The 115,343-nt window shown below is 41.6% G+C and carries 116 protein-coding genes, 1 pseudogene, 1 riboswitch and 1 other annotated feature (2 of these 119 cut by a window edge); of the genes and pseudogenes, 31 read left to right on the top strand and 86 right to left on the bottom strand.

Annotated features, from left to right (window positions below; translation table 11 throughout):
• From JOC54_RS11390 to JOC54_RS11370, 5 genes are all read right to left on the bottom strand, one after another.
• Positions 1–232, bottom strand: partial view of a tripartite tricarboxylate transporter TctB family protein gene (locus JOC54_RS11390; protein WP_054794630.1) — the 5' portion only. 209 nt of this gene lie to the left of the window's left edge; the window shows 232 of its 441 coding nt (coding positions 1–232); the start codon lies at positions 230–232; its stop codon lies off the left edge, out of view.
• Between the two features lie 15 nt (positions 233–247).
• Positions 248–1,255: a Bug family tripartite tricarboxylate transporter substrate binding protein gene (locus JOC54_RS11385; RefSeq protein ID WP_204466406.1), complete on the bottom strand. Its 1,008-nt coding sequence runs from the start codon at positions 1,253–1,255 to the stop codon at positions 248–250.
• A gap of 283 nt (positions 1,256–1,538) precedes the next feature.
• On the bottom strand, positions 1,539–2,282 hold the full coding sequence (locus tag JOC54_RS23385; protein WP_204466405.1) for an IclR family transcriptional regulator: 744 nt from the start codon (positions 2,280–2,282) through the stop codon (positions 1,539–1,541).
• Between the two features lie 124 nt (positions 2,283–2,406).
• The gene (locus JOC54_RS11375) at positions 2,407–3,348 is read right to left on the bottom strand and encodes a hydroxymethylglutaryl-CoA lyase (RefSeq protein WP_204466404.1); all 942 of its coding nucleotides are present in this window, start codon (positions 3,346–3,348) and stop codon (positions 2,407–2,409) included.
• A gap of 1 nt (position 3,349) precedes the next feature.
• On the bottom strand, positions 3,350–4,552 hold the full coding sequence (locus JOC54_RS11370) for a CaiB/BaiF CoA transferase family protein (RefSeq protein ID WP_204466403.1): 1,203 nt from the start codon (positions 4,550–4,552) through the stop codon (positions 3,350–3,352).
• 1,003 nt (positions 4,553–5,555) lie between these two features.
• Here JOC54_RS11370 and JOC54_RS11365 point away from each other — a divergent pair.
• From JOC54_RS11365 to JOC54_RS11350, 4 genes are all read left to right on the top strand, one after another.
• The gene (locus JOC54_RS11365) at positions 5,556–5,885 is read left to right on the top strand and encodes a hypothetical protein (RefSeq protein ID WP_204466402.1); all 330 of its coding nucleotides are present in this window, start codon (positions 5,556–5,558) and stop codon (positions 5,883–5,885) included.
• 927 nt (positions 5,886–6,812) lie between these two features.
• On the top strand, positions 6,813–7,238 hold the full coding sequence (locus tag JOC54_RS11360; protein WP_204466401.1) for a hypothetical protein: 426 nt from the start codon (positions 6,813–6,815) through the stop codon (positions 7,236–7,238).
• Between the two features lie 88 nt (positions 7,239–7,326).
• Positions 7,327–7,650, top strand: a complete 324-nt coding sequence (locus JOC54_RS11355) for a hypothetical protein (RefSeq protein WP_204466400.1) — start codon at positions 7,327–7,329, stop codon at positions 7,648–7,650.
• A gap of 1,086 nt (positions 7,651–8,736) precedes the next feature.
• On the top strand, positions 8,737–8,913 hold the full coding sequence (locus JOC54_RS11350) for a hypothetical protein (protein WP_157684208.1): 177 nt from the start codon (positions 8,737–8,739) through the stop codon (positions 8,911–8,913).
• A 35-nt stretch (positions 8,914–8,948) separates the two neighbouring features.
• Here the strand turns inward: JOC54_RS11350 and JOC54_RS11345 are convergent, their stop codons facing one another.
• Positions 8,949–9,539, bottom strand: coding sequence for a hypothetical protein (locus JOC54_RS11345; protein ID WP_204466399.1), 591 nt, complete (start codon positions 9,537–9,539; stop codon positions 8,949–8,951).
• Positions 9,540–9,650: 111 nt separating this feature from the next.
• Positions 9,651–10,817 carry an AimR family lysis-lysogeny pheromone receptor gene (locus JOC54_RS11340; RefSeq protein WP_204466398.1) on the bottom strand — a complete coding sequence of 389 codons (1,167 nt, stop codon included), beginning with the start codon at positions 10,815–10,817 and terminating at the stop codon, positions 9,651–9,653.
• 336 nt (positions 10,818–11,153) lie between these two features.
• Here JOC54_RS11340 and sda (JOC54_RS23380) point away from each other — a divergent pair, with 336 nt between their 5' ends.
• Positions 11,154–11,315, top strand: a complete 162-nt coding sequence (gene sda / locus JOC54_RS23380) for a sporulation histidine kinase inhibitor Sda (protein ID WP_081761226.1) — start codon at positions 11,154–11,156, stop codon at positions 11,313–11,315.
• Here sda (JOC54_RS23380) and JOC54_RS23200 read toward each other — a convergent pair.
• From JOC54_RS23200 to JOC54_RS11315, 5 genes are all read right to left on the bottom strand, one after another.
• Positions 11,274–11,405 (bottom strand): hypothetical protein, encoded by a 132-nt coding sequence (locus tag JOC54_RS23200; protein ID WP_275582703.1) that lies wholly within the window; start codon positions 11,403–11,405, stop codon positions 11,274–11,276. The two genes, sda (JOC54_RS23380) and JOC54_RS23200, sit on opposite strands and share 42 nt — an antisense overlap.
• Before the next feature lie 240 nt (positions 11,406–11,645).
• Positions 11,646–12,542: a methyl-accepting chemotaxis protein gene (locus JOC54_RS11330; RefSeq protein WP_204466397.1), complete on the bottom strand. Its 897-nt coding sequence runs from the start codon at positions 12,540–12,542 to the stop codon at positions 11,646–11,648.
• A gap of 377 nt (positions 12,543–12,919) precedes the next feature.
• A complete protein-coding gene (locus tag JOC54_RS11325; RefSeq protein WP_204466452.1) occupies positions 12,920–13,204 on the bottom strand; it encodes a DNA-binding protein in 285 nt (94 codons plus the stop codon).
• A 376-nt stretch (positions 13,205–13,580) separates the two neighbouring features.
• On the bottom strand, positions 13,581–14,270 hold the full coding sequence (chbG, locus tag JOC54_RS11320; RefSeq protein WP_204466396.1) for a chitin disaccharide deacetylase: 690 nt from the start codon (positions 14,268–14,270) through the stop codon (positions 13,581–13,583).
• Between the two features lie 13 nt (positions 14,271–14,283).
• A complete protein-coding gene (locus tag JOC54_RS11315; protein WP_239586687.1) occupies positions 14,284–14,994 on the bottom strand; it encodes a GntR family transcriptional regulator in 711 nt (236 codons plus the stop codon).
• 218 nt (positions 14,995–15,212) lie between these two features.
• Between JOC54_RS11315 and JOC54_RS11310 the strand changes: the two genes are divergently transcribed.
• From JOC54_RS11310 to JOC54_RS11295, 4 genes are read left to right on the top strand one after another with little or no spacing between them, the layout of a single operon-like run.
• Positions 15,213–16,529 (top strand): 6-phospho-beta-glucosidase, encoded by a 1,317-nt coding sequence (locus tag JOC54_RS11310; RefSeq protein ID WP_204466394.1) that lies wholly within the window; start codon positions 15,213–15,215, stop codon positions 16,527–16,529.
• A 17-nt stretch (positions 16,530–16,546) separates the two neighbouring features.
• On the top strand, positions 16,547–17,833 hold the full coding sequence (locus JOC54_RS11305; protein WP_239586686.1) for a PTS sugar transporter subunit IIC: 1,287 nt from the start codon (positions 16,547–16,549) through the stop codon (positions 17,831–17,833).
• Positions 17,834–17,847: 14 nt separating this feature from the next.
• Positions 17,848–18,171, top strand: a complete 324-nt coding sequence (locus tag JOC54_RS11300) for a PTS lactose/cellobiose transporter subunit IIA (protein WP_035420740.1) — start codon at positions 17,848–17,850, stop codon at positions 18,169–18,171.
• Complete coding sequence (locus JOC54_RS11295) at positions 18,172–18,477, top strand: PTS sugar transporter subunit IIB (RefSeq protein ID WP_035420739.1); 306 nt, start codon at positions 18,172–18,174, stop codon at positions 18,475–18,477. It abuts the gene before it with no gap.
• 56 nt (positions 18,478–18,533) lie between these two features.
• Here JOC54_RS11295 and JOC54_RS11290 read toward each other — a convergent pair whose 3' ends face one another.
• Positions 18,534–19,223, bottom strand: coding sequence for an N-acetylmuramoyl-L-alanine amidase (locus JOC54_RS11290; protein WP_204466393.1), 690 nt, complete (start codon positions 19,221–19,223; stop codon positions 18,534–18,536).
• Positions 19,224–19,786: 563 nt separating this feature from the next.
• Between JOC54_RS11290 and JOC54_RS11285 the strand changes: the two genes are divergently transcribed.
• From JOC54_RS11285 to JOC54_RS11265, 5 genes are all read left to right on the top strand, one after another.
• On the top strand, positions 19,787–20,125 hold the full coding sequence (locus tag JOC54_RS11285; RefSeq protein ID WP_054793717.1) for a helix-turn-helix domain-containing protein: 339 nt from the start codon (positions 19,787–19,789) through the stop codon (positions 20,123–20,125).
• Positions 20,126–20,225: 100 nt separating this feature from the next.
• Entirely contained in the window at positions 20,226–20,840 is a 615-nt protein-coding gene (locus JOC54_RS11280) for an ImmA/IrrE family metallo-endopeptidase (protein ID WP_204466392.1), read from the top strand.
• Positions 20,818–21,165: a hypothetical protein gene (locus tag JOC54_RS11275; protein ID WP_204466391.1), complete on the top strand. Its 348-nt coding sequence runs from the start codon at positions 20,818–20,820 to the stop codon at positions 21,163–21,165. Before JOC54_RS11280 ends, JOC54_RS11275 begins: the two co-directional genes overlap by 23 nt.
• 106 nt (positions 21,166–21,271) lie before the next feature.
• Complete coding sequence (locus tag JOC54_RS11270) at positions 21,272–21,679, top strand: YhjD family protein (RefSeq protein WP_204466390.1); 408 nt, start codon at positions 21,272–21,274, stop codon at positions 21,677–21,679.
• 217 nt (positions 21,680–21,896) lie between these two features.
• Positions 21,897–23,171, top strand: a complete 1,275-nt coding sequence (locus tag JOC54_RS11265) for a flagellin N-terminal helical domain-containing protein (RefSeq protein WP_367617794.1) — start codon at positions 21,897–21,899, stop codon at positions 23,169–23,171.
• 46 nt (positions 23,172–23,217) lie between these two features.
• Here JOC54_RS11265 and JOC54_RS11260 read toward each other — a convergent pair whose 3' ends face one another.
• Positions 23,218–23,784 carry an MEDS domain-containing protein gene (locus JOC54_RS11260; RefSeq protein WP_204466389.1) on the bottom strand — a complete coding sequence of 189 codons (567 nt, stop codon included), beginning with the start codon at positions 23,782–23,784 and terminating at the stop codon, positions 23,218–23,220.
• 156 nt (positions 23,785–23,940) lie between these two features.
• Here JOC54_RS11260 and JOC54_RS11255 point away from each other — a divergent pair, with 156 nt between their 5' ends.
• Positions 23,941–24,210: a hypothetical protein gene (locus JOC54_RS11255; protein ID WP_054793724.1), complete on the top strand. Its 270-nt coding sequence runs from the start codon at positions 23,941–23,943 to the stop codon at positions 24,208–24,210.
• Between the two features lie 51 nt (positions 24,211–24,261).
• Here JOC54_RS11255 and JOC54_RS11250 read toward each other — a convergent pair whose 3' ends face one another.
• A complete protein-coding gene (locus JOC54_RS11250) occupies positions 24,262–24,429 on the bottom strand; it encodes a hypothetical protein (RefSeq protein ID WP_204466388.1) in 168 nt (55 codons plus the stop codon).
• A gap of 344 nt (positions 24,430–24,773) precedes the next feature.
• On the opposite strand from JOC54_RS11250, the gene JOC54_RS11245 reads away from it, so the two are divergent.
• Both JOC54_RS11245 and JOC54_RS22925 read left to right on the top strand, forming a co-directional pair.
• Positions 24,774–25,469, top strand: a complete 696-nt coding sequence (locus JOC54_RS11245) for a hypothetical protein (RefSeq protein ID WP_054793725.1) — start codon at positions 24,774–24,776, stop codon at positions 25,467–25,469.
• A 72-nt stretch (positions 25,470–25,541) separates the two neighbouring features.
• A pseudogene (locus JOC54_RS22925) lies at positions 25,542–25,655 on the top strand (IS3-like element IS655 family transposase); the annotation flags it as partial.
• Positions 25,656–25,828: 173 nt separating this feature from the next.
• Here JOC54_RS22925 and JOC54_RS11240 read toward each other — a convergent pair.
• On the bottom strand, positions 25,829–26,212 hold the full coding sequence (locus JOC54_RS11240; protein WP_204466387.1) for a hypothetical protein: 384 nt from the start codon (positions 26,210–26,212) through the stop codon (positions 25,829–25,831).
• 464 nt (positions 26,213–26,676) lie between these two features.
• Between JOC54_RS11240 and sda (JOC54_RS23515) the strand changes: the two genes are divergently transcribed.
• Positions 26,677–26,862 carry a sporulation histidine kinase inhibitor Sda gene (sda, locus tag JOC54_RS23515; RefSeq protein ID WP_437183537.1) on the top strand — a complete coding sequence of 62 codons (186 nt, stop codon included), beginning with the start codon at positions 26,677–26,679 and terminating at the stop codon, positions 26,860–26,862.
• Here the strand turns inward: sda (JOC54_RS23515) and JOC54_RS23195 are convergent.
• The 10 genes from JOC54_RS23195 to JOC54_RS11195 all read right to left on the bottom strand — a co-directional run bounded on the left by JOC54_RS23195 (position 26,836) and on the right by JOC54_RS11195 (position 36,393).
• Complete coding sequence (locus JOC54_RS23195) at positions 26,836–26,967, bottom strand: hypothetical protein (RefSeq protein WP_275582702.1); 132 nt, start codon at positions 26,965–26,967, stop codon at positions 26,836–26,838. The two genes, sda (JOC54_RS23515) and JOC54_RS23195, sit on opposite strands and share 27 nt — an antisense overlap.
• 541 nt (positions 26,968–27,508) lie before the next feature.
• Positions 27,509–28,156 (bottom strand): class II aldolase/adducin family protein, encoded by a 648-nt coding sequence (locus JOC54_RS11235; protein ID WP_204466386.1) that lies wholly within the window; start codon positions 28,154–28,156, stop codon positions 27,509–27,511.
• A 13-nt stretch (positions 28,157–28,169) separates the two neighbouring features.
• Positions 28,170–29,444: a TRAP transporter large permease gene (locus tag JOC54_RS11230; protein WP_204466385.1), complete on the bottom strand. Its 1,275-nt coding sequence runs from the start codon at positions 29,442–29,444 to the stop codon at positions 28,170–28,172.
• On the bottom strand, positions 29,441–29,950 hold the full coding sequence (locus JOC54_RS11225) for a TRAP transporter small permease (protein ID WP_204466384.1): 510 nt from the start codon (positions 29,948–29,950) through the stop codon (positions 29,441–29,443). Before JOC54_RS11225 ends, JOC54_RS11230 begins: the two co-directional genes overlap by 4 nt.
• A 5-nt stretch (positions 29,951–29,955) precedes the next feature.
• Entirely contained in the window at positions 29,956–30,945 is a 990-nt protein-coding gene (locus tag JOC54_RS11220; RefSeq protein ID WP_204466383.1) for a TRAP transporter substrate-binding protein, read from the bottom strand.
• A gap of 3 nt (positions 30,946–30,948) precedes the next feature.
• Entirely contained in the window at positions 30,949–31,983 is a 1,035-nt protein-coding gene (locus JOC54_RS11215; protein WP_204466382.1) for a zinc-dependent alcohol dehydrogenase, read from the bottom strand.
• A gap of 29 nt (positions 31,984–32,012) precedes the next feature.
• Entirely contained in the window at positions 32,013–32,633 is a 621-nt protein-coding gene (locus JOC54_RS11210; protein WP_035420726.1) for a GntR family transcriptional regulator, read from the bottom strand.
• A gap of 21 nt (positions 32,634–32,654) precedes the next feature.
• Positions 32,655–33,992, bottom strand: a complete 1,338-nt coding sequence (locus JOC54_RS11205; RefSeq protein ID WP_204466381.1) for a four-carbon acid sugar kinase family protein — start codon at positions 33,990–33,992, stop codon at positions 32,655–32,657.
• Positions 33,993–34,491: 499 nt separating this feature from the next.
• Positions 34,492–35,865 carry a 23S rRNA (uracil(1939)-C(5))-methyltransferase RlmD gene (rlmD, locus tag JOC54_RS11200; protein WP_204466380.1) on the bottom strand — a complete coding sequence of 458 codons (1,374 nt, stop codon included), beginning with the start codon at positions 35,863–35,865 and terminating at the stop codon, positions 34,492–34,494.
• A 69-nt stretch (positions 35,866–35,934) separates the two neighbouring features.
• Positions 35,935–36,393, bottom strand: coding sequence for a flavodoxin (locus tag JOC54_RS11195; RefSeq protein WP_035422206.1), 459 nt, complete (start codon positions 36,391–36,393; stop codon positions 35,935–35,937).
• 179 nt (positions 36,394–36,572) lie between these two features.
• On the opposite strand from JOC54_RS11195, the gene alr reads away from it, so the two are divergent.
• Positions 36,573–37,673, top strand: a complete 1,101-nt coding sequence (alr, locus tag JOC54_RS11190) for an alanine racemase (protein ID WP_204466379.1) — start codon at positions 36,573–36,575, stop codon at positions 37,671–37,673.
• A 235-nt stretch (positions 37,674–37,908) separates the two neighbouring features.
• Here the strand turns inward: alr and JOC54_RS11185 are convergent, their stop codons facing one another.
• The 11 genes from JOC54_RS11185 to JOC54_RS11135 all read right to left on the bottom strand — a co-directional run bounded on the left by JOC54_RS11185 (position 37,909) and on the right by JOC54_RS11135 (position 48,940).
• On the bottom strand, positions 37,909–38,475 hold the full coding sequence (locus JOC54_RS11185) for a hypothetical protein (protein WP_204466378.1): 567 nt from the start codon (positions 38,473–38,475) through the stop codon (positions 37,909–37,911).
• A gap of 92 nt (positions 38,476–38,567) precedes the next feature.
• A complete protein-coding gene (locus JOC54_RS11180; protein ID WP_204466377.1) occupies positions 38,568–39,119 on the bottom strand; it encodes a hypothetical protein in 552 nt (183 codons plus the stop codon).
• Between the two features lie 113 nt (positions 39,120–39,232).
• Positions 39,233–40,141 (bottom strand): diacylglycerol kinase, encoded by a 909-nt coding sequence (locus JOC54_RS11175; protein WP_035422199.1) that lies wholly within the window; start codon positions 40,139–40,141, stop codon positions 39,233–39,235.
• A gap of 197 nt (positions 40,142–40,338) precedes the next feature.
• A complete protein-coding gene (gene gatB / locus JOC54_RS11170) occupies positions 40,339–41,769 on the bottom strand; it encodes an Asp-tRNA(Asn)/Glu-tRNA(Gln) amidotransferase subunit GatB (protein ID WP_035442067.1) in 1,431 nt (476 codons plus the stop codon).
• 13 nt (positions 41,770–41,782) lie between these two features.
• A complete protein-coding gene (gatA, locus tag JOC54_RS11165; protein WP_035422197.1) occupies positions 41,783–43,234 on the bottom strand; it encodes an Asp-tRNA(Asn)/Glu-tRNA(Gln) amidotransferase subunit GatA in 1,452 nt (483 codons plus the stop codon).
• A gap of 26 nt (positions 43,235–43,260) precedes the next feature.
• Positions 43,261–43,548, bottom strand: coding sequence for an Asp-tRNA(Asn)/Glu-tRNA(Gln) amidotransferase subunit GatC (gene gatC / locus JOC54_RS11160; protein ID WP_204466376.1), 288 nt, complete (start codon positions 43,546–43,548; stop codon positions 43,261–43,263).
• A gap of 249 nt (positions 43,549–43,797) precedes the next feature.
• Positions 43,798–44,232 carry a DinB family protein gene (locus JOC54_RS11155; RefSeq protein ID WP_437183536.1) on the bottom strand — a complete coding sequence of 145 codons (435 nt, stop codon included), beginning with the start codon at positions 44,230–44,232 and terminating at the stop codon, positions 43,798–43,800.
• Positions 44,233–44,266: 34 nt separating this feature from the next.
• Positions 44,267–44,731 carry a RidA family protein gene (locus JOC54_RS11150; RefSeq protein ID WP_204466374.1) on the bottom strand — a complete coding sequence of 155 codons (465 nt, stop codon included), beginning with the start codon at positions 44,729–44,731 and terminating at the stop codon, positions 44,267–44,269.
• A 13-nt stretch (positions 44,732–44,744) separates the two neighbouring features.
• The gene (locus tag JOC54_RS11145) at positions 44,745–46,346 is read right to left on the bottom strand and encodes an N-acyl-D-amino-acid deacylase family protein (RefSeq protein WP_204466373.1); all 1,602 of its coding nucleotides are present in this window, start codon (positions 46,344–46,346) and stop codon (positions 44,745–44,747) included.
• A 10-nt stretch (positions 46,347–46,356) separates the two neighbouring features.
• Entirely contained in the window at positions 46,357–47,448 is a 1,092-nt protein-coding gene (locus JOC54_RS11140; protein ID WP_204466372.1) for an alanine racemase, read from the bottom strand.
• A gap of 13 nt (positions 47,449–47,461) precedes the next feature.
• Positions 47,462–48,940 carry a sodium:solute symporter family protein gene (locus JOC54_RS11135; protein ID WP_204466371.1) on the bottom strand — a complete coding sequence of 493 codons (1,479 nt, stop codon included), beginning with the start codon at positions 48,938–48,940 and terminating at the stop codon, positions 47,462–47,464.
• Between the two features lie 142 nt (positions 48,941–49,082).
• Between JOC54_RS11135 and JOC54_RS11130 the strand changes: the two genes are divergently transcribed.
• Positions 49,083–49,736: a helix-turn-helix transcriptional regulator gene (locus JOC54_RS11130; protein ID WP_204466370.1), complete on the top strand. Its 654-nt coding sequence runs from the start codon at positions 49,083–49,085 to the stop codon at positions 49,734–49,736.
• A gap of 167 nt (positions 49,737–49,903) precedes the next feature.
• Here the strand turns inward: JOC54_RS11130 and JOC54_RS11125 are convergent, their stop codons facing one another.
• The 10 genes from JOC54_RS11125 to JOC54_RS23190 all read right to left on the bottom strand — a co-directional run bounded on the left by JOC54_RS11125 (position 49,904) and on the right by JOC54_RS23190 (position 60,983).
• A complete protein-coding gene (locus JOC54_RS11125; RefSeq protein ID WP_204466369.1) occupies positions 49,904–50,494 on the bottom strand; it encodes a GNAT family N-acetyltransferase in 591 nt (196 codons plus the stop codon).
• Between the two features lie 55 nt (positions 50,495–50,549).
• Positions 50,550–50,801 (bottom strand) — a binding site (T-box leader).
• A gap of 126 nt (positions 50,802–50,927) precedes the next feature.
• A complete protein-coding gene (locus JOC54_RS11120) occupies positions 50,928–52,085 on the bottom strand; it encodes a CamS family sex pheromone protein (protein ID WP_204466368.1) in 1,158 nt (385 codons plus the stop codon).
• A gap of 15 nt (positions 52,086–52,100) precedes the next feature.
• Positions 52,101–54,116, bottom strand: coding sequence for an NAD-dependent DNA ligase LigA (gene ligA, locus JOC54_RS11115; RefSeq protein WP_204466367.1), 2,016 nt, complete (start codon positions 54,114–54,116; stop codon positions 52,101–52,103).
• 18 nt (positions 54,117–54,134) lie between these two features.
• Positions 54,135–56,378 carry a DNA helicase PcrA gene (pcrA, locus tag JOC54_RS11110; protein WP_204466366.1) on the bottom strand — a complete coding sequence of 748 codons (2,244 nt, stop codon included), beginning with the start codon at positions 56,376–56,378 and terminating at the stop codon, positions 54,135–54,137.
• 2 nt (positions 56,379–56,380) lie between these two features.
• Positions 56,381–57,082 (bottom strand): heptaprenylglyceryl phosphate synthase, encoded by a 702-nt coding sequence (gene pcrB, locus JOC54_RS11105; protein ID WP_204466365.1) that lies wholly within the window; start codon positions 57,080–57,082, stop codon positions 56,381–56,383.
• A 202-nt stretch (positions 57,083–57,284) separates the two neighbouring features.
• On the bottom strand, positions 57,285–57,437 hold the full coding sequence (locus JOC54_RS11100; RefSeq protein WP_157684213.1) for a hypothetical protein: 153 nt from the start codon (positions 57,435–57,437) through the stop codon (positions 57,285–57,287).
• 325 nt (positions 57,438–57,762) lie between these two features.
• Positions 57,763–58,593 carry an ABC transporter ATP-binding protein gene (locus JOC54_RS11095; RefSeq protein ID WP_035419954.1) on the bottom strand — a complete coding sequence of 277 codons (831 nt, stop codon included), beginning with the start codon at positions 58,591–58,593 and terminating at the stop codon, positions 57,763–57,765.
• Between the two features lie 13 nt (positions 58,594–58,606).
• Entirely contained in the window at positions 58,607–59,620 is a 1,014-nt protein-coding gene (locus JOC54_RS11090) for a FecCD family ABC transporter permease (RefSeq protein ID WP_367617793.1), read from the bottom strand.
• A complete protein-coding gene (locus JOC54_RS11085; RefSeq protein WP_235194583.1) occupies positions 59,617–60,588 on the bottom strand; it encodes a FecCD family ABC transporter permease in 972 nt (323 codons plus the stop codon). Before JOC54_RS11085 ends, JOC54_RS11090 begins: the two co-directional genes overlap by 4 nt.
• Before the next feature lie 266 nt (positions 60,589–60,854).
• Positions 60,855–60,983 (bottom strand): hypothetical protein, encoded by a 129-nt coding sequence (locus JOC54_RS23190; RefSeq protein WP_275582701.1) that lies wholly within the window; start codon positions 60,981–60,983, stop codon positions 60,855–60,857.
• A 126-nt stretch (positions 60,984–61,109) separates the two neighbouring features.
• Here JOC54_RS23190 and JOC54_RS11080 point away from each other — a divergent pair, with 126 nt between their 5' ends.
• From JOC54_RS11080 to JOC54_RS11070, 3 genes are all read left to right on the top strand, one after another.
• Positions 61,110–62,447 carry an MATE family efflux transporter gene (locus JOC54_RS11080; RefSeq protein ID WP_204466364.1) on the top strand — a complete coding sequence of 446 codons (1,338 nt, stop codon included), beginning with the start codon at positions 61,110–61,112 and terminating at the stop codon, positions 62,445–62,447.
• A gap of 25 nt (positions 62,448–62,472) precedes the next feature.
• Positions 62,473–62,763, top strand: a complete 291-nt coding sequence (locus tag JOC54_RS11075; protein WP_204466363.1) for a hypothetical protein — start codon at positions 62,473–62,475, stop codon at positions 62,761–62,763.
• 109 nt (positions 62,764–62,872) lie between these two features.
• Complete coding sequence (locus JOC54_RS11070) at positions 62,873–63,775, top strand: hydroxymethylglutaryl-CoA lyase (protein ID WP_204466362.1); 903 nt, start codon at positions 62,873–62,875, stop codon at positions 63,773–63,775.
• Positions 63,776–63,812: 37 nt separating this feature from the next.
• On the opposite strand, the gene JOC54_RS23375 is transcribed toward JOC54_RS11070, so the two are convergent.
• Together JOC54_RS23375 and JOC54_RS11060 are read right to left on the bottom strand one after the other, a co-directional pair.
• Positions 63,813–63,977, bottom strand: coding sequence for a DUF2197 domain-containing protein (locus tag JOC54_RS23375; RefSeq protein ID WP_148297971.1), 165 nt, complete (start codon positions 63,975–63,977; stop codon positions 63,813–63,815).
• Positions 63,978–64,103: 126 nt separating this feature from the next.
• Positions 64,104–64,979, bottom strand: a complete 876-nt coding sequence (locus JOC54_RS11060) for an aldose 1-epimerase family protein (RefSeq protein WP_204466361.1) — start codon at positions 64,977–64,979, stop codon at positions 64,104–64,106.
• Between the two features lie 160 nt (positions 64,980–65,139).
• On the opposite strand from JOC54_RS11060, the gene JOC54_RS11055 reads away from it, so the two are divergent.
• On the top strand, positions 65,140–67,542 hold the full coding sequence (locus JOC54_RS11055) for a penicillin acylase family protein (RefSeq protein WP_204466360.1): 2,403 nt from the start codon (positions 65,140–65,142) through the stop codon (positions 67,540–67,542).
• Positions 67,543–67,573: 31 nt separating this feature from the next.
• Here JOC54_RS11055 and ade read toward each other — a convergent pair whose 3' ends face one another.
• From ade to JOC54_RS11040, 3 genes are all read right to left on the bottom strand, one after another.
• The gene (ade, locus tag JOC54_RS11050) at positions 67,574–69,304 is read right to left on the bottom strand and encodes an adenine deaminase (protein ID WP_204466359.1); all 1,731 of its coding nucleotides are present in this window, start codon (positions 69,302–69,304) and stop codon (positions 67,574–67,576) included.
• 145 nt (positions 69,305–69,449) lie between these two features.
• Positions 69,450–69,761 (bottom strand): YerC/YecD family TrpR-related protein, encoded by a 312-nt coding sequence (locus JOC54_RS11045; protein WP_204466358.1) that lies wholly within the window; start codon positions 69,759–69,761, stop codon positions 69,450–69,452.
• An 83-nt stretch (positions 69,762–69,844) separates the two neighbouring features.
• The gene (locus JOC54_RS11040) at positions 69,845–71,593 is read right to left on the bottom strand and encodes an adenine deaminase C-terminal domain-containing protein (protein WP_204466357.1); all 1,749 of its coding nucleotides are present in this window, start codon (positions 71,591–71,593) and stop codon (positions 69,845–69,847) included.
• A gap of 102 nt (positions 71,594–71,695) precedes the next feature.
• Here JOC54_RS11040 and JOC54_RS11035 point away from each other — a divergent pair, with 102 nt between their 5' ends.
• Positions 71,696–71,932 carry a YgaP family membrane protein gene (locus tag JOC54_RS11035; protein ID WP_035419943.1) on the top strand — a complete coding sequence of 79 codons (237 nt, stop codon included), beginning with the start codon at positions 71,696–71,698 and terminating at the stop codon, positions 71,930–71,932.
• A 91-nt stretch (positions 71,933–72,023) separates the two neighbouring features.
• On the opposite strand, the gene JOC54_RS11030 is transcribed toward JOC54_RS11035, so the two are convergent.
• The 4 genes from JOC54_RS11030 to JOC54_RS11015 all read right to left on the bottom strand — a co-directional run bounded on the left by JOC54_RS11030 (position 72,024) and on the right by JOC54_RS11015 (position 75,692).
• Positions 72,024–72,305 (bottom strand): transposase, encoded by a 282-nt coding sequence (locus JOC54_RS11030; RefSeq protein ID WP_204466356.1) that lies wholly within the window; start codon positions 72,303–72,305, stop codon positions 72,024–72,026.
• A gap of 364 nt (positions 72,306–72,669) precedes the next feature.
• Complete coding sequence (locus JOC54_RS11025) at positions 72,670–73,599, bottom strand: glycine betaine ABC transporter substrate-binding protein (RefSeq protein WP_204466355.1); 930 nt, start codon at positions 73,597–73,599, stop codon at positions 72,670–72,672.
• Positions 73,600–73,663: 64 nt separating this feature from the next.
• Positions 73,664–74,506, bottom strand: a complete 843-nt coding sequence (locus JOC54_RS11020) for an ABC transporter permease (protein ID WP_204466354.1) — start codon at positions 74,504–74,506, stop codon at positions 73,664–73,666.
• Positions 74,475–75,692 (bottom strand): quaternary amine ABC transporter ATP-binding protein, encoded by a 1,218-nt coding sequence (locus JOC54_RS11015; RefSeq protein ID WP_239586684.1) that lies wholly within the window; start codon positions 75,690–75,692, stop codon positions 74,475–74,477. Before JOC54_RS11015 ends, JOC54_RS11020 begins: the two co-directional genes overlap by 32 nt.
• Before the next feature lie 249 nt (positions 75,693–75,941).
• On the opposite strand from JOC54_RS11015, the gene JOC54_RS11010 reads away from it, so the two are divergent.
• Positions 75,942–76,484 carry a GbsR/MarR family transcriptional regulator gene (locus tag JOC54_RS11010; protein ID WP_204466353.1) on the top strand — a complete coding sequence of 181 codons (543 nt, stop codon included), beginning with the start codon at positions 75,942–75,944 and terminating at the stop codon, positions 76,482–76,484.
• A 67-nt stretch (positions 76,485–76,551) separates the two neighbouring features.
• Positions 76,552–77,421 (top strand): hypothetical protein, encoded by an 870-nt coding sequence (locus tag JOC54_RS11005; protein ID WP_204466352.1) that lies wholly within the window; start codon positions 76,552–76,554, stop codon positions 77,419–77,421.
• A gap of 315 nt (positions 77,422–77,736) precedes the next feature.
• Here JOC54_RS11005 and JOC54_RS11000 read toward each other — a convergent pair whose 3' ends face one another.
• The 7 genes from JOC54_RS11000 to JOC54_RS10970 all read right to left on the bottom strand — a co-directional run bounded on the left by JOC54_RS11000 (position 77,737) and on the right by JOC54_RS10970 (position 84,377).
• Positions 77,737–78,795 (bottom strand): ABC transporter permease, encoded by a 1,059-nt coding sequence (locus tag JOC54_RS11000; protein ID WP_204466351.1) that lies wholly within the window; start codon positions 78,793–78,795, stop codon positions 77,737–77,739.
• Positions 78,792–79,976: an ABC transporter permease gene (locus JOC54_RS10995; protein ID WP_204466350.1), complete on the bottom strand. Its 1,185-nt coding sequence runs from the start codon at positions 79,974–79,976 to the stop codon at positions 78,792–78,794. The genes JOC54_RS11000 and JOC54_RS10995 overlap by 4 nt, the downstream gene beginning before the upstream one ends.
• Positions 79,977–79,985: 9 nt before the next feature.
• On the bottom strand, positions 79,986–80,915 hold the full coding sequence (locus tag JOC54_RS10990) for an ABC transporter ATP-binding protein (RefSeq protein ID WP_204466349.1): 930 nt from the start codon (positions 80,913–80,915) through the stop codon (positions 79,986–79,988).
• Between the two features lie 102 nt (positions 80,916–81,017).
• The gene (locus JOC54_RS10985) at positions 81,018–81,662 is read right to left on the bottom strand and encodes a response regulator (RefSeq protein ID WP_235194580.1); all 645 of its coding nucleotides are present in this window, start codon (positions 81,660–81,662) and stop codon (positions 81,018–81,020) included.
• Entirely contained in the window at positions 81,625–82,737 is a 1,113-nt protein-coding gene (locus JOC54_RS10980) for a sensor histidine kinase (protein WP_204466348.1), read from the bottom strand. Before JOC54_RS10980 ends, JOC54_RS10985 begins: the two co-directional genes overlap by 38 nt.
• Before the next feature lies 1 nt (position 82,738).
• The gene (locus JOC54_RS10975; RefSeq protein ID WP_204466347.1) at positions 82,739–83,242 is read right to left on the bottom strand and encodes a GNAT family N-acetyltransferase; all 504 of its coding nucleotides are present in this window, start codon (positions 83,240–83,242) and stop codon (positions 82,739–82,741) included.
• A gap of 13 nt (positions 83,243–83,255) precedes the next feature.
• Complete coding sequence (locus tag JOC54_RS10970; protein ID WP_204466346.1) at positions 83,256–84,377, bottom strand: M20 family metallopeptidase; 1,122 nt, start codon at positions 84,375–84,377, stop codon at positions 83,256–83,258.
• 235 nt (positions 84,378–84,612) lie between these two features.
• On the opposite strand from JOC54_RS10970, the gene aceA reads away from it, so the two are divergent.
• Positions 84,613–85,896 carry an isocitrate lyase gene (aceA, locus tag JOC54_RS10965; RefSeq protein WP_204466345.1) on the top strand — a complete coding sequence of 428 codons (1,284 nt, stop codon included), beginning with the start codon at positions 84,613–84,615 and terminating at the stop codon, positions 85,894–85,896.
• A gap of 248 nt (positions 85,897–86,144) precedes the next feature.
• Here the strand turns inward: aceA and JOC54_RS10960 are convergent, their stop codons facing one another.
• From JOC54_RS10960 to purE, 14 genes are all read right to left on the bottom strand, one after another.
• Positions 86,145–88,310 carry a malate synthase G gene (locus JOC54_RS10960; protein ID WP_204466344.1) on the bottom strand — a complete coding sequence of 722 codons (2,166 nt, stop codon included), beginning with the start codon at positions 88,308–88,310 and terminating at the stop codon, positions 86,145–86,147.
• 203 nt (positions 88,311–88,513) lie between these two features.
• Positions 88,514–89,842: a hypothetical protein gene (locus JOC54_RS10955; RefSeq protein ID WP_204466343.1), complete on the bottom strand. Its 1,329-nt coding sequence runs from the start codon at positions 89,840–89,842 to the stop codon at positions 88,514–88,516.
• Between the two features lie 113 nt (positions 89,843–89,955).
• The gene (gene purD / locus JOC54_RS10950) at positions 89,956–91,209 is read right to left on the bottom strand and encodes a phosphoribosylamine--glycine ligase (protein WP_204466342.1); all 1,254 of its coding nucleotides are present in this window, start codon (positions 91,207–91,209) and stop codon (positions 89,956–89,958) included.
• 14 nt (positions 91,210–91,223) lie between these two features.
• The gene (gene purH, locus JOC54_RS10945) at positions 91,224–92,756 is read right to left on the bottom strand and encodes a bifunctional phosphoribosylaminoimidazolecarboxamide formyltransferase/IMP cyclohydrolase (protein ID WP_204466341.1); all 1,533 of its coding nucleotides are present in this window, start codon (positions 92,754–92,756) and stop codon (positions 91,224–91,226) included.
• A gap of 2 nt (positions 92,757–92,758) precedes the next feature.
• Positions 92,759–93,337: a phosphoribosylglycinamide formyltransferase gene (gene purN, locus JOC54_RS10940; RefSeq protein ID WP_204466340.1), complete on the bottom strand. Its 579-nt coding sequence runs from the start codon at positions 93,335–93,337 to the stop codon at positions 92,759–92,761.
• Positions 93,337–94,371 (bottom strand): phosphoribosylformylglycinamidine cyclo-ligase, encoded by a 1,035-nt coding sequence (gene purM, locus JOC54_RS10935; protein WP_035419920.1) that lies wholly within the window; start codon positions 94,369–94,371, stop codon positions 93,337–93,339. Before purM ends, purN begins: the two co-directional genes overlap by 1 nt.
• A gap of 21 nt (positions 94,372–94,392) precedes the next feature.
• Positions 94,393–95,805, bottom strand: coding sequence for an amidophosphoribosyltransferase (gene purF / locus JOC54_RS10930; protein ID WP_035441041.1), 1,413 nt, complete (start codon positions 95,803–95,805; stop codon positions 94,393–94,395).
• Positions 95,781–98,003 (bottom strand): phosphoribosylformylglycinamidine synthase subunit PurL, encoded by a 2,223-nt coding sequence (gene purL / locus JOC54_RS10925; RefSeq protein ID WP_204466339.1) that lies wholly within the window; start codon positions 98,001–98,003, stop codon positions 95,781–95,783. Before purL ends, purF begins: the two co-directional genes overlap by 25 nt.
• The gene (gene purQ / locus JOC54_RS10920) at positions 97,987–98,670 is read right to left on the bottom strand and encodes a phosphoribosylformylglycinamidine synthase subunit PurQ (protein WP_054793757.1); all 684 of its coding nucleotides are present in this window, start codon (positions 98,668–98,670) and stop codon (positions 97,987–97,989) included. Before purQ ends, purL begins: the two co-directional genes overlap by 17 nt.
• The gene (gene purS, locus JOC54_RS10915; RefSeq protein WP_035419916.1) at positions 98,667–98,918 is read right to left on the bottom strand and encodes a phosphoribosylformylglycinamidine synthase subunit PurS; all 252 of its coding nucleotides are present in this window, start codon (positions 98,916–98,918) and stop codon (positions 98,667–98,669) included. Before purS ends, purQ begins: the two co-directional genes overlap by 4 nt.
• A 43-nt stretch (positions 98,919–98,961) precedes the next feature.
• On the bottom strand, positions 98,962–99,669 hold the full coding sequence (gene purC / locus JOC54_RS10910) for a phosphoribosylaminoimidazolesuccinocarboxamide synthase (protein ID WP_204466338.1): 708 nt from the start codon (positions 99,667–99,669) through the stop codon (positions 98,962–98,964).
• 22 nt (positions 99,670–99,691) lie between these two features.
• Positions 99,692–100,987 carry an adenylosuccinate lyase gene (gene purB, locus JOC54_RS10905; protein ID WP_204466337.1) on the bottom strand — a complete coding sequence of 432 codons (1,296 nt, stop codon included), beginning with the start codon at positions 100,985–100,987 and terminating at the stop codon, positions 99,692–99,694.
• Between the two features lie 20 nt (positions 100,988–101,007).
• Positions 101,008–102,138, bottom strand: a complete 1,131-nt coding sequence (gene purK / locus JOC54_RS10900; protein ID WP_204466336.1) for a 5-(carboxyamino)imidazole ribonucleotide synthase — start codon at positions 102,136–102,138, stop codon at positions 101,008–101,010.
• Entirely contained in the window at positions 102,135–102,626 is a 492-nt protein-coding gene (purE, locus tag JOC54_RS10895) for a 5-(carboxyamino)imidazole ribonucleotide mutase (protein WP_204466335.1), read from the bottom strand. Before purE ends, purK begins: the two co-directional genes overlap by 4 nt.
• Before the next feature lie 118 nt (positions 102,627–102,744).
• Positions 102,745–102,846, bottom strand: a riboswitch (purine riboswitch).
• A gap of 170 nt (positions 102,847–103,016) precedes the next feature.
• Between purE and JOC54_RS10890 the strand changes: the two genes are divergently transcribed.
• The gene (locus tag JOC54_RS10890; RefSeq protein WP_204466334.1) at positions 103,017–103,748 is read left to right on the top strand and encodes a hypothetical protein; all 732 of its coding nucleotides are present in this window, start codon (positions 103,017–103,019) and stop codon (positions 103,746–103,748) included.
• 65 nt (positions 103,749–103,813) lie between these two features.
• The gene (locus JOC54_RS10885) at positions 103,814–104,368 is read left to right on the top strand and encodes a GNAT family N-acetyltransferase (RefSeq protein WP_204466333.1); all 555 of its coding nucleotides are present in this window, start codon (positions 103,814–103,816) and stop codon (positions 104,366–104,368) included.
• 209 nt (positions 104,369–104,577) lie between these two features.
• Here JOC54_RS10885 and JOC54_RS10880 read toward each other — a convergent pair whose 3' ends face one another.
• A complete protein-coding gene (locus tag JOC54_RS10880; protein ID WP_204466332.1) occupies positions 104,578–104,784 on the bottom strand; it encodes an NETI motif-containing protein in 207 nt (68 codons plus the stop codon).
• A gap of 119 nt (positions 104,785–104,903) precedes the next feature.
• Here JOC54_RS10880 and JOC54_RS10875 point away from each other — a divergent pair, with 119 nt between their 5' ends.
• Complete coding sequence (locus tag JOC54_RS10875; protein ID WP_054793759.1) at positions 104,904–105,956, top strand: YkvI family membrane protein; 1,053 nt, start codon at positions 104,904–104,906, stop codon at positions 105,954–105,956.
• 35 nt (positions 105,957–105,991) lie between these two features.
• Here the strand turns inward: JOC54_RS10875 and JOC54_RS10870 are convergent, their stop codons facing one another.
• The 8 genes from JOC54_RS10870 to JOC54_RS10835 all read right to left on the bottom strand — a co-directional run.
• On the bottom strand, positions 105,992–106,663 hold the full coding sequence (locus JOC54_RS10870; RefSeq protein WP_204466331.1) for a response regulator: 672 nt from the start codon (positions 106,661–106,663) through the stop codon (positions 105,992–105,994).
• 4 nt (positions 106,664–106,667) lie between these two features.
• Positions 106,668–108,254 carry an ATP-binding protein gene (locus JOC54_RS10865; RefSeq protein WP_204466330.1) on the bottom strand — a complete coding sequence of 529 codons (1,587 nt, stop codon included), beginning with the start codon at positions 108,252–108,254 and terminating at the stop codon, positions 106,668–106,670.
• A 124-nt stretch (positions 108,255–108,378) separates the two neighbouring features.
• Positions 108,379–109,233 (bottom strand): phosphotransferase family protein, encoded by an 855-nt coding sequence (locus tag JOC54_RS10860; protein WP_204466329.1) that lies wholly within the window; start codon positions 109,231–109,233, stop codon positions 108,379–108,381.
• A gap of 17 nt (positions 109,234–109,250) precedes the next feature.
• The gene (locus tag JOC54_RS10855; RefSeq protein WP_204466328.1) at positions 109,251–111,248 is read right to left on the bottom strand and encodes an ABC transporter ATP-binding protein; all 1,998 of its coding nucleotides are present in this window, start codon (positions 111,246–111,248) and stop codon (positions 109,251–109,253) included.
• Positions 111,245–112,993, bottom strand: coding sequence for an ABC transporter ATP-binding protein (locus JOC54_RS10850; RefSeq protein WP_204466327.1), 1,749 nt, complete (start codon positions 112,991–112,993; stop codon positions 111,245–111,247). The genes JOC54_RS10855 and JOC54_RS10850 overlap by 4 nt, the downstream gene beginning before the upstream one ends.
• Before the next feature lie 462 nt (positions 112,994–113,455).
• Positions 113,456–113,659 carry an alpha/beta-type small acid-soluble spore protein gene (locus JOC54_RS10845; RefSeq protein WP_035419906.1) on the bottom strand — a complete coding sequence of 68 codons (204 nt, stop codon included), beginning with the start codon at positions 113,657–113,659 and terminating at the stop codon, positions 113,456–113,458.
• Between the two features lie 175 nt (positions 113,660–113,834).
• Positions 113,835–114,389, bottom strand: a complete 555-nt coding sequence (locus JOC54_RS10840) for an isoprenylcysteine carboxyl methyltransferase family protein (RefSeq protein ID WP_275582700.1) — start codon at positions 114,387–114,389, stop codon at positions 113,835–113,837.
• Positions 114,386–115,343, bottom strand: the 3' portion of a protein-coding gene (locus tag JOC54_RS10835; RefSeq protein ID WP_204466326.1) for a type III polyketide synthase. It continues 143 nt past the right edge of the window; 958 of the gene's 1,101 nt are visible here — the last part of the coding sequence; the start codon falls outside the window, past its right edge — the gene reads right to left on this strand; the stop codon is at positions 114,386–114,388. Before JOC54_RS10835 ends, JOC54_RS10840 begins: the two co-directional genes overlap by 4 nt.

The following is a 115,343-nucleotide window of genomic DNA, read 5'->3' as shown; positions in this document are numbered from 1 at the left end:
CTACAGGAACAATTACTTTCAGATCACTTTTTGCGATATAAATCTTTGCCCCTTCTTCGTCTTTTGAAAAGAATAGGATGATTGAAAATAACGCCAGTAATCCTCCTAGTATGAGTGGAAAGATATCCGCATCAATTAAAATGTATTCATATTTTGGTAACAGCCAACTTGCTAAGACATACGCAATCGCCAGCGCAAACAATGGGATGCTAATTTTTTGGTTCATTGTCATTGTCCTCAGCCCTCCTTATTTAGCTAGTAGCCCTAGTTCTTCCATGATCACGCTGTTTGTTTCCACTTCTTGTCTGATAAACTCTGTATACTCCTCACTCCCCATAAACAATTCATCCCAGCCAAACTGTTTACGGATTGCCTCAAATTGTTCAGACTCGCTAATGTCACGCATGATGCCTTCGTAATAAGCAACTTGTGCATCCGTCATTCCACCTGGACCATAGACGCCGCGCCAATTGACGAACACGGTGTCGTACCCTTGTTCAACCGCTGTTGGGAACTCTGCCAATTGTTCCGAATCAAGACGCTCTTCAGATAATACAGCCAAGATTTTTATGTTTCCTGCCCGATGTTGTTCCACAGCACCACTTCCAAGCTTTGATGTGAGCACATCAACGGTGCCATTTAACAGGACAGGCAACCCGCCACTCGACTGATCCGTTACGTAGCTAATATCCTCCATCGGAATGCCTGCTTCCATAGCAAGTGAGATAAATTGCACGTGATCAAAACCACCTGGTGTATTGCCGCCAACAACCGTAATCGAATCAGGATTTTCTTTATAGTCTTCCAGAAGTTCATTTAAGCTGTCCCAAGGAGCATCAGCACGTACTGCAATAATGCCGTAATCTGCAGCCAAGTTAGCAATCGGTGTCATATCATCCCAGTTGTAATCTGAATTGCCAGCGAGCATAGAAAATACCATTGTTGTTGACGTCGAAAAAATATGGTGAGGGTCATTTACATTTTGAATGTAGGCCCAGCCAACAGCTCCTGTTCCACCAGGCTTATTGATAACGCCGATATTCTGCTCCATTAACTCCTGTTCCATAATCGCATTCGATACAACCCGAGCAAACGTGTCCCAACCACCTCCGGCACGTGCTGGCGCGACCATCTCAACTGGTTTTTCAGGCTTCCACTCACTCGCTCCATCCTCATTGACTTCATCACTACTGCAACCAGCGATTAGCAAAGCAAGCACTGCAATTGGAATAAGTCTCTTCAACCGTTGTTTCATTTCATGTCCCTCCCTCTCCTATTCTAATTAAATCGCTTTCATTTTTAATCAAGCTTAATTGCAAACGCTTTCGTTTTATAAATCGATAAGGAAGTGATAAGTTCCGTTATATGTATTTTTAAACCATTATACGGAACTTTTCAAGTGTTTTTTCATATTTTTTCTAAAATGAATTTTACTTTCGCGCGAAATCAATCAGAAAATAGCCTGCTAAGCTAAAGCTTAAAAACAAAAAACCTGCCACAAAAAAACAATGACAGGTTCCGTTCTAATTTGGTTCACATTACCTTCCTTTGAAGCCTAATTCCTGAGATAGCTTGTTCGCATCTTTAAGCAAGCGATCTTGCCACTGTTTCATTTTCTCTTCAGTAAATCGCATACTTGGACCCGTAATGCTCAGTGAATACTTCACATTACCTGAGATTGAGAAAATGGCTGAAGAAATCGCATTGACACCGGCACCACGCTCATCAATGCTTAATGCTTGATTCGTTGACCGTATTTCTTCTAGTTGCTGCATTAACCGATCTTGGTCTTGCACTGTCTCGACCAATTCCTTAATAAACTCACTTGATTGAAACGCAAGCAAAGACTTTCCAGTAGCCCCAACTACTAATTCTAGTTTCGAACCGATGCTTACATTATGAGTAACGACTTCTAAACTAACAAAGCGCTGAACGCATACTCGCTTGTTTCCATCAATTTTAAACAGAGCGATGGACTCATTTGTTTCATCACGCAATTGTTTCATCAGGGGAGTTGCTAGTTGGACCACATCATTGGATATTTCTGCGACGCGCCCTAACACATACACACTATGCCCAAGTTTGTAATTAAAATTGGTTTCATTTCGTTCTAGCATGCCAACATCAATTAACGTATCAATGAGTCGTGCTGTTGTTGATTTGGGTAAATTAAGTTTTTGCGTAAGCTTAGTCAGAGAGATTTCAGGTTCATTAACTGTAAAACATTGGAGCAAACGAACAGCCCGCTGCACCGTTTGAAGCCCTTTAGCAGATCCTTCCACTTTACACACTCCTATCACATGATCTTCCTCTCTTTACATTACATGAAATGAATCAAGGTTTCCAAACGTTTTAGCACAACGGAAAAAACTTTTGCTAACGCACGCATTAGCAAAAGCCTTTTTCTTACCCTAGTTTTTTCTGGCCTGTTGGTTTTTTAGCGAGATCTTTATTCTGACCCGCTTTTAATAGAAAGCTGCTTCCTTCATGTCCAACAACCTTCGTCACTTCTTTAGCCGCGATCATTAGCTGATCAAGATTAATTCCTGTTTCAATGCCCATTAAATGAAGCCCATGCACTAAATCTTCCGTTGCAATATTACCTGCAGCACTTGGAAAATAAGGGCATCCACCCAGCCCAGCTGTTGCACTATCAAAAGAAGTAACACCGTTCTCCAATCCTGCAACAGCATTGGCAAAAGCCATCCCTCTTGTATTATGCAGATGCAGCGAAAAAGACATTGCCGCAAATTCCTGATTTAACGTCTGTAAGAGCGATGACACCTGCCTCGGGTTTCCCATTCCAGCCGTATCTGCTAAAGACACATCACGTATGCCCATCTCCTGATAGCGACGCACAAGCTTGATGATTTCTTCCTCGCCTACCGCTCCCTCGTACGGACAGCCAAACGTCACGGTTAAAGCACCTCCGACATAGACATCTTCTTGATTCGCGCGCTCGACAACAGGGAGCAATTTTTCAATAGCTTCTTGCCGCGTACAGTTCGAGTTCGCCAGCGAATGAGAATCCGTCGCAGACAAAAGCAATTTGATCTTTTTGACACCAGTACCTATTGCCCGCTCCGCTCCTTTTAAATTCGGAACAAGCGCACGAAACGATACATCCGTTAATTCCTTTACTCCTTTTATTACTGCCTCTGCATCCTTTAACTGTGGAATTGCTCGCGGGTGGACAAACGACGTTGCTTCAATCTGGCGAATCCCCGAAGCAGCGAGTGCCTTGATTAGCTTTATTTTTTCCTCAGTTTCAACCCATTGCTCCATTTGGAACCCATCGCGAGGTAATACTTCCCAGACCGTCACTTTTTTTGGAAACCGTGTCTCCATGCTACACCACCCCATTTTCTTTAAGGCTGGTAATCTGTTCTTCTGAATAACCGAGGTTTGCCAAAATGCTTGTCGTATGTTCCCCTAAATCAGGTGCACGATGGCGAATACGGCCTGGTGTTTCCGAAAACTTCGGCACGACCCCAGGAACTTTTACTTTTCCTAAACGAGGATGTTCAACCTCAAGAATGTTCTCACGGGCTTGATACTGCTCGTTTTCAAAGATATCTTTTATACTCATGATTGGAGAGATAGGCACACCATAGTGATCGAGCTTCTGCTGTAAAGCATCCCTCTCGTGAGACTTGATAAATGCACGAACGATTTGCTGCAAATCCTCATCATTGTCCATGCGCTCCGCATTGGTTAAATAGCTGGGATCGGTAATGAGTTCTTCTCGCCCCATCGCTTCCGCCAAGCGCTCCCATGTTCTTTGCGTACTACATACGAGAACGACCCAATGATCATCTCTTGTACTATACGTCCCGGCCGGACTTGAATGGCCATGTAACATCGGCGCACGCTCCCGCACTTTGCCCAGCTGGTCATACTCCGCAACTAAAAAGTCCATCATCCGAAACATTGCTTCATACAATCCTAACTCTACGACCTGCCCTTTATCCGTACCTAGAGCATCCCGATTATAGAGAGCGCTTACAGTTCCAAGCGCTAAAAACACTCCAGAGATATAATCCATCAACGAAAAAGCCGGACTAACTGGATGTCGATCAGAGAACCCTTGCAAATACGTGTAGCCTGAAAAGGCAGTAGCCGGTGTCCCAAAACCCGCTTTTTCAGCGTAAGGTCCCGTTTGCCCGTAGCCTGATTGCCTAGCCATGACTAGTCTAGGATTGACTTGCTTTAGATCCTCATAGCCAAGTCCCCACCGCTCTAACGTTTTAGGACGAAAATTTTCAATTAAGATATCCGCATCTTTAATCAACTCTTTAAACACGCTCTGACCTTCTGGCTGACGAATATCAAGCGTTATTGATTGTTTGTTCCGCGACATGCCCGGCCAACGAAGCGGCTCCTCCTCTTTATAAGGTCCCAGCCCACGAAGTGGATCACCAGTATGCGGGAGCTCGACTTTTATTACTTCCGCCCCCATGTCACCTAATAAACTTGCCGCAAAAGGCGCGGCAAGAACTGTCGAAGCATCAATAATTCGGATTCCGGTTAACGGGCCATTACTTGTGTTCATGTCGTTTCCCTCCTCATTTGTCCCACTATATATTAATAAAAACCACATAACGGAACTTTAACTTGAATGTATCATATTTTGGAAGGGTAGACAATGGGATAGGATTTAGTTAATAAGAGTTGATTGTTTTACAAAAAAACAGCCCTCATCGAAGAGCTGAATATTTGAGGAATTATTTTCAGTTCGTGCTGATATAAGACAACCCTCCTTCTACAATTAATCCAGCGTTCGTAAAACACTTTGTAAAATCAGTAGAAGATAGTATTGACTCAGCAGTAAAAACGACTAAGACTGTTGGGAAAGTTATTGATAAAGATATTATTTCAGTAACTGAAAAAATTACTTCTTTCTTGTGCTGGAGAACACATAATTTAAATTGGCTTCACTTGAACATTATTGTATTGTAGAGAAAGAGTGGTTGATTTAATTAGCTATTCTTCAACAGCAATATTATTTGGTTTTTATAACATTATCATTGTATTGGACGTGTCGATAAACATGCTATTACTTGAGTATTTTTTATACTTTAGTATTCTCTGTATGTACGGTTTGAATATTTCTGCTGGAATGGGGCTTTTACTTTTTAATAGCGTTTACAGGCGAATATATGAAAGTTTTGTGATTGAATACCCGAATAATATTATGAAGAAAATATGGAATGGTTTTTACCACACCACTGGAGGGGGACTCTCCTATTTTCTCTATTATTGGCTACGAAAGCAGTACAATTCATTGACTGTAAATCTTTTATTCATTCTATATATTGTTATTTTTATGGTGTCCGGTCTTATTATCACTACCATTTTAGCAACATCAATTAATTGGATTTTTAATTAGACGTGATAAGTGCTCTTTAGGTTTTCTCTATTAAACAATACTGACTTAGTTGTGGTGCTTGCCATATAATTTCTTGAGCTTTTTATGAATTCTTGCCCACCTTGAAAACTTTAATGGAAAGAAGCTTCCGCTTTATCTAAGAAGGACGTGAGTTATCATTAGTATCATGGAAATCATTTTCACATTTGTTCTTGCTATTTCTTTTGGGATGATATTTACAACTGGTTTTGGTTTATTGATCTGGGAAAAAATCTTTAAATTCACTTATGAGAGTTTGATGTTTGTGGATGCTAATACTCCCCTAAAAAAAAGTTGGAATTTCTTTTATCATTTAACGGGCGGAGGTATATCTTATTTCTTTTATTTTTGGCTAAAAGATCGTCATTCTATCCCTAAAACTAAACTGATTTTTTCTCTTTACCTCATTGCCTCTATTCCTTTTTCAATTTTAGGTCTTACAATTGCTTTAAACCTTGTCTCGTTTTTAACTAACTAACTCGTTTAAAATGAACAGCAAAACAAAAAAATTACTGAGGAGGACTCAATGGCTACACAAATGGAACAGCACCCTCCAACTGGATCACGGCTGACATTCGTACTTAAAAACCAATATCACAAGAATATCCCCCTAAAAAACGCCCTTTTATAAAGAATATATTTCAAAAGGAAGTGGTCCAGTTATTTGTAGAAACAGTATGATTCATTATATATATTTTTTTAATAACATCCTACGCATTAAATGTGTCTGCTGGAGTGGGGCTCTTAATTTGGAGTAAAGTTTACAGACAAATTTATGATAGTTTTCTTATAGAAAAAACAGATAATAAGATGAAAAATGCATGGAACACTTTTTACCATATTATAGGTGGAGGTCTCTCCTATCATTTATATTATTGGTTACATAAACGTTACGCTTCTTTCACATCAAATTTAGTCTATCTTCTGTATTTGATTTTATATCTTTCTGTAGGATTTTTATTTCTAATGTTTATTGTCTCAATTATTGAAGCGATTTTCTCTTAAACAATTGATGCAGAAATTGAGGTAACTCACCATGGTTTTAGTCCAAATTTTCTTATCTGCGTTTCTTTTTATATCTGTCGGCCTTACTATCTCGGCTGGCATAGGTTTATTAATTTGGAGTCCTCTTTATAAACTTATTTATGAAAGTTTTCTTATAAAGGACCCCAATTCGACAATAAAGAGAATATGGAATCTTTTTTATCATGTATTTGGCGGGGGACTTTCTTACTTTCTTTACTTCTGGCTAATAAAAAAATACAAACTATGGATTGTAAAGCTTGTATTTCTGCTGTACTTAATCGTTTTTATCTGTATTGGAATTCCTCTTGCTACAGTGGGTTTAGCTTTTATTGAATGGTTTTTTTCATAAGAATTTATTTGTAAGTGTTTAGGTTTCTAAATGGATTTAGCTTCATTTATATTTTTAGAGATATCTAATGCTACCAACGATTTCGGATGTGATTCATACATGGTTATTTATTTCATTGAACTTTTTATAAACTTTTGCATCGGCTGTATGTATGGACTAAATATCTCTGCTGGTATGGGGCTCTTATTTTACAGTGCTGTTTATAGGCGGATTTACGAAAGCTTAGTTATTAAAAACCCTGATACTGTTTTCAAGAAAATATGGAATGGTTTTTACCACACCACCGGAGGAGGACTTTCCTATTTTCTTTATTATTGGTTACGTGCCAATTTCAAATCATGGACTGTAAACTTACTTTTTATTTTCTATATTATCTTTTTTATCGTTATTGGCTTTTTTGTTGCTGTGCTAGCAGCTACCTTAGTAGACTTTGTTTTTGATTTGCTTCAACGGTGAGTTGATCGATTAGAAAACTCTCTGTACTTTATCTCATTTTCTAACTAATTCGATTAAAATAACAAAAAAAATTACTAAGGAGGACTCAATGGCTACACAAATGGAACAGCATCCTCCAACCGGATCACGGCTGACATTAGTACGAAAAAACCAATTATTGTGCTGGCAACGCCGTTTTGACATTTATATTGACGAAGATTATTTTGGAGATATTTCGAGGGGCAAACAAGTGAGTATTCCCATTGGTCCTGGAAAACATACTGTCTATTTAAACTTTGATTCAAGCGTGGGGAACCTTCAATTTGGGTTTCAGAGTGAAGTGCTTGAAGTCGAAACTCAATTAGATCAAAATTTGATCATTGATGTATCTGTAAAGAAGCATTACGATAACATTTTTCCCACATCGAATTGAAAGTCAGAGATTAACCTTATTTTTCAGTGCACAGCAAACTAAAAATAAAGTCTTTATCCATATCCGACCCAATACAAGGAGAGTTGTTACCATGAGACCTTTGCTTCAATGTACACGTGAAGAATTATTATTGCTTGTTTCTGCGGCTGGCTTCCCTGACGTCGCTAGAGGGATGGGCAGCTAGCCTCGAGCAGTATATAAATGAGTCCAATCAACAGTTACACGAATAACCCAAAAACAAACAGGCTCTCCATACCGCGTTGATGGTGGAATACCTGCATAATAATCAGATCAGTAAAGACAGGGTGCTCTCTGTCATTTTTTTATTTTAGGATAAACAGTCTTATTTTAATAAAACTCTTTATGTTCTTCTCTATAAAGAACTACTTGCTTTATTGCTTTTTTAATACCATCCCTTTTCCATTACTTCTTCTTTTCTAGTTCAGCGAAATTAATTTTGAAGATAATTCCTAAAAAGATGCCCATTTAGTGAAACAAGCATAAGCAGCTGCATAGACTAATCGGGTAGATACTCACAGAGGAATCATCAATTACGCCTAAGATTGCTTACTAAGCAGCTTCTTTTTCACTAAAGCAGTGTAAGCAACTCCTGTAAGTAAACTCAGGACAGACAACACTTACTTAATACAACTAGCTTCTTTGTTGTTGTGGTTTTGGTGTGTTTTACTGGCGCTAGCCAGAGTGGTTTCCAAGCGCAGGAGCACCGCACAAGAGATAGAGGTAAGATGAGACTGCGTTTTTTACTAAAAACCCCTTTATACCAGGCTTTTTCGCGGTTATATTGACTTTACAAAGGTCTCGTTTTTCCCCTTTTCAGAGGGGGGAAATGTAGCGTTTTTACCCTTTTCTCTCAGTCTCATTAACTGTCTCAGGAAACGTGGTTATCATTCTATTCTCTGTAAAAAATACTGTGATAAACCCTTTAGGTAAGGGATTTTTTCATTAATTTTTACGAACGATACCCGTCTCACCACGGCTAATTTCTCAAATATGTCGCCACTATTGAATCACTAGTTTATACCGGTTCTATGAAGATAAATGTGTTGAGCTTCTGGAGGGAATGACATGCTTGATGTACTCATTTTAACGGCTTTATTAATTGTTTTAGCTATCCTCGGTGCCCCTGTTTTTAACATTGGAAAAATGCTAGTGAAGCGAATGCTCATTGGTTCAATTGTTCTAAGTCTATTCGTGTTATGTTTACTGATTTACGATTTGTTGCGTCTGCATTTGTTCACGTAAAAAAGCTGACGCTATTTAAGGCGCGTCAGCTTTCTTTAATCTTCCCAATAGAAGATTGCATCCATAACCAAGTAATTTGAGGGCTCTTGTAGAATCGTCGGTATTTCTGCTTTGAATGGTAGTGGCGCATCTAATTGGTCTTTAGTAAGCAGCTCAATATCGTATTCGTGTAACGCTAGCTTGATTGCTCTCGCTAACTCTTTCAAATCCTCGCTTACTTGTAAGGCTCTCGGGTCCCCTATTAGTAGGCCATTTCCACCTGATAGCCACTCACCAGTCTCAACTCGAACGCGCTGGCTCCGCATATCTTCCCCCATAATCGCGACTGGAGCAAGACGAGAGATATTTACAATAATGCCTTTCGTTTCTTTTTCTTGTATCCCGTTGTTTGTCCACAGTACCTTTGTATCTGTTCTTCTGTGGCAAAAAAATTCTACGAAAGAAGCGTAGCCACTGCCGTAGTGATCGAAATCTGCCTCACACTCCACGCCGTGTATCCGTTTTATCCGATAAAACAATCTCTCTAAATGCTTTTCCACTTCTTGATGATCGTTTGTATGGTAAGGGAATACATCTCCTAGAATTTCTCCACGTATAAAGCCACGTAACTCATCATTTGAAAACATACACAAATCTCCTCTAACTCTATTGATATTCAGCCCTTTCGCTAAGCTGCATATTAATGCAAAAAAGACGCCATGGGCAGCGCCTCAAAAAATACGATGATAAGCTTTACTTTAAGTCTCTAAGACTGGTTCTGTAACCGTCCCGTCGGGCTCCGGCTCAGCCATTAATTTCATTAGTTCCCGCTCAACATAATTAGCAAAATAATACATTCCTGAGCTTAAGAATTCTTCTAACGTTTCTTCCAAGAGTAACCGATCTTTTGAAGCAATGCCTTGATAAACAGTCGAAAAAGAAGTCTTTTCAACCAATTTTAATACGGCAAGTGCTTGTTTATACTGCTTTCGCACAATAAGCTGATGGGCAAGCTCTTCTCCGCTTAATGCACAGAGATCTACTTTTTCTTCATGGTAATTTTGCACAAACATTAAGTCATTTTCTCTTATTTGTTGTGCGTACTTCTCGTGTCCACATAAATGAAACATCTCAATGGCGATTCTAATGTTACGTAAGCTAGCTTCTTGCTCCTCGAATAAAAATGCTTGTCCAATCGTTAAATGAGCAGACGCCATTAAATACATGGGGGTAATCTTGTTTTGAATTAAATAATTTGCATATTCTATTGCTTGATCCTGATCGTTTTTATAGTAAAGCATCGCAGTTGCAAAATAACTGTATATTTTCACTTTAAAAGATTCTTTAAGATAACTGTCATCCATCTCATAGAGCATGATATTAAGATCCTCTGTCAGCGCCATCAACGCTTTATAATCATCATGTGCAACCATTTCTGTCTCCATTAACTGTAACCTAATCTTCATTTCATTCGTAGATACTTGACTAACTAAGTCTCTCACTTGCTTCACGAACGTTGATGATGCTTGCTCTCTTTTTCGGCTATTCAACGAATAAATGGTGACCCAATCTTTAATGAGACCTGTTCGATTTTGGTGCTTGGCAATTAATTTGTCCGTTAAGTAACTTTGATTATAGTTAGAAGCAAACTCAAGTGCATTCACTATTCCGTTCAAATCGTCTAGCTTCAGACAATAAGATTCCATTATTTTAAGAAATTCAATAGAATTAAAATACTTTGTAACGGTTAAAGCCTCTTCAAACTTTAAGTTGATTTCTCCTTCAGCGCCTAAAAAGGAGGATAGCGTGGATGCTGGTACCCCTGAACCTCTACTAATCATCTTTAAATCATCGATTTCATGCTTCACCATTAGCTTTTTAATCATTCTGTACAAATACTGGGCAGAGGTTTCGTCCATTACCATGCATTCACTCCTTTAATTCATAGCTCAATATTTGTCAATATGCTTAAAGATATGACAAGAAAATTGATATTGGGAAAATTATACACGACACATTTTGTAGATATTGTCGGAATGTGTATAATTTTCATTAAATATTATAGAATTTTTTAAAAACGTTACTAAGTTAAGGCTTTTCGTCCTTACCTATATAAAAAAAGCCCTTACCTTTACTAGTAAGGGCTTCCATTTAAGAGATTGATCGTATAAGATATATAGGATTGAAGTTTTAGTTAACTTATAATTTGTAAATTTTCCCAACCTTCAAATATACATTCAGTTTTACATTCGTAATCATTCATGTTAGGAGTGTTCAAAATGGCCATTCACGAATTATCAGATTCTACGTTGTTAAACGCTTATATTAGAGCCATGGAACACAATTTAAAAGATGACTTCATTCTAATATTAAGAACTGAATTACTTCGTAGAGGGTTCGACCTTTCTGACGATGGACGTTAACAACTCTATTTCAGCTGTTTCTAGTTTTCGATCGAGTTGATTTTCAAACTCAGCAATTAGCCCAGCCAACATTTCTTCAAGTTTGTTCATGAATCTTTATACTCACATCCTTTTCAACTATATTCTATGTATTCCTTCTCGTAATTACAAGTGCGATTGGACTATAAATCACAATTTATTTTTCTCTTTTCTATGAGAAAAGACACTCATCTTTAGCTTGACGAGTGTCTTTATTCATCCTTCGCGCAAACAATTAGAAATTTATTACAGATAGTTAAGTAAAAGATCATTTTTTCACAGAGCGCTAAAAAAAGCGACTATTGACCTCTTTTAAATAACTTTTGTAAAAGCTTTTGTTTTGCTGTCAATATCTGACGCTTCAATTGACATGGCTTTGAATTCTGCAAGTGTTTCATCGAGCTTTTCTTGATTCTCCATTGCTTTCTGTTTAGCTTTCATCGTCCCCGCCGCAATCCGCGTAACTTCTTTATTTGTTAGATCAATGTTCTCTTGAATCGTTGCATTCGATTTTTCAATTTTCTTCGCTAATTTTTTTACTTCCTGCGCAACCACATCAAACCCTCTACCGAACTCTCCCGCATGAGCCGCTTCAATTGCTGCGTTTAAGGCCAGTAAGTTTGTTTGCGAGGCAAAATCTTGAATGGTTTTCGTGATACCCTGGATGGAGTCTGCTTTCTCTTTTAAGTCTTCTAGATTAGCGGTATTCTCTGATGATACGGTTGTTATGTCGTTTATGCTGTTTAGTAACGATTCACTTAAGAGAATGCCAGCCTGTGCTCGTTGATTTAAGCGCTCCGACATCTCTTCTAAATTAGTGGCAAATGCTTCAATCTGTTCTTGTCTAGTTGTTATATCGGTTGCCGTTTTAGCAATCCCAATAACGCGTTTCCCCTCATCAAAAATAGGCATGTATGTCGCCTCTAGCCAGACTAATTTTCCTGAGGCGTGTTTTCTAGCTATTTTATTTTGAAAGCTGTTTCCCGCTAGCAGATGGTCCCAAAACTCCTCATATTCCTCACTCTCACTAAACGATTCAAAACAGAACTGTTTGTGAGACAATCCTTCCATCTCGCTTACTGTATACCCCATTGTATCTGCAAATAATTCATTCACATAAGTCACTTTTCGATCTATATTAAAGCGAATAATTGCTAGGTTGTCTACTAATGCTCGAATGAACTGTTCATCTACTATTGTTGTATTCAAATTCGTAATTCCTCCATTATTGTTTTGTTTCTATACCACCAAACCTCTGCTTCTACACATTTAGACGAATATGTTACCATTATTTTAAATGCAAATGAAAGGAGGAAGTGTCTGTAGTCATGGAAATGTATAAACACCCATTCACAAACGGATATGGATTCTAAATTCTTTAACCTGATTGAAATCCTTGTTTTCTTTGCCGTCATTATTCTCTTTATCATTAGCCTGGCAATAGAAAATCAATTGCTTTTCTATCTAACATTAGGTTATTCAATCGTCCGTTCACTTGTTTTTCTTATCCTACAACAACTTAAGAAACGTAATGAAAAACAAAAAAGACCTACACAAAGGTAGATCTTCACTTCATATATGGAACGTCAATCATGATCCAAAGAAGCCAACCAGCTATCAAGTTTTTCTGCCGGATAATAAATTGACCCATTAATGTTCAAATGCGGCACGCTTGGATAACTCTTTACTAGTTCTTTCGCGTCTTCTTTTGATAGGTTTAAATAGTAGTGAAGGTCTTTCTCTTTTATTAATTTTGGTTTTTCATCAGAAAACATATCCGTAAGATGGCTTGTGCTATGATTCTTGAAATTCTTAATCCCATCTCCGATAAAGTATCCAAAACCAATGATTCCGATTGCGAGCCAAAACATACCGTCCAATCTAAATCCCCCTGCTTCTTTTTTTAAGTTTTGCTAAAATGTGCTGTTTCGCTTCTACTTGCTGTTTTTGAATAGCCAGGATGTTGTTGTCCTCTTTCTCAACAAAGAGCAATTGCTGTTTCTTTTCTTCAGACGTTCTCTTTGAAAGTAATAGCATGATAAGTGATACAAGTATAATGAATAGACTGATAATGAAATCCGCAAGAAGACAAGCGTCATGATTGGTAAGTTCATTATAATGTCGTCTAATTCCATTGTTGTACCTCCTCTCGTATCATTTTAACAGAGTGCAAACGATAGAGGGACGATGATCAACAAAAAAACCCAATGCAAACGTTCATGCACTGAGCTATCGCTTAACAGACCCTTACGGCAACCTGTAACTTGTGAGCACTTCTGTTTCCTCAACCCGTTTTTCAACATAAGAAGACTGCTTTTTTAATGCTAAATCAATGTAGGCTGGGTGACACATAATCTCTACCGTTTCTACTTGGTTATGCTCCGCAATAATCTGATCAAGCATCTCCTCACTTACGCCAGCTTGATAAAAACGAGCGTCAAATGCATCGGTTAAGAACGAAACTCCCTTTGGCTTCACAGCAAACGCGTTTCGCCACGGTAACTGATAAGTGTCTGCCAGCCTCTCAATTACTGGACGCAGGTAACTCCAGCCATGCATGTGGTGGTGGCTATCTAAGTGACTTGGAGTCAGGCCGTAAGAATAAAACAACTCAATCTGCGCAGACCACTCTCGGTAAACATCGTCAAGATTAATTAAAGCCTCGTTTCGTTGGTCCGACTGCTTTCGAAATGCTCCGTCTTCATTTAGTAATGACAACACATCCTTTCGAATAGGTCGTCCAATCGTTAAAGCCAAATGCACACCTACTCGAAGTGATGGATTGGCTTTTGCAAGCTCAACCGCATGCTTCGTTGCTGGTGCGTTAACAAGCATCGTTGCCGCCGAAACGACTCCATTTAAATGACTGTCGATAATTCCGTAGTTTACACCTCTGCTTAAGCCAAAATCATCTGCATTAAATATGATCTCCGGCATATCCTCACTCCTTTTATTGATACACTCGTTCAATTTGAAAACTGGCACGATCGCCATGAAAATAGGTTTGTGAAAACTCTGCTACCGTTCCGTCCTGCAAATAAGCGATCGTTTCTAAATAAAAACATGGCGACTGTTCGTCTGAATGCAACAGGCTTGCCACTTCTCCATCCATTTCCGCAAGCTGAAGATGTTCTTCCGTTCGAGCGATATGAATGCCGTAATGTGTTCGAAGCGATGCATACAGCGATGTGCTGCACTGTTGTTCAGTCAGGCCAGGTGCTATTGGCCACGGTAAAAAAGCGGTCTCATACTGAAGGGGTTTATCATCAACAAAGCGAACCCGCGTTAATTTGTGGACAGGTGCATTTTGCTCTGTTTTTAAGACCTCTGCTAATTGTTCATCTGCAGCGACAACTTGTAATGACAATACGTTAATCGTTGGTTTTTTTCCTTGAGAAGCTACTTGTTCATTAAATGAGGTAATTGTTTGCGATAAGTTCGTGCGTATCTTCGGCTCGGCCACAAACGTTCCTTGGCCCTGCCGGCGAATGACATAGCCTTCTTGAGTAAGCTGCTGCAATGCTGCCCTTACCGTTGTCCGGCTTACACCAAACGCGTCGCAAAATGCTGCTTCTGTTGGTAATTTCGACTGTGGTTCGTAGTCACCTGATTCGATTTTCTGTATAATTTCTTCTTTTATCTGCTGATGCATGGAAGACATGTACATTACCCCTTTAATGGAATACGCTCATTGTAGCATAATTTGTGTATGATTATCATACAAAGGTTATGACAAAAATACGGTTTAATTTCATAATTGTAATAACAAATTTAGCTAGACATGTGTTATTTGTTATGATAAATTATAGTTGTATTAAGAAAACGGTTTCAATAACAACTTGTACCTACAAATAGAGAACGTTTAAAGGAGGGCTTGTGATGACAGTAAAAGTGGTCATCATTGGTGGAGGTTCTAGCTATACGCCAGAAATTATTGAAGGGTTGGTGGCCAGACATGATCAGTTTCCAATAAGTGAGATCGCCTTAGTCGATATTGAACAAGGTCGCGCAAAGCTTCAGACAATCGAGCAGCTCGCACAGCGAATGGTGGCGAAATCGGGAAAACCGATCAAAGTCACAGCCCATTTTGACCGGCGCCAAGCATTGGAAGGAGCTCATTTTGTAACCAGTCAAATTCGTGTCGGCGGGTTAAAGGCGCGTGAAAAGGACGAACGCATCCCACTTTCTCACGGGCTGCTTGGACAGGAAACCAATGGTGCAGGCGGCATTTTTAAAGCGCTACGGACAATTCCCGTCTTACTTGATATTGCTGAGGATATGGCAGCTATTTGTCCAGATGCATGGCTCTTAAACTTTACCAATCCAGCGGGAATGGTTACCGAAGCGTTAATGAAACACGGTAAACACAAGCAAGTGATTGGCGTCTGTAATATCCCGTTTAACATGCGCACAGGTGTAGCAGAAGTTCTTCAATGTGAGACGAATGATGTTGAAATTGAGTTCGTTGGTTTAAATCACTTTATTTTTGGTCGTCGCGTCCTTATTAAGGGCGAAGATCGCACCGAAGAAGTTCTCGAAAAACTGAAGGACCCTGACAATCAGTATTCACCAGCAAACATTGTTTCAGAAGGTTGGTCAGATCTGTTCCTTTCCGCCTTTAAGCTGTTACCAAACCCTTATCACAGCTATTATTTTAAAGGGGCAAGTATGCTTGAGAAAAGCATAGAAGACTACAACAAGAACGGTACACGGGCAGAGGTCGTTCAAACGGTGGAAGAATCATTGTTCAAGAAATACGACGACGTCACGCTTGACCATAAACCAGAAGAGTTGGAGCAGCGCGGTGGTGCATACTACAGCGATGCAGCTTGCAACATTATGACAAGTATTTTCAACGATTCAGGTGACGTACAAACCGTTAACACGTTAAATAACGGAGCTATTTCAGACCTACCGGATGATGCCGTTATTGAAACGAATGCGTTAATTGGCAAACAAGGTCCGCGTACATTGAGTATCGGGAAATTGCCCCTCGGTGTGAAAGGCATTGTCCAGCTGATGAAGAACATGGAAGAACTTGTGATTGAAGCCGCTGTAACCGGCGATACCCATTATCTTTATCAAGCACTGCTCATTAACCCGCTTGTTCGTGATGAAGCTCTTGCGGAAACCGTAATGAACGAGCTGCTTGAAGCACATAAAGATGATCTGCCGCAGTTTTATAAAAACGTATAAAAGGAGAGTGTTTTCACATGATGCAATGGATGGAAAAGTACTTTATTCCAATTGCCGGAAGAATTGGCGCCCAGCGTCACCTCGTTGCTATCCGTGACGGATTTGTTAGCGTTATTCCTTTCATTATCATTGGTTCATTTGCTATCTTACTTAATAATTTCCCATTACCTTCTATTGAACGTTATCTTGAGTTTATGACAGGCATTTTTGGTGAAAACTTTACGATGTTTGGCGGGAACATTTGGAATGCCTCTTATGCCATACTTGCTGTTCTTGTTACAATGTCAATTGCTTACCATCTAGCACGCTCGTACAGTGTCGATGGCTTATCGGCGGCGATCCTATCGGTTTCTACCCTTGTGATGGTCTCCCCATTTACGGAAGATTGGGGCTTATCCCTCGCTTGGACGGGATCACAAGGATTGTTCGTTGCCTTATTTAATGCCTTAATTGTCACAGAGCTTTTCCGTTTACTTGTTAATTCTCGATTTACGATAAAAATGCCTCAGGGCGTGCCAGAAGGCGTTACGAAATCGTTCCGCTCCCTTATACCGATTCTAATTATTTTAACAGGACTAAGCTTGTTCCAAATGTTCATGACGCTTGTGGTTGAATTAAGTGTACATGAATTAATTTTCAACTGGATTCAAGCACCATTGCTTAGTCTATCAAACTCACTACCAGCTGCTTTAATCGTTGTATTCTTAAATCATTTGCTTTGGTTTTTTGGCTTACACGGCACCAACATTCTCTCGCCAGTTATGGAAGGTGTATACTTAACAGCGAGCATTCAGAATACTGAGCTTGTTCAAGCAGGCGCAAGTATCTTTGGAAATGAGCTGGCAATCGTTACAAAAGCCTTCTTCGATTCCTATGTCTTTATGGGTGGATCAGGTACGACGCTCGCCTTAATTGCGGCCATTTTTATTGTAGCGAAAACATCCCATTATCGTACCGTCGGAAAACTCGGCGGACCAGGTGCAGCCTTTAATATTAATGAACCAATCATGTTCGGTATGCCAATTGTCTTAAATGCATCACTGCTTATTCCGTTCCTGCTCATTCCATTATTGCTGACGGTTATCTCCTATTTCGCGATTTCCTTTGGCTTTGTTCCAAAAACAGCCGTCGCCATTCCCTGGACAACACCGCCAATTATTAGCGGCTTTCTCGTCTCGGGGCACTGGTCAGGCGTCATTTTACAGCTGTTTAATTTAGCACTTGCAACCTTAATCTACATTCCGTTCTTAAAAGCATCTGAACGAGCACAAGAAAAAATTGAGAAAGAAAACCAAATGCCATAAAAAGGAGTCTCATCATGACGAAGACACTTGAAGAAATTTCATTCCATCTCATTCTCCACGCTGGCAACGCCCGCTCGTTTGCAATGGAAGCTATTCATGCCGCAAAAGCAGGAAATTTTGCTGAAGCCGAAGAAAAATTAAGAGAAGCTGATAAAGCCTTTGTTGAAGCACATCATGGCCAAACCGAGCTACTCCAGCAAGAAGCACAAGGAAGCGGCCAAACGCCATCAATCCTCTTAATTCATGCCCAAGACCACTTGATGACGTCAATGACGGTAAAAGACATGGCGCTGGAAATGGTTGAACTATATAAACGATTACCGAAAGGAGACGAATAAATGAATATCTTACTTGTTTGTTCCGCAGGAATGTCCACAAGCATGCTTGTTACAAAAATGAGGGAATCAGCCGAAGCAAAAGGCGTATCGTGTCAGATCGATGCCGTCTCCGCTTCCCAGCTTAACGAGCACCTCGAAAAAACAAACGTCATCTTAATAGGACCGCAAGTTCGCTACATGCAGGCGCAGATTACCAAACAAGCCGCACCCCACGGCGTAAAGGTTGATCTAATTAATCAAATGGATTACGGCATGATGAAAGGCGAAGCGGTTTTAAATCAGGCGTTGAAATTAGGCGAAGGGTAAGAAAAGAAAGACCACAGCTTGCATATAAGCTGTGGTCTTTCCATATTCTTCATGTTCTAATTTACCGTCTGCGGAAAACGTGTATACGAAACAAACGATGTATTGCCCGTAATATACAAACCACTCAATAATTCTAGCATTAGGGCATTGTTTACTTGATGCTCTGCCACAACAGTGAATACATCTCCGTTGTTAACGGTTTTATAACGAGCATTCCAATCTCTTTGGTTGTAGACCCAAAGTGAGGAGGCTGTCACACGCACGCTTCCAATGCCATCATTTCCTGGACCACCGTTATGTTGCAACCGATCTCGTACCTGAGTCATATTAATCCCTGGACAAGCAGTCGCTTGATTCGGCATTTCTCCATGTCCTTTAACTTGGTCCACATCTATATTAAAACGCGCCATATTGAAAGCTGCTCGTTCTTCCCACACCTGTTCTTGCAACGTTGTGAATGAACCATTTCCAACTAGACATATGTGATAGGAATAGCCATTGGCTCCCGATGCTCCATTCGTCACCATATCCGGATCATAACAAAGCTGTACACTTCCATCGCGTAAGATGATTTCGGCATAACCACCTGTCTGCCAACCAAGATCCTTCCAGCGATTATTCCAAAAGGACCAAAAATCCCCCTGGGCCGTTGCGCTGTGGTGACGCACGATCGTCGTAATATCATTAACGTTTCGCTTCGTTGCTCGTTTCGGTGTTTCGTCTCGAAGGTCATGAATAATGGTCATTTCCACTCATCCTCTCTATTCTAGTTGGTCTTACGGGTAGAGCTTGTCCAACAGCTCATGTTCTTTGTAACGGTGCTAGAATGACTCTTAACTGTTTTATCAATGAATCGCATCACTCCTTTCAAATGATCAACCTACAGTACAGTTACTTTCTAACCTCCTTGATTTGATTTGCTAGTAACAACAACTCAACGCGCAGACTTAGCGGAATGAAATGATTTTGCATGCATGTACTACAAGAAAAACTTGTATCAATTTTTGACAAGTGCTTTATCTGTGCTTCGGTCAACGTCTCTGGATTCCCACAACGATCACAAAATAAGAGAATAGACATAGTCGGTTCACCCTTTCATTTTATACATTTCGTATATTCTTTTTTGTATAAACACCTAAAAAACGTGATAATATATACATAACGAAGAACTCATTCTTATGTTAATTCTTCAAAATGTATAAGTCAATAAATTTTATACAATTCGTATATAATTTTATTCAATTTGAAGAATGAGGGGCGTTAATGATACAATTTGAAGATAGAATCTCTTCTGAGAGGTGCGAGAACGATGAAACTAGGAGATCGGATCAGATCTTTACGTGAAAAAGAAGGATTAACACAAAAAGCATTAGCACAAAAATTAGCCATTCCGCACCAGAACTTATCAAATTATGAGCGGAACTTTAGACAACCTGATTATGAAACGCTTCAAAAAGTTGCTGATTATTATGCTGTTACAACCGACTTTCTTTTGGGTAGAAGCAAGCAGCCGAGTCAAGATGTCTCCATCGCTTTCTACGATGGGCCAAGTTATGAAGATGAGGATGAAAAAGAATTTATTGAGCAGCAGCTGCAGCAATACCGCAAAATGAAACAGCGCTTTAAAGATCAAATGAACAAATCATAACGTCTATCCTTCAAAGTGAGCAAAACGAAAAAAAATAAAAGACGATCGTCTTTTATTTTTCAATAATATACGAACATACATTCTTTATAGAGGTGATTTCTTGCGCTATTCAACGGATAAAGAACTAAGAATAAGCGAACAGCTACGAGATTTAGGCGTTTTGCATGTAAGTGATTTGTCGATTGAGAATCTATGTACACTTTATCAGATTGAAGTTGTTTTCCATGACGACAAAAACACTTGCATGTTTGAAGAAGATTATGCGGTGATTTTCATTAACAATCAGCTTTCTTACCTTGAACAAAGACAAGTCTTTTTTCACGAACTCGCTCATATTCGTTGGCATCACGGTAATCAGCTCCAGCTCCCGAAACAACTCGCTCTGCTTCAGGAAGAGCAAGCTTCATTTATCTCGCTTTATTACGCGATGCCGCGCCATCTCTTGTTACCAGAAATAAATCGATACCAGTCACTTGATGGGCTTGCCGACTATTTTCAATTACCTCCTACTATGGTAGTAAAGCGCTGTACGGCCTTTCAACGAGAGCAATCTCGCATTAGGGCGCAAACACAAGAGGAATACAAGCAATGGCGACGGAAGCGAACGAGTTTACAATCAGGAAATCTATACAAAGGCACTACAGAAATACTGCATCAACTTGCTTTACAAGTAGGAGAGGAGTCCATTCATTATGACATTAGACGTTTATTATGAAGAATTAGACGGTCAGCTCTATCCAGTTTGGCTAATGGTGCCCGCTCAATCGTCAGAAGAGTATCTACCTGTAGTACTGAATGCGCCGTTTGAACGAATAGAAGAAATTCATGATTCAATGACACTTGTTTCAGTGACGATGAATGCACTCTCAAGAGATCCACAAGAGGAGCAGAAGTTTTCCATTCATTTGCTAACGGTCTATCATGAATTACAACAAATGGGGAGAGTGCCAGACTCACTCGACTCTGCTTTTTTTCTCATTCAGATGGCAGATTTAGAGGAATTGCTTCAATTCGAAGTAAGACGTCTTTTTGAGAAATAGCTCAACACATCGGACACGCTGGAGCGTGTTCTTTTTTTATGGATGGTTTTACCTGTTGCAATACGAACATACATTCGAGTATACTGCTGTAAAAGGAGTGAATGTCATGTCGTATGAACTTGAAGCTGAAGCGTTGTTTGGTGTTGACCGTCCTCGACAAACAACATTGGTCGATACCGTTGTCGCTTTTATTTACATACGGTTAGCTAAGCAAATATTGGTGAAAGACCTGGAAAACTTCGAAAAAGGACTCGTGCCAGTAAAATATCCAGACGTATATCTTCGCCGTCTCCGTGCATCACTCGCATGCTTATCAGAAGATCTTCACCAAACGAAACGGTTCTTTCTTGAGCACTCTATTCGCGTAACCGAAACACCTACAGATGTTCATGAGAGCAGCGTCTTATACCAGTATTGGATTGGTGGTCAGACAGGTTTTACTGGATCGTCCGCACACGTCATGCGAAAACAAGTCAAGCGCTATGTCCAATACTACTTTACTGAAAGAGTCTAACCTTTACCCGATTATAAAAACAGGACTTTATACCCTAAAAAAGAACATATATTCTTGTTTTGCCTGTATTTAAACTGCATAAAAATAAATAATTAGGCATAGGTATTAAATAACCAAAAATCCCATGTTTTTTGGTTATTTATTTGTGGTAAATAAGTTAAAAGAACTATATATTTAAATTTAAATAAGTCTTTAGATTCAAATAGAAGAAAAGGACGTGTACACAAGAGTGATTATTCAAACCAATTTGAGCGCTTTAAACGCTCACCGACACTTTGGCATCAATCATGCTAAGGCAGCTCGAGCGCAAGAGAAGCTTTCTTCAGGCTTGCGGATTAATCGAGCTGGAGATGATGCCGCAGGTCTTGCCATCTCCGAAAAAATGCGAGCCCAAGTACGTGGGCTTAATCAAGCAAGCCGAAACGCCCAAGATGGTGTCGCTTTGATTCAAACAGCAGAAGGTGCTTTAAACGAGACACATTCAATCTTGCAGCGGATGCGCGAGCTTTCCATCCAGGCAGCAACGGATACCTACACAAATAGTGACCGAAACCAGCTTCAACAAGAGGTTGACGCGCTCGCTCAAGAACTTACCCGTATTGCTGGCTCGACTGAATTTAACCAAAAAAAGCTTTTAAATGGTTCAGCTTCTATTACCCTCCAAGTTGGCGCCAATGCCGGACAGTCGCTTTCTTTTTCAATTGGTGCAATGGATGCACGTTCCCTTGGCGTAGGCATTCTTCATACTCAGCAAACCAGCGCGGTTACCAGCCAGGTAACAAATGTCACAACCTCACATATTGCCCGCCTGCGTGTGGACGAGAATGACCCTAGTAAAGATATGATTGGAAGATTTATTGATAACGGCCCAGGTAGAACTGGTTATTATTTAGGCGATGAACTTAAATACGAGACGGATAAGCCAGAGGCAAATGGCACTTACACTGTTTATTGGGAAGGAGCCAATCGAGAAATATTACTTGAAGAAGAAACGCTAACAACTTCAACCAATTCCTTGCGCTATACTGATTTAACAGGTAACGAACAAACAGCGACTTGGCAGACGGCTACAGATCAGCAGCAGGCAGGTTATTATACAAACGGTACGCTTATACAAGCCGCGGATGAAGCATACGGACCTAATCAAACAATAAACATTACGCTAGACGGTGCGCCAACCTCATTAACTGGGGTAAATCTTTCAACAAGCTCGGCCGCCCAGCTGGCTATAGGCTCAATTGATTTAGCGATTACACGTGTTTCATCTGAACGCTCAAAGCTTGGAGCAACTCAAAATCGCTTAACGCATACGATTTCGAACGTACTGAACACGTCTGAAAATTTACAAGCAGCCGAATCCCGCATTCGTGATGTTGACATGGCAAAAGAAATAATGGAATTAACAAAACACCAGCTTTTAGCGCAAGCCTCACAAGCTATGCTTTTTCAAGCGAATCAAGCTCCTCAGCAGGTCCTTCAACTTCTCGGTTAATCGCTTTAACTAAAAAAAGGACTCGGGCTCGAGTCCTTTTTTCGTATTAAAGATGAGTCATTTGATTTTGATCATTTGAATAAACCTTGTCATTGATGTAGACATACGGGTGTGTTCGAAGCAACGTTTGTTGCAGCTGCTCTGGCATAAGCGCTCGCTTATAGGCACAAATAAGGGAGAAGGACATTTCTGCTACAGCTTCATCCACTCTATTCTCAAAGTATTCAATATGCTGATACGGCGCTTTCATTGTATTCCACTCGACGTGAGCCCATGATTGAAACCGTATGTTATTCTCCTTAAATGGCTGTACAGTCCGAGTAAAGTATTCCAAGATAGCTGGCGGGTGATAACTTCCGCTCGATAAATAGAAATCAAAATTATTTACATGATGGATCATCTCCATCTCTTCCTTCGTTAATCTCTCTTTTAACTTCTTTAACACTTGAGGATACAAACGTAGACTCTCGATACAGACAACATGATTGCCTAACCGGACCCCACTTTCACAATATTCCACTACAAGCTCAAGATAGCTTTCAATCTCTTCATACGCATATAAGATATGTTTAGGTTTATTCTCATTTACTAAACTTGACAACGTACTATCCATACCATCATCCCTTTAGCGTATTTTTTATTTATATGTACGAATATAGCATTTTTGCTAATGAAATGAATAGGGTCTGTTTATTTTAGCTAAGGTTCTTGTCCTCCAACTATACACATGTTAGATTATTAGAAGAATTTTTTATGGAGGAATAATTTAATGAACTATGTATTTTACTTGTTAACACTATCATCTCTCCTGCTTGTTTCCTGCAACAATTACGAATCCAGCGTTCATGCCATTGTTCATCTAACAGATAAACATCAAGATGAAGACGTGTACCTGGTTGAACTAGAGGAGTTAAGTGGAGAGACCTACGATGTAGAAGTAGATCGAAATGTCTATCACCTTGTTGAAATCGACGAAAAATATCTTGCCAGTTTTTATGTTTATAAAGATAACAGAAGGGTCTTGCAATCGATTGAGTGATAAAATACTGTAAAACGTTAGCATTTTGTATACATATCGGTAGTTCCCTTGTCATTTTTTCTTTTTCATTAAGCTCATACAATAGAGGATGAGAACGACAAGAATTAAAAAGAGCGCCCCTCCCCCACCTACTTGGGATAAGTGATAACTCCCATCGTTAACCAGCAAAATTGTTACACCAACAACAAAAAGTACGCCAATTAAAACAAACATCCACATAAAAAAACCTACCTCTTCTAAGCTGCTTTGGTTAAGTATCTCATTAATTACAGAAGAGCGAAATAAAAAGCCTGTGAAATGATACAGGCTTTCGCTGAAAAGGTCGATGGCTCACACTAAAGACATCCTTCCCTTTTTAAAAGTTTCTTTCCTACCTGTACAGTTATGATTTTCTCTGCCGTGCAAATTCCTTTGATGTAAAGGTGTCCGTTTGCCGTTGCAGAAGAATCAGTTCTAAATAATCCTACAAGAAGTCGAAAAAGTCTTTTTTTGTCTAATTGATACATTTATCTTCCTAGTTCATTTATACTTAGTGTATCTTACATAAAAGGGGCATTCATAAATTGAAGAAAAATCTATTGTTATCACTCGGACTTGTTAGCGTTATCACTTTAGCTGCATGTGGTGAATCCGATGATAACGACAACAACAGCAACTCAGAAACTCCTGCAGCTGCAGAAGAATCAAACGATGAAGCAGAAAATACCGATGATCAAGAAACCGACAATGAGGACGACGCCAATAGTGATGCGGATGAAGCTGCATCAGATGGCGACTGGGAAACAGCTGTAGGAGAGACAATTGAAAACGAAGGTGGAACATTTACTTTGGTCGCTAGAGTAGATGATATCGATACCATTGAGAGTGGTCCTATGACTTTGGATATACCTCAATTAAACGTACAGGAAGTATCTTTATCCGGTGAAATCTTAGAATTCCTTGATTTTGAGCCCACTGGAATTATTCAAATAGATATGGAAGCAAGTAATACATCAGAGGATGATATTAATTTCTATCCAAGCCAAGCTACGATTACAACAAACACTGGCGAACAGTTGGAATCCCATATCCTTCTATCCGATCATATTGACGGAGAGTTTTTGGGAGCTGTGAATAAGAGCGGTTCTATTTATTATTTGCTTGAGAATTCTGATCCTAATGAAATTGAAACAGTTCGAATCCTTATCAATGCACCTCATACATTAGAAGACTGGGAAGATGTAGGGGAAAAAATTGATATGCAAGTTACTATTAACTAAGAGCCTTAATTGGCTCTTTTTTCATTTTGAACGCACATTACTTGCAGCCATTTAAATACCCACATCATGTAAGAACAAGGCCTTGTTTCCATTTATTCAGATGGCCAGTTTAAACCAACTAGAACCGCTATTAATGAATCAGAAGTTGGGACTACTTTAAATCGTGAATTAAACAAGACCAGGGACTGAAGATTAAGGGGAGGACTGCTAATTATGTTGTTATTCGATATTGGAATACCGATTAGACATAGACCCTTACAGAATCTCGTAACAAAAACCCTCAAAACACATAAGCTTAAATGATTTGAGGGTTTGATTTTAGTTATCTTTAATTAGCTTTTATTCTTAAAACAGCAAGTTTAATTATGTAAATCGTTTTCCTCTCGCAATTCTTTCACTAATGCATTAAGCTCAACATGAACATCATGGAATGTCCTATTTTCGTTCACATCAACCTCTTCATCTCCATATTGGGCCATATTTATATCGCGTAGTTCAAATAATAATGACTTCACTTCTTCTGCTTGCTCACTTAAATTGTCTTGATATTTTTCATCATACTCCTCAAATAATAACTGACCTGGTTCTGTCATAAGTTCTCCAGCACCGTCAAAGTGAACAATCTCCGACGAAGCTTCCAAAGTATCTAAATCCATTTCTTCAGTGTAAGTCTGGTTCTCGTCATTGCTACATTCAACCATGAGCGCACCTGTAGTTACCAAACTAAGTATAAGTTTCTTCAATGAAATCACCTCTAAAAAATTTAAATTACTTATATCACACATAAGAAAATTCCCAATGACTTTAAAATTCAAACTTATTTAAAAGGAAATCGTATTAATAAACGGTTGAAGAATTGGTAAAAGTTCGAGAGCACATAGAAAAAGAGGCTACCTGTTGACAGTAGCCTCTAATCGGAAGTCGTGAGTAATGGAGGGACTTTAGCACACTAAAATTCTAAACACTGTAAATCGACCTTATACTTTTTTCCGTAATGATTGACGCTACACAGTTACTTTGCTATTCTGACAAGAACTTCTCCTCGGAAGTTAATGGACTGTCACATGACCCCGTGAGAGTCTCATTGTATCCTTTTTAGCCCCGCTCAATGAGCAGGGCCTTTTTTAGTATTTAATAAATAAGTTCACATTGACGATATAATTAATATCTGATAGTATTACCCTTCCCTTTTCCCCTCAGAAAAGGCTTGAGTCCCGTTACCACTAACGGGGCTTCTTTGCATCATAAAATAGGAGGTTGTCAATTGCCACTAAAGCAGGTTAGCGTAGATATTTTATATGAAGCTTATCAATATGCTGTACATAATAATTTACCTGAAGATTTGTTGAAATTGCTGCGTGATGAATTACTCAGTCGAGGCTTCCAGCTTTGACGCTATATATTCTAAGAGATCCAACTCTTCTTTAGTAAGCTCTCTGTTTAATTTTGCTTCAAATTCAGTGATTAACCCTTCCAATACGACATAGATCTTAGCCATTTCTCACCCCTTTTCACATATATAATAATAATTTTCAGACAACATTACAAGATAAATTTTCCACTATGTTAAAAATAGGCTACCCCAAGAGGATCACCTACTATAGACCAAAAACGTTTACCGTATAAAATAATGAGTAAGAATACAAACTAAAAAGACCTGGATGCATATTGGAGTATGCACTCAGGCCTAAAACAGATTTGTCAACTCAATGAGTTTGGCGCATTTGTTTTAGAGCGTAACGCCCTAAAAAATAGCCCTTATCCGAGTTGTGAGCTCAAGGGCTATTTGTCGTTTTTAAAGCACACAATCGCGATAACAAGCGTAATCAATGAGATTACAAATGTGGAGACCGTCGCCATCTAAGTCATTACGAAATTGAATGCTTCATAATTAGACAAAGGCTTACAGCCCCTGCCTCGAGGGTGTCGCACCCTTGGTATAGCTGTCTCTCTGAAAAAGGAAATTGCAAGAAAAGATTCGTTCTCCTTCCGACAAAAAACAAGCGCTCCGCCTCTCGCATCACGCTTGTTTCACATTCTTATTTCTTCCACTGGCGTACAGGTTTGTAACCAGCTTCGTGGAGGAAAGAATGAACAGTCTTCTCACTAAGACCATTGATTTGAATTCCTTTTTCCATGGCCGTAATAAACATTTTTGCTGTGTATTCCAATGTTTGTAGCGCCGTTCTTGCTTCTTTAATATTGACATCACAAACGATGACGCCATGATTCTCTAGAAGAAATACATTGCCTTCCTTCGCCTTGCTTTTCACCGCTTGAGCCAGCTCTTTACTACCTGGATGGTGATAAGGAATACGCACGACTTTCTCCAGATAATACATAGCTTCAACAAAGTAGTTAGACGGCAGATCAAGACTTGTATTCGCAATCAACGTACTGTAAAAAGGAGAGGAGTGAAGCACCGCTCCAATTTCCTCGCGCTCCTCATAAATGCCTTCATGCATCAAGAATTCCTTCGACGGTTTCTTCCCAACTAGGTGTTCGCCCTTCTCACAATAAGAAAAGTCTTCTACTTCTAGTTCACCTAAATACGTGCCTGTTGCTGAAATAAAATACCCTTCTTCACAGCGAGCGCTTATATTACCTGCGGTTCCCCAAGCAAGATCTTTATCCATCATGTACTTACCTGTTTTTTGTAAGTCTTGTAAGATGATTTCTTTGGTCATTAGGACCCCTCCTTTATTTTACCCATTCTACAAATGTGGTCGTAATTGTTGGAATAAATGCGATAATCACAAGGACAATTAAAATTGCAATATAAAATGGAATTAAGCTATACGTTAATTTATCTAATCGTAACTTCCCAATTTTCGAAACGACAAACAGGTTCAGACCCATTGGTGGCGTCACCATACCAATTGCAAGTGTAACAATCATCACAATTCCGAAGTGAACTGGATCAATACCTAGTTGAGATGCTACCGGTACAAGAATTGGTGCCAGAATAATAATCGATGCGTTTGTTTCCATGAACATCCCAATAATTAGTAACAAGAGAATGACAATACCTAAGAAGACCCAAGGGTTTTCTGAAATAGATGTAATGAAGCTTGCGACTTGTTGTGGCACATTTTCAATCGTAAGTACCCAACTAAACAAACCAGCCGTTGCAAGAATTAACATAATCGTTGCTGTTGTAATGGATGCTTGAGAAAGAATTGTTTTCAGTTTCGTAAAATTAATCGCTCGGTAAACAAAGACACCAACAATGAAGGCATAGGCAACCGCTACACCGGCAGCTTCTGTTGCTGTAAATATACCAGAATAAATACCACCTAAAATAATGATAGGCATAATAAGAGCTGGAATCGCTTTAACAAAGGCTTCGCCAATTTCTTTACCACTTTTCTTTTCTTCTTTCGGGTAGTTACGTTTTTTCGCAATAATAACCACCGTCACAATTAAAGCAATTCCAATTAATATTCCCGGCACCATGCCAGCGATAAATAAATCTCCGATTGAAGCCCCAACTGCTGTTCCGTATAAAATTAACGGAATACTCGGTGGCATAATAATACCAAGAGTTCCAGAAACCGCTTGTACTCCTCCAGCAAATTCTTTTTCATATCCTCTATTGATCATCGCTGGAATTAAAATCGCTCCTAATGCTGCTGTTGCTGCAACACTTGAACCTGAAATGGCTGCGAAAAACATCGTTGTCACAACCGTAACGATCGCTAATCCACCGACTAAATGACCCGTTAACGAGTTGGCTAAATTAATTAAACGTTGGGAGATTCCACCGTATTCCATAATAACACCAGCTAAGATGAATAATGGGATTGCTAACAATGGAAAGGAATCAAGTGATACAAACGCTCGTTGCGCTAATGTTAATAACGTAATATCTCCTGCGAGAATCATCGCCAGACTTGTAGATAAGCCAAGAGCAATCGCTACTGGTACACCAATAAAGAACAATACAATTAATGATACAAGTAAAATAGTAATCATTCGTTCTCACCAACTATTCTATCAATACTATCTTCTATTTTTTTCGGTTGGATTAGTAAGGCAATAATGTTAAGCAGCATGAGCAAGGCACCGAACGGAACCGCCGCATATGCCCATGACATTGAATAACCAAGGGTTGGTGTCGATTGATCAACAACAATAAACGTTAATTGTGTTCCGTAGTAAGCAAGCAACAGACAGAACACGGCGCTTATCAATAAGACAACAGTTTGTAATCTTGCTTTGTTTTTCACATTTTTCATAACGTCGATTAAAAAATCAATTGCAATATGCTGGTTATAGCGCATCGCTAATCCAGATCCTAAAAAGACAACATAAATCATTAAGTAACGGGCAATCTCCTCTGTCCATGCAAGCGGCACATTAATAACAAAACGAGTCGTTACTTGCAAGACAACCAGGATAGCCAAAACAGCTAGCATAATAGAAACGATATATTTAACGCCTGTATTTACTGAGTCAATAAATCGAATGTACACATTCATAAGCTCTACTCCCTCATCCCTTGAATCGTGTCGTATAGCTCTCTTCCGTACTTGTCCGCTAAACGTTCGTTCACATCTTGGACCGCCTCACGAAACGGCTCTTGATCTACCTCAATTTGCTCGACACCTTCATCAAGCATCATCTGCAACGCATTTTCTTCTTGCGTGGCAACGATTTCATTTTGGAAAATACGTGCTTCTTCCGCTGCTTCTAGAACCGCTTGTTGCTCCAATTCGGTTAACTCTTCAAACGTTAAGTCACTCATAAGCAACTGTACATAACCGAAGACATGGTCGGTCATAACTAGATAATCTTGTACTTCATGAATTCGAGCACTCGCTGTAAATTCAATCGGGTTCTCTTGCGCGTCAATCACGCCTGTCTGCAGAGAAGAGTAAACTTCACCGAAATTCATCGGTGTTGGACTTGCTCCCATCGCTTGCCAACCATCTACAGAAGCTTCAATATTGGGTACACGAATCTTTACTCCTCGTAAATCCGCTGGACTCTCCACCAATCGATTCGTTGTTAATTGTCTTGCGCCACGTAGCCAGAATTCCAGCCCTCTCACACCAGTTGCTTCTAAAGTATCTTCCTGCAACCGCTTTCCATCTTCCCCATAGAGAAAAGTTTCCAAATGATCCAAATTTTCGAATAAGTACGGAAGCTCAAGCACCGCATATGGGTCATAAAAATTGGACATTACCCCTGCTACTAAAGCAAAGTCAACCGAACCAATTTGCATTCCTTCTACTAGATCGCGATCAGCGCCAAGAGTAGAGCTTGGATAAACCTCTACCTTGACACTTCCGTCTGTTTTTTCTTGAACTAAATTAGCAAATTCAACTGAAGCTTGATGCCAAGCATTCGATTCACTTTGAATATGACCTAGACGCAATAATTTTGGTTCATCTTCCGCACCTTCGCCAAAACTACAGCCAGCTAAAGCAACCATCATGGCTGAAACAGGTATCCATGTATGTTTTAATCTCATCTATTAGCCCTCCTGATTGAAAGTGACAATAACTTTCACTGATTCATCCTGCTTCTTGTCTACCATTTCAAAGCCACGATTAGCCTCTTCATAAGAAAGCGTATGGGAAATAACGGCATCTACTGGCAGTTCACCTTTTGCAATAATCTCTAACGCTTCTTCTGTATCCGGGCGATTATAGGTCATGCAACCGACGATTTCTTTTTCATTCTGTTGCAGCTGTTCTACGTCAAAGTCTTGCTGTCCATGAAACATGGCGACGGTCACGACACGTCCACCTTTTTTTAACAGATTCAAAGAATCATTGATAATTCCCGGGACGCCAGCCGTAATAAAGACTTTATCAAAAGAACGACCGACTTTCGCTTTCGCTTCTTGAATCCAATCCGGGTTGTTTCTGATATTAAGCGTTGAAGTGGCTCCCATTTTCTTCGCATAATCTAAGGAATAATCGAGCACATCCGTGACGACGATGTCTGTTGCTCCTTTTGCTTTCGCAGCAATTAATGTCAGTAAGCCAATCGGACCTGCTCCAAGGATCACTACACGATCACCAGGCTGAATATCTCCTTTACGTGCCGCATGCACACCTACAGCAAGCGGTTCAACAAGCACACCTTGATCATAACTAACATGATCCGGAAGCTGGATGACTTGTGACTCTGGAGATGTAAAATATTCTGCCATTGTTCCAAGCCAGTCGCCCATTCCTGGCGCCAAGCGCTTATCCGATAGATTCGGCTGGCCTGTCATCACACCTTCTGTTTCACCCGTACCGATTTGTGGCTCCACCGTAACGCGGTCCCCGACTTGGACATGCTGTACATTACTGCCAATTTCCACAACTTCTCCAGCTACTTCATGACCAATCACCACAGGTGGTTTGCGAAACGGATGTAAACCCTTATACGTATGAATATCTGAGCCACAAATTCCCGCTGCTGCTACTTTAATTAAGACCTCATCTGCTTTTAACGCTGGTACGTCAATTTCTTTTACATTAATTGATTCTGCTGCTTCTACAAAAACCGCTTTCATGGATGTCCTCTCCCCTTACACACTACAAATCATTGGAAATACATCATCTTTGATTCATAGAGGTGTTTTTTCATTAAGCTTGAGCAGTCTCCATCTTTATTCTTTAAAGCTTCTAAGATGTCTACATGTTCAGCATAGAATTTCTGTACTCGATTTGGGTCTTTCTTTAAATGACGTAATGTAATACGGCGAAGATGATCTTGATAGTTCAATAAAATCTTTGTAATTTCGCTATTTCCAGCAAACTCACTAATCGCTAAATGAAACTCATGATCAAGTGTCGCAAACGCTTTTACATCTTTGTTCATGGCAGCTAGTTTCGTTGCCTCTATATTTTCTTCTAACTCTTTAATTTGTTCTTCGGTGATGCGCTGGTAAATCTCTTGACAACTGTAAGTCTCCAGCGCAATTCGAAGATTATAAATATCATTAATTCGCTCAATCGAAATATCAATGACAATGATGCCTTGTTTGGAAGATACGGTGACAAACCCTTCTGATTCTAGGCGCACCAACGCATTTTTTATCGGAGTCTTACTCATCCCTAGCTCGTCTATTAGCGTTCGCTCGGACAAGAACTGCCCGGGCTCATAGTGCTCTTCTAAAATCTTACTTTTGATCTTTTCATACGCCACATCTTTCAATAACATGCTCTCTACCATTCCTTTAGTTTATTTAGCGCCGGATTGATAGACCTTCTCGAAGAAATGCTCGCCACCTAGCTGACCACTCTTTAAGGCAATTTCCAGTCCATCATATTTCGCACTCTCAGAATATCCTAAACATAAAGGAGCCCCAGGTGCAACAGAATCTAGAACTTCTAAGCCATAAATATCAAGATTCGAGGTAACAAAGCCTGATGTATCTCCTCCTGAAATGATGACACGTCTTAGATTTGTATGATCAAGGATGTGTTTTGTCCATGCTCCTAATTTCTCACCAATGTAAATACCGATATTCTCTTTCTCTATTCCTGCCTGTGCTAAATGATCTCTCGTTTCTTGAATCGCAGGATCATCGGCACCTTTCGCAGTATAAATAACCACTTTCTTTTTTGATTCTAATTGCTCCATAATTTCTCTTAAGAAAGCTTCTGCTTTTTGCTCATCGGTAAACAAGTCGACAGAAATTTTTATTGAATGAAAGCCTGCCTCTTCCGCGGCGATGAGCTGACTTTTCGTCACTTCAGATACACTTCCAGAAACAGCAAAGATTTGGTCTACTTGTGTTGACTTTTTCTCTCGCTCTTTTCTGTCTACTAGCCCTTCACGCTTCATCGCGTCACCAATTGCATATTCTACACCAGAAGACCCTAAGAGAAATTGTGTCTCTTCTTTTCTTTTAGCCCACAGAACTTCAGACACCTTTTCCATATGACTCGCTTGTAGCGCATCATAAACGACAATATCGCTCTCAGGTTCTTCCTCTATGATCGTAGCTGCTGATTGGCTATCTAGCGACTGTACCGTCACGTTACCGATCGTCTGTTTTGTTTGCTTTTGTAAATGAGTTGCCAAATTGGCTTCGTTCATTGGCGTTACAGGGTGCTTCGACATAACCGGATGCTGATCAAGACGATAAACACCCTCTTTGAATTTAGCAAAATGGCTACCAAACACTGTAAATCTGCCTAACTTCGGTGCAGCGACTAAAAGCGGGTAGCTTCCTGTCATAAAGTATTGTCTTGCAAGATCACTTGCAAACCCGATACTCCCTGTTTCGGGAGAAGAATCAAAAGTCGAACATACTTTGTAATGGACAAAATATGGATTCATTTCTTGTAAGAAGGAAAACACAGGCTCAAGCTCTGCTTTCATCCCTACTTTTCCTTTCGCACGCGCTGTACCAGCTACACCGATACAGTCGACACCCTCAAATCTTGCTAGCATTTCTTTATCTGGAATTCTTAAAAATAAAATAGTCTTTAAACCATACTGGTCGAGCGCTTCCATCGCATCCGTTGAACCAGTAAAATCATCACCATAAAATCCTAACGTTAATCTACTCATTTCTCTTCACCACCAAGAATCTATCTTAGATCTATGTTATATCTATTACGGATCTTATCAACCGTTCACACTTTTGTCAACCGTTTTCATAAAAAAAGAAAAGGGTTTCATCGAGCTGACTGACTTCTTCTTTCTCCTTAAACTCAGGGAGACAATGAAAGGCTTGAGCTAGTTTTGCAACAACTTCTATTTTCTTATTAAAAAACAAACCTAACATTACAAGGTATTGATTTGGTATGCCTTGTAATACATAGTATATAGTTTAAAGAGGGCATAACCGCAAAAAGAGTTAAATCAACTGAATCTATCGCGTTATATTTTCAATGCCTTCAATGATGTTAACCACCTTCGAAACTTTTTTCGTATAGACCGTCTGATTTAGAAGGCGTTCTGCCACAAGTTAGAGCCCATAGTAAAAAATCCCCCGAACCTTAAGTCCGAGGGAACATAAAACACACTTCAATTATCAGCTAAAATCCGCAAATCCTATTGCATCAAACTATTTTAACTCTAACACCGCCACGCACTCTACATGCGTCGTCTGCGGAAACATATCTACTGGCGTGACCTCTTGCGTTGCATATCCTCCGTCTTCGAGAATGCGGAGATCGCGGGCGAGAGTGCCGGGGTTACAGGAAACATAGACGATTCGCTTTGGTTTCATTTGCAGCATCGTCTTTAGCAGCGTTTCGTCACAGCCCTTGCGCGGCGGGTCTACAACAATGACGTCTGCCTGAATGCCCTGCGCATGCCACCATGGAATCACTTTTTCTGCTTCTCCGACTGCAAAAGTGGCGTTATCAATGTGATTAAGCTTGGCGTTTCGCTTCGCATCAGTAATCGCCTCTGGCACAATTTCAACCCCATACACATGCTTTGCTTTTTCGGCAAGGAAAAGCGAGATCGTTCCAATGCCGCAGTATGCGTCAATGACCGTTTCCGTCCCGTTTAAGTCAGCGTATTCCAATGCTTTGCTGTAGAGTCGGTTTGTTTGGTCAGGGTTCACTTGATAAAATGAGCGCGCTGAAATCGCAAAGCGAATTCCGTTAATCTCGTCATACAAGTACGTTTCGCCCCAGAGCACGTCCGTTTGTTTTCCAAAAATAACGTTCGTTCGCTCGCTGTTTACATTCTGCACAATGGAAACAACACCGGGAATCTTCTTCTGAATGCCATCAATTAATTCTTGTTGGCGTGGCAGTTTTTTGCCTTTCGTAACAAGTACAACCATGACTTGATTGGTTGTTTTTCCATAACGTGCGACGATATGTCGGAGAACACCGTTGTGTTTTTCTTCGTTATACGCCGGGATAGCGAGTTCCTTTGCAAGTCGCTTGACCGTCTGCACAACAAGATCATTTTCTTTATGCTGGATAATGCATTGATCCATATCAACAATGGAGTGGCTCCGTTTCGCATAGAATCCAGCGACAAGCTCTCCGTTTTGAAAAGCGACAGGAACTTGAGACTTGTTGCGGTAGCGCCATGGATCTTCCATCCCAATCACAGGGTGAACGGGTACGTCTGGCAATTTGGCAACCCGTTCCATCACGTCTTTTACTTGCTTTTGTTTTGACGAAAGCTGGGCCTCGTAATCCATATGTTGCGTTTGGCAGCCTCCGCATTTATAAAAGATGGGGCAAGGAGGCTCGACCCGATGTTTGCTTGCTTCTTCTATTTCTAACAAACGGGCAAATCCATAGCCTTTTTTTGTTTTTATCACTTTAATTTTTGCCGTTTCTCCCGGAAGTGCTTGGGGAACAAACAGCGCATAGCCATCTACTTTAGCAACACCTGAACCGTCATGAGTTAAATCGTCAATTGTAACGGTTAGCGTCTGGTTTTTTTGAACTGGTGCATTCTGATTCTTCATATTTGGTACGTCCTTTTTGGCAAATTTCACTTGCTCTATTGTATCATGCCGGACGCACCCAACAAAGAACTAACGAGTGACGTTTTCCATAAGTGCTTGAACAAGCTGATTGGCAAACCGTTTACACGCTTCCCTATCCGCGTCTGTGTTGGGGTCAAACTCAATCTCAAGCTTGTCACATACGATTGTTGCTCCACACTTGCTTAATGACTTTTCGAAAATATGTACGGCTTCACAATAAGAAGGATAGACACGGTCCCCTGAACCGAACACGCCTGCTAGCATTCCATTCAGCTGCAGCTCTGCTAGTTCTTCATCAAAGTCCTCTGCTTCGTACGGTAAATCGCCATCGCCCCATGTATAGCTGCCGATTAATACCGCATCATAAGCCAGGATTTCACTGGCAGAGTAACCGTCCATCTCTTCAAGATCGACTTGAAAGAGATTGGTTTCAAGTTCTCGCTTTATTAAAACAGCTATATCTTCTGTATTACCAGACATGCTTGCAAATACAATACACACTCTCATTAAGTGATCACTCCTTTCACTTAGTTTAAATGATAGTGATAATCATTTTCAATTAAAAACTAAACATTTCGTCGTTCGAATAAAATTCTCTGCTTTTTTTCGATTGACGTCTCTCTAGAAAGTGGTGATATGATAGAGGCAGATTGTATCTGAAAGTGAACTAGAGGAGCTAGACATGTATGAAAACAAACAGCCATAGAAAAACCTTTGCGACAATTGATTTAGAGGCGATCGCTTCAAATACAACCTTATTTAAACAATCCCTTGCTCCTAGCTGTCAGCTGATGGCTGTTGTAAAGGCGAACGGATATGGTCACGGTGCAGTTGAAGTGGCAAAAACAGCGCTTGCCAATGGGGCGACTTACTTAGGGGTTGCCTTTTTGGATGAAGCGCTTGAATTGCGCGAGGCAGGCATAAACGCCCCCATTCTCGTGCTTGGCTACACGTCACCGGAAGCACTTGAGCAAGCCGTTTTACACAACATTACCATCAGCGTTTTCCAACAAGAGATGGTTCAAGTTTTGCTTCGACTTGCAGATAAAAGTAGCCAACCAATTAAGCTGCATTTGAAAGTGGACACTGGCATGGGACGGATTGGCTTTCAAACGAACGATGAGTTAGTAGAAGCCGCCAAAACCCTCTCGTCTTATCCAAACATTTATCTCGAGGGAGTGTTTACACATTTTGCCGAAGCGGATAATCTTGCTTCAGCGTATACCGACCTGCAATTTGAGCGTTTTCTTGAATTCACGCAGTTGCTTGAAAACAATGGAATAGAAGTTCCGATAAAACATTGTTGCAACAGCGCAGGCACATTGTTTCATAAAGACAAGCACCTTGATCTTGTTCGGGTCGGGATTAGTCTGTACGGACTACGTCCCGACCCTGCACTTACCTTACCGCTGCCACTCAGACAAGCGATGACGCTTCAAGCAAGTGTTGCGTCGGTAAGAACGCTGTCTGCAGGATCTTCCATTAGTTACGGTAGAACGCATCACCTTCAAGAAGTAAGACAAGTTGCTACATTGGCCATTGGTTACGCCGATGGATTATCACGCTCCCTTTCCAACATTGGTTTCGCCACAATAAATGGACAAGAAGTGCCTATCATTGGACGCGTCTGCATGGATCAAACAATGCTTGATGTGACCGGGCTGGACGTAGCTCGTGATGATACTGCCGCGTTTTCGATTGATCAAATGGCAGAACTGACAAACACGATTAACTATGAAATTGTTTGTGCCGTCGCTAGTCGTGTGCCACGAATTTATCGCCATTGATGAAATGTGGCTGGGACAAAAGTAGATAGACAGATCAAAACGACGAACATTCCTGAAAATAGGAATGTTCGTCGTTTGTTTTATCTTACAATTAGCGGAAGGAGAATTCGAAGACACTTGAGGGACCAGCACGTGTCTGAAGCCTCTGAAGTGGCGTTTTTCTACGGAGGAGGCCGAGCACCCGGAAAGCGCAGAATTCTCTTGAAGCAGTGCTTCTTATGTCTGAGGCTCTTTTTTAACGAAAAACAAGGAACGCAGCAACGACAAAAATTAGTAACCAAGCAATCCAAACACCTAACAATCGTTTCAGCGTCGAACCTTTGAATTGGATTCCACTTTCTTGCTCGCCGTTGAGTGTATCAATCGTCCTTCCTTTGGAAAGGACACTGTAATTTGTGATAAGAACAAATACTGCCGTTGCAATAAGCACAAAAGTTAGAAAGCCTTGGTTTAACACCCAAATGCTTTCAGTCGGTTGCCACGCTACAAATAAAATAACTCCACTAAAGATTATTTTGGACCACGCATCGAAATTAACTCGATTTGCCCAATCTTTCTCACCAAACTGGAACCGTTCATGGGCAACGAGAACTTTTTGCCATTGAAAAAGCGTTATCGGAGTCTTCGTAAACCAAATTCTTCTTATACTTGTAACAACTAAAACAATTACGAGTGCACCGAGAATATAACTTAAATTTACTTGTAGATACACAAGCGCAATGACTAAACTAGCGACAAGCAAAATCAACCCATTCGCAACCAGTATTTCTTTGACTCTTGCATCTCTTATTTCTTGATTCATCTAGCACTCACCTTGTATGTTTTCTTAGATCTATTTTAGCAATAAAAAAGCTTCCCCATCAAGGAAAGCAACAACCTTCATATAGCTTTAGATTAAGCAAATGTGACAAATGCGAATAGTAGTAACGAAATGACTAACACCGGACAGCTCATTAAAGCAATCACTATATATTTTCCTCGTCTCGTTTGCGCCAACCCTGTAAAGCGTACAAACTGAAGGAGGCCGGCCGTATTTAATAAAAAGAGAAGGACAATTAAAAAAGCAATCGTAATGAGGTAATAGCTGATCGTCATCTCAATTGATTGATTTAGGAAGGGCATAGTAAAGACAATCGTACTGATACTACTTATGGCAAGCAATGTGATTGCTCCTAACATGTGCGAGCGACGTAAAGGAACTGGCTTCTGCTCTCTTTCTTTTAAAGAAGCCAAGAGCTGGAATAGATTTTGTTTTATTAGTAAGGATAACAAGCTAAAGAGTACAATTAGGACCCAGATACCAATTAAAGCCATTTGAATAAGTTCTTTTCCTGCACTTAGCCTTACTAGTAACAGTAAGAAAGCGAGTACAGTAATGAATAAACCATTTGTCCAAATCAACTGCTTGAGCTGCATTTTTCCCAGACTGCTCCGCCCAATTTCCATAAGCGTCCCCCTCCATGTCTCACAATCCATTCTTATTCTTCACTCATCCTTCTGTTTCCTTTAATCTATTTGGGAACTAGAAAAAAACCTTCTGCAAGCAGAAAGGTTCTTAATTAGCGACGTTTGCGATTTTTGGGCATCATCATGTAAAAGTGATGGTACATGTTCACGAATTCAGCTGGCAATACGCCACCGCGTTCCCCGTCCAAGTTCAGCTGCATTTCATGATCTTCAAGCAGCGCTACTTTGATCCGGTTCGCTTTTACATACATCACCTTTGGATGATTAATATGTTCACCGCGTAGGGCAAGAGATGCCAAATGGGCGAATTCAGCAAACGAGGTCTTTTTAACAACAATAAAATCAAACATTCCATCTTGTAAAGACGCATCAGGACAGAGCTTTTCAAAGCCACCAACTGAATTCGTATTGGCGACAAGAAACATCATAATCTCGCCTTCAAATAACTTCCCATCATACTCAATTCGTACAGCCGTAGGTTTAACTTGGGGTAGTTTCTCAATCCCCTTAATATAATAAGCAAGCTGACCAACCATTGTTTTCAGCTTAGCCGGTACTTCATAAGTAAGCTCCGTTAACGTTCCTGCAGCGGCAATGTTCATGAAGTATTTTTGATTCATTTTTCCAATATCAATTGGCTCGTAGTGGCCATCGCAAATAACGTCACAGGCTTTTTCAATATCTCTAGAAATTTCAAGCGCACGCGCGAAATCGTTTGTTGTTCCAGCTGGAATAATTCCTAGCATTGGACGTCTTTCAAGATCAGCCAGTCCATTAACAACCTCAAAAATCGTCCCATCTCCGCCTGCTGCGATAACAAGATCAAACCCTCGTTCTCCGGCCTGACGAGCAGCGCGTGTCGCACAGCCTTCTTCCGGTGTTGTCGCGTGGGCAGAAGCTTCGTATCCGGCTTGCTCAAGACGATTTAAAATATAGCCAACGTTCTTTTTCATTTGCTCTCTACCAGAGCTTGGATTATAGATTAGTCGTGCACGTTTCATCGCAATCCCTACTTTTCTTTAACCTTCACATCATTCTATTGTACCTTAACGTTTGCTAGAATGGTGCATAACATTTAAAAACACAGTGTAAAAAAGCGTAAATATCTTCCTTATTCTTCCCTTTTACAGAAAGACATAAACTCAAGTCAGGCAAAAAGCAAGAGAACAGTCACTGTTCTCTTGCTTATCCTACGTAACTAGCGCTTATCCATTTCCTCAAGCAATAGCTTGTTCACCATTGGTGGATTTGCCTTGCCTCGAGAAGCTTTCATTATTTGACCAACAAGGAAGCCAAGCGCTCGGTCTTTCCCGTTTTTGTAGTCAATAATCGACTGCTCGTTTGCATTTAAGACGTCTTCGACCATTTTGCGAAGCTCGCCTTCATCAGAGATTTGGACGAGTCCTTTATCTTTAACGATTTGCTCGGCGCTTCCACCGTTTTCGATCAATTCTTTAAAGACTTTTTTGGCGATTTTCGAAGAGATTGTTCCTTCAGCAATGAGCTTGATCATTCCTGCAAGGCCTTCTGGCGTTAAAGCTGAGTCATGAAGCTCTTTTTGCTCAGCGTTCAAGTAAGCGAGTACTTCACCCATTAACCAGTTGGATACAAGCTTTTCGTCAACACCTTTTTGAATCGTTTCCTCGAAGAAATCGGACATTTCTTTTGTGAGCGTAAGCACATGGGCATCATAGGCCGGCAAGCCTAGCTCACGGACATAGCGCTCTTTCCGCGCGTCTGGCAGCTCAGGAATTTCCGAACGAACACGCTCTTTCCAGTCATCATCAATGTATAAGTTAACTAGATCAGGTTCTGGGAAGTAACGGTAATCATCCGATCCTTCTTTAACACGCATCAGAATCGTTTTGTTGCCCGCTTCATCGTAACGACGCGTTTCCTGTTCAATGATACCGCCTGATAATAATACTTGTTCTTGGCGTTTTTCCTCATACTCTAAGCCTTTACGGACAAAGTTGAATGAGTTCAAGTTCTTTAACTCGGTTTTTGTACCAAACTTTTCTTGACCGAGTGGACGTAAGGAAATATTGGCATCACAACGTAATGACCCTTCTTCCATCTTACAGTCAGACACACCTGTGTATTGAATGATCGCCTTTAATTTTTCAAGATAGGCATACGCTTCTTCAGCCGTGCGAATATCTGGTTCAGAAACGATCTCAACAAGTGGCGTTCCTTGGCGGTTGTAATCGACTAATGAATGACCATCGTTTCCGTGCGTTAGTTTCCCTGCATCTTCTTCTAAATGAAGACGGGTAATACCGATGCGTTTTTTCGTTCCGTTCACTTCAATTTCAATCCAGCCATGTTCACCAATTGGCTTATCAAACTGTGAGATTTGATAGGCTTTCGGGTTATCTGGATAAAAGTAGTTTTTACGGTCAAACTTTGTATCCGTTGCAACTTGGCAATTTAATGCCATCGCGGCTTTCATCGCAAAGTCAACAGCACGCTTGTTTAAAACCGGTAAAACGCCTGGATAACCGAGGTCAATAACGCTTGTATTTGTATTTGGGTCCGCACCGAAATGGTTTGGACTTGCTGAAAAGATTTTTGAATCTGTCTTCAGCTCGACATGCACTTCTAGACCAATGATTGTTTCAAAGTTCATTCAGATTCCCCCCTTACAGTGCCGGCTTCTCTTTAGAGAAGGCCGTTGCTTTTTCATAGACATCGGCAACACGGTAAAGCGTTGCTTCGTCAAAATTTTTGCCGATCAATTGTAAGCCTAGCGGTAAACCATCTTTGAATCCACATGGGACAGATAAAGCGGGTACACCGGCTAAGTTAACGGGAATCGTCAAGATATCATTTGCATACATCGTCATTGGGTCATCAAGCTGTTCGCCAATTTTAAATGCTGGTGTTGGCGTTGTTGGTCCGATGATAACATCGTAACTTGAAAACACATCATCAAAGTCTTTTTTAATTAACGTCCGAACTTGCTGTGCTTTTTTGTAATACGCATCATAGTAACCTGAGCTTAACGCAAACGTTCCAAGCATGATGCGACGTTTTACTTCATCACCAAAGCCTTCTGAGCGCGTATTTTTATAAAGATCAAGCAGATTATCAGCATTGTCAGAGCGGTAGCCGTAGCGAACACCATCAAAGCGCGCTAAGTTTGCTGATGCTTCAGAAGAAGCGATGACATAATACGCAGCAAGCGCGTATTTTGAATGCGGAAGAGAAACTTCTTCCCAGACCGCGCCTTCTTTTTCTAATACAGCAAGCGCATCAAGCACAGATTGGCGAACTTCTGGATCCACACCCTCACCTAAATATTCAGAAGGAACAGCAATACGCAAGCCCTTTATCGTACCAGTTAATGACTCACTATAAGGTGGTACCGGCAACTGCGCAGATGTTGAATCAGCTGGACAATGTCCGGCAATCGCTTCAAATAAATAGGCATTATCTTCTACTGAACGAGTAATTGGACCAATTTGATCAAGCGACGACGCGAATGCAACAAGTCCAAAACGTGATACACGTCCATATGTAGGTTTTAAACCAACAACCCCACAGTACGCGGCTGGTTGACGAATGGAACCACCTGTATCCGATCCTAGCGAGAATGGAACTTCTCCTGCGGCAACCGCTGCTGCAGAACCACCACTCGAGCCACCAGGTACATACTCTGTATTCCAAGGATTTGTTGTTGTTTTAAATGCGGAATTTTCATTTGAAGAACCCATCGCAAATTCGTCCATATTGATTTTTCCAATCGTAACGGTTTCCGCTGCACGAAGCTTGTTCATTACAGTTGCATCATAGATTGGATCAAAATTTTCAAGGATCTTACTAGAACATGTCGTACGTAACCCTTTTGTGACGATATTATCTTTAATCCCAATTGGAATTCCAAAAAGAATGCCTTTTTCTGACGCGTCTACTTCATCTAATTGCTTCGCAAGGGATCGTGCACGTTCTTCATCTAATGCTAAAAACGCATTGACCTTCGAATCCACTTCTGCAATTCGTGTGTATGACTGATCAACGAGATCGGTAACGTTTATTTCTTTAGCTGCAAGCTTTTGATGGAGCTCTTTTATTGAATGATCAAATAGTGACATACGTGTCCTTCCTCTCCACTCTATCTTTAAAATACTGACGGTACGCGTACTTGACCACCTTCGTGATCGGGTGCGTTTTTCAGAACGTCTTTTACATCTAAACCTTTGGTTGGCTTGTCCTCACGCAACACATTATGCATATTCAATACATGTGTGGTCGGAATAACACCTTCTGTATTTACTTCATTTAACTGCTCAGCAGCAGTGATGATATCTTCAAGCTGACCACGGAACATCTCTGCTTCTTCTTCGGTAATCGCTAGGCGAGCAAGATGAGCTACGTGCTTTACTTGATCCTTTGAAATTCTTGACATTAGAGCACCTCCAAAACGGTCTTGTTGACAATATCACTAATGATACCAAATTCAAGCAACGCAAGCAACAGAGCAAGCGCTAGTATACGCTTTCTGCATAAATCCTTCTTTTAATCATTATAGACAAGAATGAATTATTTCTGACATGGCACTGCCTTTTCTCTTTAACGATCTTATTGGTATAAGTGAATGACGTTTCTCTTTAAATAGAAACAGGCTTGCCCAACTTAAATCGGGAAGCCTGTTTCGCTATTTTTCTAGTAGATTTCTCCCAATCACATTTGCTGAAATGGGTTCATACCCCAACTGCCTTGCCCAAACCGAAAGTTGGCCGATGTGATGGATTTCATGCGCGATCAAGTGACGCATTATTTCTCCCCAGCGATCAAAAGGCGGATGCCCATCGTCGTACAGCCGTTTCTCCCACTCTGGTTCCCATGCGTCTACAAACGCCTTGACTTCGTTATGATAACGGTGATTCAGTTGAATAATTTGCTCTAAGGAATCTTCTGAGCCTAACTGATACTCCTCGTCGCTCTGGCCTTGAATGCGCCTAATCCAGCTCCATTCAACATCAATAATATGGAGCATGGTCTTGGCAATGCTACCAACTCCTCCTACTTGGGGAGCAAGCAATTCTGCTTCTGATAGCGTCTCGCACCAGTTGAGCCACTCGCTTCGCACCTGCCAGTTGTATGCAAATAAGATTTTCATTCATTTAGTCTTCTACTTCAACAATTAATTCAATCTCTACAGGTGTGTTAAACGGTAGTTCATTTGTTCCAATCGCGGATCGAGCATGCTTGCCTTTTTCTCCGAGTATTTTTTCCAGTAATGTCGACGCGCCATTAATGACATACGGCTGATCACTGAATCCTGGTGCGGAGTTTACAAAAGCGAGCATCTTCACCACTTGCTTAATTTTGTTTAAATCCCCAATTTCACCTTGAATAACAGATAAACAATTTATGATAGCCTGCTCAGCAGCTTCTTGTCCCTGTTCAATCGATACCTCTGCTCCGAGCTTTCCTTCGTAAATGTTCTCGCCATCTTTTCTTGCATCTTGACCTGATGTATAAATGAGGTTCCCCGTTCGCTTTGCTGGGACATAAACAAATTTTGGTTTTGTCGGCTCCGGAATAACAATCTTCAATTCATCTAGTCTCTCTTGTACGTTTGTCATCGTTACACTCTCCTCAAATGATCTTTGAACACTTACACGTTAGAAACTCTCCGCCACTAGCCAAGAGATTCTTTTTTCTCTCAATTGTCGGTTTTCCACCAACAAAGACATGCTCTATCCCGTCTGGTGCATTTATTGGATCTTCAAAACTTGAACGGGATTCGATTAAATTAGGATGAAAGAGCGTTAAATCAGCTTGGAACCCGATTTTAATTAGACCGCGCTTCCCCAAATTAAAGCGACTTGCTGGATAACTTGTTACTTTTCTCACCGCTTGTTCAAGCGTTAAGAGTTTTTTCCGTCTGACATAATCAGCAAAAAATTTTGGAAACGTCCCATAAGTTCGTGGATGAGGTTTCCCTGTTTCACAACCTAGACTGTCAGAAATGATCAGTGACAGATGGGATTGAATGACGGTTTCCACATCGTCATCTGACATATGATAGTAGACGATACTAACATTTCCATCTTCTTCAATTAAAAGGTCTAGCGCTACATCAATCGGATGCTTGCCTACTGCTTGGCTAATCTCGCGTATACTTTTCCCTTCCAAAAGCTGATTTTTTGGTGATACAGCAGACACAACAACACTATCCCAGCCCGTTGAAACAACAAGATTATCCCAATCTTCCTGCTCTTCACTAAGCTCTGCCTTAATCACTTCCCGCGTTGCTGGATCACTTAAACGAACAAGGCAGTTTTGCATACCACCCTCCAGTGTCCATGGTGGCAATAAGGTCGATAACATTGTCGAGCCTGCGCGATATGGGTAGACATCGCAAGCCACATCCACACCTCTTGCTCTCGCTTCTTCAATTAGCTCAAGCGCTTGAACAACAAGCCCCCAGTTTCGTTTTCCTGCAGCTTTTAAATGACTAATTTGGAGACGTACACCTACTCTCTCGGCAATCCAGATCACTTCATTGATTGAAGATAACAAATTGTTCCCCTCACCACGTATATGCGTTGCCAATAAGCCATCAAAAGCAGGCAGGACGGAGCATAGGTCCGCAATTTCTTCTTTTGAAGCATACCTTCCAGGTGAATAGAGCAGACCAATGGAAAGCCCGATTGCTCCTGCTTTTAGCCCTTCAACTAGCATCTCTTTCATTTGTTGGCGCTCATGAACGCTCGCTGGTCGGTTCTCAAATCCCATCGCTGCAATTCGCAAAGAGCCATGGGCCACATAGGTTGCGACATTTTCAGAAATCTGTGCTTTGACCATTTCCTGGATGTACTCGCCCACTGAATGCCAGTTCCATACACCTTTTCTGCCCCCAACGACCGGCTCAATGTAGGAACGGAGCAATTGTTCATTTGCCCGTGTAAGTGGCGCAGGAGCGAGACCACAATTACCAACGACCTCTGTTGTCACACCTTGTTGCAACTTAATGTCGCTAGTCGGTTGATTCATCAGTAATAAATCAGAATGTGAATGACCGTCAATGAAACCAGGAGAAACAACAAGATGCTGCGCGTCAATTTGCTGTTTTGCCTCTGTATGGACCGCACCTATTTCAACAATCTGATTATCAACGATTCCTAAGTCACCTCGGAACCAGGGGTTCCCCGTTCCATCCACAATTTTTCCTTGTTTAATGACATAGTCAAGCATGATGCACCTCCTATTGTAAGCAGCCTCTAGCTTCAACAATTACTTCTGACAGACCCTCGTCATTTGTTCTCTTTAAAAACATCCGGTTATGCAAATTCACGGTACTGCAAATATGATTTGGAATAACCTCTAGTTGATCACCTACCTTTAAACCATGATTTTTCTGAAAAACAATTACACCGTGTTCTTCATTCATGCGTTCAAACACTGCCTCGGGGTAACCTACAACTTGACCAAAACCCTTGAGATTTAGAGGAGATTGGTTTGGCTGAACATCCGTAGCAAATGTTTTACTACCCCCATCAATAACAACCATATTATCTTCCGGTGCACTGACAACGGTGACAACCACTTTTGCGGCACACTGGGCTTCAGTGCAGAGGCCCAGCTTCATTTGCATCGCATCATTAAATACATACGTTCCTGGACGTATCTCGTCTACTGTCTTGGCATCGGCTACAGATACAGCCGTCGGCGAAGACCCTGCACTGACGATGTCGATTTCCATCCCTTCAGCTAACAAGGCCGCTTCGTACTGTGCCAATAACTGCGCTTCTTCAATACCAGCTCCATCTGTATCAAGGGTTGCTTTCCCTTCAATAATGGCACCTTTAAATGTAAAGATTCCTTGAAGTACTAGGTTTGGAAGGGCATGAATAGAAGACGCAACGCTTGATAGTCGATCTAGTCTCACTCCGGTTCGTCTTAAGCCCGTATCGACCTCTAGTCGCACCGTCACTGTTTGTCCTGCCTCTCGCGCCATTTCTGATAGAAGCTGCGCTCCAACCTCACTGTCTACAGCTACGATCAGCTCACTCTTCGTATTCAATTCTAGTACTCTTTTAATTTTTGTTTTTGTGACGATCGGATAAGCAATGAATAGATTCGTTATCCCCTGCTTTATCATCACTTCTGCTTCAGAAACTTTTGCAACCGTAACCCCAATCGCCCCTGCTTCTAATTGCCAATTAGCAATTTCCGGACTTTTATGGGTTTTAATGTGGGGTCTCAACTGGACACCTTTCTGATTAGCGATCGCTTGCATGCGTGCAATATTGGCTCGAGCAATTTCTTCGTCAATCTTTATATAAGGGGTATCCATACTGTCTCTCCTGTCAGCTAATATTTTTTAGTGGATCGGTTGTTCCTTCATCCATAATCGATCTCTCTTTATCGAGAATTCGCAATGCTTCTTCATCTGTTACTTGGTTTCTCGGTGTGATTAAACTGACAATGACGCCTGCAACGAGGGCAGCTCCTAATGACGGAAGGACCGGGTTACCAAACGTTGAAATAAGAGAATCGTTCAGCAAAACGAATACCGCTGTCCCTGAACCTCCTAAAATACTAGCGATGCCACCTTGCCAAGTTGCGCGGCTCCAAAACTTACCAAGCAGTGCTGCAACGAACAAACCAGTCATGACTGTTGATATAAAGTTCTGGATATAATCCAAAATTCCTGTTGCTCCAAGCGTGGCAACTAGTGCTATAAATAACGTAAATACTAGAGCAAGTCGGGAATACAGCACCATTTTCTTTTTATCAGGCATTTTTCCAGTAACAATATAAACAACATCTCTTAACAGAATTGTCACCGCCGTTAAGTAATCGGAACTTCCTGAAGAAATGGTAGCGCTTAAACCGGAGATGAGTATAATCGCCCCAATCCCAACAGGAAAGACTTCTGTAACCAGATAGGGAAAGGCAAACTCAGCGTCAATTGTTGGGTCAAGTGCATATGTAGACATCCCTATGATTGATGGCAGAATAGAAAATAGAGCAAACAATATACCCGTAATTAGAAAACCTGTTTTTACCGTTTTTATATTGCTACTTGAATAAATGCGGTGGCGGTAGGAAGGTGTCGCTAACACACCTACAGCTATAACGACCGCTAGAGAAATACCTGGCAACCAGCCAACTGCACCTAAACCTAGAAACGTTGTCATTCCATCGTTTACTTGATTGGATACTTCACCCATTCCGCCAATCTTATTAATTGATAAAACGGCGAGCATAATAAAGCCGAGAAAAAGGATAACTGCTTGAAACGTATCTGTATAGACAACAGCCATATAGCCACCGATGATTGTGAATATTGCAAAAGCCAATGCTACAATGATTCTTGAAAGAATTGGATCGAGACCAGTGATCCACGCTAAATAATAACTTCCACCCATAATGTGGGCACCGAGCCAACCAATCGAGGCTATGTATAAAAGGATAGAAGTAACGCCCTTCACAATACGATTTGCACCATAATAAAAACTCAATTCTTCAGAGAACGTCATTAAATTATACTTTCTTACGTCACTAAACAAAATAAGCAGTAAAAAGATCCCGAGTGCTCCCCCAACTCCGTAAAGTGCACCCGCCCAGCCGAAATTAAAGGCGTAGCTGACAGCCCCCATACTCGAGCCAGTACCTACAAGCGTCGCAATGGTTGTCCCAACAAGCAGGGGAACCGATAAACCTCGCCCACCCATCAGAAAATCTTCCCCACTTTTTACGCCTCTTGATACGATTACACTAATGAATACCATTGATAATGCAAATAATGCAAAAACGATTAAGTAAATGAGTTGATGACTCAACTTTCTCACTCCTTTGTATGGTATAATGAGCTTCACATAACTTTTTTTAATATCAAATTAATTTTATTTATATCTAATTATTTTTTATTTTACTAGTGCGAGATTTTTCTGTCAATTACTTTTTGCTGGAGGTTGTTTTTCTATGAATCATATTTCAGATTCACTTGATTTGCTTAAACCCATTATTAAAGGGATTGCGGCGCAATTTGGCGATTCATGTGAAGTCGTTTTGCATGACTTGACCAAAGATTATGGTAGCTCAATTGTTGCCATTGAAAATGGTCATTTAACTGGAAGGAAGGTCGGTGATAGCGGGACTAATCTAGGGTTAGAAGTCATTAAAGGTGAAACGAATGCTGGAGATCGATATAATTATTTAACGCAAACACAGGATGGGAAAATTCTTCGTTCTAGCTCTATTTATTTTCGTAATTCCGCTAACGAAGTGATTGGTTGTCTCTGTATTAATTATGATATTTCCAACTTTATTATGGCTGAGTCGCTGATGAAACAAATGACCATGAGCGATGTTAATCCAGATGTTAAAAAAGTAGAAGAAGCTTTCGTCAGTGATGTCAATGAACTGCTCGATTTTCTCTTAAGTCAGTGCATTAATGAAATAGGCAAACCTGTAGCACAGATGAATAAAGAGGACCGAAAAAAAGCGATTCATTTCTTAGATCAAAAAGGGGCATTTTTAATTAAAAAAGCCGGTGATCGTGTTTGCCAGTTTTTTGATATATCGAAGTTTACGCTTTACAACCTTCTTGATGATGTTCGTGAGAGTAAAGAATGATCGAAAACCTTTAGTTGTTCCACAGCCTTTTTCTGAGAAGCACCGTACCAGCGTCTTCACACATATCCTGTACCGCTGGATTCCTTACGCTAGGTTGGCCACCAAACTCAAAAGCGATCGATCCCGCCAGGATTGATCGCTTTTTATTCTGTTTATCTGTTTTTTGTCTAATCGCTTTCAATTTCTTTAGCATACTCGCGTATTTTTGAATAAATGCATGTATCTGTTAAAACGGTGCCATCAATCGACCACTCATCGTTTTTTAAAATACCCTCTAATTGAAACCCTGCTCGCTCAGCAACAGCTTTGCTCTTCACGTTACGCGGGTCACAGCGAATGGTTAATCGATTGGCTCCCAGTTGATTAAATGCAAATTCAGTTAACCCTCTCACGGCTTCCGAGATATAACCTTGCCCACTGTATCTTGAATCAACCCAATAGCCAATTTCAAATTTCGGTACTTCCCAATCAGCATTATGTAAACTTATTGTCGCAATAAATGTTCTCGTATTTTTTTGAAAAACAAAGAAACGCAAGTGTTCGCGCAGCAAAAACTTGCTATGTGCCTCACGGGTGATTATTTCGACATCCTCAACTGATTGATTCTTAGATGCAAAAGAAAGCCATTGCTTTAACTCTTCCTGTGAAGCACAAATCGCTTCGTGGACAACTTTCCCATCGCCAGGACGAGGCATGCGAATATAAAGTCTTTCTGTAAAAAATTCCTCTGGTACATTTAATAAAATGGGATTTTTCATATACAGTCTCCTTTTTCAGTAGATTAAAAACAAAAAACGCCCCCAAGACAACTGTCTTGAGAGCGATTGTTCGTCGCGGTACCATCTCATTTTACTCGACCTACAAATCGAGCCTCTTCCGGTACAGCGGGGTTTCCGCGATACCTACTCCCGTTAACGAGGGCTTTCGTCGCATGATCCACAGCTTTCTATTTCCCATGCGCAGCTCCGAGGTTTTTTTCAGTAAGACGTCCGTGCCCTTTTCTCAGCCACTATCAGGGTCTCTGTACGCTTCTTTCTTACTTACTCGTCTCATCATTGCTTTTATTATTGTTTTTAAATTTATCAGATAGTTAAGTGAAAAACAAGTCTATTATTTTAAAAAACGAATGGTTATTCTGAATTGACTCCTGTCTACTTGGCAGGGCCAATCAAAACACCATTCGCTGTTTCTTTATTGAACAATATGAATGAATGTGTCTGCATTTGGATGGTACGAAACAATACTCTCAAGCGTCCCTGATAAAGAAGATACTTGGACATCTACGGCAATTTGTTCAAAATGTTCTTCTACTCGCGATGCAATATACTGAGTGATTGCTACCACTTCCGCTTTGCCTTTATACTGAATATTTACATCGACCGTTAATTTAGCAAGCTGATTCTGTTCATAACGTGCTCGTCCAACTACACCAACGTAATTAGAGAAAAAGGATTGAATATCTGATTCTAGCTGCGCAAATCGGTCTGCATCTCCTTGGTGCTCATTACTCGCTTCTGAGGAAGGAAACGTAATGTGTTTCTGGCTAATATCTTCCCACGAAGCCCCTTCACCAGGTTCAAATAGAGCTTGTTTAAAGAAATGCCCTGCATTTAAGGAACTTCCTGGCTCTTCACTAAACAAGGCAACTACAATCGGCACATTGCTAACATCTTCATCTTGGCTACTTACACCGTTTCGAATGCGACTAACAATTTCTTCGGCGAATGCCATACCTTCTTGTTCTTGCACATTGTCAGAGAGCGTTACGGAGCCTGAGCGGCCATCCGTAGTAAAGGCGTACTCACTGTACAAAGAGAGACCAATAACAATCCCTGCTGTTGTGTACGTGCCGTTTTCATCAACCTGCATATAATTGTGTTCAAGCACATTTGATAACACCCATGGACTATTTTCAATTTGTTCAAACATATCACTTCCACTAGCAAGCTCTGGATTCAATCCTTGAGGGTTCGAATCCTCATCGTATCTGCGAATCCAGTCTCGCAAAACATCTCTGGTTAGATGCTGACCTTCTTGAAAATAATACTCACTTGGGTCAAAGGCTTCTTTGGCAAGGTCCTCTAAACCAAGCTCAAGCCAGTCCAAATCGCTGCGACTCATCCCAAGATCAAGCCCATAGCCTCGTGACTGACCATGAACGTATGCTCCATCACGTAATACGCTTGAATAATAGTTTTCTTCAGAAGGTACTGGTGGCACAACCGTCAGTGAATCATCAGAGGTAGGCAAATCTGGCCCCTCCGTCTGATCATTCTCCTCATCTCCTCCAAAAAAGCCACAGCCCGATAACACAATCACGCTAAGCCCAATGATCCCCCATCGCTTCATTGAACAAGCTCCTTTCTACTCGATCTCATTTAATGCATCTATAAACATTTGTTCCGTCCAAATTTCAATGCCGAGGCTTTCTGCTTTTTTCTGCTTGGAGCCTGCATCTTCTCCCGCTATGAGTAAAGTCGTTTTTTTACTAACACTACCCGTCACGGATCCGCCAAGTGCTTCAATTCGCTCCTGTGCTTCACCACGCGTCCATTGTTCAAGCTTTCCCGTTAAAACAACCGTCTTCCCAGCGAAAAGCAAGCTGTCAGAGTCTACTTCAACGACTTGTCTCGGTCCAGTATACACCATATTTACATCCTGAGCGGCTAGCTTTTCTAACAAAGCAGTGACTTCTGGTTTTTCAAAATAAGAGACAACCGAATCAGCCATTTTCTCCCCAATTTCATTAACCGCAAGCAACGCATCAACCGTAGCCTGCTGGAGTGCCTCCATTGAATTGAATTCGAGGGCAAGTGTCTTCGCTGCTTTAGCACCAACAAAACGGATACCTAGTCCGAATAAGAGGCGTTCAAGTGAATTTTCCTTAGAAGTCGTAATCGCTTGAAGTAAGTTATCAACCGACTTTTCACCCATTCGCTCAAGCGCAAGAAGTTCGTCTCTGTTAAGTGAATACAAATCTGCTACATCAGCAATCAGCTCATGCTTAAACAATTGGCTAATCACCTTTTCCCCAAGACCATCAATATTCATCGCATTTCTAGAGACAAAGTGAATCAAGCCCTCACGAATTTGAGCTGGGCACTTGGGATTTAAACATCTGAGAGCAACCTCGCCTTCAAGTCGGTCCAGTTCACTGTCACACTCTGGACATTGCGTCGGCATATAGAAATCGACTTCATTCCCTGTACGCTTATCTGTCAGAACACCAACAACTTCAGGGATGATATCGCCGGCTTTTTTAACAATAACTGTATCTCCAAGCTTCACGTCTTTCTCCCGAATTAAATCTTCATTGTGAAGCGACGCTCGCTTTACGGTTGTACCCGCAACAACAACCGGATCGAGTATAGCTGTCGGGGTAACCACCCCGGTCCGTCCAACATTCAGTTCGATCTCACGCAGAACGGTCAGCACTTCCTCCGCAGGGAATTTATAAGCTGTTGCCCAGCGAGGGCTTTTGGCAGTAAATCCAAGCGTCTCATGCTGCGCGAGGTTATTTACTTTAATCACAATCCCGTCAATTTCGTAAGGAAGATCATGTCTTTTTTCCGTCCAGGTTTCCGTAAACGCAATTACGTCTTCAATCGATGCGCATTCTTGTGCTTCCTGACTCACTTTAAATCCGATTTCATTCAAGAATTGAAGTCCTTCATAGTGAGTCGTAAGTGCCTTCCCATCAACCTCACCAATCGAGTAAGCGAACATCGCTAGATTCCGCTTTGCGGCAATCTTAGGATCGAGTTGGCGCAGTGAACCCGCTGCGGCATTTCGGGGATTAGCAAACTTTTCTTCGCCTGCCTCTTCCTTTGCTTTATTTAATGACTCAAACGACCGCTTCGGCATATATGCTTCTCCACGCACTTCAATTGAAACAGGTTCACGCAAGCGAAGCGGAATCGACGATACCGTTCGTAAATTCCCCGTTATTTCTTCACCAATTGTTCCATCGCCTCGCGTAGCACCTCTAGTCAACAACCCGTTTTCATACGTAAGCGATACAGCAAGCCCATCAAACTTCAACTCACAGACATAGGATATGTCGTCACCAACAGCCTGTCGTACACGGCGATCGAACTGACGCAAGTCATCAGCAGAAAAAGCATTGGACAAGCTCATCATTGGAACGGCATGGGTCACTTTCTTAAAAGCAGATGCCACAGGTCCCCCAATTCTCACACTTGGTGAATCGTCCGTTTTTAATTCAGGGAACGCTTCTTCCACTTCAAGCAGCTGCTTCATTAATCGATCATACTCTGCATCAGGCACTTTCGGCTTATCTAATACATAATAATGATAGCCATAATCGTCTAGCTCAGACCTTAACTGCTTGAGCGTTTCCTCTGCTTCTCGCTTGTCCATACATGTAGCTCCTTCATTTTATACTTTCGTTATTGGGGCAAACTTCGCAAACAATCGTTTAATCCCAGTAGGTGGCGTAAACGCAATATCTAGCTCAACTGAATCACCTTCGCCACGAATACTAACAACTGTCCCAGTCCCCCACTTTTTGTGGGCGGCTTTATCACCAACGGCCCATGCAAATGATTCACCGCCTGTTGTCACCATCGCAGAACGACCTGCTGGTTGACTATACACGCTTGAACGAACGCGACTTGCTGCCGCTGTTGCACTTCTTGTTCCACTTTGACTGGTCCAAGTAGGCATTGCATCGGTATCTAACAATGCTTCTGGAATTTCTGCTATAAACCGTGAAGATGGATTCGAGTTCGTTCGGCCATAGAGCATCCGCACTTTCGCGTTTGTTAAATAAAGCTGCTTCTCTGCCCTTGTAATTCCTACATATGCAAGGCGACGCTCTTCTTCCATTTCTGTTTGTTCAAATAAAGAACGGCTATGAGGAAAGACGCCTTCTTCCATTCCAATTAAAAAGACATAAGGAAACTCAAGTCCTTTAGCTGAATGGAGTGTCATCAACGTGATCGCATCTTTTTGAACGTCCTCTTCCTCGTTATCTAGCTGGTCAATGTCAGCAACTAGCGCTAAATCGGTTAGGAAAGATACGAGATCTTTTTCCTCACTTCTTTTTTCAAATTCAGTTGTTACGGTTATAAATTCATCTATGTTTTCCAATCGAGACTGCGCTTCGATCGATTGTTCTGCTTTTAACATATCACGGTATCCCGTTTGATCGAGCAGTTGCTCAACGAGTTCTGTTACAGAAAGATAATCCTGCTGCTGCACCCAGTTGCTTACATGATCGCGAAACTCGATTAATTTGGTATACGCTCTTGCTGTTACGCCAATTTGATCCGCTTCACTTAAAGCACGGTACATCGATAAACCATTGGATTCAGCATATGCTGCGATTTTATCTACCGTTGTCGCACCAATTCCGCGCTTCGGTACATTGATGACGCGCGTTAAGCTAATATCGTCTTCTGGATTCGACACCAGGCGTAAGTAAGCAAGTACGTCTTTAATCTCTTTCCGATCGTAGAACTTCGTGCCGCCAATAATGTTGTAGTCAAGATTAGACTTCACAAAATATTCCTCAATAATACGAGACTGAGCATTTGTCCGGTAAAGAATCGCCACATCGCGGTATGAGAAATTGTCATCTTCCTTTGCTGCTTCTTTAATTTTCTCAACAACAAACTGAGCTTCTGCTTGTTCGGTTGCCCCTTCGAACACACCAATCTTTGGACCGTCTTGATTTTCCGTCCACAGATTCTTCGGCTTGCGATTTCCGTTATTCGAAATGACCTGATTTGCTGCATCTAAGATTGTTTTCGTTGAACGATAGTTCTGTTCAAGTAAAATGACGGTTGCATCAGGGTAATCTTTTTCGAACGAGAGGATATTCTGAATGTCCGCCCCACGCCAAGCATAGATCGATTGATCAGAGTCACCGACAACACAAATATTCTGCAAGCGATCCGCAATCATTTTTACCAGCTTGTACTGCGCCTTGTTGGTATCTTGATACTCATCCACATGAATGTATTGAAACTTCCGTTGATAAAATTCCAATACTTCTGGCACATCGGCGAAAAGCTGAATCGTCTTCATGATTAAATCATCAAAATCAAGTGCATTGTTTACTTTGAGACGTTTTTCGTACTCAACATAAACTTCACCAGCTACTTGTTGAAACATCTCTTGTTGCTGTTTGTTAAATTGCTTTGCTGTTTGCAGCTCGTTTTTCGCACTCGAAATAATACCGAGTATCGCTCTCGGGTCGAACTTTTTTGTATCTAAGTTTTTATTCTTTAGGATTTGTTTAATAACCGATAACTGATCCGAAGAATCTAGAATGGTAAAATTTCGTGTGTAGCCTATTCGATCAATGTCTCTACGCAGGATACGAACACACATAGAGTGAAATGTCGAAATCCAAATGTCTTCAGCAATTGGTCCTACTAAATCAATGACTCGGTCTTTCATTTCACGTGCTGCTTTATTCGTAAACGTCAGCGCAAGAACTGCCCAAGGTGGGGTTTGATTTTTTCGGAGTAAATAGCTGATTCGATGAGTTAAGACACGCGTCTTCCCACTACCTGCTCCTGCCATTAAGAGCAGAGGCCCATCCGTATGAACTACCGCTTTTCGTTGCTCTGGATTTAATCCGGATAACATCCGTTCAATTATTGTTTCTTGCATCGTTATACACCGCCTCTAACCTCTTTGACAGCCTGAACCGTCTTTAATGCTTGGTTTAAATCTGTATAAATCGCATCACCGATTACGACAACATCCGCTGACTTAGCAAACTTGCTCGCATCCGCAGCTGTGGTAATGCCACCACCGTAAATAAGCTTTGTTTCCTTTAATACGTTTTGCACTCGCTCAACAAGCTCAACAGACCCTTGCATACCGCTATACTCTAAATAGAAGAAAGGGAACCGGTACATATTCTCTGCTAATCGAGCATATGCCAATACATCGTCCTCCGTTAGCTCTGTTGTAGCATTCGTCAACTGAGCCACTTTCGCGTCTTTATTTAACACACAATACCCTTCAATAATAAGCTCATCCCACTGGATAAGTTCACCATAGTCTTTTACTGCTGCATGGTGTTGTCCAAGGATCCACTCAACATCTTGGCTGTTCATCACTGAAGGAATCATATAGTAATCAAACCCAGGCGTAATTGCTTCAAGCGCCGATACTTCAAGCGCCACTGTTACAGGGTAACGACGAACTCTGACCAATATAGATAATGTGTTATCGAGCGTAATGCCATCAGTGCCACCAACAATGATCGCATCCGTTCCTGATTCACAAACCGCTTCTAATTGCTCATCACTAATCTCTTTATTAGGATCAAGCTTAAATACATGAGACCATTCATCAACATTTTTCATACGTTGCGCTCACTTAAGTAAGCATGCTCCTCCTTTAACCGTCGCTTCTACACGTACGTTCGTTCTGTCTGATATTATAACAAAGTTCGCATCTTATGTCCTCTATACAATAAATGAAAATCTCTTAATTTCTGGCTTGTTTTTTCAACTAGAAAAAAATCTCGCACACGACGTTTCGTTATGCCAGATTTCTCTTAAAAGATTACCTCATGTATTCATCTAAAATGGATTGGAGCAAATCAATCTGTTCATCTAAAAAAACTTTGTATTTCTCCTCAAGCTCTTTGCTCTGTTTTTCTTCTTCTAAACGACCTAATTCTCGTTGGAATAAATATACTTCATCTACTGATAGCATAAAATAAACTCCTTTTTGAGTTTCTTTTCTATGCTAACCATTTCTTTCTACTTTCATTATCTAAAACCAAAAAATAGCCTCCGCTCGAAAGCGAAGACATCTATAAGGGGGTCTATATCGACCAGACGTGTATGTATCACGTTGTAAGTAAATGATAACGAATCTCATTATCATTGTCAACTGTTTTTCTCAATTAGTTTAATACACGTAATCGCTTAAACGTTTAGTTCCCGCTTACTAAGACGTTTTCACTTCAATTGATAATGAGAATCAACCAATGAATCCAACCACTCATCCGATTTCTTCTTAAAAAAAACCAGCGTCATTAAGCGAACGCTGGTACTCGGTTAGTAAATTCCTGTTCTTGTTGCTGATTAATGAGATCATAGGTTAAACATACAGGCTTTCCTGTTCGAGGGTCAGTCACAATGCTTGCGTCAATCTGAAAAACATCGCGTAAAACATCTGCGTTCATAACATCGTCAGGGCTGCCCTCTTTCATAATTTTGCCATCGCGAATGGAGACCATATAATCGGCAAAACGAGCTGCATGATTTAAATCATGGATGACCATTACAATCGTTCGTTTTTGGTCTTGGTTCAAACGCTCCAATACTTGAAGCACTTCTAGTTGATGAGCAAGGTCCAAGTATGTTGTCGGTTCATCCAGAAGCAAGATATCGGTTTCCTGCGCCAGCGCCATCGCAATCCAAACCCGCTGTCTTTGTCCACCTGATAATGCTTCAATCGAACGTTCTGCAAACTCTTCCATATTTGTTTGTTCTAATGCCCATTGAATTATTTCTCGATCATACTCTTTTAATTGTCCGAACCCTTTTTGGTGAGGATAACGTCCATAAGCAACAAGTTCTTGTACCGTAAGTCCATTAGGTGCTTCAGGTGACTGTGGCAAAACAGCCATTTTTTTTGCAATTTCTTTTGTAGACTGTTTATGAATTGATTTCCCGTCCAGATAAACAGCTCCTTTTGAAGCTTGCAAGATACGAGCAATCGTTTTAAGAATCGTTGATTTCCCACATCCGTTTGGACCTATTATCGTCGTAATTTTTCCGTCTGGTATGTGTAAATGCAAATCGCTGACAATTTCTCTTTTTTCATAACCAATTGAAAGTTGCTTCGTCGATAAACGTGACAAATTCGTTTCCTCCTTAAGGTGTACGCATTAACAAATATAAAAAGTATGGAGCACCGAGAATGGCGATAATGATGCCTACCGGTATTTCCGAAGGTGCAAGTAAGTTCCGACCAATCATATCTGCGACAAGTAAGAGCAACGCGCCAATTAAAGCAGCAGTTGGAATCATCACCTGATGCTTAGGACCGACTAAGCGACGTGCGATATGTGGTGCAACAAGGCCAAGAAAAGCAATGCCTCCCCCTACCGCAACCCCCGCAGCAGCGAGACTGACTGCAACAAGCAATAAGGTCCGTCTTTCTTTCTCAATCGGAACACCTAGTGAAACAGCTGACTGGGTGCCTATCTGCATCACATTTAATGTCCGAGCTTTATAGAAAGCAATTGGTATTAGAATTAGAACCCACGGTAGGATAGCCCATACATAGGACCAGGTCGTGCCCCAAATGCTTCCGGTTAACCAAATGGTTGCCTGCATAAAATCATTTGGTTCCATTCGCAACTGAATGACGATTAATAACGCACTAAACGCGGCGTTAATGCCGATGCCGACTAAGATTAAACGAACCGGCGTAATGCCTTTTTTCCAAGCAAACACGTAGATAAGGAAAGCAGCAAAGACGGCTCCAATCAGCGCAAAGAACGGCATGATAAATATTGATAAACTTCCAAGACCAACAAGTGACCCTTGAAAGAAATAAATAAAAATAACGACTGCGAGTCCAGCCCCCGTATTTATTCCCAGTATGCCTGGATCAGCGAGCTCATTTTGTGAAACACTCTGTAGAATTGCACCTGAAACTGCAAGTGCTGCTCCAATTAATAGAGCAATCACCATCCGCGGTAATCGGAATTCAAACAATACGAGCTGATGCTGATCAGTTCCATTTCCAACGATAGTCCGCAGTACATCGACGGTCCCAATCGGAATTGACCCTGTTTGCAAGCTGATAAAAAAGAGAACAATAATCGCTATGACAAGAGTCGGAATAACCCACTTCGGGTTTTGCAAGAAACGTTTCTTCACTTAAGCCCTCTCCCTTCTCGTCTAGCTAAATAAAGGAAGAACGGCACGCCGATTAACGCAGTCATCGCACCAACTGGCGTTTCAAATGGTGCATTCACTAGCCGAGAGGCAAGATCTGCCATTACGAGTAGCAGTGCCCCAAGCACGGCTGAACAAGGGATGATAAAGCGATAATCAACGCCAACCAATCCTCTCGTAATATGTGGGATAACAAGTCCAATAAAGCCAATTGCTCCCGCAACCGCAACGCCTGCTCCAGTAAGCAAGAGCACAACAATGACGCCAAGTACTTTTATAATAAAAATTCGTTGCCCGAGTCCTTTTGCAACATCTTCCCCCAAGCTCATTACGGTAACTGAACGGGATAAGAATAGAGCAAGCAGTAAACCAACAATCGCTACGGGAATCAGTAAGCGGATATTCGCCCAACTCATACCAGCTAAACCACCAGCGAACCAAAAGCTTATGTCTTGTGACACATTAAAATAGATGGCAATTCCTGATGATATGGCGCTTAAAAAAGCACCAACAGTAACGCCCGCTAACGCAAGTTTTGCAGGTGATAAGCCCCCTCGCGCGAGCGAACCAATCATAAATACAAAAGCAGCACCCGCTCCCGCTCCGATAAAAGCAGCAAACATTAGGCTTGTGCCTGAAACCGATGCGCTAAAAGCAAACATAATGGCAATCGCTAATGCTGCACCGTCCATAACGCCCATAATCGATGGTTCAGCAAGGGGATTTCTCGTCATTCCTTGCATAATTGCTCCTGATACCGCCAGAAAACTTCCAACAAGCGCTGCACCGAGAGCTCGCGGGATACGTATATCATGGATAATCTGGTGTTCGGTTACACTTGAATCAAATTGAAATATAGCTTGCCTAACTGTCTGAAGGTCAATTTGGGCTGCGCCATACAAAATCGACAGAACCAACGCTATTCCTAAGAGCAATAGCCCTCCAAACATGACGAGCACCGCGCTTAATGGTTTCGAGCGCGCTTTCGTTTTTTCTAAAGTTGTCTCTGTCGATTCTCTTCCCATACACCATTTACCCTTTTATCTACTTAGTAGTATTGATAATCATTATCATACATCATTTAGCGAAAACGGTAAATACAAACCCCGTAAAATCCCACTTATTACGTGCTTTTTACAAAAACAAAAAAACAGCAGTTGCTCCATGAGCACTACTGAGTCTTAATAAACTCTTTATAAAGGAAAAATCTTGCTACTTAAAACGAAAGAACGAAGCGATATACGAGGAATATAATACCTGCCCAGACCGGAAGACTAATTACAAGCGCCCATACGGTTCCAACAACGAGGTTCTCACCCATTTCATCCTGAAACTTCTCTTCCATCTTAATTGCCTCCTTTTATCCTTTCTATTGTTAGTCTATGAGATTAAAATTGAGTTAGCATTAAGCGCAGTTTAAGATTTTGTAAGGATTGACTTAACGTGAAGCAACGAAGAAAGGTACGATTCTATGAAACAAAGCCAATTTGATTTTACGCAAGGCTCTCTCACAAAAAAATTACTGCTCTTCTCTTGGCCAATTATCTTAACGAATTTACTGCAAGTTTCATTTCAATTAGTAGACAGTTTATGGATTGGTAATCTGCTTGGTGGAAATGCCTTAGGATCTGTAGCAATCGCGAGTACGATTTTGTTTACCATTCTTTCACTCGTACTCGGCTTAAACAATGCCGTGTTAACCATTCTCTCCCAGCAAAAAGGTAGAAACGATTCAGCTGGTTTAAAAGCTTATATTAATGCCTTTATTATCCTCTTTCTTTTATTAACTTTATTACTTAGTATGCTTGGAGCCTGGTTTGCACCTGCCATCCTCTCGCTTTTAAGTACGCCTTCTTCCATGATGGAAGGAGCATCAGCTTACTTGACCATTCATTTTTATGGTCTGCTATTCTTAGTTGGCTATAACTTTATTTCTACCGTTTTGCGCGCTTTAGGAGATAGCAAAACACCCTTAAAGATCGTCGGTCTCGCGGTTTGCTTAAACATCGTGCTTGACCCGATCTTCATTTCTGTATTTAATCTAGGTATTAATGGTGCCGCATATGCTACACTAATCTCACAAGGCTTGGCCTTTGCTTATGGTACCTATGTCGTCTATACAACTAAGTCTATTCCATTCATGCGTCCTTCTATACCTAAAAAGACGGAAGTTTCTCTGATTTTCCGCTTAGGAATCCCTTCTTCATTGCAGATGGTCGTGATTTCAGCAGCGATTGCGGCTATCATTGGTACGGTCGCTGCTTTTGGTGAAGACAGCGTTGCGGGATTTAGTGCAGCGCAGCGATTAGATAGTTTAATCATGCTTCCTGCAGCCGCATTAGGTACAGCCGTAAATAGCATGGCGGGTCAATTAATTGGAGCAGCCCAGCTCTACCGACTAAAAAAACTAGCGCGGTTAGCTGTTGTATACAACCTTGTCCTGATGTGTGCCATTGCTTTGGTTATCTTTATACTGGCAGAACCTGCCATCCGCTTATTTATCCAAGAGGAGGCAGCTGTTGACTTTGGAACAACGTATTTAAGAATCATCGCTCTCTGTTATCCGTTTCTAGGCATTAACTTTGTCTTAAATGGCATCGTTCGTGCTGCTGGCGCGATGTATCAAGTACTTGCTTTGAATATTCTTTCGCTCTGGGTACTCAGATATCCTTTAACAAACTTATTTTCTTCCACATTTGAGGAGATAGGGATTGCCATTGGTATGGGCACTAGTTTTGTCTTAAGTAGTTTATTTGCATATCTTTACTACCGCTTTGGTAAGTGGCGTCAAAAAAAGCTTTTTACATAATGAACATAAAAGGAGTTTAGAAATTATGTCTCAATCAAAAAAAGAACGTCCTTCATTTATCATGATGGTTTATATGTGGCTATTTGTTTTAGTTGCGGTAGTGAATATTGTAGGGATTGCTTCGCAAACTTTATATGAAAGTATTTTTCCATTCTTTCTTGTTTCACTTTTAAATATTGTTCTCGTTGCCCTACTCATTCTGCAAGCTTTACGGACAACCGATAATCGTGAACGCCGCTTATCTATCATTTATTTAATTGCAATGATTGTTGTCTCCGCCGTTACGTTTTTTCGCTACTTAGCTATGCAAGTGTAAAGACAAGCCAAAAGATGCCGCAATCGCATTCTTTTGGCTTTTTTTATTATCCAACGCAAAAAAGGTCAGTATGATATAGTTTAGGAAACGGTAGTAAAGGAGCTTACGTATGGTTAACATTTTTGAAGTAGGCGTTCGCGATGGTCTACAAAATGAAAAAACACTTCTTTCAACTGCACAAAAGGTGGAAATGCTTGAGCAATTGGTTTCTTCCGGGATCACCCAATTGGAAGCGGTTTCTTTTGTGCATCCTAAACTTGTTCCTGCCATGGCCGATGCAGAAGACGTCCTCTCACAATGGACCACTCGACCTAAAAACATTGCTGTAGCTGGTCTTGCATTAAACGAGCGCGGAATTGATCGCGCTCTTCAAACATCTATTACCCATCTGCATGTTTCGATGGCGGTTAGTGATGCGTTTAATGAAAAAAATTCAAAGCGCTCTGTGCAAGATGGTCTGGCTGACTTGTTGCCAAGTGTGGAGGAAGCCCGATCGCACCTGCCTGTTACCGCCATTTTAGCGACATCCTTTGGTTGTCCATTTAGTGGAACAGTCGCTCCAAAAAAAGTGTTGGATATGACTGAACAGTTTTTACTAGCAGGAGCGACAAAGATTGTCTTAGGCGATACAACAGGAATGGCCAATCCTTATCAAGTAAAAAAGCTTGTCGGGCAATTGTTTCACCAGTTCGGCAGTGATCTTGAGCTCGGACTTCATTTTCACAACACGCGTGGACTTGCACTTGCAAACGCTCTAGCAGGCTACGAAGCAGGCGTGCGCCATTTTGATGCCTCTTTAGGGGGCCTTGGTGGTTGTCCTTATGCACCTCTCGCTGTTGGAAATGTATGTACCGAAGATCTCGTCCATATGTTTCACGAGATAGACATTGATACGGGGATTGAATTGGATACACTCATTAAAGCAGCCCAAGCAGTAGAGCGCTGGTTTCCAAAATCGCTTCCTGGCATGGTTATGAAAGCAGGAAAAACGTCAGACCTAACAGCTATCTAACACAAAAAAGGATGTGAGCACTTGCTTCACATCCTTTTCATCCCATCAGCTGTTTTTTTGCATCTCGTTCAATCTTCTCTACGCAATCTTGGCACATTCTGCGTTCATTTGGGTTTTCCTTATACTGCTTATAAAGCTTAGTCCCTTCCTCAATTCTCACACGCTGTTTACATGTTAGACACTCTATTTCATAAAAGATCATCTGCCCTGCCTCCTCACTTATATATATGAAATATTCTGTTTTTATCAACTGATTCCTATGTTTAAAAGTGACAAAATCATGTCAAATAAAAACCCTAGAGCAATTGCTCTAAGGAAAGAAACTTGCTTATTCAAATTTCATCTGATAACTTGCTTGAAACGAGTCTCTTTCAGCAAGCGTTTGAATGCCTTTCTTTTCAATTAATACGCCGCTTGCATCAGCTAAATCAGCTATTCCGTACCAAGGTTCAATACATACAAATGGCGCCATTGTTCCTTCTTCCTTATTGTAAGGCGACCAAATGCCAACGAACGGAAAGTTTGGAAAGCTCACACTGATACGCTGACTGCTATCCTTCTTTGATTGCAGGATAATCTGTTCCACCCCTTCATAAATTAAAGCATCGTTCGCAAATAGCCCACTTTTCACATCAAGAGTTGGATTTATTTCCTGTAATTCTTTTTTAAGCACATAACCTTCGCTGATTTCGTATTGCTGTGTTTGGTCTGTCACATCAAGCAAAAGCTCGTAATCTTCTACTGCTTCTCCTTCTTGAAAAGGCAGGGCAAAGGCTGGATGAGCACCAATTGAAAAATGCATCGGCCGGTCGTTATCATTTACAACTTTCCACTCAACCTTAACTCGATCCTCTTCTAAACGATATGTAACAAAAACAGTAAATTCAAAGGGATATACAGAAGCAAACTGATCCGATGACTCGAAGTGTAGCGTAATTTCTTCTTGCTTTAATGTGTTCGTCACAAACGTTTGATCTCGTAAGAAACCGTGCTGAGGCAATTCATAGTCGAAGCCTTCATGGTGATACGTATTGTCTTTCAGTTTTCCGACAATCGGGAATAACGTTGGTGCTGTCCGGCTCCAATAAGCCGGGTCGCCACTCCACATCACATTCCGTTCCCTCTTCTTATGCCAGATCCGACGAATTTCCGCTCCTTTATTCGCAATTTCAACTAGTAAGTGTTCGTTCTCAATGATAATCACACGATTCACACCCTTTATGCCATTGTTTGTCTTCAGTATGAACGACGAGGAAAAAAATGCAAACAATAAAGGCAGGAATATAACGCTTCATTTCCGAATGTATTGGTGTAAGCGTTTGCCACTAGAGAAAAAGCAGATAGACAGGGGGAATGTAAGGAAGATGGAAACTGTACAACAACGACCGAAAAAGAAGATACCGATTAAGCGCATTCTTCTCATAACGATTGCCGCTATTTTAATCCTAGCGATTGGCGTAGGCATTTGGGCCTATCTACAAGTAAAAAAGCCCTTACCACAAACGTCTGGTGAACGAACAGTGCCCGGGTTAAATGCTGAAGTGGCCGTTTACCGTGACAACCAAGGTGTCCCTCATATTGAAGCAGAGACCGATCAAGATTTATATTTTGCGCAAGGATACGTCACTGCACAAGATCGTTTGTTTCAAATGGATTTAAGTCGCCGACAAGCTTCTGGGCAATTAGCTGAGGTTATTGGTTCTTCGATGCTGGATCAGGATAAATTCTTTCGGACATTTGGCTTACGCCGAGCCGCCGAGGCCTCTATTGATGCCTACGATGCTGAAACGTACTCGTATTTACAAGCTTACGCAGACGGTGTAAACGCCTTTATGAATCAAGCAATTGACGCTGGCGAACTCCCGCTCGAATTTCGTTTAGCAGGATACGAACCGACTCCGTGGGAACCGTTAGACTCATTGACCATTGGCAAATTTATGGCTTATGATCTCGGTGGCAACTGGCAAGGACAAGCTTTTCGCTATTGGGCCTCACAGCAATTAAGTGAAGAAGAGGCGCTTGAGCTCATGCCTGTGTATCCTGAAGAAGGACCAGTCATACTAGAGCTCGCCCAGTCAATTGAAGTTGACATCGAAGAAGCATTTGCGCAAACAAGCGAGTACTTGCCTCATCCTTTTTCAGGAAGCAACAACTGGGTATTATCAGGTGATCGAACCGCATCTGGTCAGCCCATGCTCGCCGATGACCCACATCTCGGATTAGCGACACCTAGTATATGGTATGAGACGCATCTTTCTTCACCATCTGTAAATGTAACAGGTGTCATATTTGCCGGAGTTCCAGGTATTATTCTTGGTTCAAACGAGTCCATTGCATGGGGTGTAGCAAACGTTGGGCCAGATGTTCAACAGCTCTATTTTGAACAACGTCATCCAGAAGATCCTCATCAGTTTTTATATGATGATGAATGGGTTGAAGCGGAGGTCATTACAGAAGAAATACTCGTTTCTGGTGAAGAACCTGTCATGCACGAAATTGTCATTACTGAAAATGGACCCTTATTATCTGATTATGCCGAGTTAGCCGAAGATGAAGAATACGCTTTATCGATGCGCTGGACAGCGCATGAGGCTACGACCGAACTCAAAGCGGTTATGGGTTTTAATCGCGCAACCAATTGGGAGTCTTTCGAGGAAGCCTTAAGACACTTTCAGGCTCCTGCTCAAAACTTTGTCTTCGCAAGCACCGATGGAACGATTGCCTATCGTGCAAATGGTCATATCCCGATTCGTCCAGAGGGGGATGATGCTCTTTTACCTGTTCCAGGCTGGGACTCTAGCTATGCATGGCAAGGTTATATCCCATGGGATGAATTACCGACCATTATCAATCCAGATTCCGGAATTATCTCTACGGCAAACAATCAAATTACGGACGATGATTATCCCTATCATCTAACACACTCTTGGGCTCAACCTTACCGACATCAGCGCATTGTTGACGTCCTTTATGCAAATGATGACCACACTGTTGAAGATATGCAGGCATTGCAAATGGATGCGGTCAATTTACAAGCAACTGAGTTTGTGCCGTTATTAACGAATGCCCTTACTAATTCTGAGCTAAACGATCTAGAAACAAATGCTCTTACGATGCTTAAAAATTGGAATCAGATCGATGGACGCGATGAATCCGGTCCGCTTCTGTTTCACTTATGGATGGACGGTTTAACAAGCCAGCTATTTGACGAGCACATTCCCGAGGAGCTATATGATTTATTTGAAGGAAGGGCAAACATTGTTGATGAAATGCTGCGAGATGCTGCTGAGGGCTCAACCGGTGCATGGATTGAGAAAGCCGGAGGACTGGAAGCCTTGACGACAAGCAGCTTTAAGGAAGCCGTCGCACGAGCAACGGAATTGCAAGGAGATGATCCAAATGAATGGGTCTGGGGCGAGTTCCACCAAGTACTGTTCAACCATCCTCTAGCTGCTATTAGTCCGCTTAACTATTTATTCAATGCAACTCCCCTCCCTGCTGACGGAAGCCGCATAACGGTCAAAGCAGCGAGTTACAATAGCGAAACGGGGATTGTGACGAACGGCGCTGGCTGGCGTGGTGTGATGGATTTAGCCAACTTAAATGAAACCTATCACCTTGTTGGACCTGGACAATCTGGCCACGTCACGAGTGACTCCTATCACTCCCAACGTGAAGCTTGGGTCGATGGTGATTATCACATCACCTCAATAGACCCCGCTACGTACCGCGAGAATAGCGATCAACTGAACTTAGTCCCCAATTAAAAAAGGCTGGTGCCGTGGCACCAGCCTTTTTTTATTGCTCAACAAACGTGAACGTTTCCACATCAAATAGCCCCTTAGATGTTAGTTTTAGAGCTGGAATGACCGGTAAAGCAAGAAACGCCAGCGTCAAGAAAGGATCAATTTTTTCAGTATAACCTAGCTTAACCAATGCTTGTTGTAACTGGTTTAACTGTCGTTTAACCGTTTCTACTGGTTCAATTGACATTAACCCGCCTACTTGCAGCGGCATGGAAGCGAGTACTTCATTTCCTGAGATGACAGCCATACCGCCACCGATTGACGTTACGTGATCAATCGCATGATAGAGACTCTCGTCATCTGCTCCACAAGCAATAATATTATGAGAGTCATGGGCTACTGTAGAAACAATTGCCCCTTTTTTAAAAGGGAGACCTTTGCAAATTCCGACGCCAATTGTTCCTCGATTTTTATGGCGCTCAGCTACAACCAACTTCAAATGACCTGAACCTGGCTTAAAGAGATTGTTATCGGAGTCAACTGGCTCGATTTGCTTTTTTGTTATAATGGACCCTAATTGAGCTTCAATAACATACGCTTCCTTCGCGTTTTTAAGCTTAAGGTTTAGTCTATCTGCCCCAAAAGGTTTGACGTTCATACTGTTTCGCAAAAATTCTGGAACCGGAACATGAGGGCGTAAAGGGTTGGTTAATACACCAGCTTCCGCCACTAGCTCACCTTTTACATAGACTTGTTCGACCTCAAAGGAATGTAGATCGGAGACAAGCAATAACGTCGCTTCTTTTCCAGGAGCAATGGCACCTTTTTCGGTTAAGCGAAAACACTCCGCTGCATTTAGCGTTCCAATCTGAATCGCTTGAAGCGGGTCCATCCCAAGCTGAATCGCCTTCCGCACATTAAAGTCGATACTTCCTTCTTCCATTAAATCATCTAAATGCTTATCATCTGTTGAAAAAGCAAACCGTCTGGCATTCGCCTCTGTGACAGCAGGTAGCAAAGCCTCGATGTCGCGAGCGGCGGTTCCTTCGCGCATTAACACGTAAAAACCACGCCTCACACGGTTTAGGGCCTCTTCTTTCGTGACTGCCTCATGGTCATTTTCAATTCCTGCGACACGATACGCATTTAATGCTTCAATTGATAAACCAGCCCCATGACCATCAACAACTCGGCCCATCTCTCTTGCCAGTTCAATCTTCTTGAGCATCTCTGGATCACCTGCTAGTACTGCTGGGTAGTCCATCACTTCCCCTAAGCCATATATACGTTCTGATTGAATGGAGTCTTTCATGTCAGCACTTGTAATTGTCGCTCCATTTTCCTCAAAAACAGCTGCAGGTACACTGGACGGCATCATCATCTTAATATCAAGGGGCAGATTTGCTGAAGCTTCCAGCATATAATGAACCGCTTCTCTCCCCGCGACATTGGCAATCTCATGGGGATCTGCAATAACAGTCGTTACACCTTTTGTTAAAACAACACTGGCAAAATCTTCAGGTCGTACCATCGCTGATTCAATATGTACATGACCATCTATTAAACCAGGACAAATATAGCTTCCGCCAACATCAATAACTTCCTTCGCATCTGTATATTCACCTATACCGACAATCTTGCCAGCAGTAATGGCTACATTTTCTTCAATAATTGAGTTTGTATAAACATCAACTATCTTTCCGTTAACCAATACTACATCGCAAGCTTCCACTTTGCTTGCACTCTTGAGCTTTTGCTTTAACCCTCTATCAAATTCGCCCATAGCTAGCCCCTTTTGTTTTTATCGTCTATTGTAGCGGAAAGTGGAGAGCGAATCCATCTTTTTAACAATATCTTAATTGCCAGATTTTCAAATTCAAACATTCGTCCAGAAAAAAAAGAAAAGGGAGCCGTGGCATCCCTTTTCTTTAAACATCTTGTGGCTCTTCTTGAGCTTCAATTCGATCAAGCGTCATCCGGTAGCCATCATTTCCATAATTTAAGCACCGTTTTACCCTTGATATTGTTGCTGTACTCGCCCCTGTTTCTGTCTCAATCTTATGGTACGTATAGCCATCACGAAGCATACGTGCCACTTCCAGCCGTTGAGCGAGTGATTGAATTTCATTAATCGTGCAAAGGTCATCAAAAAATTCATACGCCTCTTCTAAATTTTTGAGTGACAAGATCGAATGAAATAATTGATCTAGCTCTTTGCCTCGTAATTTATTAATTTGCACGTCATGTCACACCTTTCGAGTTGAGTGCCATCTCTACGATGCGGATATTTTTTAAAGTGGTAAAGCACCAAAGTAATTTCATTCTACCTCATTATCGCAGGAAATAAAATTCTTTTCTTCCGGACGTCATAGATTCCCCGCTGTGTCACTCGGATATAAGGCAAGTGTGTAGAAGAAAAAAATTGCAGGCTATACATTGGATCTTCATGATTGTAGCCACGCTCGCGCAATTTGGTTGCAAATGAAACTTCCTGCTCCATAATTTCTTCCATTGGGGCATCAGACATCATTCCCAGCAGCGGAAGCTGAATGCGATCAATTACTTCATCGTTTTCAACAAGAATTAATCCTCCACCTTGCTTCTTCAGTTCATTAAAAGCTTGAACCATTGCTTTAATTGATTTTCCAATAAGGATTACATCGCCTGTATAGGAGTATGAACTAGCCAGACCCATCACAGAAGAAGCAAAACCTTTTAATGTAGTTGTAATCAGCCATTTACCTTTTTTATCAATCATGGCAAAGAACGATTCGTCATGGTCAGTTGCCAATTCATTTGCCGCCGTTTCAAGCATTGTTTGATAGGGTTTTAAAATGACAGCATTCGTCATTTCAATTCCCATTGGCATTGAGAAGTGAAGATCGTCTTCATTCAAATCCCAATCAAAATGAATAGGGCCAATGCCATAGTCACTCCACTTGAAGTGCTGTTTTTGCTCAGCCGGTTTCCCATCTCGCATAACCCATTGTCCTTTAGCAAGAACGCTGACTGGTGTCGGCGCGTCTTTTGCAGACAAGAAATTGAGATGCGCAATTCGTCCAGGCGCAATCATCCCTAGTTTATGATCAACATTGTAATAGCGCGCAACATAGTACGTAGCCATTCCATAGGCATCAACAGGGTCTAACCCTGCATCTAAGGCAATTTGAATACACTGATTCATCACGCCCTCTTTATAAAAAGAAGGGGGCGAGCCATCTGTTGTCATTAAACAACGTCCGAAATAATCAACGCCAAGCTCCTTGAGTTCTTCAAAAAGGCGTGGCAAGTCTGGTCGAATGGACGAATGTCTTAACGATACCGTATAACCAACGTCAAGGCGGCGCACGACCTCTTCTCCTGTAATTGCTTCATGGTCACACGTTACACCAAGTAAAGCCATTTGCGACAAGGTTTTTTCTGAAGCACCTGGTAAATGCCCTTCAATTGGCTTGCGTAGTCGCGTTGTTTCCTGCATCCAGTGTAGCGTTGTATCATCACCTTGAAGCACCTTCGGCCATGAGGTCAATTCTCCGCCTTGAACGACTAGGTGGTGCTCAAGCCATGATTTAATCTTCGAATTTGAGAACATCTCGTCTTTCAATAATTCCGTTTGTGAATCGTACCTTGTCCACCAATACATCGTTGTAGGCAATTCTTCTAATTTCTCAATTAAAGAAAGCGCTTTCTTTTTTTCTAAGTTCAAAAAATAAACAAGGTTATCATTGATCAACGTTGTCGTTCCGCGCTCTGATGCATACTTTGCTAGACTGTGGGGATTATATAATTGAAACGGATGTGCATGGTGTTCAATGTAGCCCGGGACAATATATTGATTGGAGCAGTCCACCACCTCAGCATCACCCAGTACTTCTGGCATGTCGTTTCCTACGTAGACGATTTGATCATCTGCAATCCATATGTTTGCCTGAATCCATTTTCGTCTTGCATGGTTTAAATACGTTGCTTGTTGCAGAACAATCGTTGGTGGTCGTTCTCCCTTAACTACGCTTAAATGTTCTCTCAACCTTTGTTTCGTCCATCGGTGAATTCGTTCCGTCGTCACGTTCATCACTCATTTCATCTGTCTATCGTTTTTCCATCTTACCATAAAACTGGCATTGACTTTGGTAGAATTGTGACATTTTATCACATCTTTTTTAGGAGGTTTATCATGCGATCTAATCTAAGTTCGAAAAACGCCCTTTTTCGCCTTGCATTCGGAATAGCTTTGCTATTGTTTGGCTTATCTAAAACAAACAAGAACTCCTTGTTGTATCTATGCTTCATTTTAGTTGGTTCCTTAAAAACCGCAGAAGGACTGCTTCGCTATTGTCCTTTAAAAGACTATCAAATGAAGCACCACGTTCATACACACCAGCAACCTGATGATGTCATTAACCCTTCTTAGCGTTACTTTATCAAAGGATTCAGTTTAATTCAAACAAAATCACTCGGAAAAATAAAAATATTCCTCAAGAACGTTTGGGCTTGAAGCCTCTTTAAAAACTTATTAAATCGGTTAACAATTTGTACATTGTAAACAGTAACAAGAAAGCACCGCTTAAAAGCAGAAATGGGTTTAAAAAAATTGCATGAATGGAAGTCATAAAAACGGTTCCTTCTACTACTACTTCATATATAGCAAAAGAAATGATGCTTGCTGTCATTAAAAAAGATAAAGTTGCAATAAAGCTAAACAGCTTTTCGATTATGAGAGACTTTCGTGCGATTAAAAGCATGCAAATAGGTATGACAACAAAGAACGCACTTGCAAGAATCATTGATACACCCCCAACAGTATAGTTAGAGGTATCGTGCCACTTTTAGCGATAACTATTCACCTTATTAAAATAGAAATGAGGCTGGGATATAACGAAAAGTAATAATTGAAAAGACGAATAATCGAAACGACGCTGAGTAGCACCGCTCCAGGAGATTTCTTCGCTTTCCGGGGGCACGGCCTCAGCCTCCTTCGTGGAAAACCGCCACTTCAGGGTTTTCAGACACGTGCTGGTCCCCCAGATGTCTTCGAATTCTCCTTCCGCTCATTTTAGTATAAATTAAACGACGAACGTTCCTATTTTCAGGAATGTTCGTCGTTTTCGTCTGTCTATCTACTTTTGTCCCAGCCTCATCTCAGCGAAGTTATTCAGCTTTTAAATCTTCAATAGAAGTAATATCCATGTATTCTGGAACAACAAGACCGATACGCGGCGCACCTTCAAGATTTGCCCCAAGATCATCTACCGCACCCTCATCAAAGAATTCTTCGTGTGTAATTGGCAACCAAGCCGCAACGCTCGCATCTTGGTCTCCAGACTCAAGCGAAGCCCACATTGGACCATTTTCTACGGTTGTAAGGCTAACATCATATCCGATTTGCTCAAGAGCAAGTGCTAGTACGTTGGAAGATGCCACTTCCGAATCCCAGTTAACAAGAACTAATGAGAACTCTTCGCCGTCAACTGTATTGACACCGTCAATCCAGCCATCTACTGTTTCTTGGTTCGCATCAACCCAGTTTTGCGCTGCTTCTTCTGGATCGGTTCCCTCATATACTTCAAGCATGACTTCACCCATATCATCTTCTGTCCAGAAAAAGTTATCAATAACTTCATAGCCTTCTGGCTTTTCATCTTGCAAACCTAAACGAGCAATTGTATGAATTTCCTCTGTCCCGCCAAACACTTCTTCTGGATCGTCAAGATACTTTAGGTCAAATGCTGCAAACTTCCAGTGGGGATTCCATCCTGTTACGACAATAGGCTCATGGTTTTGAATGGCTTGATTAAGTTGCTCAGCCATTGAAGAGGTACTCGTTGTCTGTAATGTAAGGTTATCAATCTCGTAGGCTTCTAGCGCTCTCTCTGCTCCTTGTGATACACCAGCTCCCGGATCAATACCACTAATAACAGACAAATCGTTCAAGATATCTTCTTTCGAAAGCATGCCTTCATCAGCAGATCCAGTTGGATTGTCCCCATTTGATCCACCATTATCATCACTTCCACATGCCACAAGGGCAACAGATAAAGCTAACCCCGTTGTTGTTAGTCCAATATGTTTCCAATTCATACTCAAATTCCTCCTTATTTTTTGCATTTCTATGTGAAGAGCCTTCTTAACTCTTGCCACTTATCTAAGCACTCTTTGGTTTATTAATACTTTGTGTTAAACGATCCAATATGATCGCAAGAATAACAATGACAATCCCTGATTCAAACCCGTTGCCGACATTGTTTTGTCCAACTGCTGAATAAACGATTTGCCCAACTCCAGTTGCACCAATCATCGCGGCAATAACGACCATTGATAATGCAAGCATTGTACTCTGATTGACACCAGCCATAATCGTACCTTTTGCCATTGGCAACTGGACCTTAAACAATTTCTGAGTACCAGTTGAACCAAATGCATCTGACGCCTCAATTAATTCAGTTGAGACTTGGCGAATTCCTAAGTTTGTCATGCGAACAGTCGGAGGCATTGCAAAAATGACCGATGCAATGACACCTGGCATCATCCCTACACCGAAGAATGTTACAGCAGGAATTAAGTAAACAAAGGCTGGCATCGTCTGCATAAAGTCGAGTACCGGCTTGAATACCGCATCGACTTTTCCGCTTTTCGCCATCCATATTCCAAGAGGGACACCGAGCACAACAGAAATAATACCTGTAGCTAAAACAATTGATAATGTATCAAGTATTGCTGACCAATAGCCAAGACTGTCAATAAAAACCAATCCAAGTACAACAAATGCCAGCAAGCCCCATTTACGACGATTTAATAAAAAGGTCGCGATACCAATAATAAGAATAAATAACCAGCTCGGCGGCGCAGAAATGACCCAGTACACGCCATCTAGCAAACTATTAACTAAAAAAGCAATTGCATCAAAAAACCATCTCGCGTTCTGCTGTAACCATTCAACTACAGCTTCAGCCCATTCACCTATTTCCAGACGGGGTAGAAAATCCATCAAAATCAACCTCACTTCCTGATAAAGCACCAAGAACTGCGCTTCTTACAATAATTCCTTGTAGCTTATTATCCGAACGAACAACTAATGGGACGGTACTAACCGCTAGCTGATCCATTAATTCATTTAACGGCGTGTTTTTGTCAACCACTGGCACGTCGGTAATAATAATCGAATCAAGCCGATCAATATTGGATTTAATAAGTTCAGATACATCAGTCGCATGAACAATACCAACTAATTCTTTATTTCGCTTTGTTACATATATACTGGAAATTCCCGCTTCTCTCATGCGTTGCATCGCAACACGAGGACCATCTTTTTCAAGATTAACGGATTCAGGACGAATCATAACGCTTTCCGCTGTGAAGACTTTTGACCGGTCAACATCTTCAACAAAACGTTCGACATAATCGTTTTCTGGTTGAGTTAAAATCTGTTCCGGTGTTCCAATCTGCACAATAGAGCCATCTTTCATAATCATAATGCGGTCACCGATTCTCAGCGCCTCATCCAAGTCATGCGTTATAAAGATAATCGTTTTCTTCATCTTCTCTTGTAAATCGAGAAGCTCATCTTGCATATCTTTACGAATAAGTGGATCAAGCGCTGAAAAAGCTTCATCCATTAACAACACATCAGGAGCATTTGCTAGCGCTCGAGCTAAACCAACTCGTTGCTGCATTCCTCCGGACAGTTGATCTGGATAGCTGTCTTCGTATCCTTTTAAGCCAACAAGTTCAAGTGACGTTTGCGCTGTTTCACGTCGTTTGTTTTTTTCAATGCCTTGTATCTCAAGGCCATATTCAACGTTCTGCAAAATCGTCCGATTCGGAAACAAGCCAAACTTTTGAAACACCATGCTCATTTTTTTCCGGCGAACATTCCTTAAATCCTTCGCATTCATTTTTGCTAAGTCTTCGCCATCAACAAAAACACTGCCCGTTGTCGGTTCGATTAAGCGATTTAACAAACGGACCATTGTTGATTTTCCACTACCTGAAAGACCCATAATTACGAAGATTTCGCCATCTTCAACTGTAAAGTCAGCCTGGTCGACACCAACCGTTAGTCCTGTTTCCTTTAGAATTTCCGTTTTTTTCTTCCCTTTTGCCAGCATGTCCAGAGCTCGTTTTGGTTTTTTCCCGAAAACTTTGGTCAAGCCCTCAACCTTAATTTTTGACAAGTTTTTCACCTCTTTACATATTGCCTGCTTCTTTATGACTATGTAACTATATCGCATAACTAAATTAATAATCAAACAGTGTATATCGTCCCATCCGTCTGTATTAATCGTACAGTTTAAACTGAACAGATTTTAAATTGTCTATACTTACATATCCTCCTGTTTCCTATGGCATGCTCTCTATCATTAACCTGTAAACCTTTTCTTCAATTTGTTACACTCTAGGTATCAGCTTACTGGAGGAATCTTATGGAGACTGAAAAAGAGATGTCATCTGAGAAATATAAATTACAGAGGATTAGAGAGCAATTTATCCACGAACTATCAACAAATCTTCATTTATATGGAATGAATGAATCAACTGGTCGGCTTTATGGATCACTCTTATTTAATGATCAAGCTATGACATTAGATGATATGAGTATGCAGCTTGGTATGAGTAAAACGAGCATGAGTACAAGCATTAGACAACTAACCGAAGCCAACATGGCAAGGAAAGTATGGCAAAAGGGTGTACGCAAAGATTTATATACGTCTGAAAATGACTGGTACGAATCATTTGTTGCGATCTTTACAAAGCAATGGCGTCAAGCGGTTGAAAGCAACAGAAAAGCCAGTATTGAGCTTGAGCAACAGCTAACAGAATTAAGGCGAGAATCACCAGAACTTCTTGAAGAAATTGAAATTGACTTAAAGAAAGTAGATCATGCAAATGGTTATTACGACTGGATCGAAAGCTTTGTTGAACACCTTGAGAGTGGCAAGATTTTTGAGTATCTTCCAAAAAAATAAAATAAAGAGCTACTAAGGAATAACGATCCGCTTAGTAGCTCGTTTTGTAGGAGAGGCGTGTGCGTTCTTGATACCAATTCAACCAACGTCTAAGCATTTGACAACTTGGGTCGCTTCTTATGTCCCCGAGACCGACTTTTTCTTTATCAATCAAGATGATTTAAAATCCTTTAAAACCATGTTAACTACTGTCTTAACTATACCAAGCCAAGAATTCTTTCAACATCCATCTTACAGCTCCGTAGAATATGCTAGTAGTTTTGAATATTGGCAGATCAAAAAAGAAGCTGACCTGATTCTGGTTGCTCCTCCTGCTTGGTTCAATCACCTTCCATCTACGCAACAAAAAAAGCTTTTACAGCTTCAAGTAGCTTACAATAGAGGATTAATTATCCCGTTACCTTATTTTCATCAGCATCCACTCCCTAATGAAGCCATTGTCGCGAACCAAGTCGTTCTTACAGCTTCACTTTGGGCGCAGCTTCCACAGGATCTGAAAGAACAAGTACTCGCTCAATATGCACAGGATTGGGATAGTTGGTCTGCTTCTAGCGTTACTGAGCTTGTTCCAACGCACTTAAGAACATTTGCAAATACCTTCCCCGCTAAAAGCGGGGCGAACTGCTTGGCAGCTGTACTCTTTGCCCTTTCTAAAGAAGAATGGCTCATCCATGAGTGGGTCCATACAGATACATTTAAGTCGTACCTTCATAATAATCAATTTTGTATACATAATGGAAACGTTAAAAGCGGTGATGTATTAGTCTACTTAGACGATCAAGATAAGATTCAACACGCCACCTACTGCATCACTGAAAATCTATTCTTTAATAAGAATGGGCAAACATTGTTTCACCCATGGAAACTTGTTACTAAATCAGACCTTACTAACAACTGGGGCAAGATGAATAGGACTCTTTATCGCAAACAAATGTAAAAAAAGCGATAGCGGCTTGTAGCTATTGAAATAACCAAAGTGGCTGGGACAAAAGTAGATAGACAGACCAAAATGACGAACATTCCTGGAAATTGGAACGTTCGTCATTTATTTCATACTAAAATGAGCGGCTGGAGAACACGAAGACTCTGGAGTGGCGGTTTTCCACAGAGGAGGCTGGGCCGCGCCCCCGGAAAGCGAAAAATTCTCCTGAGGCGGTGGTGCTACTCAGCACATTCTAGATTATTCCTCTTTTCAAATACTACTTTTAGTTATGTCCCAGACACCTCTTGAGAAGAAATATCCTATTTCGTTTTAAGCTGATTTCCGCTCCATCAGCTGAATACCGATTCCTGTTAATACAAGTCCCATAAACAGCAGAATTGCTCCAGGTAGGAAAAACTCTTCCAGCGACCAGTTATTAAACGTTGCGCCCATCATCATTTCTAATCCATACCTAATTGGACTGGCATAGGAGAGGGCGAGCAGCCATTCTGATTGGACAACTTGAAGCGGCCAGAATGCTCCCCCAAGCATCGCAAATGCTGACGCAGAGAGGGGGATAATAGCGTTTAGCTGTTGAGATGCTCTTACGATTCCGCTGAGAAAAACGCCAAATGCCATAATAGCAAATAAATACGGAATGATAACGATAAAGAGCTTCCCAAAACCTCCATAAAAATCATAATCAAATATCGCAACAAACAAAGCTAGAACAATTGCTATTTGTACATATGCCAGTGCGAATGAAACAATCAAATGTCCTGAGTAAAGCTTTGTTTTAGAAGTCGGCGATAAAATTAACCGATTCCAAACACGACTTTCTTTTAATTCAAGAATGGTCATAATCGTAAAGCCCATCGTGAAGAAAGAAAAATAGAGCGTAAAGCCAAACAAAGATTGCAAGCTTTGATCAAAGCTTCCGCCCACTCCTACAAATTGTTCTTCGTAAGCAAAAGCTTCGTATTGACCTGCTTCATTTCCTACAATAGTTGCAAGCATACTATGTGTGTAATAGTGATCAATGACAGGTTGAACTAGATAGAGGAAGGGTGCATCTTCAAATGCCAGGTGTATAATGTACGTTTCTTCCTCAAGTTCAACTAGACCTTCAACCTCTTGCGTGCTGAGCATTCGTTGCGCCTCTGTTGGCGAGGTTGCCATAAAGTTAAAATCATCGGATTCGTTTAATGCAGCAAGACGGGTTTCTACTTCTTCATTAGTCAATTCGTTTGAAAACACATGCACATTCTGCCCACTGGTATTTGCTCCGCCAATTGTAATGGAAAATACGATTGTCATGATCAACATCAGTACAAGCGTAAACGGATTGCGCATGATCTCTTTCGCATATTGATAAAAGACAGCTGTCATTTTACAGCACCGCCTTTGCTAATAAAGATCGTCCACGCCAGCAGGAAAAAAACGAGCGCCATTCCGCTTAGTAACAGGATTGATGAAGACAGCGTTGAAAGCGTCTCACCTTGACTCGCTTGAATAAATGCTTGCAATGCTCGCCCGTTAGGTGTGTATCGGCCGATCTCTGCAAGAATGGGCGCCATATCCGAAACGCGGAAGAAGCTTCCTCCTATAAATGCAAAAATAGAGACAACAAACATCATAAAAACATTAGCTAGTTTTTCCGTTTCAAAGCGGAACTGAATGGCAATCAATAAAGCAGTCACGCCAGCAACAGCTAGGCTTAAAGACAATGCTATCGCGATAAATCCAAGCCAATTAGCTACACTTACTTGAAAAAGCGTTAAGCAGATACTGAATAGTAAAACCAACTGCACAACGACAACGCCCATTGTCGCAATCGTTTTAACCGCTAAATACTGTAGTGGCTTAATGTTCGCAAGCACTAGCCTTGCATACACCCTTGCTTTCTTTTCACTATAAGCTAGACTTGCCATATAGCCTGCTGAAAAGAAGACATACATGACGCTCATTCCATAGGTATAATATTCAAACGATGACAGCGGTTCTTCCCCTTGCAATTGTATCTGACCAAGCTCGGGCATTGATTCTTCTCCAGCTTGAATAAGCGTTGAGTTTACGTAAAGACGTTCCATGAACTGGCTAATCATTGTATCAACCATTAGTGCTTCCATACTGCCTTCATGGTACATCGTAAATTCTTCCGTTAAACTGGACTCACCTACTATTTGCTGCTCCCACATCTTGGTACGATAACCAGCAGGAATATCAACAACAACGTCGTACCCATCTTGCAACGCTTGATCTACGTCGTTTACATAATCAATCGTCATCTCATTCTCTACATATGCAAACAGCGAATCAGGAATGGCCATTTCAATAAGCTGTTCCTGCGGGATTTGCAATGTATCTGCTACCTCAGATGCTTCGTCAGCAAGGTCCACTTCTTGAATAATGCCGATTGATATACCTTCCGTGGACGTATTCGACCCAAACCACCCAGCTAATGAGAATCCCAGAATAAGAATTAATAGTAGTGGCGTAAGCAAAATGGTAAACAAAGCTATCCGATCAGTCAGCATTTGCTTAATCTCTTTAATAATTAAATAATTCATCGAAGCCTCCTAATCCCTTAGTGATCTTCCGGTTAAATGAAGAAACACATCTTCAAGCGTAGGCTCCTGTACACGTATACCTTGAACTCGAACATTTGCTTCACTTGCCAGTTGGATTAGATCTTCAAATAAATCATTTGAATAAGAGACAATTCGATACCCATCATCCTGTTGGATAAAGCGCTCAATTTTGTCATGAGCTGTAAGAGCTAACTCAAGTTCCTGACTGCTCGACTCTACCATTAAATGATAGGTGCTACCTTGGTTCACAATATGCTTGATTTCTTCTTGGGTTCCAGCTGCTATAATGGAACCGCGATCCAAAACATACAGTCGGTCACATAGGAACTCGACTTCTTCCATATAATGACTTGTATATAAAACCGTCTTGTTATCCTCCACTTGAAGTTTTTTTATTAAATCAAGTAAATAACGACGAGAATGAGGATCAATTCCCACTGTCGGCTCATCCAATATTAAATAGTCAGGATCATGTATAAGTGCGACAGCTAAATTTAAGCGACGCTTCATTCCACCAGAAAATGTACTTACTTTGTCTTTTCTCCGGTCATTCAACTCGACTTGATTCAACAACTGATCCACTTTTTGTTTAAGCTTAGCACCTTTTAACTGATAGGCTTTCCCAAAGAACATCAAGTTTTCTTCTGCTGTTAGTTCCATATAGAGAGCAAGCTCTTGGGGAACTACACCGATTCGATTGCGAAAGGAAGACAGCTGTGAAAAAACAGGCTTGCCATTAAACAACACTTGACCCTTTGTTGGCTTGCTTAAGCTTGACAGCATATCAATTAACGTCGATTTCCCAGCGCCGTTTGGTCCCAACAGGCCTACCGCTTCTCCTTGTTTTAAATATAATCCCACTTCTTTTATCACTTTAATTGATCCGAATGACTTTTCAACTCGCTCCGTTTCAAGCATGTATGCCACCTCCCATTTACTCTTTCATCATATGGGATCTCTGTATGAGCCACCATTTACTTCAGTCACTCATTTATTCCTATCAATATGACTCCAGTCATGCTAAACATCGTGTTTTAACGCGAGGATCGCCAACTGCGTGCGATCTCTTACTTCCAGCTTTAAAAAAAGCTGACTAATATAGTTTTTTACAGTCCCTACGGTTAAATAAAGCTCATTGGCAATCTCGGCATTGCTTAATCCTTGACCAACTTTCCGAACAATCTCTCGCTCTCGCTCCGATAAATCTGGTAGCTTCTCATTGTTTGGCTCTGTACGCTTCAACAATGCCGGGACAACTTTTGCAGCCACCTGTCCATCAAGAATTAACTCTCCACTTAAAGCTCGTTCAATTGAAGCTACTAAACTTGTCATGTCAGCATCTTTTAACATATAGCCACTTGCTCCTTGTTTTAAGGATTCAAGCGCATACTCTTCATCTGCAAAAGTCGTTAAGATTACAATCTTAACTTGCTTGTTCTGCATCCGGATTTGTTTCGTTGCTTGAATGCCATCCATAACGGGCATCCGGACATCCATTAAGATTAAATCAACATGATTTTTTAATACTTGATCAATCGCTTCTGCGCCGTTGCTTGCTTCCATTACACGATAGTTCCCACCATGTTCAATCATCATCTTTAACCCTTGCCGCACAATTGATTGGTCCTCAGCAATTAGAATGGTTTGCTTCTTTTGATGATCCAATTGGAAATGCCCCCCTCATGACAAAATAGTTGTCTTGATAACCCGTGGTGAATGTTCCGTCCAGTTCCTCGAACCGCTGCCTTAATTGCGTTAACCCAAACCCTTCCACAAAAGAGTGAGGCGTCGCTTCATTCCTTACGGTTGCAATGTATGTGTGCCCACCTGCGATGGAAAGCTCTACACTAATTTGCTTTGCAAAAGCATGGCGCATCGCGTTCGTTAATCCTTCTTGAACAAAGCGGTATACCGCTGTGCTCTGATTATCATCAAGAAATTGTGACAACGCACCAGATTCCGTTTTAAACGATATGTATACTTGACTCTCTGCTTCTAATTTTCTTATTAAACGAACAATCATTGATACACCGCGAATCTCTTCTTTTTCTAAAGCCTTTACTGCTTTGCGCATCTCTTCTAGAGCGGTTCGCGCCGTTTGTTTAGCCTCAATAATATAGGAAGTATCGCCGGTTTCTTTTAATTCGGCGATTTGCAACTGCATTGCTAAAGCCGTTAATTGGTGCCCGACAGAATCATGAACATCGCGTGCAATTCGCGTTCGCTCCGCTTGTTTTGCAGCATCCTCTTCTAACAGCAGCTGGCGCTTTAACATTCGTTGGTCATAAGCTAATTCTTCAATCCGTATTTGCTTTTGTTTGCCTTCTTCTAGCAATCTTAAGACAAAGATCGCAAAAGAAAACACTAGTAGCGCCACGACCATTGAGAATAGGAATTGTGATAGCTTTTCTGATAGAAGGAGAACATGAATACTTACTAAACTAAACAGTAACCCGATTTGCCATAATGGAATTCGGCTACTAAGAAAAGCGAACGAAGCGAATACTAGACTAGCAGCCCAGCCATAGTGCAATTGATACTCGTATGTAAACAAGCAGGCAATAAAAGTTAAAATGCTATATAAGTAAAAGCGAGTTTTCCACAAAGGTTCTGAGCTAGCACCTGCAATTAGGACGCCTGCAGTCAGCCAATATACTGGATTGCTTAACAATGCTTGATCCTCAATCAGCCAGAGTAAAATAGATGTACTAATCAACAGTAGACGCAACCAGAAATACATCTTATTCTCCTAACCATTTGTAATAGTACGTCGTGCCTGTCAGTTCTCCACTTAGAGCTGAACGGGCAAACTTCGGTATGGTGCCAGCGATTTGATAGTGAAGTGATTGATAGAGTGAATTTGCCGGAGACCCTTCTTCCGTATCCAAAACAAGTAAGTAGCGACCGGCCTTTACTGCCTCTTCTTCTGCAGCTTCCATTAACCGTCGTCCTATCCCCAGTCGCCTTGCTGTTGGAGCAACTAGAAGCTTAGCAATTTCTGCCCGATGAAGACCGTTTTCTTTCTGTGAGAATACGAGCTGGACTGTCCCTTGAATGACCTCTTTCTCTTTCGCTATGATAACCAAGTGGAATTCTGAAGGCGTTACCTCATTCCAATAGGTTTGCGCCTTTTTTATCGTCATTGGATGAATAAAATTAACAGAAGCCCCTTCATTTACACACGCAAACAAGAGGTTTGCCAATTGATCTTTATAAGGGGACAACGCTGTGACAACGTGAATCATCCTTCACTCCTCCTTAAGCTTGTACAAGCGATTTTATTGTTTCATACAGCAAATCAGATCTGCTTTCCAGTGATGACAGTTCAAGGTACTCATCTTGTCCATGAAAACCTGCCCCGATTGGACCCATCCCGTCGATAGTCGGCACTCCTAATGCAGAAGCAAAAGACGCATCAGAGCCTCCACCTGATGATGCTTCTGTAATGTTCAGCTGTAACTTCTGACCAATTGTTTTTATTTGACTAAAGAGCGCAACCGTCTCCTGATTTCGTTCCATTGGTGGTCGAGTCAGTCCACCTTCTAGCTTAATGCTTGTGCCTGGAACGACCGTGGTCTGACACAGTTGTGTAATTGCCTGATCAACCTCCAATGCCTGTTCCTTCGTTGAAATACGAACGTCAATTTCTGCTTCAGCATAATCAGCAATCGTGTTTACCGCTACTCCACCTTTTATCATGCCGACATTTATTTGAATGCCTATCTCTTTATTTGACAGACCGTGAAGTCCAATCGTTTTGTGGGCCATTTCTTCAATCGCACTTGCCCCTTTTTCTGGTTCGTTTCCAGAATGGGCTGCGACGCCATACACTTTCAGCGTGTATCGTCCTCCACCTCTACGAAATGTCACCAGCGAACCATCTTTTCTTGCTGGTTCCATCACAAGCACAGCTTTTTTCCCTTTCACATGCGCTTCTATAAAGGACCTAGCTGACGGCGCTCCAATCTCTTCATCGCTTGTAAGCAAGATTTCAACTTCTTTCCTTGCTTCTTCGTTTCGCTCCACTAAGCGTTCCATCGCAAATAGTGTCGTAACAAGGCTCCCTTTCATATCGGCAACTCCAGGTCCAAACGCATAGTCACCTTCAGTCGAAAAAGGACGCGTTGCTGTCGTTCCTTTTGGAAAAACCGTATCCATATGGGCAAGCACTAAAATACTTGGATTAATCGCAGCATCGTCTCGAAGCACGATATGGTTCCCGTATTCCTTTTGCGGTAAAAGCGTTGCCTTAAAGCCAATTCCTTTATAGGCCTCAATCATACGTTTTCCGACTTGGTCCACCCCTGTCTTGTTATAAGAATCACTATCTATATTCACAAGTTCTTGTAAAAGCTCGAGCATTCTGGCTTGTCTTTGCATATAAATCCCTTCTTCTCTACTTGATGTTTTTACTATCGTACCATGATTTTTATTTGAAAAGTGAGTCTAGTCACATTAAAACACATACAGCATTTTATCGAATAAAAAGCGTTTATCTTTGTCGAATAAAATTTTTAGATTTTTTTAAAAATGGGTTGACGCTAGCACAGGAACTGTAATAGTATAGTTTGTAAATAAATAAATTGTTATATAACAGTTTAAAGGAGAGCTGATGATGGATCGTACACAAACCATTAAGAACTTAGAACAGAGTTGGGTTACAGAAAGACGCTGGGAGAACATCACGAGGGCTTATACCGCTGAAGAAGTTGTTGCTTTAAGAGGTTCTATGAGCATTGAATATACCGTTGCCCGACAAGGCGCCAATCGATTATGGACCTTAATGCAACAAGACCCTTTTGTTCGAGCACTTGGAGCATTAACAGGCAACCAAGCTGTCCAACAGGTAAAAGCAGGCTTAAAAGCAATTTATTTAAGCGGTTGGCAAGTAGCTGCCGACGCCAACCTCGCTGGTCAAATGTACCCTGACCAAAGCTTATACCCAGCAAATAGTGTGCCAAAAGTCGTCAAGAATATTAATCAAGCATTACAACGAGCTGATCAAATTGATTTTGCAGAAGGAAAAACGGATACACACTGGTTCGCTCCAATTGTTGCGGATGGGGAGGCAGGTTTTGGTGGTCGCTTAAATGTCTTTGAATTAACAAAAGCGATGATTGAAGCTGGAGCAGCAGGCGTGCATTTCGAAGATCAACTTGCTTCCGAAAAGAAATGTGGCCACCTTGGCGGGAAAGTATTAATCCCAACACGAACAGCCGTGCAGAATTTAATCGCAGCTCGTTTAGCCTCTGATGTATTAGACGTCCCGACCATCATTATTGCCAGAACGGATGCAAATGCTGCCGATTTATTAACGAGTGATATCGACCCCTATGATCACCCATTTATTGCGAGTCAAGAACGCACAGAAGAGGGATTCTACCGGACAAATGCTGGGCTTGATCAGGCTATTGCCCGTGGGCTTGCCTATGCACCTTACGCTGACTTAATTTGGTGTGAGACATCTGAACCAAGCCTTGAAGAAGCACAGGCATTTGCTAATGCCATTCATGCACAATTTCCTGGAAAGTTACTCGCCTATAACTGTTCTCCTTCATTTAATTGGAAAGCGAAATTAACAGATGAGCAAATCGAGACCTTTCAAGAGCAGCTAGGGGAGATGGGCTATAAATTTCAATTCGTCACATTAGCTGGTTTCCACGCCTTAAACAACAGCATGTTCGAGCTTGCAAACGGATACAAAGCCCGTGGAATGGGTGCCTACTCCGAATTACAGCAAAAAGAGTTTTCGAATGAAGTAAATGGCTATACAGCTACTCGGCATCAGCGCGAAGTTGGAACTGGTTATTTTGATGATGTCGTTTCCGTTATTTCGGGAGGAACATCCTCTACGAAAGCAATGAGCGGCTCAACAGAAACTGAACAATTCTCCCATTAATAAAGTAAGTTCATCTGATACGAGAGGGGTACTATTGATGCAAGAACATACAGCTGAATGTGCAAATTGTGGAAAGGTCATCTCCGGTCAACAACCGACGTTTACACAATGTGATCACTGCTTAAGCAAAACAGAAGAATAATGATTCAAATGAAAGAGCTCTTCAGACGAGGAGCTTTTTTAATAGTTACAGCTAAAACCACCTTAAAGAAGGTAGAGAATTCTTTGAGGTGGTTTCTTCAATTTCTTTATTTTGTGCTGCTTTTAAACCGTTCTTTTGCTTCCAGTCTTCGTTTATGCAAAATTGGCTCTGTATAACCGTTAGGCTGATTTACACCCTCAAATACAAGCTCAAGTGCGGCCTGATAAGCAATTGAATGCTTACTTGAAAGCGGGAAATACAACGGATCATCGCCATTCTGTTCATCAACAACTTTAGCCATTCTGCTAAAGGATTGTTCCAATTGCTCTTTAGTACAAACCCCGTGATGGAGCCAGTTTGCAAGGAGTTGACTTGAAATTCGTAAGGTCGCTCGATCTTCCATTAGCGCTGTATTATGCATATCGAGTACTTTCGAGCAGCCAATGCCTTGATCGATCCACCGGACCACATAGCCAAGAATACTTTGGGCATTATTATTTAATTCTTCTTCAATTTGATCAAATGAATAGGTTTCACTCGCCAAAGGTACTTGAAGTAGAAGATCGAGATAATCTTGCCCTTCAGTAAGTAGTCTTTTTTGTTCTTGTCGCACATCTACTTCATGATAGTGAAGTGCATGAAGTGTCGCTGCGGTAGGAGATGGAACCCATGCTGTCGACGCACCTGCTTTAAGCTGTTCACTTTTCATTCTTAATAAAGCAGCCATCTCATCGGGCATTGCCCACATCCCTTTTCCAATTTGTGCTGTACCTTGAAAACCTGTTTTTAAACCTGCTTGCACATTGGCTTTTTCATAGGCGTTAATCCACGCAGTTTTTTTCATCGCATCTTTTCGAACAACCGCTCCTGCTTCCATTGAAGTATGAATCTCATCACCAGTTCGATCAAGAAATCCTGTGTTTATAAAGAAAATGCGTTCTTTCACTTCATTAATGCATGCTTGCAAATTCAAACTCGTCCGGCGTTCTTCATCCATTACGCCAATCTTAATTGTATACCTTGGGACGTCAATCACATCTTCAATACGGTTAAACAGCGTATTTGCAAAAGCGACTTCTTTTGAACCGTGCATCTTTGGTTTAACGATATAGATTGATTGCTGCAACGAATTTTTATGAGGAGAATGACCGAGTAAGTCATGCTTCGCGATTAACGCTGTCACTACACCATCCAGTATCCCTTCTGGAACATCGTTTCCTTGTTCATCTAAGATCGCATCACTCCCCATTAAATGGCCAACATTACGAATGAGCATGAGTGACCTCCCCTTAAGAACAGTCTTTCCTCCTTCTGCTGTTTGAAACACGCGGTCCTGTTTTAACGACCTTGATAATTGCTTATTCCCCTTTTGAAAGGTCGCTTGTAAATCCCCTTTCATCAGTCCAAGCCAATTTCGATAAACGGCTACCTTATCTTCTGCATCAACCGCTGTAACCGAATCTTCACAGTCCATTATCGTTGTTAACGCTGCTTCCAGAACGATATCTTTTATTCCTGCCGAATCACTTGCCCCAACTACATGGTTACGATCAAACTGCAACTCGATTCCGTTGCCATGATGCCGAAATAGCAGCGAAGAAGGATTACTCATTTCTCCCTGAAATCCTATAAACAATGCCTCTTCTTGTAGAGAATCGAAACCGCCTTCAGCCAGCTCAACAATCAATTTATTCTCAACGATACGGTAGGAGACGACGTTTTTGTGTGAAGAGTGCTGAAGCGGCAAGGTTTTATCTAAAAATGCCTTTGCATACGTTATGACAGCTTCTCCGCGCTTGTGGTCATACCCTTCTTGCAATGTTCTCGTAACGGGAATGGCATCGCTTCCATAAAGAGCATCGTAAAGACTTCCCCAACGTGCATTGGCCGCATTCACCGCAAATCTAGCGTTATTTATTGGCACAACTAATTGTGGCCCTGACTGCTGAGCAATTTCTAAATCGATTTTTTCCGTCTGAATCGTTACTTTATCTGGTCTTCCTTCTAAATATCCAATCTGTTCTAAGAAAGTTTTGTAATCACCTTGTTTGTATGACCGGTTTTCTTGATGCCATTTGTTTAGCTGTTGTTGGAATACTGCTCGTTCATTAATGAGCACTTTGTTTTCTGGAGACAGCTCATGAATTATTTGTTCAAACTTGTTCCAAAAAATTTCATACTCTAAATCAAGTCCTGGCATTACCTCTTGTTCAATAAATTGATGCAACACTTTCGCCACGTGTAACTTTCCAATACGTTTATATTCCCTCATCCCATCAATCCTCCAGTTAAATTGAAGCTATTTTCTAAATTGTACTATAACAGAATATCATTTTCAATTACTGTTATAGAATAATAATTAAATTATTTATCGACTTATATGAAATCGCTATTCTTTCTTGAAAATAAAAAGAACCAACACTGTTTTCTACAATGTTCGTTCCAAAAAATTAATCCTAATACTTACAGCACCATTTACAGAAATATCATCGTAACGACCACGGCTAATGCTCCAAACAATAAAGCAAATGGCAGATTCGTCAACATGATTCGATACGGATTCTGTTCTGTATGCCTGGCTGTCATTGTGACAACAATGCCATATGGCGAAATTGTAAATGTTGCTAACGCACTTACAATATACATAATCGTAAGTCCAGCAGGCATGACCGGCATTAAAATCGGTCCAACCACTTCATGGATAAGAACCATAGATGCAATTGGATGAATTCCAACAAATGCTAACGCATAAAAACTAAGTGGAATTGCGCCTAATAATACAACAGGAAATTCGCTAAAAGCTCGTAAAGGCTCCTGAACCATGGATAATAGTTCTGTACCGTTTAAAATACCTGTAAACCAACCAAGTGAGATAAACAGAACTAAGAAAGGATGAATGCCTGATTTAATTTGATGACTAAGTGCTTGTTTTCCTTTTTCTAAAAACGTCTCTGCTTCTCCCATTAACTTCGTCCAGCTATAGGCGAAGAGAGGAATGAGGAGAATAACTGTCATAATAAACGATAGTCCAAGCCACTCACCAACCGCAATAACAAGGATTAAAAAAAGCAACACTGAAGCAAAAAGAGACCGTCTTGAGCGGCCTATTGTTTTATCAAGAGGAGCCAATTCGACTGGAGCGCTTAACCAGAAACGGTTCTTAAGAAGTTCATATCCAGTCATGAGCACCGTTAAAAGTAGCAATAGAGGAAGAATGGAGAGATAGCTTTCGCCTGTTATACCAAGCGCCGTAACGACCATAATTTCCATCGGCATCCATACAAGAGCTAGCGCGTATCCTCTTAGCGTTGTTCTGCTAATTAATCGATCCCGCTTTTTTTTAGGAAGTGTTGTAAGCTCGTCCATAAGTGTATGTTGCAACAAGGGAAGAACAGACAAGTTCATAAAAGGAACAAAGCCATAAGTTGTCAGCAATGAGCGATTCTGGAGTTGTCCCTTTTTTTTCGTCCCTTGGAACAACCATGATTTTACCTGTTGATCATAGCGCAGCGACTCAATTGCAGCTTGCATTAGAGGAACAACTGCCACAAAAACAACAAGCGTTAGATTACTTGAAAACAAACTCGGTAAAGAAACAAGGCTCTGCTCACTAAACGGAAGTAGAATCAATCCACCAAGTAGAAACGCCAGTCCCATCCCCTTAAATAAACGATTTGATTTTGTAAATGAGTAGATAAGCATTGGTATCGCAAGCCAGCCGCTAATTGTAAGCAGTAGCTCCGAGTCAAATGCTAGAGCAAGGAACACTAGAAAAAGCACCGCTCCATAATAAAGACGCTGCACATTAAACCTCCTGCTAATTACATAGTGCTTTCAGTATAGCGAAAAAGGTCTAAAAATGAAACAAGCCAAAGAAACTCATCCCCTAGTCTCTTCGGCTTTGCTTATTCATTCCATTAAAGAGCTTTTACCGCTATGTCTTTTCGATAAAAAAGACCTTCGCTTTTAATAGATGTGCTTGCTTGGTAGGCTGCTGATTGCGCTTCAGCGATTGTTTCTCCTCTTGCTGCGACAAGCAGAACGCGTCCACCATTTGTTTTCCAAGTCTGACCAGCTTGCTTTGTTCCAGCATGAAAAACGAGCGCCGATTCAGCTGCCTCTTCTAATCCTTCAATTGGTACGCCTTTTGCATATGTATCTGGATAACCGACACTGGCATGAACCACGCCAACCACCGCTTCGTCAGACCATTCTAATTCAACTGGTTCCTCCGCAAGCAGCTTTAAAATAACCTCAATTAAGTCGGACTTTAACCGTGGTAAGACAACCTGAGTCTCCGGATCACCGAACCGTGCATTAAACTCAATCACTTTTGGCCCCTGAGTTGTCATCATTAAACCTGCATATAATACACCTGTGAATGAACGCCCTTCTTCAACCATCGCATTAGCTGTCGGCTGTAAGATGTCGGCAACTGCTCTATCTACATCGCTTTGACTAAACTGAGGAACTGGAGAGTATGCCCCCATTCCACCTGTGTTTGGCCCTTTGTCTCCATCCAGTGCTCGCTTATGGTCTTGAGCTCCGACCATCGGAAGAACCGTTGTGCCATTAACAAAAGCCATTAGCGATAGTTCTTCACCTTCTAAATATTCCTCGATGACGACCTGGGCTCCAGCCGCACCAAAAGCATCGTCTTTTAACACATGGTGAAGAGCACCAATCGCTTCTTCTATTGTTAATGCGACCGTTACGCCTTTACCTGCAGCAAGCCCGTCCGCTTTTACAACAATTGGGGCGCCCTCTTGTTGCACATAGGCCACAGCCTCGTCATAATCTTTAAACGTCTTTGATTTTCCTGTTGGAATATGATAGCGGTGCATAATGTCTTTTGCGTAAGATTTTGAGCCTTCAAGCATGGCAGCTTGTTGTCGTGGCCCAAATACCTTAATGTTTTCAAACTCAAATCGATCCACTAAACCTTCAAGTAAAGGAATTTCGGGTCCAACAATTACGAGTCCGATGTCGCTTTGAAATGCAAACTGAACTAAAGCGTCATGATCACCTACTTCAAGTCCAACCGTTGTTGCAATACTAGCCATTCCTGCATTTCCTGGTGCAACATATACATGCTCTACAAGCTTACTATTACTTGCACTCCAAGCAAGCGCGTGCTCTCTGCCACCACTGCCGATAATTAGTACATTCATGCCTGCTCGCCTCCTTAGTGTTTAAAATGGCGCACAGCGGTAAAGACCATCGCAATCCCATGCTCGTCCGCTTTTTGGATCGATTCTTCATCACGGACTGAACCTCCTGGCTGAATGATCGCTGTAATTCCGGCCTTTGCTGCTGTTTCTACTGTATCACCATAAGGGAAGAACGCATCGGATGCAAGCGCTGCCCCCTGAGCACGCTCACCGGCTTGTTCGATCGCAATTGCAGCTGAACCAACGCGGTTCATTTGCCCGGCTCCGACTCCCACTGTCATGTCTCCGTTCGTTAAAACAATTGCATTCGATTTTACATGTTTAACAACTTTCCAACCAAGCTTTAAGGCAGTCCACTCTTCCTCAGTTGGCGTTCTTTTTGTCGGTACAGTTATCGTTGCTTCATCCAATCCATAGAGGTCCTCATCTTGAACTAGAAGTCCGCCATGAACGGATACGAGCTTTGATTCAGCTTTCGTTTGTTCCACCGCAACTTGCAGCAGGCGGATGTTTTTCTTTTTAGTCAGCAATTCTTTTGCCTCTTCACTAAAAGAAGGAGCTAACACGACTTCAAGAAAAATACCGCTCATTTTCTCAGCAGTTACTAAATCAACTTCCTCGTTAACGGCTACAATACCGCCAAAAATTGATTTTTCGTCAGCTTCATACGCTCGATTAAAGGCTTCTGCAATGGTACTACCTGTACCCACACCACATGGGTTCATGTGCTTAATCGCAACAGCTGCCGGTTCAGTAAATTCTTTAACAATTTCAAGAGCGGCATTGGCATCTTGGATGTTATTAAACGATAGTTCTTTCCCATGAAGTTGAGTTGCTTTTGCAATGGAAGAAGGAGAACTGGTTGATTTTTCATAGAAGGCAGCTTTCTGATGCGGATTCTCACCGTAACGAAGCGCTTGTTTATGTGAATAGGTAATCGTTATACTTTCCGGTGTTTTCTCTTCTACAGCTTCAGTTAAATAAGCCGCAATCATCGCATCATAAGCAGCGGTGTGACGAAACACTTTTGCAGCCAATCGTTTTCGTAATGGCTGTTTTGCTTCTTCATCCAGTTTAAGAGAATCAAGCACGGAGTCATAATCGTTTGGATCAACTATAACCGTTACATCGGCGTGATTCTTTGCTGCTGACCGCAGCATGCTTGGACCACCAATATCAATTTGCTCAATCGCCTCTGCAAACGTTGTTTCTGGCTTAGCAATCGTTTCAGCAAATGGATATAAGTTAACGACAACGTAGTCAATTGGCTTAATTTGATGCTCGTTGATCTGTTCGACATGGTCTGCTTTATCGCGTCTTGCAAGCAGCCCACCGTGAATCATCGGATGCAACGTTTTGACGCGACCGTCCAGAATTTCTGGAAAACCCGTTACACTATCCACACTTTGGACAGGAACTCCAGCTTCTTCCAAAGCTCGTTTCGTTCCACCAGTTGAAATAACCTCAATACCTGCATCTACTAACCCTTGAGTAAAGGGAATTAAGCCTGCTTTATCTGATACGCTCACAAGCGCTCGTTTTTTCATTTCTAGTTCCTCCCACTCTGTTCACAAACAAGTTGTTTTACTACGGCTGGGTAAAGCGAATGTTCAACTGTTTGTACTTTCTTCGTTAAGGACTCCCGTGTTTCTTGTAAGGTTAGAGGAATCGTTTCTTGTGCAATAATAGGTCCAGTGTCCATTCCATCATCAACATAATGGACCGTCACACCTGTCTCGCTAACCCCCGCATCGAGAGCTTGACCAATAGCATCAAGACCTGGAAAATGTGGAAGTAGGGACGGATGAATATTGACAATCTTGCCTTCATAAGCCCCGAGCAAGGTCGGACCAATTAATCGCATATAGCCAGCTAACAAAATAAAATCAATTTGCTCTTGTTGCAAAAGAGCCACAATCGCTTGCTCGTACGCTTTTTTTGACTCAAAGGCAGCAGGAAGAACCTGTTCAGCACGGACGCCAAGAGCTGCTGCCTTCTCAAGTACAGGGGCTCCCTGCTTATCACTGATAACGAGTGCAACATTTGCTTCGAATTGATTTGCTTGGGCTGCTTCGATTAAACAAACGGCATTTGAACCCGTTCCCGAAGCAAAAATCGCCAACCTCATCAGTCAATTCCCCCAATGGTCAGCCCTGCTTCTTTTGTTACTCGTCCAATGATATATGCTTTTTCTCCCTGTTGTTCTAATACTTCAATTGCTTCATGAAGGTTTTCTTCTGTTACTGCAAGCACCATCCCAATACCCATATTAAACGTGGAGAATAAGTCTTTATCTGCTAAGCTGCCTTTTTCCTTAATAAAGGAGAAGATGTTAGGTACAGGCCATGAACCGTTATCAATCTCAGCACCAAGACGATCTGGTAACATCCGCGGAATATTTTCATAAAACCCGCCCCCGGTAATGTGCGCAGCTCCCGAAACAAGCCCTTTTCTCATGCACGCAAGCACAGGCTTGACATATATTTTAGTTGGCGTTAACAGTTCTTCTCCGAGCGTTTTACCAAGCTCAGTGTATTCTTCAGACAGACGTAGTTCAGCATCGTGGAGAAGAACTTTTCGAACGAGGGAATAGCCATTAGAATGCAGCCCGCTTGAGGCAAGACCAATTAACACGTTTCCCGCTTGAATATCGTTGCCTGTTATCAATTTACTTTTCTCAACGGCACCGACCGCAAAGCCAGCTAAGTCATACTCCTCTTCGCTATACATTCCAGGCATTTCAGCTGTTTCTCCACCAATTAAAGCACAGCCGGCTCGTTCGCAGCCATCTGCCACACCTTTGACAATTGCTTCAATCTTCTCAGGTTGTGCTTTTCCGCAAGCAAGATAATCAAGGAAATAAAGCGGCTCAGCCCCCTGCACGACGATGTCATTCACGCACATGGCCACAACGTCTTGCCCAATTGTGTCATGCTCGTCTGCCATAAATGCCAGCATCAATTTCGTACCGACACCATCAGTTCCTGAAACAAGGACAGGTTCTTTTAAAGCAAGAGCGGATAAATCAAAGTTTCCTCCGAATCCGCCAAGACTTCCTAAAACACCTTTTCGCTTTGTCCGCTCTACATGTTGCTTCATTCGATTAACAGCTTCATAACCTGCTTCAATATCTACGCCAGCTTCTTTATATGCGTTTGACACGGCTGAATTCCTCCAGTTGTTTTATAGTTTGGCATGGGGATGTAACGTATCTGCATAAATTTCTGTTGGGTACTCTCCTGTAAAACACGCCAGGCACTGGCCACAATTTTGCATCGATTCCGACCTGCCAATTCCTTGTTTTAACCCTTCGGTCGATAAAAAAGCAAGTGAATCCGCACCCATCATCTCGCGCATTTCTTCTATTGAATGGTTGGAGGCAATTAACTCTTCCGTTGTCGACGTATCAATTCCATAAAAACACGGATTTTTTATCGGTGGTGATGAAATTCGAACATGCACTTCTACCGCTCCTGCATCACGTAACATATTGACAATCCGACGACTTGTCGTTCCGCGAACGATTGAATCGTCAATCATTACGACTCGCTTACCTTCGACCACTCCACGAACTGGGGAAAGCTTCATTTTCACGCCTTGTTCTCTTAACTCTTGCGAAGGCTGGATAAACGTACGTCCCACATAGCGATTTTTAATCATGCCAAGCTCATAGGGAATTCCTGTCTGTTCAGCATAGCCAATCGCTGCGGAGATACTGGAATCAGGTACGCCAGTCACAACATCCGCTTCAATTGGTGCCTCCATTGCAAGTTGTTTGCCGAGATTTTTTCTAGCAGTATGAACGTTAATCGTGTCTACATTCGAATCGGGTCTAGCAAAGTAAACATATTCCATGCTGCAAATGGCTCGATTTCCCGGTGAGACAAAGCGCTCGCTCCGCATCCCCGTGTCATCAATCACAAGCAGCTCACCTGGTAAGACTTCCCGTTCAAACTCCGCTCCAATAATATCAAACGCACATGTCTCCGAAGCGACCACATACGCGTCCCCTAAACGACCAATTGATAGTGGGCGCAAACCATTTGGATCAAGTGCAACCATAAGCTGACGCTCGTTCATCACCGCAAAGGCGTATGCTCCTTTTAAAGAGGAAAGCGCATTTCTCATTTGATCTTCAAGTGTATAATATCCGCTGCGCTTAATTAAATGAGCGAGCACTTCCGTATCTGATGTCGATTGAAAAATGGAACCTTGGGCTTCAAGCTGATGTTTCAAATGATTGGCGTTCACCAAGTTTCCATTATGAGCAATCGCCAGTCCGCCTCTTTGCGAGTTAAAGAATAGCGGCTGTACATTTGCATAGCCGCCACCTCCTGCTGTTGCATAACGGACATGACCAATCGCACCTTTTCCTGTTAATTGACCAAGAACGGCTGGATTAAAGACATCATTCACTAGTCCCAACCCTTTATGTGCCGAAAGCTTTTCGCCATCAGAAACAACGATGCCTGCCCCCTCTTGCCCACGATGCTGCAAGCTATGAAGGCCGTAGTACGTAATCTGCGCAGCATCTTTATGACCCCAAACGGCGAAAACACCACATTCTTCATTTAAGCCCTTGATTTCAGCAAACATGGAATAGCCCCTTTCCAGGCTTTCGTAAGCTCTGCTTGAGTCGCATGTAATGTTTCGCTTTCCATGAATTCCATTTTTAAACTGGCTTCTTCTGTTACTTTCCCGATTAATTTCGCGTCCTCAACTATTTGTTCAAACGAAAATTGATTTTCAGGCTGAACGGTTACCACAAAGCGTGACTGACTTTCTGAAAAACTATTTTCAACTGGCAGCGCAAGCTTAATATCCAATCCAAGCGGACCGTCCATCATTTTTTCTGCAAGTGCAACCGCAACACCACCTTCAGCAACATCATGAGCTGAAGAAACCATTCCGTGTTGGATTGCTTGAAGAAGCTGCTGCTGTCTCTTTTTTTCTACTTCTAAATTTATTTCAGGCGCCTTGCCTGAAATCGGACCGACGAGCATTTTTTGGATTTCACTTCCTGAGAATTCCGCTTTTGTATCGCCAATTAAGTAGACTAGATCTCCTGCGTGTTTAACCGCTTGGGTCGTAATATGATCCGTATCTTCAATTAGACCAACCATTCCAATGACTGGTGTTGGATACACCGCTCCGCCTGAACGTTCGTTATACAAGGAAACATTCCCGCCGATAACCGGTGTGTTGAGTACACGGCACGCTTCACTTAACCCATCTGTTGACTTCTCAAGCTGCCAGAAAATTTCTGGCTTCTCAGGGTTCCCATAATTTAAACAATCGGTGACACCAAGTGGAACAGCTCCTGAACAAATTAAGTTACGACTTGCTTCAGCAATGGCAATCTTTCCACCAACTTCGGGATCCAGATATAAATACCTTGAATTACAATCCGTTGTCATTGCTAGCGCCTTGCGCGTCCCACGAATACGGATAACCGCCGCATCTGACCCTGGTGCAACAACCGTATTGGTTTGAACCATATGATCATACTGCTCGTATACCCACTCTTTACTAGCAATTGTTGGTTGCGCAAGTAAAGATAAGAGCGTTTCTTTAGCATCAGCTATTTCAGGAATATACGCCGCTTCCGCCTGGAAAGCATCGTAATATGCCGGCTGTTTAGACGGTTTATGATAGACAGGCGCATCCTCCGCCAGAGCATCTACGGGCACATCAGCAACTAATTCGCCTTTGTGCATTAACCGTAGCCGCGAATCATTTGTCACAACACCTACTTCAACAGCATGAAGATCCCAGCGTTCAAATATCGCTTTAATATCCTCTTCGCGTCCTTTTTCAACAACTAGCAGCATCCGTTCCTGCGATTCAGATAACATCATTTCATATGGTGTCATACCAGCTTCTCGCTGAGGTACAAAATCAAGATTCATTTCAATGCCTGAGCCTGCTTTACTTGCCATCTCGGCAGAAGAAGACGTTAATCCAGCCGCACCCATGTCCTGTATTCCGATTAAAGCGTCGGATTTAACGACTTCAAGGCATGCCTCAAGAAGCAACTTTTCCATAAATGGGTCGCCTACCTGTACAGCTGGTCGTTTTTCATCAGATGATTCGCTTAACTCTTCAGAGGCAAACGTCGCTCCGTGAATGCCATCACGTCCAGTCGCCGCGCCGACATACATGACCGTATTACCAACACCTTTTGCCTGACCTTTTTGTATATCTTTATGATCAATTAACCCCACGCACATGGCGTTAACAAGTGGATTCGCTTCATAGCACGGATCAAATTGAATCTCGCCGCCTACCGTTGGAACGCCGATACAATTACCGTAACCAGCAATACCCGCAACAACTTCTTCAAACAAATATTTCACTTTTGGTGATTCTAATTCACCGAAACGTAGTGAATTTAATAACGCAACTGGACGAGCCCCCATTGAAAACACATCGCGCAAAATCCCGCCAACTCCCGTAGCAGCTCCTTGATACGGTTCAATTGCAGAAGGATGGTTGTGGCTTTCTATTTTGAAGACAACGGCTTGACCGTCTTGAATATCAATAATTCCAGCACCTTCACCTGGGCCTTGTAACACCTTTTCCCCATCAACCGGAAACTTCTTGAGCAGCACTTTGGAATTCTTATAACTGCAATGCTCCGACCACATAACGGAAAACAATCCCGTTTCTGTGAAATTGAGCGGACGTCCGAGCAGTTCCTCAGCTAGTGCAAACTCTTCATCTGTTAAGCCCATTTCCTGATATCGTTTTTCCTGCTTAATTTGTTCTGGACTTGGTTCAAGAAGTAGTGACATGGGATTCCCTCCAGTTGCGTAAAATCGACGTAAATACCGCTAAACCTTGCTCATTTCCTAATAGTGCGTCTACTGCCCGTTCTGGGTGCGGCATCATGCCAAGTACGTTACCTTGCGCATTCACAATACCGGCAATTTGATTTTTCGAACCATTTACATGCTCGTTGTAACGGAAAACAATTTGTTGCTTCGCTGTTAATTCTTTCAGAGTCTCGTCATCACACTCATAGTTCCCCTCACCGTGAGCAACAGGAATTTGAATGACTTCACCTTGGGCATAGCCTGATGAAAACATCGTTTGATTCGATTCAACAACAAGCTCAACCGTGCGACAAACGAACTTCAAATCGATATTACGCTTCATCGCCCCTGGAAGAAGACCTGCTTCAAGCAAAACCTGAAATCCGTTGCAAACACCAAGCACAGGTTTACCGTCACGTGCCGCCGCGATAACGGCAGGCATTATTGGCGCAAAGCGAGCAATCGCTCCAGACCGTAAATAATCCCCATGTGAAAACCCTCCCGGAAGCAAGACAGCATCATAATCATCTAAAGATGTTTCTGTATGAAAGACATACTCTACTTCTTCTCCTAAGCTGTCCTTGATGGCATGAAACATGTCTGCATCACAATTGGAACCTGGAAAAACGATAACGGCAAACTTCATGAGGGAATTACCTCTTCTACTTCAAAGCGGTAGTCTTCAATAACCGTGTTTGCAAGCAGTTTCTCACACATCTCTTTGACGCGACCTTCAATGTTATCAACGCTGTCTACTTGCAGTTCTAAAAACTTCCCGATCCGGACATCGGTCACTTCCTGGTAATCCATCGTATGAAGGGCCCCTTTAACAGCCACACCTTGTGGGTCAAGCACACTTTCTCTTAAAGTAACGAATACATTAACTTTGTACATTACGTACCTCCTAAAGTGATCGATAATCGAAGTTGGTTTTCTCTTAAACCGTTAAACGAGACAGAATTTCTTGATAGCCTTTTTGCAAGTTTCCGAGATTGCGTCGAAATAAATCCTTGTCAAACCGCTCATTTGTTTCTTTATCCCATAATCTACATGTATCAGGCGAGATTTCATCAGCGAGCAGCAATGTTCCTTTATCGGTCCGTCCGAATTCAAGTTTAAAATCGACTAAACGAACGCCGATACGGTCAAACAATTCAATCAACTCGCCATTAACTGAAAGCGCCATTTGTTTTAACTGTTCCACCTCTTCAGTCTTCGCTGCATTTAATAAAGCGATGTGGTCCTCAGTGATCAATGGATCACCGAGGGCATCATCTTTATAATAAAATTCTACAAGAGGCTGATTTAAGCTTTTTCCTTCTTTTAAACCGAGTCGCTTAGCCATGCTGCCCGCAACAACATTACGAACAACCACTTCCAGCGGAACAATCTCAACTTGCTGCACAAGCTGTTCTGTGTCAGATAATCTCCGTACGAAATGCGACGAAATCCCTTTTTCTTTGAGCGTTTCAAAGATGAGCGTAGAGATTTCATTGTTTAACCGTGCTTTGCCGACCAGAACATCTTTCTTTTCGCCGTTAAAGGCGGTTGCATCATCTTTGTACTGCACCCAAAGCAAACCAGCTTCATCCGTCCGATAGATTCGTTTCGCTTTGCCCTCATACAGCAAATTTTGTTTGTTCATCGCTTTGGCCTCCAGTAAAAAGTTAGTTCAATCCTAAACGAGTAAAGATCGTATCAACATGCTTCATATGATGTTCGTAATTAAAGCATTCCTCTATCTCATCTTCATTCAAAACAGAGGTAATGCGCGGTTCAGCTTCAACTAGCTCCCGGAACTGAACTCCTTCTTCCCAAGCCTGTGTTGCTTTTGGCTGGACCAAATCATACGCTTCTTCTCGGACCATGCCTTTGTCGATCAAGCTTAGAAGAACACGCTGTGAGTAAATCAAGCCATAGGTGCGCGTCATATTGCGCTTCATATTTTCTGGGAAGACAGTCAGGTTTTTAACGATGTTTCCAAAACGATTTAACATATAGTTCAGCGCAATCGTTGCGTCCGGTAAAATCACTCGCTCAGCTGAGGAATGAGAAATATCTCGTTCATGCCAAAGAACAACATTGTCATAAGCGGTATTCATGTAACCTCGAACAAGGCGCGCAAGACCAGTCATGTTTTCTGAACCGATTGGGTTCCGTTTATGCGGCATTGCTGAAGAACCTTTCTGTCCTTTTGCAAAAAACTCTTCCACTTCTCTCAGTTCACTTTTTTGCAACCCACGAATTTCTACCGCAAATTTTTCAATTGATGTCGCGATTAAGGCTAGGCTTGCCATGTACTCTGCGTGACGATCGCGCTGCAGTGTTTGCGTTGAAATTGGCGCTGCATTTAATCCAAGCTTTTCACAAACAAATTCCTCAACTCGAGGATCAATATTTGCATATGTTCCAACTGCACCAGATAGTTTACCAAAACGAACACCCTCTGCCGCATGTTCAAACCGCTCAATGTTTCGCTTCATCTCTTCGTACCATAGGCCAAGCTTTAACCCAAATGTCGTTGGCTCAGCGTGAACGCCGTGGGTACGACCCATCATTATCGTATATTTATGCTCCTGTGCTTTTGCTTTAATAATATCCAAGAAGCGCGTTAAGTCGTTGTGCAAAATGTCATTTGCCTGCTTTAAGATGTAGGAAAGAGCCGTATCGACTACGTCAGTCGAAGTCAGACCATAATGGACCCACTTTCGTTCTTCTCCAAGTGTCTCAGAAACCGCTCGCGTAAATGCCACAACATCGTGACGCGTTTCTTCTTCAATTTCCAAGATCCGAGCTACATCAAAACTAGCATTTTCGCGGATCTTTGCTACATCTTCTTTCGGAATGTCGCCGAGTTCAGCCCATGCTTCACATGCAACGATTTCCACCTCAAGCCACGCTTTATAGCGGTTTTCATCTGTCCAAATTGCCCCCATCTCCGGGCGGGTATAACGTTCTATCATTTGTTGGTTCCTCCAAAAGCTTAATGTAGTATGTGCTGCATCCAAAATTGATCAAGCACGTTCACGCACGCATCTGTGTCTGTTCCAAGCACGGTTAAGTGACCCATCTTACGCTTCACTTTCGCTTCCTTTTTTCCATATAAATGAAGGGAAACCTGCTGCAAGTTATCGAGTCGCTCCATTAAAGGTTCCATATGTTCACCTAGAACATTCTCCATCACAACAGGACTTAGAAGAGCGGAAGAACCGAGCGGTAAGCCGCAAACTGCGCGAATATGCTGCTCGAATTGAGAGGTTTTGCACGCCTCTATTGTATAATGCCCCGAATTATGAGGTCTAGGGGCTAGTTCATTAACAAGAATAGCGCCATCTTTCGTTACAAACATTTCTACTGCGAGCGTTCCGACAACATCAAGTCCCTCGCCAATTCTTTCTGCTATTGCAACTGCCTCTTCTTCCATATCTTTTGTAATACGGGCAGGTACAATTGTCCGGTAGAGCATATTGTCACGGTGCTCATTCTCTGCTACAGGAAATACGGTGACTTCACCATTACGTGATTTTGTTAGAATAACAGAGATTTCGAGGTCAAATGGAATAAACTGCTCTAACACAAGCTCACCGTGGGGAAGCAGCTTTTCAATTGCTGCAGTTAATTCACTTTCCGTTTTAACAACAGCCTGCCCCTTGCCATCATAACCACCTCGACAGGTTTTTAAGACAGCAGGTAAACCTGTTTGATTAATCGCCTCAGACCATTCATCTTTTTTTGTAATTAGAGCAAACGGAGCAACTGGAACATCCAGTGAAACGAGCGCTTCTTTTTCTTTGACCCGGTGTTGCGTTGTTCTAAGTACGTTGAATCCTTGTGGGAAGTCACTTACAGCGCTTAACTGCCGTGCTGCTTCCTCGTCAATGTTTTCAAATTCATACGTAATCACGTCGCTTTGGGCAGCAAGCTGCTTACACGCCTCTATGTCGTCATAATTAGCCGTAATGACGTAATCGGCTACTTGCGCACAGGGTGCATCTTCCGTCGGATCAAGTACAGCTATCCGATATCCCATTTGTTTGGCAGAAAGAGCCATCATTCGCCCAAGCTGTCCACCACCGATAATGCCAATTGTATCTCCTGGTTTGATTTGTCTCATACTAGATCCTCGCTGCTTCGCAGGACAGCTGCTTTTGTTCTTTCTCTTCGAGCGAGCAAGCGGTCTTGTATCTTTGTATCACATGTACCAACAATTTGAGCAGCAAGTAACCCCGCGTTTGTTGCGCCTGCTTTACCAATGGCGACGGTAGCTACAGGAACTCCACCAGGCATTTGTACAATCGATAAGAGTGAATCGATTCCTTTTAACGACTTCGATTCAATTGGAACACCCACTACAGGCAAGATTGTTTTCGCTGCTACCATTCCTGGTAAGTGCGCTGCACCACCAGCACCGGCAATAATCACTTTAAGCCCACGTGTTACGGCTGTTTCAGCGTACTCAAACATTAAGTCCGGTGTGCGATGTGCAGAGACAACTTGTTTCTCGTAAGGTACATCTAGTTCATCAAGTACATCACAAGCAAGCTTCATTGTTTCCCAATCAGACGTGCTTCCCATAATAACACCAATCACGGGCTCAGCCATGGTTCATCCTCCAATATGCATTGATAGTACTTCCACAGAACACAAAAAACACAGTTCCAATAACGATCACCTGAGAGAAAGTAGGAAACTGTGCTCGTAAGTCTGCGGAAAATAGGCAAGACTTATCCACTTCCCTCATAGTCTAACAATTTACGGTCGTTAGGTAGAAACGTTCAGGCCCTATCCCTGAGATTATATGAGGCATTTATTCGTTTATATCTTATTCGCTCTTATAGTTTACGTCCCTTATCCTTCTATGTCAACAGATACTCGAACATTAAAATCATACACACTCAACAATGTTCGTTTTTAATGTAAACACTAAAAAATATCAAATTCACTTATGGATGCATACGATAAGGTAAATGCCTATGTCTGGAGGGACATTGAATGCGTTCATATGAACAGCGTACAAAACGATTTTATTTGTTCATTGCTTTTGGGTTAGCATGGAGTTTAATCGCAACAATGCTAACAGAACCAGCTCTACCAAGTGCTTCCTTCACCTTATTTATAGCGATAGCTCCTTTATTTGCTGCTTATGTCTTGCATATTACGAGCTATCCACAGTCATTTTTAGATCGTTCACTGATGCGAATACGCCCCAATATCTGGTGGATCTGTGCTTTATTAATCCCCATACTGTATGGCGCTGTTCTCGTTTCCACTTACTCATTACCTTTACTTTCAACGGTTTATCACCCTCTTTGGGTACTTGTTTTCTTTTATTGCTTGTTTCAAGAAATTGGCTGGCGCGCTTTCTATCAACGTGAGCTACATGTATACTCATTTTGGTTTTCATCATTAACTGTTGGGGCGATTTCTGCCTGTTGGCATATTCCGATCGTGCTTGTGCTATTTCAAGCAACAGACCTACAAATAATTGCGCTCATTTGTTTTCATTTACTCAGCGCAGCACCACTCGCATTTATGATTGCAACCAGTCGGTCCGTTATTCCAGCTGCCATCATGCACACTCTTTTTCTATTATTGTTCATTCTATCAATCTCCTTCATACAAGCGTTTATTGTTTATTCCTCAATGTTACTGTTGCTAAATGGGCTGATTATGTTAATGAATGCGGTTTTCCCTCAGCTTTACAAGCAAACTTTTACACTTTGAAAAGAACAACCTGCTTTTCTGATCTGTTATACTTACTGTTAACAACAGATGAGGAGTGGGACAGCTTGTTTACGTATAAACTGGATGAAGACGCTTACTTGAAACCACTAGAATTACACGAGGCACAAGATTTTTTTGATTTAATCGAACAATCCAAGTCACATCTTCGTCCTTGGATGCCATGGACAGACTGGACCAATCAAGTGAAAGACACAGAAGGGTTCATTCGCTCCACCATGGAACAAGTTGGTCGAAACGACGGCTTTCAAGCTGGTATTTGGTACAAAGGAAAAGCAGCCGGTGTGATTGGTTTTCACCGGGTTGATTGGACAAATAAAGCAACCAGCATAGGGTATTGGCTAGGAGAAGCATTCATTGGAAAAGGGTTGATGACAAAAGCCAGTGCTCCCCTCCTTGAACATGCCTTCACCGCTTATGACTTGGAACGAATTGAACTGCGCGCCTCCACTCAAAATAAAAAAAGCCAGCTGGTGGCTGAACGCCTTGGCTTTACGAAAGAGGGAATTGCCCGCCGCGCAGAGTGGGTAGATGGACAGTTTCACGACCATATCGTTTATAGCTTGCTGAAGGAAGAATGGAAAAAGTCGTATTCTTTCTAATAAAAAACACGAATACTGACGCCACAGAAGAACTTTTTTGGGGCACGGGCTCAGCCTCTTACGCGAAAAAACGCCATTCCAGCGGCTTCAGACACGTGCTACCCCCGCAGAAGACTCTGGTTCTCCTTACGCTTGTTTCGATGAATACTACGAAGAGACGATCAATCTTAATTAAGATTGATCGTCTTTTTTTTCTTAGCTTACTTTATTTACGCTTTTTCACTTTCCGAGTCTTTTAATTTCCCTTCAAACACAATTTGCTGTTTGATCCATTCGGGCTCTTGTTTTCCTTCTTTTTTAAAGACAGGCTTTTCCATCCGTCTTACTGGTTGATAGCCAGCTTGATCCATCCGTAGCAAACAGTCGCCAATTGATTCATTTGCTCCGACTTCAAACAGTTGCTTTTTTTGTTTCAAATATAACCCTCACTTTGTTTACTCATTTGTTTGTAGTGTAGCATGTTTTCTTTCAATTTGTTTCAAATTCCCTTTATTCGGGTAATTATGTTTTCACGCTACCACGAAAGGAAGAATCTATGAAAAACATATTAAAAATTTCGAGTGCATTTATCGGCGTTCTCGTCGGCGCTGGCTTTGCTTCAGGTCAAGAACTCTTGCAGTACTTTACGAGTTACGGTCATTTAGGAACGATAGGAGCTTTTGTAACAATAGCGATATTTGGTTATATCGGATTACTATTACTACGGCTCGGAAGTCGAACAAAAGCCGAATCTCATCAAGACGTCATTCACCGCATCAGTGGAAAGTTCTTAGGCACAATTATTGATTACATATTAATTGCTATTTTAGTCGGTATCGGGACTGTTATGATAGCTGGATCAGGAGCTATATTCCAGCAGCAATTCGGGCTACCTGAGATAGTTGGAACGCTACTAATGACCGTTCTAGTTATTATTACCGTTTTATCAAACGTTGACCGTGTTGTGAAAGTAATTGCGGCCATTACGCCTTTACTTATTGTATTTGTATTATTTTTATTTGTTTACAGCTTGTCCACAATGGATACAAGCTACACAGCGCTTGAACCGCTTGCAAAAGAGCAACCGTCAGCGACTGGGAACTGGTTAGTCTCTGCCATCAATTACGTTTCACTCGGTATTGCTATGGCTGCCCCAATGGCAATCGTAATGGGTGGAGACGAATCAAGTTCGAAGGAAGCATCACTTGGAGGCTTAGTTGGCGGACTGGCTGTCGGTCTTCTTGTAGTCATTTGTCACTTTACGTTGTTTTCTCGTATGGACGTCGTCGCAGGTCTAGATATGCCGTTCCTCGGCCTAGCAAATGATGCATCCATCTACATTGGTTTGCTGTACTCTGTCATTATCTTCTTAATGATTTATAACTCAGCAATAAGTTTATTTTTCTCATTCGGAACGCGTTTCTTTGCTCCTAAAACAAAGAAATTTAATATCCTTGTAATCACATTTATTCTTGGAGGATTTGCAACAAGTTTTGTCGGCTTTACTGAGCTGGTTTCCCTATTCTATCCAATCTTCGGATACTTAGGAATGCTGCTCATTGTCATCCTATTAATTGCGCCTTTTAGACTTAAGATTGCTAAGTCTTAAAAAAACCGTCCTTCTATTGGACGGTTTTTCTCTAGTTACACAGGCCAATATTTTCGCTCAGGTCGCCCGACTATTCCATACTCGAGCTGTGCTTTTGCTTGCCCCACAGAAATTAAATATTCTAAATAGCGTCTTGAGGTTGTCCGTGACGCACCAAACTTTTTTCCTATGGCCTCAGCGGTCTCTCCCTCTGTTTGCTCCTTTAGTAGCGCTTGCACTTTTTTAAGCGTTAGTTGATCAATACCTTTTGGCAAATCAATCGTATGAGATGTTGCCTCGACCTTACTTTGAAAAAATTGATCGGCAATTGTCTGAGTAATGGGATCTTGATTGTTAACCCACTCTTTTAAAGTAACCGCTTTTTCGATTGCTAGTTTTAATCGAGCAAGCGTAATCGGCTTTACCAAGTAGTCTGTAACGCCTTGCTGCAGCGCCTTTACAAAGACGTCCTTTTCAGTCGCAGCTGTAATTAAAATAACCTGCATAGAGGGCAATTGAGCGTGAAGCGAGGCTAACAAATCGACTCCAAGCTGGTCAGGCAAATACACGTCGAGCAAAAGTAAATCTGGTTGATACTGACGAGCAAACAGTAAAGTCTCTTTTGCATCTCGAGCCTTAGCTACCACTTTCACTTGATCGATCTGTTGTAAAAATTGTTCATGAATGTCAGCTACTCGAAAATCATCTTCGGCAATCATGATCTTCATTCTTTTAAGAACCCCTTTCTTTTGGGATATATAAACTAACGATCGTTCCTTGAGGCGTATTGTCCCCTATTTCTAGTGAGCCGTGGAGTTCTTCTAAGGCTGCTTGCACGAGACTTAGCCCATATCCTCTGCCTGCATCTTCCTTAGTAGACACACCTTGCACAAACAATTGATTTACAATTGAGTGAGCAATTCCAGCCCCATTGTCAGCAATTTCAATAACGAGCTCATCAGCCAAATCCGTCATAAATACAATGACGCTTGGCTTTTCAACGGTTGAAACGGCATCGAAAGCGTTATCAATTACATTACCAATAATCGTAACTAAAGGAGCTGAAGCGCTTTGTGGCCAAATCCACTCAGCTGAACTTTCAGGATTTAACAGAAATTCTATTTTCTTTTCAGATGCTTTTGATCGCTTACCAATTAATATAGCTTGAATTGTCGGGTCCTTTATTTGCTCGAATAACCATTGATTGTCCTGTTGCTGTGTCCCGGTCTCCTGATGAATAAACTCTATTGCTCTTTGCGTCAAACCTAACTGAAGCCAACCTGATATTGCATATAGCTTGTTCGTATGCTCATGCGTTTGTGCGCGCAAATCCCTTGAATACTGTTGAATTTCCGATAAAGCATTAATTAATTCATTCATGTTTGAACGGTATTGAAAACTCGCCACTTTTCCACCGTAAACGCCATTTTCTTCAATGACGTGGTAATGAATAATCAGACGCTTGTTTTTAAACGTTGTTTCTGAAGATCCGGCCACCTCTTGCTGTTTCAACACATACCCTATCTCCGAATGTGGAATGATTTGGTCAATCGGTTTACCAATCACATCGTCTTTAATCAGTAACATCTCTTTTGCAGTGTGATTAATAAGCGTAATGACCCCAGACTGATCAGTTGCTAAAAGCCCTTCTTTGACAGACTCGAAAATGGCTTCACGTTCCTTATATAATCGAGCAATTTGATACGGCTCCAAACCAAAGGTATCTTTTCGGATCGAGCTAGCTAGTTTCTTACTAGCAAGTAATCCAAGGAGAAAGATGAATGCAAGCCAAAGGACGAAAACGATGACGCCCTGTTCAAAGACAGAATCAATATAGTCAATCATAAAACCAACTGATACCACGCCAATAATGGCTCCGCTGTCATCAAGCACCGGCGTTTTTCCACGGACAGCTGTCCCTAATGAGCCCTCAGCTAAAGAAATATAACTTTCCCCGTAAACAAGTGCACCTTCATTATCACCGCCGACCATCGGAAGACCTAGTTCTGTTTCATCAGGATGAGCTATCCGAATTCCATCTTCATCTCCAATTACGATGTACTCTGCCCCCGCACTCTCTCTAATTCGTTCAATTAATACCCTCATCTCTTCTACATCCTGTTTAGATTCTATTGCTCTTTTTACATCGGGAATTTCAGCAACAGCCAAAGCAGTAGCCAACGCCTGGTCACCAATTAATTCGCGCGCTTGCTCTCGTTCTAAATAGACGTAAATGACCGTGACAAAAATCATAATAAACGTAATTAACCCTGTTAAATAAAGCAAAAACTTCTTTTCTAATGAACGAGTTCTTCTCATAAGCATTAGCCCTCATTTCTCTTTTCCCACTATACCATTTTAGCAGGCTAATGAATCTGACCAGTTTAACAAAAAAAGCTACATGCAGATAGGTGCTACCTGCATGTAGCTGTTCATTTGTTTCCTATAATTTGCTTTTCCAATGTGACCAAGCTTGTAAATAAGCTTCTAAATCATGTGGATGGTGTTGGACACAGCTGCTCATTCGTAAATACAGAACGATGATACTATGTTCGATAATGCTCATTTTGGTAAAAGATGAACCGACAGTGAGTTCATCCACCACTTCCATGAGAATCGCTTCGCTCAAGTCCTCTGGTGAAGAACAGAATGCGTACAGCAAATCATAAAGAGGCTCTCCAACCAGCGGTGTCGGGTCAATGACGCCAGATAATTTCCCTTCACGGAAAATAAAGTTATGAACACCACAATCACCATGCAGCATATATGGCTGATAGTGAGAAGGATGTTCTTTGATCCGCTCAATTAATTGAGCTACCAGAAGATGATCTTCTTCAGACAAAAATGACATGAGCGTACGTTTTGCTGCAATTCTTTCCTGGTCCAAAAACGCACCCCACGAATTCGCTAAAGATTCGCTCCAGCCCCACCCCCAGCTGGGTACAGGGCGAAGGTGGTTTACTACTTCCCGGACTAACGTACGTAACATCTCTTGTTTTTCTCGCTGTGGGTCATTACACGTCCCTGGAAGGAATGTGTAAATCATATACTCATTTCTTGCCTCTTTAAACAGAACCGTTGGCAGAAAATTGACGTGCTGATAAGCTTCTAAAAAAGCAGCTTCTTCTTTTATGACGTCGGGCTGATTCTTTTTTAACACACACGTCAGTCCATCACTACTGCTAATTAACACGACATTACTAGATGTGCCGCCACTTAGCTCTGTTACCGAAATCGTAGCGTTTGCCGCGATTCGTTCTTCTTTAATAAGCAAGTCTTTTATATCAGTGCCAATCATTTCATTCACCTCTATTATTAGCTTGCTTGCCCTTGTTGAAGTCGGTACATCTGAGCATACGTGCCGTCGGCTTGAAGAAGCTGTTCATGCGTTCCTTTTTCGAGGATCTCACCTTTGTCTAGCACTAGAATTTGATCTGCATCACGAATCGTTGATAATCGATGAGCAATGACAAAGGTCGTGCGATTTTGCTTCAACGTCTCTAACCCTTGCTGAATTAAGAGTTCCGTTTCTGTATCTATACTCGACGTTGCTTCATCAAGAACAAGAATAGCAGGATTGGCAATAAGCGCTCGAGCAAAACTAATCAATTGGCGTTGCCCACTGGAAAGAGTACTTCCCTTTTCAGTGACCTCTTCGTCAATTCCTTTTTTAAATTTAGAAAAGACATTTTCTCCGCCAACAAGGCGAATCGCTTCCTCAATCTCTTCCCGCGTTGCAAGGGGTCTTCCATAGGCAATATTTGAAGCAATGGTTCCTGAAAAAAGGTACGGCTCTTGCAAGACGATTCCCATATGAGCACGTAATGCTTGTGGTGAAACTGTTTTTGTATCAATCCCATCAATTTTGGTCGTACCTTCTTGTGGATCATAAAACCGGAACAATACATTCATAATCGAACTTTTCCCCGAACCTGTATGACCGACAAGAGCAACAGTATCCCCTGGTTTTGCCTGAAAAGATAAATCTTTAATAACCGGTTCGCCTTCTTTATACGAGAACTGGACGTTCGTAAATGTCACCTCACCTCGTGGACGAGGTATTTCCTCGTCACTTACCTCAGTCCCTGCCTCATCCATTAATTCAAAGACACGCGTTCCAGCGGCTCTTGCTTGTTCTAGATTCGCAAGTTGATTGATGATTTGGTTTACTGGTTCAAATAAACGATTGACATAGTCAACAAACGCATAGAGCACGCCAAGCGTAATAAGTCCAGCAGTTCCACCACTAATCCACCAAATTAACGCAACGAAAACAAGGTTTTTCAGCACAAACGTTAAGTTGTGTGAGGTCAGAGAATTTAGTCGAAGCAACTTAGACTGGAAGTGATAGTGCTCTTCATTTAACTTATTAAAGGCCGCTTCCTGGCTTTTCTCTTGAGCAAAGGCTTGGATAATTCCCATCCCTTGCACATTTTCATTCATTGATGCGTTGATATCGGCGTTCTTCGCTCGAATTTTTCGGTTTAATCCCGCTGCAAATTTCCGATAAAGCTTAAACCACACGAATAAAATTGGTAACAAGATAAGTGTAATTGCAGCAAGACGGACATCAAGTAAGAAAAGAGCAATATAAATGCCAAAAATATAAATGCTACTTGAGAAAAATGTCGCGAGAACGGTCATGTACAGTTCACGAACGGCTTCGGTATCATTCGTAATTCGAGCGACAATCTTTCCTGCCGGTTGATGATCAAAGAAGCGAACTGGCACCCGCGATAATTGAGCAAACACGTCAACTCGCATACGTTGGATGATTCGATGAGCCGCTTTTTTCAAATAAAAGTTTTGACCATACCGGAAGAAAGAAGCAACAACAACAATCCCTAAATACAAAGCTAACCAGTTAATAATTGATTGAATCTCAGGACTGTAAAAATCAAGCACCTCTGCTGCAGAAAGCGGAATCGCTGCTGCTTGATGAACTTGGTTACTCGTGTCAATCGTGAGAACGCCATCATCAAATGATCGTTCCCCGTCAAGTGGTAATGGTTGGTTCAAAAAATAAAACGAGGTACCAATTTGCAAGATCTGGACTTCCGAACCCTTTTCTAAGTGTTCAGGTACATACACTTCTCTTGTGTAATAAGCTCCGTCATAATAAACGGCTTGATCATTTGGTTCTGTTTCATACCAAGGTTGCTCAATTCCTGAGATATGTCGGTCTATAATTGTCTTTGCGATAAAGGGACCTGTTAATTCTGCGGCAACCGCAATCGAAAGCATAAACAACGCGAAAAGAATCGTTCCTTTGCTCGTTAACGCGTATCGTGCTAAACGCTTTTCTGTACTCATAACGTCACTCCTTTCTCTTTGAGCGACTGATTCTTCACTTGTTCCGCATACCAGCCTTTTTGGACAAGGAGCTCTGCATGTGTACCGCGTTCGCTCACAACACCATTGTCTAAAACAAGGATTTCATCCGCATGTTCTACAGCGGACATCCTGTGGCTGGTGATTAATGTCGTTTTCCCTACCCGTTCATTTTGGATGTTCTGAACAATTTTTGCTTCTGTTTTGGCATCAACGGCAGACAAGGAATCATCTAGAATGAGTACTTCCGGATTCAAAACTAGTGCCCGTGCAATCGATATTCGTTGTTTCTGGCCACCTGATAGAGATACGCCATTCTCACCAACAAGTGTTTCTAATCCGTCTGGGAGAAAGGATAAGTCTTGATCAAATGCTGACACACGAATGGCTTGATTTAGTTCACGTTCACTTGCTTTACCCACTGCAAATAAAATATTCTCCCGAACTGATCGTGAGAATAGAACATGGTCTTGCGGGACGTAACCAACCAGTCTTCTCACTTGTTCCTGATGAAGATCGGACGACAACGATTCTCCATAAAACAGCTGGGCATCACCTGTTGGATAATACTTTAATAGTTGCTTAACAAGTGTTGATTTCCCACTTCCTGTTTTTCCAACAATTCCAATCGTCTGTCCTCTAGAAATTAGTAAATCAAGGTCCTTTAATTGGTTCCCGTTCGTACCAGGGTAAGAAAATGTAAACTTGTTAAATGCAATTGGCATATCAGCAAGACCATTGCTCTCACTGCTCGGAACGGAAACCGATTTTTCAACAGACAAGGTTTCATTCACTCGATCATAAGAAGCGCTTCCCCGTTGCATAATGTTGACCAACTCACCAATTGCAAACATTGGCCAGATAAGCATCCCTAAGTACAAGTTAAACGTGACAATTTGACCCAGTGTTAATTGCTGATTGAAGACTAAATAAGCGCCGTAACCAAGCCCGATGACATAGCTTAGCCCAACAACAATGTTTACGACTGGGTCAAAGAAAGATTCAACTCTCGCGACTTGGATATAGCGTTTATATACATCCAAACTTCTAGCTTCAAACTGAGCTTCATCACGTCGTTCACTGCGAAAAGCACGGATAACGCGCATTCCCGCTACCGACTCAAGTACTCGGTTGTTCAAGTCTCCAAACGCTTCTTGTGCTTGAGAAAATCTCGTATGAATCATTTTTCCAAGTACCGTCACAACTAAGGCAATGATCGGCAGAGGCGCTACGGCAGCTAAGGTTAAGCGCCAATCAATTAACCAAGCCATTGCCACAAGCAATATCCCCATAAATACAACGGCATCAATTAACGTTAAAATTCCAAAACCAGCCGTCATTGAGATGGCTTTCATATCATTTGTTCCACGTGCTAATAAATCTCCCGTTTTTCGCTTCTCAAAGAAAGCAGGATCCATGCGGAATAACTGATTCATAAAGCGCGAGCGTAATTTGCGCTCCAATACAAACGCACCACCAAACAGCTGTCTCATCCAAACATAACTAATAAAGTAACTAGCCAAAATCACAATCAACATAACGACAATAAGCGTGCCTGCTAGCGAAGCTGATAGCGCCCCTCTTTGGAATGCATCAACTGCTTCTCCGATTAATAAAGCAGGGATTAAATCAACAACGCTTACAAAAATTAATAATGAAACAGCAATTAAGTATCGTTTCTTTTGCTCACGAAAAAACCAACTCAACTGAGTTAAAACACGAAACATTGTTATTCACTTCTCTCTATTTTTGATTCCAACACAAACTAACCACCTTCAAGCTCCCCTGCATCCAGCAATAATGGAATGAATTCTCTCACTTGTCGCTTCATCTGACGTTCCTCCTTTTTATGGTTGCTTTTTACAAAATACGAAAAAAGACGCTGCGACCACGTCGCAACGTCTTTCATACACGCATGCAATAGGTACTCATACGAGTCCCCGGAAGTAAAAGCTATAAGATGACGTTATTGCTTTTACGAGAAGACCCAGTTGGTATGAAATTAATAAGATTATCATGTAATCGATTAATGAACAGTTTCATCTGAATCCTCTCCCTTCCTTAAAGTAAAAAGCTTTTATTATCTTACACGACCTTCTTTAGAAAAAGCAAGACAATTTTTTGAATTTACTTAAAACAAATCTAGACAAAAAAATCAGTGGCTCATTCGCCACTGATTTAAAAAAAGCTTAGTATTTCTTACCACCAAGTTGTTGTTCAGCCATTTGAACAAGACGCTTCGTGATTTCTCCACCAACTGAACCATTTGCGCGAGCAGTTGTATCTGGTCCAAGGTTCACTCCAAATTCTGAAGCAATTTCGTACTTCATTTGATCAATTGCTTGTTGTGCTCCTGGAGCGACAAGGTTGTTTGAACTGTTTTGATTAGCCATATGTATCACCTCTCTTATGTTGGTGATATAAGTTTGCTTCAAAGGAGATTTTCCTATGCATGCAACCTAAAAAATTTTTATTGGTAAAATTAAGCAACAGACATATTTCTTATTCATTTACAAAAAAAAGAGCCAAACACTTAAGCTTGGCTCTTAAAATGACAGGAACAGCTAATCAAATAAGCCAGAACCTTTTTTTCTGTTTAAATTGAGTTGCATAATCCTTTGTTTCATCAGTTAATGCGGCTTCCTCTGCTCTAATTCGGACCGATAACATCCAGGCATTTAAAATAGTGAACACAATAGCTGTCACGTATGCTTGAAACATCAACGGGATAAAAGCAACTTCTAAAATCACAACCGTGTAGTTGGGGTGACGTAAAAAACGATATGGGCCTTTCTCCACAACTGGAGCTTCTGGCAAGACAATAATTTTTGTATTCCAGTAGCGCCCAAGTGAAGACAGTGCCCAAATGCGTATTACTTGAGCAAAAAGCACGATCAAAAAAGCAATAACACTCAACAATTGAAAAGAGACGGGCGTAATCGTCACCTCGATTAATAAACTAATAAAAAAAGCAACATGCAAAGCAACCATCCACGGATAATGGTCCTTACCTGCCTCTACCCCTCCCTGTGCCTTCATCCAGCTTTCATTTTGTTGCGCTAGTTTCACTTCAACTAACCGTTGGACAATAATGACCGCAATCATTCCATAAACAAAAATCAATGCACATCACCAGCCCATTCTACCAGTAATAGTTCTGAACAAAAACCCGGTCCAAGTGCAGCAATTAATCCTTTTTCTCCAAGTTCATGTGGTTTCTCCAGCGCCTTTTCCAGGACATACAAAACGGTTGGTGAGGACATATTACCATGTTGTTGCAACACTTGCCTGGAAAGCTCTGTTTTTTCTTTTGAAAAGCCCAGCGATTTTTCGTATGCCTCTAAAACCTTTTTTCCACCAGGATGGGCAATAAATTCATCCACTTCATTTATGTCAAGCTGCTCTTTTTCCATATAAGCATCAACAGTAGGCTTAAGCCAATTCTCAACAATTGTCGGTATGCTTCTTGAGAACACAACATTTAAGCCATTATCTTGAACATCCCAACCCATAACATCCTCTGAATTAGGCATCAGTGTCGAATGAGTTGACCGAATAACCGGTCGATACTGTTGAGTACTTTCTTGTAATAGAGGTGATTTCTCCCCTGCTAGTAACGCACAGGCGACTCCGTCAGCAAACAAGGACGTGCCAATTAAATTACTCTTTGAACGATCTTCTTTCTGAAAGGTTAAACCACACAGCTCAACACACACAACTAGAACGGCCGCTTCTGGATAAGCTAAACAGTATTCATGCCCCCGGCTCAGACCAGCTGCACCGCCAGCGCAACCTAACCCCCACAGCGGAATCCGTTTTGTTTCCGATCGAAACGGTAGAGCATTCATTAGGCGAGCATCAAGCGACGGCGTTGCCATTCCTGTACTTGAAACAAATACAATAGCATCAATTTCGCTTGGATCAATTGTTCTTTTCAAGAAAAAGTCGTTAGACAAACAAGCTTCAACTGCCTTAACCGAGTATTCCGTTGCACTTTTGATATATTCATGATTCCGCTCACCCAAAGTGTGTTCTTCCTTAAACCATTCCATCGGAACAGAAAAGTGACGTTGTTCA

Origin of the sequence: Shouchella xiaoxiensis (assembly GCF_016907895.1) — a bacterium.
Classification (GTDB): domain Bacteria; phylum Bacillota; class Bacilli; order Bacillales; family Bacillaceae_D; genus Shouchella; species Shouchella xiaoxiensis.
This window is presented reverse-complemented; position numbering and strand designations above follow the sequence as displayed.

Coding starts and splice junctions, on each gene's coding strand:
- JOC54_RS11230 (WP_204466385.1), bottom strand. CDS start 29,444: ATGATTACTATTTTACTTGTATCATTAATTGTATTGTTCTTTATTGGT.
- JOC54_RS10975 (WP_204466347.1), bottom strand. CDS start 83,242: ATGATTCACGTTGTCACAGCGTTGTCCCCTTATAAAGATCAATTGGCA.
- JOC54_RS11225 (WP_204466384.1), bottom strand. CDS start 29,950: ATGAATGTGTACATTCGATTTATTGACTCAGTAAATACAGGCGTTAAA.
- JOC54_RS11025 (WP_204466355.1), bottom strand. CDS start 73,599: ATGAATTGGAAACATATTGGACTAACAACAACGGGGTTAGCTTTATCT.
- aceA (WP_204466345.1), top strand. CDS start 84,613: ATGGATCGTACACAAACCATTAAGAACTTAGAACAGAGTTGGGTTACA.
- JOC54_RS23200 (WP_275582703.1), bottom strand. CDS start 11,405: ATGAACAAACTTGAAGAAATGTTGGCTGGGCTAATTGCTGAGTTTGAA.
- JOC54_RS11205 (WP_204466381.1), bottom strand. CDS start 33,992: ATGAGTAGATTAACGTTAGGATTTTATGGTGATGATTTTACTGGTTCA.
- purB (WP_204466337.1), bottom strand. CDS start 100,987: ATGATAGAACGTTATACCCGCCCGGAGATGGGGGCAATTTGGACAGAT.
- JOC54_RS11175 (WP_035422199.1), bottom strand. CDS start 40,141: ATGAAACGTGCACGACTAATCTATAATCCAAGCTCTGGTAGAGAGCAA.
- JOC54_RS10970 (WP_204466346.1), bottom strand. CDS start 84,377: ATGCAAAGACAAGCCAGAATGCTCGAGCTTTTACAAGAACTTGTGAAT.
- JOC54_RS11030 (WP_204466356.1), bottom strand. CDS start 72,305: ATGATTCTTGCAAGTGCGTTCTTTGTTGTCATACCTATTTGCATGCTT.
- purC (WP_204466338.1), bottom strand. CDS start 99,669: ATGAACAAACAAAATTTGCTGTATGAGGGCAAAGCGAAACGAATCTAT.
- JOC54_RS11270 (WP_204466390.1), top strand. CDS start 21,272: ATGTCGTATGAACTTGAAGCTGAAGCGTTGTTTGGTGTTGACCGTCCT.
- JOC54_RS11260 (WP_204466389.1), bottom strand. CDS start 23,784: ATGGATAGTACGTTGTCAAGTTTAGTAAATGAGAATAAACCTAAACAT.
- JOC54_RS11100 (WP_157684213.1), bottom strand. CDS start 57,437: ATGCTATCAGTAGATGAAGTATATTTATTCCAACGAGAATTAGGTCGT.
- JOC54_RS10845 (WP_035419906.1), bottom strand. CDS start 113,659: ATGGCTAATCAAAACAGTTCAAACAACCTTGTCGCTCCAGGAGCACAA.
- gatC (WP_204466376.1), bottom strand. CDS start 43,548: ATGTCAAGAATTTCAAAGGATCAAGTAAAGCACGTAGCTCATCTTGCT.
- JOC54_RS23195 (WP_275582702.1), bottom strand. CDS start 26,967: ATGGCTAAGATCTATGTCGTATTGGAAGGGTTAATCACTGAATTTGAA.
- JOC54_RS11370 (WP_204466403.1), bottom strand. CDS start 4,552: ATGAACACAAGTAATGGCCCGTTAACCGGAATCCGAATTATTGATGCT.
- purL (WP_204466339.1), bottom strand. CDS start 98,003: ATGTCACTACTTCTTGAACCAAGTCCAGAACAAATTAAGCAGGAAAAA.
- JOC54_RS11145 (WP_204466373.1), bottom strand. CDS start 46,346: ATGCTTGACTATGTCATTAAACAAGGAAAAATTGTGGATGGAACGGGG.
- sda (WP_081761226.1), top strand. CDS start 11,154: ATGTTAGGAGTGTTCAAAATGGCCATTCACGAATTATCAGATTCTACG.
- JOC54_RS11220 (WP_204466383.1), bottom strand. CDS start 30,945: ATGAGATTAAAACATACATGGATACCTGTTTCAGCCATGATGGTTGCT.
- JOC54_RS10890 (WP_204466334.1), top strand. CDS start 103,017: ATGCGTTCATATGAACAGCGTACAAAACGATTTTATTTGTTCATTGCT.
- JOC54_RS10870 (WP_204466331.1), bottom strand. CDS start 106,663: ATGAAGATCATGATTGCCGAAGATGATTTTCGAGTAGCTGACATTCAT.
- JOC54_RS10850 (WP_204466327.1), bottom strand. CDS start 112,993: ATGTTTCGTGTTTTAACTCAGTTGAGTTGGTTTTTTCGTGAGCAAAAG.
- JOC54_RS11000 (WP_204466351.1), bottom strand. CDS start 78,795: ATGACAGCTGTCTTTTATCAATATGCGAAAGAGATCATGCGCAATCCG.
- JOC54_RS11300 (WP_035420740.1), top strand. CDS start 17,848: ATGACGAAGACACTTGAAGAAATTTCATTCCATCTCATTCTCCACGCT.
- purN (WP_204466340.1), bottom strand. CDS start 93,337: ATGAGGTTGGCGATTTTTGCTTCGGGAACGGGTTCAAATGCCGTTTGT.
- JOC54_RS11360 (WP_204466401.1), top strand. CDS start 6,813: ATGGATTTAGCTTCATTTATATTTTTAGAGATATCTAATGCTACCAAC.
- ade (WP_204466359.1), bottom strand. CDS start 69,304: ATGGGCGAATTTGATAGAGGGTTAAAGCAAAAGCTCAAGAGTGCAAGC.
- JOC54_RS11055 (WP_204466360.1), top strand. CDS start 65,140: ATGGAAACTGTACAACAACGACCGAAAAAGAAGATACCGATTAAGCGC.
- JOC54_RS11075 (WP_204466363.1), top strand. CDS start 62,473: ATGTCTCAATCAAAAAAAGAACGTCCTTCATTTATCATGATGGTTTAT.
- JOC54_RS10980 (WP_204466348.1), bottom strand. CDS start 82,737: ATGTATTTCTGGTTGCGTCTACTGTTGATTAGTACATCTATTTTACTC.
- JOC54_RS11125 (WP_204466369.1), bottom strand. CDS start 50,494: ATGAAAAATCCCATTTTATTAAATGTACCAGAGGAATTTTTTACAGAA.
- JOC54_RS11040 (WP_204466357.1), bottom strand. CDS start 71,593: ATGAACGTGACGACGGAACGAATTCACCGATGGACGAAACAAAGGTTG.
- JOC54_RS11070 (WP_204466362.1), top strand. CDS start 62,873: ATGGTTAACATTTTTGAAGTAGGCGTTCGCGATGGTCTACAAAATGAA.
- rlmD (WP_204466380.1), bottom strand. CDS start 35,865: ATGAAGAATCAGAATGCACCAGTTCAAAAAAACCAGACGCTAACCGTT.
- JOC54_RS11385 (WP_204466406.1), bottom strand. CDS start 1,255: ATGAAACAACGGTTGAAGAGACTTATTCCAATTGCAGTGCTTGCTTTG.
- gatB (WP_035442067.1), bottom strand. CDS start 41,769: ATGAACTTTGAAACAATCATTGGTCTAGAAGTGCATGTCGAGCTGAAG.
- JOC54_RS11010 (WP_204466353.1), top strand. CDS start 75,942: ATGGAGACTGAAAAAGAGATGTCATCTGAGAAATATAAATTACAGAGG.
- gatA (WP_035422197.1), bottom strand. CDS start 43,234: ATGTCACTATTTGATCATTCAATAAAAGAGCTCCATCAAAAGCTTGCA.
- JOC54_RS11325 (WP_204466452.1), bottom strand. CDS start 13,204: ATGTTTTGGCTCGCAATCGGAATCATTGGTTTTGGATACTTTATCGGA.
- JOC54_RS11355 (WP_204466400.1), top strand. CDS start 7,327: ATGGCTACACAAATGGAACAGCATCCTCCAACCGGATCACGGCTGACA.
- JOC54_RS11140 (WP_204466372.1), bottom strand. CDS start 47,448: ATGGATACCCCTTATATAAAGATTGACGAAGAAATTGCTCGAGCCAAT.
- JOC54_RS11365 (WP_204466402.1), top strand. CDS start 5,556: ATGGAAATCATTTTCACATTTGTTCTTGCTATTTCTTTTGGGATGATA.
- JOC54_RS11185 (WP_204466378.1), bottom strand. CDS start 38,475: ATGAATCAAGAAATAAGAGATGCAAGAGTCAAAGAAATACTGGTTGCG.
- JOC54_RS23190 (WP_275582701.1), bottom strand. CDS start 60,983: ATGGAAGAGAAGTTTCAGGATGAAATGGGTGAGAACCTCGTTGTTGGA.
- JOC54_RS11350 (WP_157684208.1), top strand. CDS start 8,737: ATGCTTGATGTACTCATTTTAACGGCTTTATTAATTGTTTTAGCTATC.
- JOC54_RS11210 (WP_035420726.1), bottom strand. CDS start 32,633: ATGTTATTGAAAGATGTGGCGTATGAAAAGATCAAAAGTAAGATTTTA.
- JOC54_RS10855 (WP_204466328.1), bottom strand. CDS start 111,248: ATGAGTACAGAAAAGCGTTTAGCACGATACGCGTTAACGAGCAAAGGA.
- JOC54_RS11255 (WP_054793724.1), top strand. CDS start 23,941: ATGAACTATGTATTTTACTTGTTAACACTATCATCTCTCCTGCTTGTT.
- chbG (WP_204466396.1), bottom strand. CDS start 14,270: ATGCCGGAGATCATATTTAATGCAGATGATTTTGGCTTAAGCAGAGGT.
- JOC54_RS10865 (WP_204466330.1), bottom strand. CDS start 108,254: ATGAGAAGAACTCGTTCATTAGAAAAGAAGTTTTTGCTTTATTTAACA.
- JOC54_RS11085 (WP_235194583.1), bottom strand. CDS start 60,588: ATGTTTGGAGGGCTATTGCTCTTAGGAATAGCGTTGGTTCTGTCGATT.
- JOC54_RS11285 (WP_054793717.1), top strand. CDS start 19,787: ATGAAACTAGGAGATCGGATCAGATCTTTACGTGAAAAAGAAGGATTA.
- alr (WP_204466379.1), top strand. CDS start 36,573: ATGAAAACAAACAGCCATAGAAAAACCTTTGCGACAATTGATTTAGAG.
- ligA (WP_204466367.1), bottom strand. CDS start 54,116: ATGGACAAGCGAGAAGCAGAGGAAACGCTCAAGCAGTTAAGGTCTGAG.
- purH (WP_204466341.1), bottom strand. CDS start 92,756: ATGAAAAAACGAGCGCTTGTGAGCGTATCAGATAAAGCAGGCTTAATT.
- JOC54_RS11290 (WP_204466393.1), bottom strand. CDS start 19,223: ATGACCATTATTCATGACCTTCGAGACGAAACACCGAAACGAGCAACG.
- JOC54_RS11195 (WP_035422206.1), bottom strand. CDS start 36,393: ATGAGAGTGTGTATTGTATTTGCAAGCATGTCTGGTAATACAGAAGAT.
- purE (WP_204466335.1), bottom strand. CDS start 102,626: ATGGCTGAGCCCGTGATTGGTGTTATTATGGGAAGCACGTCTGATTGG.
- JOC54_RS11345 (WP_204466399.1), bottom strand. CDS start 9,539: ATGTTTTCAAATGATGAGTTACGTGGCTTTATACGTGGAGAAATTCTA.
- JOC54_RS11315 (WP_239586687.1), bottom strand. CDS start 14,994: ATGTCTTCCATGCATCAGCAGATAAAAGAAGAAATTATACAGAAAATC.
- JOC54_RS10960 (WP_204466344.1), bottom strand. CDS start 88,310: ATGAGGGAATATAAACGTATTGGAAAGTTACACGTGGCGAAAGTGTTG.
- JOC54_RS10990 (WP_204466349.1), bottom strand. CDS start 80,915: ATGCTTGAAACGGAGCGAGTTGAAAAGTCATTCGGATCAATTAAAGTG.
- JOC54_RS10875 (WP_054793759.1), top strand. CDS start 104,904: ATGAAAAACATATTAAAAATTTCGAGTGCATTTATCGGCGTTCTCGTC.
- purS (WP_035419916.1), bottom strand. CDS start 98,918: ATGTACAAAGTTAATGTATTCGTTACTTTAAGAGAAAGTGTGCTTGAC.
- JOC54_RS11020 (WP_204466354.1), bottom strand. CDS start 74,506: ATGGATTTTCTACCCCGTCTGGAAATAGGTGAATGGGCTGAAGCTGTA.
- JOC54_RS11375 (WP_204466404.1), bottom strand. CDS start 3,348: ATGGAGACACGGTTTCCAAAAAAAGTGACGGTCTGGGAAGTATTACCT.
- JOC54_RS11340 (WP_204466398.1), bottom strand. CDS start 10,817: ATGGTAATGGACGAAACCTCTGCCCAGTATTTGTACAGAATGATTAAA.
- JOC54_RS10860 (WP_204466329.1), bottom strand. CDS start 109,233: ATGATTGGCACTGATATAAAAGACTTGCTTATTAAAGAAGAACGAATC.
- JOC54_RS11180 (WP_204466377.1), bottom strand. CDS start 39,119: ATGGAAATTGGGCGGAGCAGTCTGGGAAAAATGCAGCTCAAGCAGTTG.
- JOC54_RS11235 (WP_204466386.1), bottom strand. CDS start 28,156: ATGACCAAAGAAATCATCTTACAAGACTTACAAAAAACAGGTAAGTAC.
- purD (WP_204466342.1), bottom strand. CDS start 91,209: ATGAATGTACTAATTATCGGCAGTGGTGGCAGAGAGCACGCGCTTGCT.
- JOC54_RS11035 (WP_035419943.1), top strand. CDS start 71,696: ATGCGATCTAATCTAAGTTCGAAAAACGCCCTTTTTCGCCTTGCATTC.
- purK (WP_204466336.1), bottom strand. CDS start 102,138: ATGAGACAAATCAAACCAGGAGATACAATTGGCATTATCGGTGGTGGA.
- JOC54_RS10995 (WP_204466350.1), bottom strand. CDS start 79,976: ATGAATTATTTAATTATTAAAGAGATTAAGCAAATGCTGACTGATCGG.
- JOC54_RS23375 (WP_148297971.1), bottom strand. CDS start 63,977: ATGATCTTTTATGAAATAGAGTGTCTAACATGTAAACAGCGTGTGAGA.
- JOC54_RS11295 (WP_035420739.1), top strand. CDS start 18,172: ATGAATATCTTACTTGTTTGTTCCGCAGGAATGTCCACAAGCATGCTT.
- JOC54_RS11120 (WP_204466368.1), bottom strand. CDS start 52,085: ATGAAGCGATGGGGGATCATTGGGCTTAGCGTGATTGTGTTATCGGGC.
- JOC54_RS11215 (WP_204466382.1), bottom strand. CDS start 31,983: ATGAAAGCGGTTTTTGTAGAAGCAGCAGAATCAATTAATGTAAAAGAA.
- pcrB (WP_204466365.1), bottom strand. CDS start 57,082: ATGAAAAATGTTGATGAATGGTCTCATGTATTTAAGCTTGATCCTAAT.
- JOC54_RS11150 (WP_204466374.1), bottom strand. CDS start 44,731: ATGACAAACGTACAAGAGAGACTAGATGAATTGAAGATTGTTATTCCG.
- JOC54_RS11250 (WP_204466388.1), bottom strand. CDS start 24,429: ATGTGGATGTTTGTTTTAATTGGCGTACTTTTTGTTGTTGGTGTAACA.
- JOC54_RS11305 (WP_239586686.1), top strand. CDS start 16,547: ATGATGCAATGGATGGAAAAGTACTTTATTCCAATTGCCGGAAGAATT.
- JOC54_RS11130 (WP_204466370.1), top strand. CDS start 49,083: ATGAATCATATTTCAGATTCACTTGATTTGCTTAAACCCATTATTAAA.
- purF (WP_035441041.1), bottom strand. CDS start 95,805: ATGTTTGCTGAAATCAAGGGCTTAAATGAAGAATGTGGTGTTTTCGCC.
- JOC54_RS11275 (WP_204466391.1), top strand. CDS start 20,818: ATGACATTAGACGTTTATTATGAAGAATTAGACGGTCAGCTCTATCCA.
- purQ (WP_054793757.1), bottom strand. CDS start 98,670: ATGAAGTTTGCCGTTATCGTTTTTCCAGGTTCCAATTGTGATGCAGAC.
- pcrA (WP_204466366.1), bottom strand. CDS start 56,378: ATGCAAGAAACAATAATTGAACGGATGTTATCCGGATTAAATCCAGAG.
- JOC54_RS11080 (WP_204466364.1), top strand. CDS start 61,110: ATGAAACAAAGCCAATTTGATTTTACGCAAGGCTCTCTCACAAAAAAA.
- JOC54_RS11310 (WP_204466394.1), top strand. CDS start 15,213: ATGACAGTAAAAGTGGTCATCATTGGTGGAGGTTCTAGCTATACGCCA.